Annotated in this window: 88 protein-coding genes and 1 pseudogene (2 of these 89 running past the window's edge); 40 read left to right on the forward strand and 49 right to left on the reverse strand. The window is 71.9% G+C overall.

Going from position 1 to position 115343, the window contains the following annotated elements; all coding sequences use genetic code 11:
- From WMF42_RS04905 to WMF42_RS04930, 6 genes are all read right to left on the reverse strand, one after another.
- Positions 1 to 687: the 5' portion of a dipeptidase gene (locus WMF42_RS04905; protein WP_437690502.1), read on the reverse strand. The gene continues 387 nt to the left of window position 1, outside the view; only the first 687 of its 1074 coding nucleotides appear in the window; the start codon lies at positions 685 to 687; the stop codon falls past the left edge of the window.
- On the reverse strand, positions 684 to 2036 hold the full coding sequence (locus WMF42_RS04910) for a serine/threonine-protein kinase (protein ID WP_061608818.1): 1353 nt from the start codon (positions 2034 to 2036) through the stop codon (positions 684 to 686). The genes WMF42_RS04905 and WMF42_RS04910 overlap by 4 nt, the downstream gene beginning before the upstream one ends.
- A gap of 114 nt (positions 2037 to 2150) precedes the next feature.
- Entirely contained in the window at positions 2151 to 4763 is a 2613-nt protein-coding gene (locus tag WMF42_RS04915; protein ID WP_437690504.1) for a transglycosylase SLT domain-containing protein, read from the reverse strand.
- Positions 4764 to 4847: 84 nt separating this feature from the next.
- Entirely contained in the window at positions 4848 to 5351 is a 504-nt protein-coding gene (locus WMF42_RS04920; protein ID WP_437690505.1) for a hypothetical protein, read from the reverse strand.
- Between the two features lie 234 nt (positions 5352 to 5585).
- Positions 5586 to 5975 (reverse strand): c-type cytochrome, encoded by a 390-nt coding sequence (locus WMF42_RS04925; protein ID WP_155798459.1) that lies wholly within the window; start codon positions 5973 to 5975, stop codon positions 5586 to 5588.
- 527 nt (positions 5976 to 6502) lie between these two features.
- Entirely contained in the window at positions 6503 to 7930 is a 1428-nt protein-coding gene (locus tag WMF42_RS04930) for a sensor histidine kinase (RefSeq protein ID WP_437690507.1), read from the reverse strand.
- A 180-nt stretch (positions 7931 to 8110) separates the two neighbouring features.
- Between WMF42_RS04930 and WMF42_RS04935 the strand changes: the two genes are divergently transcribed.
- The gene (locus tag WMF42_RS04935) at positions 8111 to 8251 is read left to right on the forward strand and encodes a hypothetical protein (RefSeq protein WP_437690509.1); all 141 of its coding nucleotides are present in this window, start codon (positions 8111 to 8113) and stop codon (positions 8249 to 8251) included.
- A 67-nt stretch (positions 8252 to 8318) separates the two neighbouring features.
- Here the strand turns inward: WMF42_RS04935 and WMF42_RS04940 are convergent, their stop codons facing one another.
- Positions 8319 to 8465 (reverse strand): hypothetical protein, encoded by a 147-nt coding sequence (locus WMF42_RS04940; RefSeq protein ID WP_437690511.1) that lies wholly within the window; start codon positions 8463 to 8465, stop codon positions 8319 to 8321.
- Here WMF42_RS04940 and WMF42_RS04945 point away from each other — a divergent pair.
- From WMF42_RS04945 to WMF42_RS04955, 3 genes and pseudogenes are all read left to right on the forward strand, one after another.
- Positions 8413 to 9063: pseudogene (locus tag WMF42_RS04945) on the forward strand (DUF6531 domain-containing protein); the annotation flags it as partial. The gene WMF42_RS04940 and the pseudogene WMF42_RS04945 sit on opposite strands and share 53 nt — an antisense overlap.
- Before the next feature lie 170 nt (positions 9064 to 9233).
- Positions 9234 to 10472 (forward strand): RHS repeat-associated core domain-containing protein, encoded by a 1239-nt coding sequence (locus WMF42_RS04950; protein ID WP_437690513.1) that lies wholly within the window; start codon positions 9234 to 9236, stop codon positions 10470 to 10472.
- Positions 10473 to 10479: 7 nt separating this feature from the next.
- Positions 10480 to 12042 (forward strand): hypothetical protein, encoded by a 1563-nt coding sequence (locus WMF42_RS04955; protein ID WP_437690515.1) that lies wholly within the window; start codon positions 10480 to 10482, stop codon positions 12040 to 12042.
- 41 nt (positions 12043 to 12083) lie between these two features.
- On the opposite strand, the gene WMF42_RS04960 is transcribed toward WMF42_RS04955, so the two are convergent.
- The 4 genes from WMF42_RS04960 to WMF42_RS04975 form a co-directional block, all read right to left on the reverse strand.
- A complete protein-coding gene (locus WMF42_RS04960) occupies positions 12084 to 13103 on the reverse strand; it encodes a hypothetical protein (RefSeq protein WP_437690517.1) in 1020 nt (339 codons plus the stop codon).
- Positions 13100 to 13714, reverse strand: a complete 615-nt coding sequence (locus WMF42_RS04965) for a hypothetical protein (protein WP_437690519.1) — start codon at positions 13712 to 13714, stop codon at positions 13100 to 13102. The genes WMF42_RS04960 and WMF42_RS04965 overlap by 4 nt, the downstream gene beginning before the upstream one ends.
- A 679-nt stretch (positions 13715 to 14393) precedes the next feature.
- Complete coding sequence (locus tag WMF42_RS04970) at positions 14394 to 14858, reverse strand: SRPBCC family protein (RefSeq protein WP_437690521.1); 465 nt, start codon at positions 14856 to 14858, stop codon at positions 14394 to 14396.
- A gap of 143 nt (positions 14859 to 15001) precedes the next feature.
- A complete protein-coding gene (locus WMF42_RS04975) occupies positions 15002 to 16282 on the reverse strand; it encodes a DUF2786 domain-containing protein (protein WP_061608843.1) in 1281 nt (426 codons plus the stop codon).
- A gap of 163 nt (positions 16283 to 16445) precedes the next feature.
- Between WMF42_RS04975 and WMF42_RS04980 the strand changes: the two genes are divergently transcribed.
- The 3 genes from WMF42_RS04980 (at position 16446) to WMF42_RS04990 (ending at position 21536) form a co-directional block, all read left to right on the forward strand.
- Complete coding sequence (locus WMF42_RS04980) at positions 16446 to 18494, forward strand: sulfatase-like hydrolase/transferase (protein WP_437690522.1); 2049 nt, start codon at positions 16446 to 16448, stop codon at positions 18492 to 18494.
- A gap of 5 nt (positions 18495 to 18499) precedes the next feature.
- Positions 18500 to 20521, forward strand: coding sequence for a sulfatase-like hydrolase/transferase (locus WMF42_RS04985; protein ID WP_437690523.1), 2022 nt, complete (start codon positions 18500 to 18502; stop codon positions 20519 to 20521).
- A gap of 346 nt (positions 20522 to 20867) precedes the next feature.
- Complete coding sequence (locus WMF42_RS04990; RefSeq protein WP_437690524.1) at positions 20868 to 21536, forward strand: hypothetical protein; 669 nt, start codon at positions 20868 to 20870, stop codon at positions 21534 to 21536.
- 85 nt (positions 21537 to 21621) lie between these two features.
- Here WMF42_RS04990 and WMF42_RS04995 read toward each other — a convergent pair whose 3' ends face one another.
- The gene (locus tag WMF42_RS04995; protein WP_437690526.1) at positions 21622 to 22134 is read right to left on the reverse strand and encodes a DUF1993 domain-containing protein; all 513 of its coding nucleotides are present in this window, start codon (positions 22132 to 22134) and stop codon (positions 21622 to 21624) included.
- A gap of 253 nt (positions 22135 to 22387) precedes the next feature.
- Here WMF42_RS04995 and WMF42_RS05000 point away from each other — a divergent pair, with 253 nt between their 5' ends.
- On the forward strand, positions 22388 to 22981 hold the full coding sequence (locus WMF42_RS05000) for a Uma2 family endonuclease (protein ID WP_434045767.1): 594 nt from the start codon (positions 22388 to 22390) through the stop codon (positions 22979 to 22981).
- 66 nt (positions 22982 to 23047) lie between these two features.
- Here the strand turns inward: WMF42_RS05000 and WMF42_RS05005 are convergent, their stop codons facing one another.
- On the reverse strand, positions 23048 to 26158 hold the full coding sequence (locus tag WMF42_RS05005; protein WP_437690527.1) for a PEP/pyruvate-binding domain-containing protein: 3111 nt from the start codon (positions 26156 to 26158) through the stop codon (positions 23048 to 23050).
- Between the two features lie 200 nt (positions 26159 to 26358).
- Between WMF42_RS05005 and WMF42_RS05010 the strand changes: the two genes are divergently transcribed.
- From WMF42_RS05010 to WMF42_RS05025, 4 genes are all read left to right on the forward strand, one after another.
- On the forward strand, positions 26359 to 27336 hold the full coding sequence (locus WMF42_RS05010) for a YegS/Rv2252/BmrU family lipid kinase (RefSeq protein ID WP_437690529.1): 978 nt from the start codon (positions 26359 to 26361) through the stop codon (positions 27334 to 27336).
- Between the two features lie 146 nt (positions 27337 to 27482).
- Entirely contained in the window at positions 27483 to 28103 is a 621-nt protein-coding gene (locus tag WMF42_RS05015) for a hypothetical protein (protein WP_437690531.1), read from the forward strand.
- Positions 28104 to 28185: 82 nt separating this feature from the next.
- Entirely contained in the window at positions 28186 to 29352 is a 1167-nt protein-coding gene (locus tag WMF42_RS05020; RefSeq protein WP_437690533.1) for a formimidoylglutamate deiminase, read from the forward strand.
- A gap of 154 nt (positions 29353 to 29506) precedes the next feature.
- Positions 29507 to 31417: a sensor histidine kinase gene (locus tag WMF42_RS05025; RefSeq protein WP_437690535.1), complete on the forward strand. Its 1911-nt coding sequence runs from the start codon at positions 29507 to 29509 to the stop codon at positions 31415 to 31417.
- Positions 31418 to 31440: 23 nt separating this feature from the next.
- Here WMF42_RS05025 and WMF42_RS05030 read toward each other — a convergent pair whose 3' ends face one another.
- The 12 genes from WMF42_RS05030 to WMF42_RS05085 form a co-directional block, all read right to left on the reverse strand.
- Positions 31441 to 32913, reverse strand: a complete 1473-nt coding sequence (locus tag WMF42_RS05030; RefSeq protein ID WP_437690537.1) for a DUF1552 domain-containing protein — start codon at positions 32911 to 32913, stop codon at positions 31441 to 31443.
- Between the two features lie 4 nt (positions 32914 to 32917).
- Positions 32918 to 34672 (reverse strand): DUF1592 domain-containing protein, encoded by a 1755-nt coding sequence (locus tag WMF42_RS05035; RefSeq protein ID WP_437690539.1) that lies wholly within the window; start codon positions 34670 to 34672, stop codon positions 32918 to 32920.
- Between the two features lie 411 nt (positions 34673 to 35083).
- A complete protein-coding gene (locus WMF42_RS05040; RefSeq protein ID WP_437690540.1) occupies positions 35084 to 35929 on the reverse strand; it encodes a hypothetical protein in 846 nt (281 codons plus the stop codon).
- Entirely contained in the window at positions 35926 to 37458 is a 1533-nt protein-coding gene (locus WMF42_RS05045; RefSeq protein WP_061607165.1) for a DUF5924 family protein, read from the reverse strand. Before WMF42_RS05045 ends, WMF42_RS05040 begins: the two co-directional genes overlap by 4 nt.
- Positions 37459 to 37656: 198 nt before the next feature.
- Positions 37657 to 38994 (reverse strand): extracellular catalytic domain type 1 short-chain-length polyhydroxyalkanoate depolymerase, encoded by a 1338-nt coding sequence (locus WMF42_RS05050; protein ID WP_437690542.1) that lies wholly within the window; start codon positions 38992 to 38994, stop codon positions 37657 to 37659.
- A gap of 242 nt (positions 38995 to 39236) precedes the next feature.
- Positions 39237 to 39950, reverse strand: coding sequence for an alpha/beta hydrolase family esterase (locus WMF42_RS05055; protein WP_061607167.1), 714 nt, complete (start codon positions 39948 to 39950; stop codon positions 39237 to 39239).
- Between the two features lie 413 nt (positions 39951 to 40363).
- Positions 40364 to 41416: a poly(ethylene terephthalate) hydrolase family protein gene (locus tag WMF42_RS05060; RefSeq protein ID WP_437690544.1), complete on the reverse strand. Its 1053-nt coding sequence runs from the start codon at positions 41414 to 41416 to the stop codon at positions 40364 to 40366.
- 459 nt (positions 41417 to 41875) lie between these two features.
- Positions 41876 to 42901 carry an SMP-30/gluconolactonase/LRE family protein gene (locus WMF42_RS05065; RefSeq protein WP_437690546.1) on the reverse strand — a complete coding sequence of 342 codons (1026 nt, stop codon included), beginning with the start codon at positions 42899 to 42901 and terminating at the stop codon, positions 41876 to 41878.
- 191 nt (positions 42902 to 43092) lie between these two features.
- Complete coding sequence (locus WMF42_RS05070) at positions 43093 to 44757, reverse strand: DNRLRE domain-containing protein (RefSeq protein WP_437690547.1); 1665 nt, start codon at positions 44755 to 44757, stop codon at positions 43093 to 43095.
- A gap of 206 nt (positions 44758 to 44963) precedes the next feature.
- Positions 44964 to 45596: a hypothetical protein gene (locus tag WMF42_RS05075; protein ID WP_061607194.1), complete on the reverse strand. Its 633-nt coding sequence runs from the start codon at positions 45594 to 45596 to the stop codon at positions 44964 to 44966.
- Between the two features lie 539 nt (positions 45597 to 46135).
- Positions 46136 to 47065: a hypothetical protein gene (locus tag WMF42_RS05080; protein WP_437690550.1), complete on the reverse strand. Its 930-nt coding sequence runs from the start codon at positions 47063 to 47065 to the stop codon at positions 46136 to 46138.
- Positions 47038 to 47952 (reverse strand): DUF455 family protein, encoded by a 915-nt coding sequence (locus WMF42_RS05085; protein ID WP_437690552.1) that lies wholly within the window; start codon positions 47950 to 47952, stop codon positions 47038 to 47040. Before WMF42_RS05085 ends, WMF42_RS05080 begins: the two co-directional genes overlap by 28 nt.
- A gap of 257 nt (positions 47953 to 48209) precedes the next feature.
- On the opposite strand from WMF42_RS05085, the gene WMF42_RS05090 reads away from it, so the two are divergent.
- Together WMF42_RS05090 and WMF42_RS05095 are read left to right on the forward strand one after the other, a co-directional pair.
- Positions 48210 to 48539, forward strand: a complete 330-nt coding sequence (locus WMF42_RS05090) for a DUF2325 domain-containing protein (protein WP_061607173.1) — start codon at positions 48210 to 48212, stop codon at positions 48537 to 48539.
- A gap of 481 nt (positions 48540 to 49020) precedes the next feature.
- Positions 49021 to 49374 carry a DUF2325 domain-containing protein gene (locus WMF42_RS05095; protein WP_061607174.1) on the forward strand — a complete coding sequence of 118 codons (354 nt, stop codon included), beginning with the start codon at positions 49021 to 49023 and terminating at the stop codon, positions 49372 to 49374.
- 27 nt (positions 49375 to 49401) lie between these two features.
- Here the strand turns inward: WMF42_RS05095 and WMF42_RS05100 are convergent, their stop codons facing one another.
- Positions 49402 to 49620 (reverse strand): hypothetical protein, encoded by a 219-nt coding sequence (locus WMF42_RS05100; protein ID WP_061607175.1) that lies wholly within the window; start codon positions 49618 to 49620, stop codon positions 49402 to 49404.
- Between the two features lie 45 nt (positions 49621 to 49665).
- Positions 49666 to 50253 carry a PH domain-containing protein gene (locus tag WMF42_RS05105; protein WP_061607176.1) on the reverse strand — a complete coding sequence of 196 codons (588 nt, stop codon included), beginning with the start codon at positions 50251 to 50253 and terminating at the stop codon, positions 49666 to 49668.
- Positions 50254 to 50465: 212 nt separating this feature from the next.
- Here WMF42_RS05105 and WMF42_RS05110 point away from each other — a divergent pair, with 212 nt between their 5' ends.
- From WMF42_RS05110 to WMF42_RS05120, 3 genes are all read left to right on the forward strand, one after another.
- Positions 50466 to 51038, forward strand: coding sequence for a hypothetical protein (locus WMF42_RS05110; protein WP_155798222.1), 573 nt, complete (start codon positions 50466 to 50468; stop codon positions 51036 to 51038).
- A 582-nt stretch (positions 51039 to 51620) separates the two neighbouring features.
- Positions 51621 to 53243, forward strand: a complete 1623-nt coding sequence (locus WMF42_RS05115; RefSeq protein ID WP_437694207.1) for a glycoside hydrolase family 43 protein — start codon at positions 51621 to 51623, stop codon at positions 53241 to 53243.
- A 576-nt stretch (positions 53244 to 53819) separates the two neighbouring features.
- Positions 53820 to 55127, forward strand: a complete 1308-nt coding sequence (locus WMF42_RS05120) for a trypsin-like serine protease (RefSeq protein WP_061607179.1) — start codon at positions 53820 to 53822, stop codon at positions 55125 to 55127.
- A gap of 196 nt (positions 55128 to 55323) precedes the next feature.
- Here WMF42_RS05120 and WMF42_RS05125 read toward each other — a convergent pair whose 3' ends face one another.
- The 6 genes from WMF42_RS05125 to WMF42_RS05150 all read right to left on the reverse strand — a co-directional run bounded on the left by WMF42_RS05125 (position 55324) and on the right by WMF42_RS05150 (position 63134).
- Positions 55324 to 55920: a hypothetical protein gene (locus tag WMF42_RS05125; protein WP_437690556.1), complete on the reverse strand. Its 597-nt coding sequence runs from the start codon at positions 55918 to 55920 to the stop codon at positions 55324 to 55326.
- Positions 55921 to 56107: 187 nt separating this feature from the next.
- Positions 56108 to 58006 carry a hypothetical protein gene (locus WMF42_RS05130; protein WP_437690557.1) on the reverse strand — a complete coding sequence of 633 codons (1899 nt, stop codon included), beginning with the start codon at positions 58004 to 58006 and terminating at the stop codon, positions 56108 to 56110.
- A gap of 620 nt (positions 58007 to 58626) precedes the next feature.
- Positions 58627 to 60168, reverse strand: a complete 1542-nt coding sequence (locus WMF42_RS05135; RefSeq protein WP_437690559.1) for a methyltransferase — start codon at positions 60166 to 60168, stop codon at positions 58627 to 58629.
- On the reverse strand, positions 60165 to 60830 hold the full coding sequence (locus WMF42_RS05140; RefSeq protein ID WP_437690561.1) for a fused MFS/spermidine synthase: 666 nt from the start codon (positions 60828 to 60830) through the stop codon (positions 60165 to 60167). Before WMF42_RS05140 ends, WMF42_RS05135 begins: the two co-directional genes overlap by 4 nt.
- A gap of 65 nt (positions 60831 to 60895) precedes the next feature.
- On the reverse strand, positions 60896 to 62398 hold the full coding sequence (locus WMF42_RS05145) for a phytoene desaturase family protein (protein ID WP_437690563.1): 1503 nt from the start codon (positions 62396 to 62398) through the stop codon (positions 60896 to 60898).
- Between the two features lie 169 nt (positions 62399 to 62567).
- On the reverse strand, positions 62568 to 63134 hold the full coding sequence (locus WMF42_RS05150; RefSeq protein ID WP_437690565.1) for a hypothetical protein: 567 nt from the start codon (positions 63132 to 63134) through the stop codon (positions 62568 to 62570).
- 486 nt (positions 63135 to 63620) lie between these two features.
- Here WMF42_RS05150 and WMF42_RS05155 point away from each other — a divergent pair, with 486 nt between their 5' ends.
- Positions 63621 to 64325, forward strand: coding sequence for an NADPH-dependent F420 reductase (locus WMF42_RS05155; RefSeq protein ID WP_061607186.1), 705 nt, complete (start codon positions 63621 to 63623; stop codon positions 64323 to 64325).
- An 80-nt stretch (positions 64326 to 64405) separates the two neighbouring features.
- Here the strand turns inward: WMF42_RS05155 and WMF42_RS05160 are convergent, their stop codons facing one another.
- Together WMF42_RS05160 and WMF42_RS05165 are read right to left on the reverse strand one after the other, a co-directional pair.
- Positions 64406 to 65545: a pectate lyase family protein gene (locus WMF42_RS05160; protein WP_437690568.1), complete on the reverse strand. Its 1140-nt coding sequence runs from the start codon at positions 65543 to 65545 to the stop codon at positions 64406 to 64408.
- A 590-nt stretch (positions 65546 to 66135) separates the two neighbouring features.
- Positions 66136 to 66723 carry an RNA polymerase sigma factor gene (locus WMF42_RS05165; RefSeq protein WP_437690569.1) on the reverse strand — a complete coding sequence of 196 codons (588 nt, stop codon included), beginning with the start codon at positions 66721 to 66723 and terminating at the stop codon, positions 66136 to 66138.
- A 433-nt stretch (positions 66724 to 67156) separates the two neighbouring features.
- Between WMF42_RS05165 and WMF42_RS05170 the strand changes: the two genes are divergently transcribed.
- Entirely contained in the window at positions 67157 to 68575 is a 1419-nt protein-coding gene (locus WMF42_RS05170; RefSeq protein WP_437690571.1) for a pectinesterase family protein, read from the forward strand.
- Between the two features lie 437 nt (positions 68576 to 69012).
- A complete protein-coding gene (locus WMF42_RS05175) occupies positions 69013 to 69612 on the forward strand; it encodes a hypothetical protein (RefSeq protein WP_437690573.1) in 600 nt (199 codons plus the stop codon).
- 70 nt (positions 69613 to 69682) lie between these two features.
- Here the strand turns inward: WMF42_RS05175 and WMF42_RS05180 are convergent, their stop codons facing one another.
- The 7 genes from WMF42_RS05180 to WMF42_RS05210 all read right to left on the reverse strand — a co-directional run bounded on the left by WMF42_RS05180 (position 69683) and on the right by WMF42_RS05210 (position 77702).
- Positions 69683 to 69994 carry an SBBP repeat-containing protein gene (locus WMF42_RS05180; protein ID WP_437690575.1) on the reverse strand — a complete coding sequence of 104 codons (312 nt, stop codon included), beginning with the start codon at positions 69992 to 69994 and terminating at the stop codon, positions 69683 to 69685.
- Positions 69995 to 70196: 202 nt separating this feature from the next.
- Positions 70197 to 71501: a peptidylglycine alpha-amidating monooxygenase gene (locus WMF42_RS05185; protein ID WP_437690576.1), complete on the reverse strand. Its 1305-nt coding sequence runs from the start codon at positions 71499 to 71501 to the stop codon at positions 70197 to 70199.
- 1240 nt (positions 71502 to 72741) lie between these two features.
- Positions 72742 to 73125 carry a GIY-YIG nuclease family protein gene (locus tag WMF42_RS05190; protein ID WP_437690578.1) on the reverse strand — a complete coding sequence of 128 codons (384 nt, stop codon included), beginning with the start codon at positions 73123 to 73125 and terminating at the stop codon, positions 72742 to 72744.
- Between the two features lie 5 nt (positions 73126 to 73130).
- Positions 73131 to 75455, reverse strand: coding sequence for a tetratricopeptide repeat protein (locus WMF42_RS05195; protein ID WP_437690580.1), 2325 nt, complete (start codon positions 75453 to 75455; stop codon positions 73131 to 73133).
- 11 nt (positions 75456 to 75466) lie between these two features.
- Positions 75467 to 76330: an SDR family oxidoreductase gene (locus tag WMF42_RS05200; RefSeq protein WP_437690582.1), complete on the reverse strand. Its 864-nt coding sequence runs from the start codon at positions 76328 to 76330 to the stop codon at positions 75467 to 75469.
- Positions 76331 to 76451: 121 nt separating this feature from the next.
- Positions 76452 to 77258 (reverse strand): SDR family NAD(P)-dependent oxidoreductase, encoded by an 807-nt coding sequence (locus WMF42_RS05205; protein WP_061607192.1) that lies wholly within the window; start codon positions 77256 to 77258, stop codon positions 76452 to 76454.
- Between the two features lie 147 nt (positions 77259 to 77405).
- Positions 77406 to 77702, reverse strand: a complete 297-nt coding sequence (locus WMF42_RS05210; RefSeq protein ID WP_061607193.1) for a hypothetical protein — start codon at positions 77700 to 77702, stop codon at positions 77406 to 77408.
- A 439-nt stretch (positions 77703 to 78141) separates the two neighbouring features.
- Between WMF42_RS05210 and WMF42_RS05215 the strand changes: the two genes are divergently transcribed.
- The 6 genes from WMF42_RS05215 to WMF42_RS05240 all read left to right on the forward strand — a co-directional run bounded on the left by WMF42_RS05215 (position 78142) and on the right by WMF42_RS05240 (position 86211).
- The gene (locus WMF42_RS05215; RefSeq protein WP_437690584.1) at positions 78142 to 80397 is read left to right on the forward strand and encodes a heparinase II/III domain-containing protein; all 2256 of its coding nucleotides are present in this window, start codon (positions 78142 to 78144) and stop codon (positions 80395 to 80397) included.
- A 1-nt stretch (position 80398) separates the two neighbouring features.
- Positions 80399 to 81631, forward strand: coding sequence for a glycoside hydrolase family 88/105 protein (locus WMF42_RS05220; RefSeq protein WP_437690586.1), 1233 nt, complete (start codon positions 80399 to 80401; stop codon positions 81629 to 81631).
- 242 nt (positions 81632 to 81873) lie between these two features.
- Positions 81874 to 82623 (forward strand): ABC transporter ATP-binding protein, encoded by a 750-nt coding sequence (locus tag WMF42_RS05225; RefSeq protein ID WP_437690588.1) that lies wholly within the window; start codon positions 81874 to 81876, stop codon positions 82621 to 82623.
- A complete protein-coding gene (locus WMF42_RS05230) occupies positions 82620 to 83744 on the forward strand; it encodes an efflux RND transporter periplasmic adaptor subunit (protein WP_437690590.1) in 1125 nt (374 codons plus the stop codon). The genes WMF42_RS05225 and WMF42_RS05230 overlap by 4 nt, the downstream gene beginning before the upstream one ends.
- Entirely contained in the window at positions 83741 to 84967 is a 1227-nt protein-coding gene (locus tag WMF42_RS05235; RefSeq protein ID WP_061609191.1) for an ABC transporter permease, read from the forward strand. The genes WMF42_RS05230 and WMF42_RS05235 overlap by 4 nt, the downstream gene beginning before the upstream one ends.
- Positions 84964 to 86211 (forward strand): ABC transporter permease, encoded by a 1248-nt coding sequence (locus WMF42_RS05240; RefSeq protein WP_233561735.1) that lies wholly within the window; start codon positions 84964 to 84966, stop codon positions 86209 to 86211. The genes WMF42_RS05235 and WMF42_RS05240 overlap by 4 nt, the downstream gene beginning before the upstream one ends.
- Positions 86212 to 86251: 40 nt before the next feature.
- On the opposite strand, the gene WMF42_RS05245 is transcribed toward WMF42_RS05240, so the two are convergent.
- Positions 86252 to 87538, reverse strand: a complete 1287-nt coding sequence (locus WMF42_RS05245) for an MFS transporter (RefSeq protein WP_437690592.1) — start codon at positions 87536 to 87538, stop codon at positions 86252 to 86254.
- Positions 87539 to 87729: 191 nt separating this feature from the next.
- Positions 87730 to 88200: an N-acetyltransferase family protein gene (locus WMF42_RS05250; protein WP_437690594.1), complete on the reverse strand. Its 471-nt coding sequence runs from the start codon at positions 88198 to 88200 to the stop codon at positions 87730 to 87732.
- An 89-nt stretch (positions 88201 to 88289) separates the two neighbouring features.
- Here WMF42_RS05250 and WMF42_RS05255 point away from each other — a divergent pair, with 89 nt between their 5' ends.
- Both WMF42_RS05255 and WMF42_RS05260 read left to right on the forward strand, forming a co-directional pair.
- The gene (locus tag WMF42_RS05255; protein ID WP_061609187.1) at positions 88290 to 88973 is read left to right on the forward strand and encodes a YqiA/YcfP family alpha/beta fold hydrolase; all 684 of its coding nucleotides are present in this window, start codon (positions 88290 to 88292) and stop codon (positions 88971 to 88973) included.
- 316 nt (positions 88974 to 89289) lie between these two features.
- On the forward strand, positions 89290 to 90042 hold the full coding sequence (locus WMF42_RS05260; RefSeq protein ID WP_437690596.1) for an alpha/beta fold hydrolase: 753 nt from the start codon (positions 89290 to 89292) through the stop codon (positions 90040 to 90042).
- On the opposite strand, the gene WMF42_RS05265 is transcribed toward WMF42_RS05260, so the two are convergent.
- On the reverse strand, positions 90015 to 90632 hold the full coding sequence (locus WMF42_RS05265; protein WP_437690598.1) for a hypothetical protein: 618 nt from the start codon (positions 90630 to 90632) through the stop codon (positions 90015 to 90017). The two genes, WMF42_RS05260 and WMF42_RS05265, sit on opposite strands and share 28 nt — an antisense overlap.
- A gap of 202 nt (positions 90633 to 90834) precedes the next feature.
- Here WMF42_RS05265 and WMF42_RS05270 point away from each other — a divergent pair, with 202 nt between their 5' ends.
- Genes WMF42_RS05270 through WMF42_RS05280 form a run of 3 tightly spaced genes read left to right on the forward strand, consistent with a single transcriptional unit; the run spans position 90835 to position 95321 of the window.
- Positions 90835 to 92322, forward strand: a complete 1488-nt coding sequence (locus WMF42_RS05270) for a serine/threonine-protein kinase (RefSeq protein ID WP_437690600.1) — start codon at positions 90835 to 90837, stop codon at positions 92320 to 92322.
- A 54-nt stretch (positions 92323 to 92376) separates the two neighbouring features.
- Complete coding sequence (locus WMF42_RS05275) at positions 92377 to 93441, forward strand: PEGA domain-containing protein (RefSeq protein WP_437690602.1); 1065 nt, start codon at positions 92377 to 92379, stop codon at positions 93439 to 93441.
- Positions 93438 to 95321 (forward strand): hypothetical protein, encoded by a 1884-nt coding sequence (locus WMF42_RS05280; RefSeq protein WP_437690603.1) that lies wholly within the window; start codon positions 93438 to 93440, stop codon positions 95319 to 95321. The genes WMF42_RS05275 and WMF42_RS05280 overlap by 4 nt, the downstream gene beginning before the upstream one ends.
- Here the strand turns inward: WMF42_RS05280 and WMF42_RS05285 are convergent.
- The 3 genes from WMF42_RS05285 to WMF42_RS05295 form a co-directional block, all read right to left on the reverse strand.
- Complete coding sequence (locus WMF42_RS05285; protein ID WP_437690605.1) at positions 95239 to 97743, reverse strand: kelch repeat-containing protein; 2505 nt, start codon at positions 97741 to 97743, stop codon at positions 95239 to 95241. The genes WMF42_RS05280 and WMF42_RS05285 overlap by 83 nt on opposite strands.
- A 95-nt stretch (positions 97744 to 97838) precedes the next feature.
- Entirely contained in the window at positions 97839 to 99224 is a 1386-nt protein-coding gene (locus WMF42_RS05290) for a DUF1552 domain-containing protein (RefSeq protein WP_437690607.1), read from the reverse strand.
- Entirely contained in the window at positions 99224 to 100933 is a 1710-nt protein-coding gene (locus tag WMF42_RS05295) for a DUF1592 domain-containing protein (protein ID WP_434045818.1), read from the reverse strand. The genes WMF42_RS05290 and WMF42_RS05295 overlap by 1 nt, the downstream gene beginning before the upstream one ends.
- 320 nt (positions 100934 to 101253) lie before the next feature.
- Between WMF42_RS05295 and WMF42_RS05300 the strand changes: the two genes are divergently transcribed.
- The 3 genes from WMF42_RS05300 to WMF42_RS05310 all read left to right on the forward strand — a co-directional run bounded on the left by WMF42_RS05300 (position 101254) and on the right by WMF42_RS05310 (position 105727).
- Positions 101254 to 102126: a hypothetical protein gene (locus tag WMF42_RS05300; RefSeq protein WP_233561350.1), complete on the forward strand. Its 873-nt coding sequence runs from the start codon at positions 101254 to 101256 to the stop codon at positions 102124 to 102126.
- Entirely contained in the window at positions 102116 to 104140 is a 2025-nt protein-coding gene (locus tag WMF42_RS05305; protein ID WP_061607549.1) for a hypothetical protein, read from the forward strand. The genes WMF42_RS05300 and WMF42_RS05305 overlap by 11 nt, the downstream gene beginning before the upstream one ends.
- A gap of 285 nt (positions 104141 to 104425) precedes the next feature.
- Positions 104426 to 105727: a glycosyltransferase family 4 protein gene (locus WMF42_RS05310; RefSeq protein WP_061607548.1), complete on the forward strand. Its 1302-nt coding sequence runs from the start codon at positions 104426 to 104428 to the stop codon at positions 105725 to 105727.
- Between the two features lie 58 nt (positions 105728 to 105785).
- Here the strand turns inward: WMF42_RS05310 and WMF42_RS05315 are convergent, their stop codons facing one another.
- On the reverse strand, positions 105786 to 107372 hold the full coding sequence (locus tag WMF42_RS05315; protein WP_233561349.1) for a serine/threonine-protein kinase: 1587 nt from the start codon (positions 107370 to 107372) through the stop codon (positions 105786 to 105788).
- Positions 107373 to 107498: 126 nt separating this feature from the next.
- On the opposite strand from WMF42_RS05315, the gene WMF42_RS05320 reads away from it, so the two are divergent.
- The 6 genes from WMF42_RS05320 to WMF42_RS05345 form a co-directional block, all read left to right on the forward strand.
- Positions 107499 to 108083 (forward strand): DNA-3-methyladenine glycosylase I, encoded by a 585-nt coding sequence (locus tag WMF42_RS05320; protein ID WP_437690610.1) that lies wholly within the window; start codon positions 107499 to 107501, stop codon positions 108081 to 108083.
- 6 nt (positions 108084 to 108089) lie between these two features.
- Positions 108090 to 109094, forward strand: a complete 1005-nt coding sequence (locus tag WMF42_RS05325) for a glycosyltransferase family protein (RefSeq protein WP_061607546.1) — start codon at positions 108090 to 108092, stop codon at positions 109092 to 109094.
- A 245-nt stretch (positions 109095 to 109339) separates the two neighbouring features.
- Positions 109340 to 110923, forward strand: a complete 1584-nt coding sequence (locus tag WMF42_RS05330) for a glycosyltransferase (RefSeq protein WP_233561348.1) — start codon at positions 109340 to 109342, stop codon at positions 110921 to 110923.
- A 161-nt stretch (positions 110924 to 111084) separates the two neighbouring features.
- Complete coding sequence (locus tag WMF42_RS05335; RefSeq protein ID WP_437690612.1) at positions 111085 to 113709, forward strand: efflux RND transporter permease subunit; 2625 nt, start codon at positions 111085 to 111087, stop codon at positions 113707 to 113709.
- The gene (locus WMF42_RS05340) at positions 113706 to 114917 is read left to right on the forward strand and encodes a glycosyltransferase (RefSeq protein WP_437690614.1); all 1212 of its coding nucleotides are present in this window, start codon (positions 113706 to 113708) and stop codon (positions 114915 to 114917) included. The genes WMF42_RS05335 and WMF42_RS05340 overlap by 4 nt, the downstream gene beginning before the upstream one ends.
- 12 nt (positions 114918 to 114929) lie before the next feature.
- A protein-coding gene (locus WMF42_RS05345) for a GuaB1 family IMP dehydrogenase-related protein (protein WP_434045824.1) crosses the window boundary here: on the forward strand, positions 114930 to 115343 show its start. Its footprint extends 1035 nt past the window's final position; 414 of the gene's 1449 nt are visible here — the first part of the coding sequence; the start codon lies at positions 114930 to 114932; the stop codon falls past the right edge of the window.

Here is a 115343-nt window from a genome sequence, read left to right on the forward strand (position 1 = left end):
GTTCGAGTGGGTCGCGACGATCGGCGCGCCGTGCGCCGCGGCGATCGGGGCGAGATCCGCGAACGCGGCGTCCGAGATGTGCGAGACGTCGATGAGCGCGCCCTGCGCGTACACGCGCTCGCAGAACCGCTTGCCGAGCTCGGTGAGCCCGAACGCCGCCGGCTCGCCGGTCGCGGACGACGAGAGCCGCGTGTTCTGCGCGTGGTTCGGGCTGATGAGCCGCACGCCGCGCGCGATGAAGCGGTCGATCTGCGCGATGTCCGCCGCGAACGCGCCGGCCCCCTCGATCGAGAGGAAGGTGCTGATCCTCCCCGGCTCGGCCCGCGCCGCGCCGAGCGGGAGGAGCACCGGGTTCGCGGCGATGATCGCGTCGATGGTCGCGAGGATCGCGCTGGCGTCCTCGATCTGCGGGCCCTCGGGCCGCGCGCGGTCGGGCAGGTAGATCGGCAGGACGATGCCGAGGTAGTTGCCCGCGACGAGCGTGTCCCTGCGGGCGTGGCCCTCGTCGAGGCGAAGGGCGCGCCCCTTGAAGTGGACCTGCCAGGGCACGTCGACGTGCAGGTCGACAACGTGCACGGGCGGCTCGCGCGCGCCGGCCTCGTCGCCGCGCAGGCTCCGCGGGGCGCCCAGGGCGCCGGCGGCGCACGTGACGGCGAGCAGCGCGCGGACGCGGCCCGCGGCGCTCACCCGCTCACCAGCACGCCGATCGCGAAGCCGACGGCGAGGCACACGAGGCCGATCACCCCCACGAGCCACCAGGCCGCGCCCTCGGAGGCCGCGGCCTCGGAGGGGAGGGGGACCTCCACGACCCGCACGTCGTAGTGGCCGCCAGCGAGCGTCGGCACGCCCGTGGGCCGCTGCGCGCTGATGTACGTCGACCCGGCGGCCACCGGGGCCACGGGGGGAGGGGACACGGGGAACGTCGCCGTCGGCGCGATCGACGGGGTCGCCTGCGTCGGCGGCGTGGTCCCGCGCGGCGGGGGCACCGTCGGGGGCCGCGGCGCGACATGCATGCTCGCCGTCGCGCCCTGGACCGGCTGCGGCGTGTGCGGCTGCGGCGGCTGGTGCGGCGGCGGCTGGTGCGGCGGCGGCAGCGAGGGCAGGTGGTGCGGCGGGGGCGACGCGTGCGGCTCGGACCACCCGCCGGGCATCGCGACGCCGGTGCGGTGCGCGATGGCGCCGAGCGTCTGCGCCATCTCCTCGGCCGTCTGGAAGCGCCCGTTCACGTCCTTGCAGAGGGCGCGCTGGAAGAAGAGGCTCCAGGCGGCGAGGTGCGGCGCGGCCTGCTCGATCGGGCGCACCTCCTTCGCGAGCACGGCCGTGAGCCGCGCGAACTCGTTCTCGGCGGGGAACGGCTGCGTCGCCGTGAGCATCTCGTAGAAGATCACGCCAACGCTCCAGAGATCGGTGCGCGCGTCGACGCCCTGCGCGTTCTTGATCTGCTCGGGGCTCATGTAGCCGGGCGTCCCGAGGAGCGTGCCGGCGCGGGTCTTCAGGCCCATGCCGCCCGCCGCGTCCATCACCTTCGCGATGCCGAAGTCGAGCACCTTGACGCGGAAGCCGCCGCGCGGGTCGCGCACGAGGAACAGGTTCTCCGGCTTCAGATCGCGGTGGATCACCTTGTGGCCGTGCGCCGCCATCAGCGCCTGGAGCACCTCGTGGATGATCGGCACGGCCTGCGGCGGGGGGATGGGGTTGCCCGCGCTGATGTACGCGGAGAGCGGCACGCCCTGCAGGAGCTCCATCACGAGGTACGGCGTGCCGTCCTCGGCCCGCGCCGCCTCGAAGACCGAGGCGATGTTCTGGTGGACGAAGCCCTTCGTCGCCTCGGCCTCGGCGAAGAAGCGGTGGAGGACCTGCTCGTCCTGCGTGAACTCCGGGTGCAGCACCTTGATCGCGCGCTTGCCGTCGCCGCGCAGGCCGTCGGCCTCGTAGACAGCGCCCATGCCCCCCTCGCCGAGGAGGCGCACGATCCGGAAGCGCCCGTTCAGAACGGCGCCCACGAGCTGATGGGAGGGGCTCGAGGGGTCGACCACGCGCGGACTGTACCAAAGCTCCCGCGTTGCCCGCTCGCCGAAACCTCGGCGAAGGGCGCGCGAGCAAGCTGTTGACGTGGGCGCGCGCCCAGGTTCCACGCGCGTGGGCGCGCGTCAGGGCGCGGCGTTCGCGACCGCCGAGCGCGCCGCCGGGCTCGCCGGCAGCGGCGTGCGCAGCGCCTCGCCCGGCTGCGCGCCGGCGTAGAGGAGCTCGTAGACGGCGAGGCTCGTCATCACGCGCTTCGTGTAGAGCCGGGTCTCCTCGTACGGGATGCGCTCGACCCACAGGTCGAAGCTCTGCGACGGGCGCTCGGCGATCCACCGCTTCGGCGCGCCGCCGCCCGCGTTGTAGGCGGGGATGGCGAGCAGCGGGTTGTCCGAGAACTGGCCGCGCAGCACCGAGAGGTAGCGGCAGCCGAGCGCGACGTTGACCTCGGGGCGCTTCAGCGCCTCGGCGCTCCACGGCAGCCCGAGCGGCTTGGCCATGCGCTTCGCTGTCGGCACGATGAGCTGCATCAGCCCGTACGCGTCCGCGTGCGAGGCCACCTTCGGGTCGAAGGCCGACTCCTCGCGCATGATCGCGTAGGCGAGGGCCTCGGGGATCCCGCTGCGCTTCGTCTCCGCGGCGACGACGGCGGCGAACGGGCGCGGGTACGCGAGCTCCCACGCGGCGCGCCAGCGCCCGACCGGGTAGTGGTCGACCCACTCGACATTTCCCGCGATCTCGGCGCGGCCGTCGGCCGGCGCCGCCATCGCGGTGCGCAGGATGCTGTACGACTGCGGCAGCGCGCCCGCGCGCGCGAGCAGGAACGCCGAGGCCCACATCACCTCGCGCGGCGCCGTGCGGCCGCCGACGCCGAGCAGGTCGAGCTCGCGCCGCGCGAGCCGCGCCTCGCCCTGGCGCGCGAGCTCGACCGCGCGCGTGAACGCGGGGCGCGCGAACGCGGGGCTCCGCAGCTCGGTGTAGGGCCTGCTGGCGTCGCGATCCATGGCCGCGGCGAGGGCGCGCTGGGCGGCCGCGGGGTCGATCTCGGCGAGCCGGGCGTGGGCGAGCGCCATGTAGAACGACAGCGGGTAGTCGCGGATCACCTGCTCGAGCAGCGCCTTGCCCTTGTCGGGCGAGCCGGTCTCGATGTGGGCGCGGCCGAGGTAGTACGGGAGCCTGCCGGCGGCGTGGTACGCGCGCTCGTGCGGGAAGCGCTCGAGCGCGCGCTCGAGCGGCCGGACCGCGCCTGCCCAGCCGCCGCGCTCCATCTCGAACAGCGCGAGCTCGAACAGCCCGTCGGCGACCATGTCGCCCGCCGGGAAGTCGTCGGGCATGGCGGTGAGCATCTGGACGAACTGCGCCTGGTCCCCGAGCGCGAGCAGCGCCCGCGCCCCGAGGTAGCGCGCGTCGTCCGCGAGCCGGTGATCCGGGTGCTCCTTCTCGAGCAGCGCGAAGCGCGCGGCCGCCTCCGCGTGTCGATCGACGCGCAGCGAGGCGCGCCCGGCGTTGTAGAGCGTCTCGGGTCGCCGCGGGGCGGGCGCGCCCGCGCCGGCGGCGCCGCCGCTCACCGCGGGCGCGTCGGATACAGCCGTCGCAGCCCCGGCCGGCGCGGCTGCCGCGGCCGGCGCGGCGCCGGCGGGCGCGGCTGGCCCGCAGCGCTCGATCGCGGTGCCGTAGACGTCGGCGGCCTCGGGCCTCCGCCGGAGGCGCCCGAGCGCCTCGCCGCGCGCGGCGAACGCGTCGCAGGCGAAGGCCGAGGGCGCCTGCGCCTCGGGCAGCGCGACAAGCGCGTCGGCGACGGCGAGCGCTTCCTTGTCCTGCCGTGACGCGAGCAGGGCGCGCGCGCGGGCGAGCAGGTCGGCGGGCCCGGGGTCGAGGAACGGCTTGCGCCGCGCGAACGGCAGCGTCGACAGGGCCTGGTCCCGGATCTCCTTCGCCTCGCCCGCGCCGGCGCCGCCCGGCGCCTCGTCGATGACGCGCCGGGCGATCCGGATCGCCTCCTCCGCGTGCTGCTCGCCGGGGTGGCGGAGCAGCGCGCGGGCGAAGCGGAGCGCCTCGGGCACCCACGTCGACGCGGGCCAGCTCCGGCCGAGGTACGCGTGCCAGTGCGCGGCCGCGCCCTCGATGTCCCCCTTCTCGGCGAGCGCGCCCGCGACGATGCGATCGATCTCGTCGGCGATCGCGACGTCCGACGCGACGGCGCGCGCGCGCTCGAGCGCCGCGTCGGGCTGGCCCATCCTGGCGAGGAGGTCGGCCGCCGCGAACCGCGCGTGGTCGGCGAGCGGCCCTCCGGCGGCCGCGGCCGCGTCGTACTCCCGCGCGGCGCCGGCCGGGTCGCCCGCGAGCGCGCGCAGCCGCGCGAGCTGGTAGCGGAACGACGCCGCGTCCGCGGCCGGCAGGGGTGTGGCGAGCACCTGGGCCAGCGCGGCGGCCGCGCTGGCGTACGCCTCCTGCTCGACGAGCTTCTGCACAGGCGCGAGCCGCGGGTCGCCCAGCACGGGGGTGAGGCGCTCCGGATCGAACACCGGCGCCTCGCCCGCCGCGCCCGGCACGACCGGCCCCGCCGACGCTGCGGGCGGCGAGCCTGCCGGCGGCGGGACGGCGGGGCAGAGCGGCGGGCAGGTCGCGCCGCGCTGCGCGGCGGGCGTGCCGGCGCAGGAGGCGCCGAGCGCGGCGGTCAGCGCGAGCGCCGCGGTCAGCGCGAGCGCCGCGGCCCCGGAGCGGGCATCCAGCCTGGGCATGCCCGCACCATACTCCGGATCGCGCGCTCGCACAGCGATCCGGCGCCGATCCGGGAGCGCGGCGCGCCGGCGAGCCCGCGGCGATCAGGGCGCGGCGGAGACCACCGTGGCGGCTGTCGCGGCGAAGCGCAGCAGGTCGCCCGAGCGGCCCACGAGCTCGAGGTTGAACGTCGTGCCCGCCGTGAGCTCTCCCGAGGCCCCGACCTCCAGGGCGCTGGAGGTGGCGTCGGGCGGGATCACGAGCGGCGAGACGACGAGCCCCTCCGGAGGCGCGTTGACGATCACGTCGATCGGCGCGTCGAAGCCGTTGAACCGACGGATGGTGAGCGGCACCGAGGTCAGCCCGCCATACGGGATGTCGACGGTCGCGGGGACGACGAGCAGCGTGAAGTCGGGCGCCGCGTCCGTGCCCCCGCCCCCCCCGTCGCCGCTGCCGCCGCCGCCGCCGCCGCCGCCACTGCCGCCGCCGCCGTTGCCCTCGGCGCTGCTCGTCGTGGTGCTCCCGTGCCCGGCCTGTCCGCCGGCGCCCTCGCTCACAGGTGGGTCGCCGGAGCACCCGATGGCGGAGAGGATCGTTGCCAGTACCACGGCAAAGCTGAATCTATGCTGTAAACGCATCCCGTCTTGCATCGTTCTGAAGAGGGTTGTCTTGCGTCCGAGGGGCGATGTCCCGGGCGCAGCCCGGTCACGCTATCGCTGCTCCGGCGCGGGCTGCAAGCGGCAGCGCGGCAGCGGTCCGGGGGCGGTCGCCGGCGCGCCGTCTCATGAGACGGCGCGCTGGCGTTCAGCGGTGGTTGGGGGGGAGGGGGAGCGCGGTGTCGATTACAGCGCTTCGCAGGCGAGGTAGACGCGGATGGACTCGACGGTCTCGTCGGGGAGCGGCGAGCCGACGGGCATCGTGCCGTCCTCGACCCGCTTGTAGATCTCCTCCGCCTCGGCGGTGACGGTCGCCGGGTCGTCGACGTTGACGGTGACGGGCGCGCCGCCGCGGCTCACGGCGTCCGTCTTTTCCTTGGTGTGACAGGTGATGCAGTTGGTCTGGAGCGCGTCGAAGCCCGCCATCACCTGGGCATCGGGGTTGGGCGGGCACTCACCGAGCGGTCCCACCTCGGTGTTGTTCCCGTCCTGCGGATCATCCGAGCCGCCGCAGCCCGGGAGAGCACCAATGAAGAGGGGGGCAAGGCAGAACAAGAGAATCGTACGAACGTGCATCCAAGCACCTCAGTTGCGAGTTAGGGAAGCGCGGTGAGCCGGGGGTCGAGCCTCCGGCCGTGCAGGCCGGCATGGCGCCGCGCGTGGATGGTGCCTGGCGCCGCGCACCGGGTCAACAAAGACGGATCGGCGTGAATTGAAGGGTCCAGCGCGGTCCGGGGAGGCCGTGTTGTACACACAGACGGCACCCACGGTCGCCCGACGCGGCAACCTTGTACAAAACGAGGTGTCCTGGGTCGCCCGATGCGGCAACCTTGTACAAAATTCGAGGTCTTCAGGGTCGTCGGAGGCGGCAACCTTGTACAAATTCGAGGCGCCGCGGGCCGTTCGAGGCAACAACTTTGTACAGGTTCGAGGTGCCGCGGGTCGTTCGAGGCGGCGACCCTGTACGAGGGCGGCACCGCCGGGTCCGTTCGAAGGAGGCGGCTACCACGGCACGTCCGGGACCGGCGTGTCGGGCACGATCTCGGGGAGGGCCTCCTCGTCCGCGGCCGGCGCGCCCTCGCCGTTCGTTGGAGCACGTCTGGTCATCGGGGGGCCGTCTCCCGGATATCGCGCGCTGGTGCTGGAGCTATCTCGGACGCGTGCGCCGCCTCGGTGCTCGCTCTGGGCAGCTCGAACCAGAAGACGCTCCCCTTGCCCACGACCGTGCGGAGGCCCACGCGGCCGCCGTGCGCCTCGGTCAGGCGTTTGACGGTGGCGAGGCCCAGGCCCAGACCCGGCACTCGAGCGCCTTGCGCTCGGACGTGAGGCTCGAACACCATCTGCTCGAGGGCCGGCGCCACGCCGGGCCCCGTGTCTTCCACCTCGATCCGCACAGCGTCGCTCGTGTCGAGCACCCGGATCACGATGCGACAGACCGCCGAATCGCCGACGTACTTGAGCGCGTTGCGGATCAGGTTGGCGAGGATGCTGGTCAGCACGCCGGGGTTCGCGATCACCGCGCACGGGGCGAAGGGCTCGACGCGGAGCTCCACGCCGAGCTCCACCGCGACAGGGACGAGCTCGACCATGAGATCGTCGATGACGGGGCTCACCTCGGCGCGCGCGCCAGGTTCCGGCCTCGCGCCAGCGCGAGCGAACCCCAGGAGCCCGTCGGTCGTGCGCTTGATACGCGCGATGGCCTTCCGGCCCCGTTCGAGCGCCTCTCGTGCCGGATCTCCCTCGCTGCACCGCCGCAAGGCGAGGTCCAGCGAGAGCGCGACCGAGCCGAGGGGGCTGAGCACGTCGTGCGCGACCCGACCGGCGAACTGCTCGAGCTCATCCGCTCGACGCTCCAGGAGCACGCCCTGCCCCCAGAGCAGCCTCACATGACGACGGATCTGCACGGCGGCCGCCGCGCAGGCCAGCAGCGCGAACGTCACGCTCGCTGTGTTGAGCACGAGCGCGATCCGACGAAAGCGAACGCGGTTGGCTGCGATCTCGATCGCCAGACGGCGTGCCTGTCGCGCGTTGAGCTCGACGCTCGCCATCACGGCCTCGCTCGTCCCGTTGAAGTCCGCTCGCAGCGTGTCCATGAGCTTGTTGGCCTCGTCCGGATGGCCGTTCGCCAGCAGCGCGAGGGCCCGGTCGGTGTCCATCGCGAGCTTGCCGAGCTCCTGAGCGACTGTCTGCCACTGCTTGAGCTCTCCCGGATAAACGGGGATGCCGAGGTAGGCGTCGAGGCTCCGGGATAGATTGTCACGCGCCTCGTCGAGCTCGTGGCGGTCGAACGGGCGGCCCAGCGCGGCGTTGTTGACAAGGTCGCTCAGGAGCGCCTGGTTATGTCTCAGCTCGGCGCGCGCGGTCGCCAGGTGGATGATGCTCGGCGTGGCGTTCTCCGCCAAGCTCCTGGCCGCCGCGTCGATCTCGGCGGCCCGGTGCTCTGCGTAGCCGGCCGAGATCACGAAGCTGGCGATAGCGACGAAAAACGCGGCAAATAGCGACAGAAGGATAGACGGCAGCCGCTCGAGCATAAGAGAAGACTTCGACCTCGCCGGGTCCTTCCGCCGTCGCATCTCCATGCCGGGATGCTGGTCCGCCGCCCGCCCGAGCGCAACGCGGGAGGAGCGCCGGAGCCGGCGGCTCGCCCGGGCACGCCGTCTGTCATCGCAGGGCGCAGAGGGCCCGGGTCAGGCTCTGAGATTCGAGGTTGGATGATCGAGCACCTGGAGGCGCTCATCGACAACCACCTCGATCGGCGCTCTTACGGCGTTTCTCCCGATCAACGAACCGTGCGGTCGTCGCGTGTGCCGGCCTTGCACCGGGCCCGCACGCGCGCCGCTCCGACATCGTGATATCGTGTTGTGGCCGGGACACGTCTCGTGCGACGCTCGAGAGCGCCATGGGCAAGGTCACCGCTCTTCACATGGACACGATCACGGAGAAATCGGGGCACCAGATGACCGGCATGGCCGTCAGCGTGTGCCTGACGCCCGCGGCGCCGAGCCCGCTGCCGATCCGGTACCCGACGATGGGCACCGTGGCCGAGGGGATCATCGATCCGTGCATGCGGACCAAGATCGAAGGGGCGAAGATCCTCACTGTCGGCGGCTGCATGAAGGCCTGTCACGGCAACGAGCCAGGCACACTCAAAGAGGTCGTCAGCCTCAACACGGGGGGGCCGTGCTTTCCCTGGCTGGGCGCGCCCAACGTCCTCATCGAGTTCGGCATGGCCGGCATCACGGGCAGCATGGGCCAGATGAACAAGAGCATCACCGTCGGCGCCGGGGTGAGCGCGAGCAACGCCGCGGGCGGCGGCGGCGGCGGCAGCAGCGCCGGCGGTCCGGGCGGCGGCGGCCCTCAGGGCCCGGGCAACGGCGGCGGTGGTGGCGGCGGCAGCAGCCAGGGCGCGGGCCCGCCGAGCCCACCCGCGCCGCCGGGGGCGGATGGCCAGGCGTCCGCGGGGCACCCGATCGACGTCGTGAGCGGGGCCATGTACACGAACCCGGTCGAGGATCTCGAGCTGCCGGGGCCCCTGGTGCTGACCCTGGAGCGAAGCTACTCGACCGCGGCCGTGCGGCGTCGCTGCGGTATCGGGTGGGGGTGGTCGCACGATCTCGCCTGGAGCGCCCGGCGCCGCGGCGATGAGCTCGAGCTCGCCGCGCCGGGCGGTCGCGCCCAGGTGCTCTCCTGCCCCGCGCAGGATCAGGTCCTGCTCCTGCCGTTCGGTGTCCGCGTCGCCGCCGTCGGAGAGGATCTTCTCGTCGAAGACGACGACGGCCTCGTGCGGGTGCTGCGCCGCGCCGCCCCCGGGCGCGCGCGTGGACGTGGAGCCGGGTGGGCCCGGTCGCGGCGGTCACGGACAGCGAGCGCGGCGCGCGCCAGTACGACCTCGACGTCGAGGGCAGACCGCTCCGCCTCCACGGCCTCGGCGCCGACGAGCAGTTCACGTACGCGGCCCAGGGAACGCCGATCCCGTCGCGCGGCCCCGCGTGGTCGATCGGCGGGGACGGCCGCCCCCTGCGCGCGGGCGGCGCCGAGATCCAGTGGGACGCCCGTGGCCGCCTCGCAGCGCGCGCCGGTCAGGGGCCGCTGCAGACCTGGCGCTACGAGTACGACGAGCGCGACCGCCTCGTCGCAGCGGTCCGCGGCGACGGCCTCGTCGTCCGTTACCTGTACGACCCCCTCGGCCGCTGCGTCGCGCAGGCGCACGGCAACGGCGAGAGCACCTGGTTCGGCTGGGATGGCGAGAGCCTCATCGAGGAGCGCCCGACGAGGGGGCCGTCGATCCAGCGCGTCTTCGATGACGACGGCTTCACGCCGCTCCTCGAGGCGCGCGACGGCAAGGACTGGCGGATGGTCGTGACCGACGCGGCCTCGACGCCCTGGCTCTACCTGCACCGCGACGGGCGCGCGTCGGAGATCGATCTCGGCGCCTTCGGCCGCGTCACGCGCGCGACAGGCGATCCCGGCGCGCTCCGGTTCGCCGGGCAGCGCGCCGACGCGGTGACCGGCCTGCACTACAACCGCCACCGCTTCTACGACCCGGCGACGCACGTCTTCCTGACCCCCGACCCGCTCGGCCTGCTGGGCGCGCTGCAGGAGATCGGGTTCGTCCCCAACGTCACGATCTTCATCGACCCTTCCGGGCTCACGACGATCGTCGTGGGCGCGCCGGCCGACGCGACCATCCAGCAGCATGTCGCCATGATCCAGGCGCAGAATCCAGGCGCTCGCGTGCTTCGCTACCGCGAGCGACGCGCGCTCGGCCAATCCAGCCGCGACCTACGCGGGCACCACGTCCGTCGGGCCAGGCGGCCACCAGTGGGGCCCGGGCATGATGCCGCCGAACTGGACGGGCGGCACGACGCCGTACGTGCATCAAGGCACCTGGATCGAGACGCGCCCCGGCCCGCAGGGGGGCCGCGGCCGGCGCCGGCGCTGATCAGCCCGGAGCGAGGAGCGAGACGAGCCCGTGCGTTTCATCAATCCTTATCCGTACGGTCACCCTCCGCGAAACGAGGATCTGCAGAGCGCGCTGGCTGCGGCGGCCGCGGGCACACTGGTCGGCGGTGACGAACGCGTGCTCGCCGAGCTGGACCGAGCGGCGCTGAAGGCCCTCGGAACGGCGCTCGAGATGCGCGAGGACAAGCCTTACTTCGACGAGCGGTGCCGCGCGCCGCACGGGCTGCCGCAGCTCGGGATCGTGCTCGCGGCGGAGGGCGGGCCGGTGGGTCGGGTGGACCTCTACCCGGAGAACCATTCGATCTACTGGCGGGGCCTCGACTGGAAGCAATGGTGTGGCTGGGCCGAGCTGAGCGTCCCGCGCGCGCTGCTCGAGCAGCTCGCCGCGCACGGCGCACCGGAGCCGCTCGAGGACGTGACGCGCTGGAGCAGCCAGGAAGGCGAGCGCGCACGGGTCGAATGGCGCAAGACGATCCCGCCGAACCTCAAGGGCCCCTGGTGCGCCTCGGTGGATTGCCTCCTGGACCCCTGGCACATGCTGAAGGCGGCGGCGTGGATCGAGCAGGCTGGCGCGAACATGCGCAGGGCCCGAGGGCTCCTGGAATGGTACGGGGCGGGGTCGGGGCCGTTCGCGCGCCGGCCCGATTACGAGTTTCTCCCGCGGCTCCTGCTCGGCCGCTTCTCCGGCGAGGATCTCCAGCGGGCGCTCCAGTCCCAGCCGAGCGACCGTGCGCTCGCGGGCGCAGGGCGCCAGCTCCTGGATGCCGGGCCGCTCTCCCCGGGCGCCCGCGCCGGGCTTGTCGAGCCGCTCGATGCGAGGCTCCGCGAGGCGATTGTCGAGGCGGTACGCAGGTTCGCGTCCGGCGAGGACGCGGATCTGCTCCGCGAGCGGCTCTTCCCGGCGCCGTTCGTCCCGCCGGAGCCCACCGCGCTGGTCGGCGCCTCGAGCTCGCTGCACCTGCGCCGCCCGGTGGCCGCCGGCGACGCGGCGGTCTATGCGGTGGATTTCCAGGACATCGTGCGCCTCGAGGGGGGCGCGCGCTCCGTCCTCGGCAAGCTCCTTGGCGACGCCGTCCTCGCGGTCCGGGGCGGCCGGCTGCTCGTGGGCAAGGGCGGCGGCGTGCAGGAGCTCGATGCGCGGGGGAGCGTCGTGGCCGTGCACCCCGCTGCGACGCCCGAGCAGGCGGCCGCCGCACGCGCTGTCGCCGCGGTCTGGTCCGCGCCGGCCGCGGCGCCGGTCCTGGGCGAGCCGCTCGGGCCCACGCCCGAGGAGCGCGAGGCGTTCGAGGCGCTCGCGCACCTCGGGCTCGGCGCGCCGCCCTCGGCGCGCGCCGTGGGGCGCGATCACCTCGAGGCGGGCAAGCGCGCGATTGTCCGCCGCGGCGAGGCGGGCGCGCCGCCCCGGAGGATCGCGCTGCCCGGGCGCGCCGTGCTGCACGCCTTCTCGGCGTCGCACCTCGTGCTCGCGCTCGACGCCGGCGACGCTTGCCGGATCGCGTGGGTGGAGGAGGGGAGCGACGCGCTGCGCCTGTCGCCGCCGCTCCGGATCGCCCCGCGCGCGATCCGCTTCCTGCTCGCCACGGGCGACGCCGCGCTGCTCGGCGTCGACCTGGGCGCCGGCGAGGTCGTGCTGCGCGTCGGCATCGAGAGCGCCGGTGGGGCGCGACCCGGGCGGTCATGAGCGCTCGAGGTGCCGAATGCAAGCTGGCACCTTTCGAGGCGCTACCACGGCCTCGGGACAAAGCTGGCCAGCGCCGCCGACGTCCTTCGCGCGGCGCGGACCGCGGCGAGCCAGTGCGTCTGGGCGGGGTCGCTGTCCCATCGCGGGGCCTCCCGCCAGCGCGCGTCCCAGTACTCTCGCGCGGCGGCCTCGGCCGTCGCAAGCTCGCTCTCGTCCTCGGGCGCGTCCTCGACGCGCTCCGCGAAGGCCAACCACGGCCTCGCGTCATGGTGCCATGGCTTCGGCCATGGCCGAGCAGGCTCTCCGTCGAGGAGTCCGTCAGTGCTCTGGAGATAGGCTTCGTAGGCGCTCTGCGCCACCGCGTCGCGCCGGTGATCTGTGACCCAGGACGTGCACGTCTCGCGGTACGCCTCGGCCCACACGCGGTCCTCCTCGGGCACGTCCTCTCGCCAGGCGCTCGCATGGAGCTCGCGCAGGGCCTGCTGGACGGCCTCCCGGTCCTTGTTCGCGCGCCACGCGGCCGCGAGGGCTCGCTCGCGCGCCGCGCTCGGTCCCGGCAAGCTCGCGTCCTCCTGCTGGCGATACCAGGAATAGGGAGGATCCACCACCGGGGGGATGTTCCTCTTCGTGGCGTGGGCTCTTTCGCAGCGTCCCAGCCGGAAGCCTCGCTGAAAGGCGCGGAGCGCCTCGGGGCCGTGCCCCTGAGCGACATCCTCGGCCGTCAGCGTCTTCCAGAGATGGGTCCGGTCGAGGCGCGCCAGCCGCTCGGCCTCGCTGGTGGGCTCGCGCTCGAGAGGCGCGCGGGAGGCGAGGAAGGCGCGCTTGACGGCGGCGATCAGCATCGGCCATGGGGGTGCGGGCCTGCCGTCGAGCCACTGCTTGAACTCGTCGCGGTGCGCCCCGGCCCACGCGCGGTCCTTCTCCTCGGACAGGTCGTCTCGCCACGCTTCGGCGCACAGCTTGCCCAGATCTTCGAGGCAGGACTTCCACTCTCGTGGATCCCTGGTGCTGAACAGCCGGTAGCCCGCGAGCAGCTCGCGCTCGAACAATCGAGGCTTCATCGATGGTCCCCGCCTGGAGGGTCCGCGGGCTCTCCGCCCGTGGGGGTCGTGTCGGAGGGCCTGGGGGGGCATCCCCAGCCCGGCCCGGCGCCGAGCGGGCAGAGGAGCGGCGCGAACCGAGGAAGAGCCCATCCCGGAGGCGGAGCCGGGACGGCGATCATGGCATCGATCAAGTCGTCCGGCCCGATGGCATCTGGATCGACCATCTTGGGATCCACCTTCTCGGGCTCGTATCGAGAATCCCACACATATTTGCACTCGATGTCGGTGAACGCGGGCAGCAGCTTCTCGAGCTCTCCCCTGGCATCATCGACGACCCACGACGCGAATTCTTCGACGCAAAAGAGATACGTCGGCAAGTCGGGCTTTGTAACGAGGCATTTGACCACGTCCGCGACGGTCAAGACCTTATCTGGGCGATCGTACCAGCCGCTCCATCCCCCACGCTCGTTGTCGCGACACTGTATCTTGCCCACCTGGTCGTTCTGATTCCTGCCCGTCAACCAGTCCTTCGCTCGCCAGTTCATGTACCATCTCTTGTACAGCTTTGTCTCAGGGGTCGGCATCGTCGCGATCTGGCGCCTCAGCTCTTCGCGATCTTCGGGGTCCACGATGGAGCAGCCTAAGGCGAGCGGAGCGAGCACAGCGAGGCACAACGGTTTCATGTGCTTCCCTCCCGAGCATGACCGAGCCTACTACCGCGCTGCGTCGCCGCGCAAGACGTTCCGCAGGTCTGGAGCACGACCACCTTCCCCACAACCACGTTCGTGACCACGCACCACCTCGCGGGCGGGACCGGAGCTGGCGAATGCCGTGGTAACGTCACGAGCTGATTGTCGTGCCGGCGACGTTGGCCTGCGCCGGTCGGCGCATGAAGCCGCGCGTTCCGTGGCGTCCATGGCTCGCCCATTGATCCAATCGAGCATTGCGTGCGGGCCGGACACGCTCATCATGAAGTCGACGATCCTGGATACGCCACCCGCTGCACCCGTATCCTCAGTGCCCGTCGGCTCGATGGTGAGTAGGATGTCCGGGGCGGTTTGGGCCTACATCAAGGCCGGAGCGCGGTCGCCCCCCGCGTTTCCCGTCTTGACCGCGGACAGCCGACCCATCCTTCCTGCGCGGTGAGCTGGCCCGGACCAGCGGCGCCGGCGGCGCGACCCCTTCCCCTCCGTGGACGGCTCGCGGCCCACGCCGAGCGACTCAATCCAGACGGAACTTCGACAAACGGTGGGCCCCCGGCGAGGCTGTCCGTGGGGCGGCCTGCTCCCCCCGAGCCCCCGCGCCCTCTCAGCCGGCCCGCCGCCGCTCCAGGTGGGTCTTCATCGCCTTGAGATCCCCGTGCACGGCCTTCTTGAAGCTGCCGATGAACAGCCGCCCGAGCGTCTCCATGAACCACCCCATGCCCGCGATCTCGCCATCCATCTTGAGCAGCGTGCCGGCGCCCTGAGGCTCGAAGACATAGCGAAACCGGTACTCCCCGCGTCCCGTCGTGCCCTTCTTTCCGTCGATGAACAGGTCGAGGCTCTTGCCCGGCTCCGCCGCCGTGACCTCGAACTCCTCGGTCGATTCCTTGCCGAACATCTTGCGGGTCTCACGCCACATGGCGCCCTTGCCGGCGACGCCCTCCGTGAGCTTCTCCACGCGCACGAAGTTGGGCATCCAGTCGCCGAACGCGTCGATGTCGGTCGCGAGCCGGAACACGTCCTCGGGGGACGCCTCGAATCGCTCTTCAATCGTGAACCGGAGCGGCATCGTCGTTGTTCTCCTGGGTGGGCCCGCGCACCGGGCGCCATCGTGCCGGAACCGCTCCTTCTCCGTCAACGAGCGCGTCGGGCCCGCGCCGCCGCCCCGGCGGCGTCCGCTCCGCCGAGCGGCCCGGCCGCGGACTCGCGCGCTCAGCCCTTCTTGCCAGGCAGCAGCAGACCCCGCTCCCCCGTCGCTCCCTGCATCGGGCGGTGCAGCACGATCTTCCGCCCCGCCTCGCGCCCGTGCGCGTGCGCCGCCGTCCGCTGGTTGCCCGCGTGCCGCAGGTGCTGCACGTGCGGGTGGCGCGACCGATAGTAGGTGTCCAGGTCAGCGTCTCGCACCCAGACGAGCCCCTGCTCCGCGGACGCCTTCCGCTCCGTGTTCAGCTTCTCGAGGAACCCGAGCATCACGCCGGCCATGTAGGTCCGCCGGTCCTTGTTGCCCTTCACGCCGTGCGCCCGCTTGTGCTCCCTCCAGAGCTGCTCGGCCGTGTGGTGCAGGAACGCGTGCACGTAGGCCGCCATCTCCAGGTTCGCCGACGTCCCGCAGATCTCCAGGACGCTGCCGCGCTTGCCGTCGAGCGGCGCGTAGACAGGCACCCAGATCGCCTCGACGAAGAAGTGCTTGCCGAGGATGCCCCCCACGATCCGCTCGCTCTCGCCCACGCGGCCGCTCGGCTCGCCGAGGTGGCGGAAGCCGTACTGCCGCGCGGCGCGCGCCTTCGCGACGTCGAGGTTGTACTTGAGCATCAGCCGCTGCGCCGCGCCCATCGCCGCCTGCGCCTCGTGGGCGTTCGGGCTGTCGGCGAGCGCGAGCAGCCGCGCGATCCGGTCGAGGATCCGGGCGTCCGCCGCGGCGTCGCTGCCCGCCGCCGCGCCGGGGTCCGCCCGCGAGGGGCCGGCGGCCGGCATCCCGGACGCCGTCGCGTCGATGCCGAGGCGCGCGCACACCTCGCGGAACGCCGGCCCGTGCGCCGCCTCGTCCGTGACGCCCAGCACCTCGTGCACGTACTGGTGCGCCATCTCGTGCTTGAGCACCTCGATCACGACGCCCCACGGCTGCGTCAGGACGAGCGGCCGGGAGATCTCGATCGTGCGCGCCTCCGAGATCCAGCGCCCGAGCCGGCTCGCGGCGTCGGACAGCTCGATGGAGGCCGAGCGCAGCTTCCGCCGGAAATGCGTGTAGTTGAGGGTCTGGTAGGCCCCCATGAGCTCGCGAACGAGCGCCGCCTCGAGCTCCGCGCTGAGCCTCGCCGCCGTCTCGCGCGGCGGCTCGGGCGCCGTCTCGCGCGGCGGCTCGGGCGCCGGCGCGCTGGCGGGCGGACCCGGCTCGGAGGTCGCGGCGGCGGTGGAGGTCTCGGCCGACGGCGCCGCGGCCCCGGGGGCCTGCTGGGCGCCGCGCATCCCGTTCAGGAAGAGCTGCTCCGCCATTTCGGACGCCTCTCATGGCACGCCCCGGGCGGCTGTCGAAGGGATTTCTCCACCCCGGCGCGCCCCCCGGCCCCGGCGCGCCCCCGGCCGGCCGGACGCGTCATCGACCCGCCGCAGAAACGTTCCCGATACGCCATGTCCTCGCTAGAATCCCGCGCCCCACGTGTCCCGGTCCAATGCGTTCAACGATCCTCAGGCGGCAGAGACGGACGTCTCCAGCCGCTCGTCGCGCGGGCTGACCCGCGATGTGGGCGCGGAGCGCGCCGCGGCGCGCGCCCGGCTGCGCGTCCTCGCCCGCGCCCGGCGCCGCTACGGTCGCCTGTTCCTCGCGCTCCCGTTGCTCCTCGTCGTGGCGGCGGACGTCCTCATCCGCGGCGATCGGCTGCTCGCGCTCGGCGGGAAGCACATGGCCAGCTACCTCGGCGCGATGGTCGAGAGCGCCGCGCTCTGGGGGCTCCTGCTCTTCGCGGCCTCGGCGCGGCGGGGCGCGTCGCGCTGGATCGCGGCGCTGCTCTTCGTGGTGCTCGCGACGCTGTCGCTCGGCGGCCAGCTCTACTTCCACCGCCAGTACGCGACGTACCTCAACCTCGACGCCACGCTCTTCGGGACGTCGCTCTCGTCGAGCCTCTTCGGCCAGCTCCGGGCCGACGGGGAGAACTTCCTCCGCTCGGTCCTCCCGCCGCTCCTGCTCGCGATCGCGCTCGTCTGGCTGGGCCGGCGGATCGTGCGCCCCGGCCGCACGGCGCGGGCCCGCGCCGCCCGCCTCGCCGCGCCCGCGGCCGTGGTGGCCGCGTTCGTCCTGCCGTGCTCGTACCGCGCGGTGCAGGCCTCCACGCCCGACGTCATCTACTTCCACGCGATCGGCGGCCTCATCAAGGAGCTCGTCGGCGTCCAGACCACGGCGCAGGTGCGCCCGGGGCTCCGCACGCCGCCCGCGCTGCCGCCGGTCACCCCGGCGCCCGGCCCGCGCCGCAACGTGCTCTTCCTCCTGACCGAGAGCGTGCGCGCCGACGCCACCTGCTCGGCCCGCGCCCCCGCCGGTGAGCGCGGCGCCCCCGCCCCGTGCCCTGGCACCCCGCGCATCGACGAGGCGGCGCCGGGCCGGCTGCCGCTCACGCAGATGCGGTCGAACGCCTCGACGACCGCGATCGGGCTCGCGGTGCTCTGGTCCGGCCTCCAGCCGATCGCGACGCGCGAGGAGCTCCACACCGCGCCGCTCGCCTTCGACTACGCGGACGCCGCCGGCTTCGACAGCGCCTACTGGACGAGCCACCACATGATGTTCGCCAACTCGCGCCTCTACGTGCAGGACCTGCCGGTCTCGCACCAGTGCGGCGCGACCGAGCTCGACCCGCTCGCCGACATCGACCTCGGGGCGGACGACCGGCTGCTGTCCGCGCACGTGCGGTCCGAGCTCCTCTCGCTGCGCGAGCCGTTCCTCGCGGTCGCCCATTTCGGCAACACCCACGTCCCGTACCTTGTCGACCCGGAGCAGGCGCCGTTCCAGCCCGCGCTCGAGAGCAAGGCGCCCGACGACAACGACGCCTACCACAACTTCTACAGGAACGCGGTCTACCGGCAGGACGCGGCGATCGCGGAGCTCATCCGCTTCGTCCGGAGCTCTCCCGTCGGCGATCGCACGGTGATCGTGTTCACCTCGGACCACGGCGAGGCGTTCCGCGAGCACGGCCAGCTCGGCCACACGGGCTCGATCCTCGACGAGGAGATCCGGGTGCCCGGCTGGGTCGACGCGCCGCCGGGCACGCTGACGGCGGCGGAGGAGGGGGCGCTGCGCGCGGCGCGGGACGAGCTCGTCTTCCACACCGACGTGGCGCCGACGCTGCTCGACCTGATGGGCCTGTGGGACGAGCCGGCGCTCGCGGGGTACAGGGCGGCGATGGTCGGGCGCAGCCTGCTCCGGCCGCTCCCGGCGCCGGCGGCGCTGGCGCTCACGAACTGCACCGGGATCTGGGGCTGCGCGTTCAAGAACTGGGGGATGATGCGCGGCAACATGAAGCTCGAATCCCGCGCCTGGGACACCGCCTGGCACTGCTACGACGTGCTCGCCGACCCCCGCGAGCAGCGCGACCTCGGGCCCGCCGCCTGCGGCGACCTGCCCCGGCTCGCGGACGCGATCTACGGCGGTCCCGCCGGCAGCGTCGATGTCCCGGTCCACCTCCGCGACCTCGCGTCGAGGCCCCGCCGCGACTGACCCGGATGACGCCGGACATCGACCGAGACGGCGGCGCGCCCAGCGAGCCGCCCGCCACCGCTTCCGCCGCGCCCGCCGCTTCCGCCGCGCCCGCCGCGCCCGCCGGCCGCGCCGATCGCCCGCGCGCGGCGCGCCGGGCCGCGCGCCGCCGTCGCCGTCTCGCCGGCCTCGCGCTCCTCGCCGCGCCGGCGCTCTGGTTCCTCGTCGCCGACGTGCTGCGGCGGGGCCGCCACATGACGACGTTCGACCGGCTGCACGCGGCCGGATACGCAGCGACCGTCGTCGCGTCGCTCGGGTTCTGGGGCGTCCTGCTCTATGTCGCCTCGGGCCGCCGCGGCGCGATGCGCGGCGTGACCGGCGGGCTGTTCGTCGCGCTCTTCACGCTCGCGTGCGGCGTCCAGGGGGGCTTTCACGCCCTCTACAACATCTACTGTTCCATCGACTCCCAGATTCACTCCCGGTCGATCCCGTGGTCGGTCGTGGGCACGCTGCCGCTCGGGGATCCCCGCGTGATCGCCCATCTCGCGGCCGCGCTCGGGCTCGCGCTCGGCGCGCTCCGGCTGTCCCGCCGCCTCGTGCGCCCGCGGCGCCTCCGGCGGCGCGTCGCCGCGGCGTTCGTGCCGCTGGCGCTGGCCGGCGTGACGATGATCCCGGTGAGCTACCGGGTGATCCAGTCGTCGTCGGCCGACATGATCTACTTCCACGGCGTCACCGCCGTGGTGAAGGAGCACCTCGGCATCACGGACGACTCGCCGGATCTGCGGGTGCAGCGCCGCGACCCGGAGCGCGTGCCGCGGCTCGAGGCGCGCCCCGCGCGGCCGCGGAACGTCGTGCTCATCCTGCAGGAGAGCCAGCGCGCGGACGTGACGTGCGTCGCGTACGACCCGGCCTGCGCCCAGGCGACGCCGTTCTCCAACGCGGCCGCGCCCGGCCGCATGCCGCTCCTGCAGATGCGCGCCCACGACTCGACGACGGCCATCTCGATATCGAACATCTGGTCCGGCGTGCTGCCGACCGAGCGCCAGGAGGTGCTCGGCTCCGCCCCGCTGCTCTGGCATTACGCTCACGCGGCCGGCTGGGACACCGCCTACTGGACGAGCCAGAACCTCATGTTCGGCAATGCCCGGCTCTACGTGCAGGACATCCCGGTCTCGCACCGCGTCGTCGCCACCCAGCTCGATCCGGGCGCCGACCTCGATTACGGCGCCCTCGACCGGCAGCTCACCGATCGCGTGATCGAGGAGTGGGGCGAGCTCGTCGAGCCGTTCTTCGCCGTCGTCCATTACTCGAACGTTCACTTCCCGTACGTGATCGATCCTCGGCATTCGCCGTTCCAGCCCAGCGAGCGGAGCAAGTCGCCCGACAGGAACGAGCACTTCTTCAACTACTACAAGAACGTCGTTTACCTGTCGGACATGGCGGTCGGCCGGCTCATCGAGCATATCCGCGGGACGCCGAGCGGCGAGCGCACGGTCATCGTGTACACGTCGGATCATGGCGAGTCGTTCCGGGAGCACTGGCAGCTCGGCCACACGAGCTCGCTCTGGGACGAGGAGATCCTGGTGCCGGCGTGGATCGACGCGCCGGAGGGGACGCTCGCCCCGGAGGAGCGGGCGAGCATCGCCGGCGCGCGGGACACGTTCGTGTGGCACCTCGATCTCGCGCCGACGTTCCTCGATCTGATGGGGCTCTGGGACGAGCCGCGGCTCGCGCCGTTCCGCGCCCGGATGATCGGGCACCCGTTGACGCGGCCGGAGCGCACGGTGGCGCCGGTGCCGCTGACGAACTGCACCTGGGTATGGGGGTGCTCGTTCCGCAACTGGGGGATGATGCAGGGGCCGCTGAAGATCGAGGCGCGCGAGTGGGACGGCGAGTTCCACTGCTTCAACGTGCTGGAGGACCCGCTCGAGCTGACCAACCTGGGAGAGCAGGCGTGCGCGCCGCTGCCCGATCTCGCGCGGGCTCTCTTTCACGAGATGCCGAACGTGGCGCCGCCTGGCACGAAGCCTGTCGACTGGGGCGGGTGAGCCCGGCGCGCGGGGCTCAGGCGCCCTGCGCCAGCGGAGCCGCCCCGACGGCGCTCGTTGCCGACGCCCATCGATGCTCGCGTGACAGCGCGGCGCGCGCCGCGAGGCGCCGCGGTGCGCCCGTCGACGCGGCATTGGCACAATCGGCTGAGCCAATCTGGGCCATGTTGCCGGCGCATTGCTGACAGATGCCAGCAAATCGCGGAGATCCAGGTTGGATCGCGGATTGCTCCTGGGCAGGTGCACGTGCGGGGACCGGCGGCAGAGGATGGCGCACGCGGCCGGTGGTCCCGAGCGGAACCTTCAGGAGGACAACATGATGACCAGGATGCTTAAGGGATTTGGGGTGTTCGCGGCGGTAGGCGGGTTGTTCGCGGCCGGGATCAGCGGTTGCACCATGCCAGCCGGCGATGACGCAGAGCTCGGCTCGCTCAGCTTGCCGCTCGAGGCGCAGGCGCCGTCCGGCGTGAGCTACCGGCTCCGCAACGCGACGTTCCAGATCCAGAGCGATTACTACTGGTATGACGGGGTGACGGTCGGCAGCAGCAGCGGCAGCAGCGGCGTCGGCGGGAGCCCCGGCAGCACCACCAGCAGCAGCACCGGGTATTTCCCCGGAACCTTGTTGACGATCAACTCCGAGGACGAAGATCCGGAGGCGAGCTCCATCCTCGTCGATCTGGAGCAGGGCTCGTACTACGTCCAGCTGCTCCCGGGCTGGCACCTCGAGAAGGTCGAGGGCGGCACGGCGACGGTGGTGGACGCGACGCTGCTCTCGTCGCAGGTGATCTACGTCTACGTATCGCCGCGCTCGACGACCTGGGCTCAGTATCAGTTCGGTATCGGGGACAGGGCGCTCTGGCTCAACGGCAAGCTGAACCTCGGCATCGAGGTCTACGAAGATCCGGAGGAATACTACGGCGGCTACGGCACCGGGGGCTCGGGCGGGGCCGGCGGCTACATGGCGGTGTCCGTCTCCTCTTCGAGCGTCGGCGTCGGCGGCAGCGGCGGCTTCTAGTCTTCATCCGCGGAGACCACGGCAGCAGGCGCGGCGGCCCTGGCGGCGGATGAGCCGCCGGGCCGCCCCGCCGGGACTGCCGCGCTCAGAGATCGCGGATCGCGATCGGCCCGATGAAATCGATCTTCCCGACGTCGATCCCGTTGTGCCGCAGGATCGAGTACGCCGTGGTGGCGTGGAAGTAGAAGTTGGGGAGCGCGAACTGGAACACGAAGTCCGGGGCCTTCATGCCCTTGCCCGGCATGAAGAAGAGCGGGATCATGCGGTCGCCCGCGCCCTGGAACTGCTCCGGCTTCAGCGCGCTCACCTGCTGGAGCGTCTCTCCGATCCGCGCGCGCAGCTCCGCGATCGTCTCGTCTCCCGTCTGGGGCGCCGGCGGCTCCGCGCCGACCAGGAGCGCGCTCAGCCGCAGGGGCCAGGAGATGACGTTCTGGATCTGACGCCTGAAGTTCCACTGGTCGGGCGCGAGGCGCGCCGTGAGCAGCACCTCGGGATCGTACTTCTTCTGCTCGGCGTGGGCTTGCGCCTTGTCGAACCAGGTCGGCACCTGGCCGAGCATGCGGGCCATCTGGGGGAACGAGCTGTCGTAAAGGCTCATGATCTTCTCCTCGTCAGCGGTTGTACGCCAGCGGTAGCAGCCAGCGCTGCTGGTCGCCCCGCGGCCTCCGCGCGTCAACCCCGCGCGACGCGCCTCGTGCCCGCGCGCGCCGGCCCGCTCCACGGCGCGCGGCGGCGTCGAGCGCTGGCGCTCGACGCCGCCGCGCGCTCGTTGGTCCCGCGTTTAACTATTTGAAATTGCTTGACAATTCGAAGTGTGGCGACCCTTCGCGCCGAGGCGCTATGCTCGACGCGTGCCCACCGCCGCACCGAAGCCAGGCCCAGCCACCGCCGCGGATCTCCTGGCCATCGCCGAGGAGCAGCGCTTTCACGAGATCGTGGACGGCGAGCTCGTGCAGAAGGCGGTGCCCTCGTTCGAGCACGGCGATGCGCAGTCCGCCATCGTCGCGCACGTGAAGGCCCCGTTCCAGCGGCGCCCCGGCGGCCGCTGGCCCGGTGGATGGTGGTTCGCCACCGAGGTCGAGGTCGAGCTCACGCCGGACCAGGTGTACCGGCCCGACGTCGTCGGCTGGCGCCGCGAGCGCTCGCCGGAGCGCCCCAGCGGGAGCCCTGTCCGGCTCCGGCCCGACTGGGTGTGCGAGGTCCTGTCCCCCGAGAACGCGCGCAACGACACGGTCAAGAAGATGCGTGTCTACCAGCGCTGTCAGCTCCCGCATTACTGGATCGTCGATCCCAGGGAGGAGACGCTGACCGTGTACCGGTGGACCGCGGAGGGGTATCTGGTGGCGCTCCGCGCGGAGCGGGGCGAGCGTGTCAGGGCCGAGCCCTTCGACGCCATCGAGCTTCAGGTCGGCGTGCTGTTCGGGGACGAGCCAGAGGACGAGTGACCGGCCGCGCGGAGCCCCGGTCGGCGGCGCGGCCCGCCGGGGCTCCGAAGATCGCCCGCGAGGCGCTCACTCGATCGGGTGGAAGACGCCCTCCGGGTCCATGGTCCACATCTGCGGAGGCTCCCCCGGGATATCCGACGTGCTGATGTAGATGAACCGGATGTCCTTCTCCTCCAGCTCGGCGAGGAGCGCGGGGTCGACGCCGGGCTCGAGGCGGGGCTCGAAGATGAAGTCCTCCGAGAAGTTGTGGTGCGCCGGGCGGTAGGTCTGCGCGTGATAGCCCCTCAGCACGATCGGGCTGCTCGTCAGCCCCTCGATGCGCGTCTCCACCCACTTGTGCAGGGGCGCCGTGTACCCCGCCGTGGGGCCCGAGGGATACGGCGGCCAGTAGAACGACGTCTGCACGACGACGCCGCCGGACTTCGGCGAGAGCGAGCGCTCCTGGAGCAACGAGCCCTCCACGGGATCGCCCTCCGCCGGGCAGTCGCCGAGCCGCACCGCCTCCAGCGACACGGGGACCGGCGTGCCCTCCCAGTCGAGCGTCGGCGCGGGCGTCGCGTGCTCGGCGCGGAGGGTCAGCCCGAAATCGCGCAGCGCGACAAGCGGCCCGAGCGACGGCGGCAGCAGGTCGGGCACGCTCTCGGCGGCGAGCGCATAGGTGGTCGCCGCAGCCCCTTCGCCGTCCACGAAGGCGTCCGCTGTCGTCCCGTCGGCGTACGTGTGCGCCGCGCCCGGCCACGCCGCGGGGCTGCCCGTCAACGTCGCCACCGCGCCGCCGGACACGTAATCGAGGGTCGCGTCCGCGAACAGCGTGCTGCCGAGGGCCGCCGGCGTGAGGAACGCGCTCTTCGTCGAGAGGCGCGCGCGCACCTTGAGCCGGTGGTTCGCGAACACGTCGCCGAACTCGCCCTGGAACGTGCAGACCTCCCGCGGGTCGTCGAGCAGGTAGGGCGTGAGGCTCGGCGTCGTGTCCGGCAGCGAGACCTCGCGCACCTGCTTCACCACGAGCTCACCGGGCTTCATCTTCTTGTACTCGTAATCGAGCAGGTACGACGTCTTGCCCGGGTGCGCCTCGACGAACCGCTGCTGGACGCGGCCGAGCAGGCCGGCGAGCGCGCGATAATCGCTCTCCCACTCCATCACGTGGCCGCCGAGCGGCACGAGCGTCGAGCCGGAGCGGAGGCTGAGGTAGGCCTGGCCGTCATAGCTGCTGATGTCCACGACCTCCGGCAGCGCGCCCCCTTCCGGGTTGGTGACGGAGGTCGCCCCGAGCTGCGTCACGAGCTTGATCTCGTCCGTGCCCGGCTCGCCGGGCGAGGCGGCGGCGTGCGAGAGCGTGGCGACGCCGTTCGCCATCTCGTTCTCGTCAGGATAGGAGTAGTGGACGAGCACGCCCATCCCGACCTCGTCCTCGTTCACGCCGTAGAGCAGCCGGGCGAGGAACGCGTTGTCGTTGTAGAAGCTCGCGTACACCTTGCGGATCGCGCGGAACACGCCCCGCTCGCTCGCCTCGTCCGCGTCGCAGAGGCTCGGCCCCGCGTCGTCGGCGTCCTGGTCATCGGCCAGGCAGCCGCTGTAGCTGTCGTAGAGGCCCGCGCCCGTGAAGACGGCGCTGTCCTCCACGTTCGTCGAGCTCCGGAACCGGATCTTCCTCGTGGGCGAGAAGCCCGCGATCGCCTCCTCGACCGCCTGCCGCTGACCCGCGGAGAAGGCGGTGTCCTTGGCGATCCGGTCCCGGATCGCCGCGAGATCGGCCTTGAGCGCCGGCATGTCCGGCGGGTAGGTATACCCGCCGACGCGCTCCGCGATCTCGGCGCGCAGGGTGCTGCCGCCGGGCGTCGCCTGGTCGAGGAAGTCGTCCCAGAGATCGAACGACAGCGCGACAGCGACGTCGGAGCTCTCCGGGATGGCGTCCCGCAGCAGGCCATAGTTCGCGGCCTTGCCGCCGAAGTGGATGATGTCCGCGGGGCCGAGATCCTCGGTGGATCCGAAATAGGCGCCCAGGGGCTGCTTGGGCTGGATCCCGAGATCGCCCGGCCGCTTCAGCGCGAGGAGCTGCTCCCTGTCCGCCGGGGCGATCTTGCCCTCGGCCTCGAGGACCGCGGCGCGGCACACGACCCCCCACTCCCGCGAGGCCCGCAGCGCGATCTCCTTGCCGTCGAGCGCCTTGGCCGCCGCCGCGGCGGCCGGATCGCCGATGTAAACGAACGGGATGCCGAACGAGGTCGCCAGGAGGGCTGTGTGCGCGTTCGGGGTCGAGGGAGACAGCGAGATGATGCCCGCCACATAAGGCACCTCCGCAGGGATGGAGTCGGTGAGGAGGATGTCCTCGGCCCGGAGATCGCCGCTCGCGTAGGCGGCGTCGATCATGTCCGAGGGCACGTAGCGGAGCCGGCCCACGGCCCAGCCTGTCGAGTAGCACTGATCGCCGCTCAGCCACCGCTCGACCGAGCTCACCGGGAACCCGCTCTGCTCGAAGAACGCGCTGTTCTCCGCGGCCGACGCGGCCTGCTCGTGGGTCGGGAAATAGAAGGGCCTCGCGCCGTCGGGCGCGACGATGCTGTCCCTCACGAGCTCGAGGACGACGCGCGCCATCTCGGGATCGTAGGCGTCCTGCCGGACGAGCTGGATGCCGACCTCGGGCTCGGTGCTCGCGAACGGGGAGATCAGCACCGCGCCGAGGATGGCCTTCTGTCCCTCCGCGTGCAGGGATACCTGGTCGTACTCGTCGAGCGACATGCCGAAGAACGGGTCGAGCCGCGCCGTCGCGAACTCGCCGTGGAACGGGAACTTGTTGCTGTCCTGGTAGTAGACCTTGGTGGGATCGTGCATCAGCACGGTGAACTTCACCCAGCTCGGCCCGTCGTACGTCGAGTAGGCGGCGAACGGGTCGAAGGGGAAGTCGAGCTGGTTCTTCCAGTCCTCGGAGGGGGTGATGTCGATCGGGTAGGTCTCGACGGGCCACTCATAGCCGTCGCCTCCTCCCTCGCCTCCGTCGCCCCCACCTTCGCCGCCCGTGCCGCCCGTGCCGCCTGCGCCGCCGGTGGCGCCCCCGCCGCCCGCGGCGCCGCTGCCCCCCGAGCCCCCCGATGAGCCGTCGCCGCACGCGGCGAGATTCCCTGCGCCGAGGAGCGCGAGCGCAAGGCAAGCCAGTCGACCGATCCGTTGAAACCTCATGGGCAACAGCGAGGTACAACTACCGTGCCAGCATCATCGCCAAAACCTCTTGGCGCCCGCGCGCCGCGCGGCGGGGCATCGATGTCGCGAGACTGGCGCATGCAGGCACAGCAGCGCGGGCGGGAGGGCGCGATGGCGATCCGGCGCCGGCGTCGATTTTTCTTGGGGTTTCAACCGGTTCGGCGTTCTAGGATACGGCGATGACGGAGCGGAGAGCGGCGCTGATCTTCAACCCTGCTGCTGGGCACGCAGGTGATGCCGTCGAGTCGCTCCCCGAGCGGCTCCGGCGCGATTTCGCGCTGACCGTCTACGAGACGAGCGAGGATCGCAGCGCCGCCGCGTGCGCCGAGGCCGCCCGCCTGGAGGGCGTCCCCCTGGTGATCGCGGCGGGCGGCGACGGGACGATCTCGAGCGTGGCGTCGGCGCTCCTCGGCACGGACACCTGCCTGGGCATCCTGCCGCTCGGCACGGCGAACTCGATCGCGCTCACGCTGGGAATTCCGGACGACCTGGAGGGGGCCATCGAGGTCCTCGTCCGCGGGGAGCCGACGCGCATCGACGCCGCCCGCGCGAACGGGAGGACCATGATCCTGCTGTCAGCGATCGGGCTGCACGCCGACACCGTGGGCGAGACCCCGCAGGACGCCAAGCAGCGCTGGGGCGTGCTCGCGTACATCACCACCGGGCTGAAGAAGCTGATGAGCCTCGAGCCGTTCCAGGTCGATATCGAGACGGAGGACCAGCGGATCCACTGCCGGGCGGTCGCGGTGACTGTCGCGAACATGGCGCCCGCGCGCACGGTGCTGGCCCAGGGGCCCTCGGCGCTCTCCCCCGAGGACGGGCGGCTCGACCTCACCATCGTGTCGGCCACCACGCTGGTCGAGGCGGTCGCGACCGGCCTGCACCTCTTGCGGACCGCGCTCGACGGCGAGCCGGCCGAGCGCGACAACATCGGGTTCCTCGCCGCCCGGCGTTTCCGCATCAGCACCGACCCGCCCCAGCACGTGCTCATCGACGGCGAGGACGTCGGGACCACGCCCCTCGTTGTCGAGTGCCTGCCGCGCGCCCTGACGGTCATGGCGTCGCGCCGCGAGGTCGTCCCCGCCCCGCCCCCCTCCGCGGAGGTCGAGGTGAAGCTCGAAGGCCTGCCCGAGCTCGAGGTCGAGCCGAAGGCGTGACGCTGCAGCGCGCGCCCGGCGCCGCGACGACAGCAGCATTGTGACGGCGAACACGAGGAGGAAGCGACAGCGTTCCTGCGTAGGGAAAGGTAGTTTCGCCGAGGGGGCGGAGCTCGACTTTCAATCCTTCAAGGGAGCTTGAGCGCATGCGATCGACGTTCTGGGCTGGTGTGGTGGGGGTGTGCCTGGCCTGCTGTCTCTCGGGCCTCGGCTGTGGCGATGGCGAGGCGGCGCCCGGGGACACGGCGGGCGGCGAAGGGGCCGGCGAGGCGTCGTGTTCGGGGCTTGACCCGTCGACCGTCGTCGGCGAGCTCACGCCGGAGGAGAGCGAGCAGGCGTGCGAGGGATACCGCAGGTGTAGCCTCGAGTCGGTCACCGTCGAGTTCGTGTGCCACATGATCGGCGTGATGGGCGCGAAGTTCGGGGACGACCCCGGGACGACCGACGCCGAGCTGCGGGTGAGGTGCGCCGAGCAGTACCAGAGCTGCATGGCCGACCCGAGCCAGGCAGAGGTGTTGATCGAGCAGACCATCGCGAGAGTCGAGGCGCGACCCTGCGTCCAGTCGACGCAGTGCACGGCCACGGTCGCGGAGCTCGAGGCGTGCTTCTCGGCGACGCGCGAGCGCTCGCGCAACGTGCTGCCCGGGTGCAGCGAGCTCACCCTGGCGTTCTACGAAGGGCCCGCGCCGGTCGACGACGCGACCGCGGCAGCGTGCGGCGCCATCACCCCGGACTGCTGGCAGCTCGCGATGCCGCCGGAAGAGTGACCGGCAGGGGGCGCGCCGCCGCGGCAACGCGGCCGGCGCCGCGCCTTCCGCCGGCCGCCCCGGCGTGGTAGGGCGAGCCGCGATGAGGCTGACGGCGGGCGCCATCGAGCTGCCGGCGCTGGCGAGCGCCCACTCCCATGCGTTCCAGCGCGGGATGCGCGGGGAGGCGCAGCGGCCGGGGCCGTCGGGGGCAGACGACTTCTGGTCGTGGCGGACTGCCATGTATGCGCTCGCGGAGTCGCTCACGCCGGAGTCCATTCACGCGATCTCGAAGGTGGCCTATCGCGAGCTCCGCGCCGCGGGCGTCCGCACGGTGGGCGAGTTCCATTATGTGCACCACCAGCCGGGCGGCGCGCCCTACGCGGACCGCACGGTCCTCGCGGACGCGGTGATCGAGGCGGCGCGCGCGGCGGGCCTCCGGATCGCGCTCCTCCGGGTCGTCTACGCGCGCGCGGGCGCGGGCCGGGAGCCCGAGGGGGCGCAGCGGCGGTTCTCGGACGCCTCGCTCGACGCGGCGCTCGCGGACGTCGAGGCGCTGCGGGCGCGCTACGCGGGCTGCGAGGACGTGCGCGTCGGCGTGGCGCCGCACAGCGTCCGCGCGGTGCCCCCGGCGTGGCTCGGCGAGATCGCGCTGTACGCCGCGGAGCGCGGGCTCATGGTGCACATGCACGTGGCCGAGCAGCCGGCCGAGATCGAGGCGTGCGTCGCCGAGACGGGCCGCCGCCCGGTGGAGCTCCTGGCCGAGCGCGGGGTCCTGAGCGAGCGCTTCGTCGCGGTGCACGCGACGCACCTCGCGCCGCACGAGCCGGCGCTCCTCGGCGCGGCGCGGGCGTTCGCGTGCCTGTGCCCAACGACCGAGCGCGACCTCGGCGACGGGCTGCCCGACGTGACGGCGCTGGCCGGGGCGGGCGTGCGGCTGTGCGTGGGCGTCGACAGCCATGTGATCACCGATCCGTTCGAGGACCTGCGCGGCGTCGAGCTGGGCGAGCGGCTGCGGACCGGCAAGCGCGTGACGCTGCGGCCGGAGGGCGGCGGCGCGACGCCGGCCGAGGCGCTGTGGGACATCGGCTCGCGGCGCGGGGCGGAGGCGTGCGGGTTCGCGGACGCGGGCGGCACGATCGCGATACGCCGCGATGCGCCGGCGCTCGCGCTCGTGCGGGAGGAGCGGCTGCTCGACGCGGTTGTCTACAGCGGGAGCCCGGCGATCGTGGACGACGGCGCCGCGCTTTCGGGCTCGCCCGCGCGTTGATCGAGGCGGCGCGGCGGTCCGTCGCGCGCCAGGGCGCCCGGGCCGGGCGGGCGAGCGTGCAAGGCGCTCACACATCACAATGGTGTGATTTGTGAGGTTCAGGCGTCTCGCCTGCGCCATGCATGGGAAACCAAGAAGAAACTGGCACGACTGGATGCCCCTGGCAGTGCTGCTGCCGGTCGGCCTTGTCTTGCTCTTGAGCCTTTATGAGATTCGGGCCGTCCACCGCAGGAACGTCGCGGCGGCTATCCAGGCCGTGCTCTCGACGACCCACAAAGGGCTCTTGACATGGGCGCGACAGACGAAGGCCACCACGGCGTTCTGGGCAAGCGAGCCGAGCATACGGCGAGCGATCGCCGCGCGGCTGGAGCGTCGCCGCGACGCCGATGCGCTCCGCGACTGTCCGCACCTGGAGGAGCTGCGGCGCGAGCTGAGCGAGATCGTTCGACAGAACGAATATCTCGGCTTCGACGTCATCGCGACGGACGGCACCCACATCGCCTCGGATCGCGGTGACTTCGTCGCCACCAGGACCCTGAGTGACAACGATCCGGGCACCCTCGCCGCGGCCATGCGCGGCTCGGTCGCCATCGGCGCGCCGTTCGCCATGAGATCTCCCGTCCTCGACGGCGGTGTCCCCACGCTCCTCGTCGCGGCGCCTGTGCGCGCTCCCGCGGGGGGAGGGGAGATCATCGCGGCGCTCGCGTTCCGCATCGATCCTGGAAAGGAGTTCTCGGCGACCATTCAACGTGGACAGGTCGGCACAGGAGGGGAGACCTACGCCTTCGACAGGCGCGGGCGTGTCGTCTCGGAGCTCAGGTTCTCTCAGAACTTGCGCGATCTGGGCCTCCTGGCCGCCGGCAAGCGCTCGACCCTCAACGTGGAGCTGCGCGACCCAGGGGGCGACCTGTCGTACGGTGTCCCGAGCCGCTTGCCCCGATCAGAGCAGCCGCTCACGCGGATGGCGACCAGCGCCATCGCGGGGAACGCCGGGGTCGATGTCGACGGTTACCGCGATTACCGCGGCGTGAAGGTCGCCGGCGCGTGGCTGTGGGATCCGGAGCTCGACCTCGGCCTCGCGACCGAGATCGACAGGAGCGAGGCCTTTGTCGTGTTCTATACGACGCGCCGCGTGGTCCTCTCTGCCTACGCCGCCACGCTGCTCATCACGATCTCCATGACGCTCCTCTTGCAGCGGCGCGCGAAGGACCTGGCCGCCGGCGTGGCGCGCGAGCAAGATCTGCGCACCGATCTCCAGGATCGTGTCCGTCGCCTGGAGGGCGCAGAGACGGCGCTCAAGGAGGCCGTCCGTATCCGCGAGGAGTTCCTGCGGTTCGCCTCGCACGAGCTGCGTACGCCGCTGACGAGCCTGCGGCTCCTGTACGAGCACATGGTGCGATCTCGCGCCCAGCCTGTCGTGCCGACGATGGGCCCAAAGGAGCTCGGCCGCTTCTTGAAGGTGTCGTCGCGCGAGCTTGCCCGGATCACGCAGGTCATCAACAACATGTTCGTCGTCGCGAGCTTCTCGAGCGGCCCGCCGGCGCTGAACCTGGAGAGGGCAGAGCTCACCGAGATCGTGCGCAGGACAGTCCGGCTGATGGCGGAGCAGATCGAGGCCGACGGGTGTTCCCTGGAGCTCCTGCTCGACCGGCCCGTGTTCGGCTACTGGGACCAGTCGCGCATCGAGCAGGTCATCACGAACCTGCTGTCGAACGCCTCGCGGCACGGGGCTGGGCAGCCGATCACGCTGTCGGTCAGCTCGCAGGCCAGCTTTGCGGTCATCTCCGTGCAAGACCGCGGGATGGGCATCACACCGGAGCAGCGCGAGAGGCTCTTCGAGCCCTTCCGATGGAAGCCGGACGCGCACGGCGGTCTCGGCGTCGGGCTTTACGTCTGCAGGATGATCGTCCTCGCGCACGACGGCGAGATCCTGGTCGAGAGCGGGGCCGGCGAGGGCACGACGTTCCGCGTCCAGCTGCCGCTGCCCCCGGACCTCGGGGGGGGCGACGTCGCTCCGGCGTCCGAGCCCGGAGGAGGACGGCCTGGCGCCCGTGAAACGGGATGAACCGCGCCGACAGGAGCCGTGTCTTACGGCAGCTCCGCCAGAGGGCCCTTCCGGTACGCCGTGTCGTTCCCGAAGTGCGCGTCTTCCTGGCCGAAGGCGCGCAGGATCGAGGTGTAGACGTTGTGCAAGGAGACGTCGGTCTCGTAATCGGACTGCGCCGGGTCCGCGCTCGCGCGCTTGTTGTAGTTGACGTGCCGGCCGCCCGGCCACCTGCCGCCTGCCTTGCCGGCGAGCAGGACGGGGACGTCGCGGGGCGAGTGTCCCCCGCCGCACCCGAACTCGCTCGTGAAGAGCACGACGCTGTTGTCCAGCATCGTGCCGTCGCCCTCGGGGGTGCTCTTCAGCCCGTCGAGCAGGCGCGCAAACATCTCCATGCGCCAGGCGCGGTTCGCGAGGATCGTCGCGCGCCAGTCCTCGAGCTTGCCCGGCTCCGCGCCGCTCGGACCGACGTCGAGGCCCGCGTGGCCGAGGCTGTGGCCGAGATCGGTGCTGTAGGGCTGAGGCAGCCACGTCGTCAGGACGTCGGCGATCTGGAAGGTGGCGACGTGCGTGAGGCCGCAGCGCAGCGCGTGCAGGAGGATGTCGACGAGGAGCGGAGCGGCCTCCTCGATCCCGCCCCCCGTGTAGGATCCGTATCCCTGGGACACGGGCGCGCCGCGGACGTCCGGCTTCGTGCACGCCGCCAGGTTGGCGACGCCGTCGAGCTTCTTCTCCAGGCTCCGGATGTGCTCGCCGTGCGCGTCGAGCAGGTGCCTGTCGGCCGCGCTCACGCGCCCCTTCAGCGCCGCGAGGTGCTCGCTCACGCCGTCGAGCACGCTCCTGCGCTGGGCGCGGAGGCGGAGCTGCTCGGGCGTCGGCCCCGAGGAGGACTCCGCGACGTCCTTGAAGAGCCGGTCGAAGGCGCTCGTCGGGTCCTTCTCGGTGGACACCTGCTCCCCCGCCGCGTTGTACAGCGGCTCTCCGTAGTTGTGCCCGTCGACCATCAGATCGATCGACGAGAAAGGCGTCGGGCTCTCGCTGGCCAGCCGCGCTGCGATCACCTGATCGATCGAGGGGCCGAGCGCCCTGGCGTCGTCGCCCCCCGAGGTCGTGTCGGCGCAGGTGAGCACTGTCGCGTTGGAGCAGCCGTGGTGACCGCCGTAGTCTCCCTGGACCAGCCCGGCGGCGTCGTCGACGCCGCGCAGCAGGGTGAGATCGCTCTTGAGGGCTTCGAGCGGGGCCATCTCCTCGCCGAGGGCCTGGAGCGCCTGGCCCTCGTCGCGTGGAGCCCAGAGGTCGAGCATGCTCCAGGCGCCCGGCTTCCACGGATCCCCCTTCGACCCTGAGTTGTGGCGAGACGTGATCGTGCCGCCGTGGCTGAAGAACACGATGAACCGCCTGGCCCTGCCGTCGGCGGCCCAGACGTCGCCGTGCGTCGCCTCGAGGAACGGGAGCGCGATGCACAGGCCGGTGGCGGTTCGGAGGAAGTTCCTTCGGCTGAAAGCGGCGCGGCTCATGGGGTCACTCCTCGGGTTGGCGCAGGTGCAAGAAGGCGTCGCTCGTCGTGAGGTCGAGGATGACGTCGCGCAGGCTGCCGCCGCTCTCGGGCGCCGGCGTGGCCGCCTCGATCGACGCGAGATCCTGATCGACGGGGACGCGGCGGAGCGCCGTCTGGAAGAGATGCTTGGTGAGGCACGCGCGCGCCGCGGCGCTCGCCGCGAGGGCCGCCGACATCTCGACGGCGCCGTCGACCTCCACGTCCTCGCCGTCTTGACCGACAGCAGGGAGGCGCCCGCGCGCGTCGATGTCGAGCGCGTACGGCGCGGCCTCGCCCCCGCCGGTCTCCTGCGACTGCCACCGCCCGAGCGCGTCGTACTGCTCGAACGCGAAGCCGATCGGGTTGATTGTCGCGTGGCAGCTCACGCAGTTGCCGCTCGACGTCTTGGCCTCGACATCCTGGCGGATCGTCCGCTGCACCAGCTCGCCGTTCTCCTCGACGACTCCGCCCTTGACCGGCACGTCGCTCGCGTTGGGGGGCGGCGGGCCGAGGGGACGACAGAGCACCTCCTCCAGGATGTACGCGCCGCGGCGGATCGGCGATTTGACCTCGATGCTGCCGAACACGCTCAGGAAGGCGGCCCGGGTGAAGATCCCCGCGCGCTGGTCGCCGGGGAGCGAGACCCAGGCGAACTCGCTGTCGCCCGCGGGGCCCTCGACCCCGTAGAGCGCGGCGAGGGGCCCGTTCACGTACGCGTCCGTCGTCGTGAGCAGCGTCTCGAAGCGGCCGTCGCCCTCGAAGAGCACGCGCTCGGCGAGCGCCTCGATCTCGGCGCGCATGGCGGCGCGCAGCGCGGGGGAATCCTCGGGGTAGATCTCCGGGCTCTTCGGCGCGCTCTCGAGCGACGCGTGCTTGTTCGTGCCGTCGAGCTCGAGCCATTCGGCGAAGAAGCGCCTCGCCGTGGCCCGGGCGCGGTCGTCCGAGAGGAGCCGCTCCGCCTGCGCGCGCACCCCCTCCGCCGTGTCGAGCGCGCCGGACTCCGCGGCGTCGAGCAGCGCGTCGTCCGGCGTCGTGTTCCAGAGGAAATACGACAGGCGCGCCGCCCGCTCCCAGCCCGTCAGCGGGCGAACGCCGGAGGCGAGCGCCTCGCCCCCGTCCCCGTCCCCGTCGCGGCCGAGCTCGACGAGGTAGTAGACGCCGGGCGACTGGATCATCGTCTTGAGCACGACGAGCAGGGCGTCCTCGAACGATTGCTCCTTCCGCGCCCGGGAAACCTGGCCCTTGAGCATCGCGACCTCGGCCTCGTCGAGCGTGTGCCGGAAGGCGCGACGCCCGAACGTCCGCACGAAGTCGTCCACGCACACCTCGTCATCAGGACCGCTCGTGTCGCACGGGAACACCGCTATCCCCCACGAGGGGCGCCGGGCGACGATCGCCTCCGCCGCGGCGTTGAGCTTGTCCACGGCGAGCAGCGAGATGACCTCTCCCGTGTCCGCGTCCAGGTCGAGATCGAGCGCCGGATCGCCGAACAGATCGCGCATCGAATTCGTGAACTGCTCCGGCGTCATCCGGCGCATCCCCGCCGGGGCGACGTCGACAAGGCCGCTCTCGCCCGACGGCCCTTCGCCGCCGCCGCCCGCGTGGCCGACGCAGCCCGCGGCCGAGCCGGACGCCGCGAGGGCCAGCGCGCCGACCCAGGCCGTCGCTCGCCGCCTCGACGCGGTGAAGAGATCGACTTTCTCGAGGAATTTCACGCCGATCGGCGCTGTCCGCTCCATGGCTTCAGTCCTCGCGCGGCCAAAGGAAGAGCAAGGTGGCCGTTTCCCATCACCAGCGGATCATCATGGCTTCCACCCTCGCGCGTTCACGGGGAGACAGGGAAGCCGCACCTCGCCAGCAGAGCAATGAAGCAAAGCAAAGCTTCGCTCCTTGTCAATCAGTTACATCTTGAGTGAGATGATCCATGAGCGCGATTCGCTCGTGCCGTGTGTCGCGCTCCTCGGGCCCGCCGAGGACCGGTATCGATGGATCGCGGAGGCGGCGCTCGTTTTCATCGTGGAACCGTGGTCGGCTCACCGGTGCGATACCAGCGCACAGGAGGCATGGGGCTCATGCATCCCGTGCATGTCGATCTCGTGGTGGAGCGGATCGAGCGGGCCGCGGCTGCCTCCTCGTCGGAGGGGCAGGGCTCACCCCACCGCGCCCGCGGCGAGCTGCGCCGCCCTCAGCACCGCCGCCACGACGGCCCCCACGTCCCACGCGCGCGCCAGCCACCACTGCACCTCGGCGCCGCTGCTCCACGGCGGGACCCACGCCGGCGGCTGCACCAGGTCGGCGACGGTGAGGACCCGCTCCCGCCGCTGCGCCTCGCGGTAGCCGCTGCCCCCGCCGCCGACGTGCTCCTCCGCGCGCACGTACGCGAACAGCCGCGCTCCGCGGCCCTCCGGGATCAGCGCCCCGGCCGCGCCGAGCGCCTCGGGCGCCGCCGGCAGCTCGACCTCGGCGCCGCCCTGCGCCAGGCGGAGCGCGCCGCCGCCCGCGCGCTCGACCCGCGCGCGCACCCAGCCGTCGGGGCGATCGCCGCGGAGCAGCGCGCGCAGCGGCGTCAGCTCGGGGCTCGGCCCAAGGCGGGGCGCGCGCTGGCCGCGGAACAGGCGTGCGGCGAGGATCCACAGCACGATCGGGAACAGCGACAGGAGCAGGTTCAGATCGAGCGCGCTCGCCACGCCCGCCGTCCCGTCGAGCACCGGGAACGCGAGCACGCCCGAGGCGGCGAAGGCGCCGACGGCGATCGTCGCGCCGAAGCCGCCGACGACGCCGAACGCGACGTTGCCGACAGCGATGACGCCGACGGCGACATTGCCGATCGCGATGAACCCGCGCGCGACGTTGCCGATCGCGATGAAGCCCGTGACGACGTTGCCGAACACGAGGAACCCGTTCGCCATGTTGCCGGCGTCGACCCAGCGCGCGCGCTCGACGTCGCGCGCGCGCGCCGGATCACCGCCCCGGAGCGCCTCTCGCGGTCGGCTCATTCCGTCACCTCGAACGCTGTGCGGCCGACGAGCTGGCCGTCCTGGGTCTCGACGTCCACCGTCCAGTGCCCGGCCAGCTTGCGCGGCAGGCGCCCGCCCACGAGCTGCGATTTGAGCCGCACCGCGCCCTCCGGGCCCGGCACCCGCAGCGTCTCCTCCGGCGCGCGGAGCACCTCGCGCCCCTCGTGCCGCCAGACGTGGAGCAGGCGGTCGCCGTCGCCGCCCGGCACCACCACGTCGGTGACCGCGCGGAGCTCCCGGATGACAGAAAAATGTAGCGATTTCACGGACATGGCGAGTCGGCCGTCCGGGAGTATGGAAGGCCCGACGGCCGCGGACGACAGGTGCATCGGCACCGGGGGGATGAGCTCCCGCGTCCCGTAGGCGAGGCCGACGCCGGCGGCGGCCGCGACGACGAGGAACACGACGCCCACGCGGCTCCAGAGGGCGCCGAACGGCAGGTGAAGCGTGCAGAAGCCGAGCACGGACACCAGGGCGGCGGAGAGCAGCGTGTAGAGCGTCCGGGTGTTGGGGAGCAGCGCGGGGATGACGAGGTTCAGGCACGCGAACAGCGTCACCCCGTAGAACACCGAGGCGAGCGTCTTCCAGCGCATGAGCACGCGGTCGAAGACGAGATCGAGCGTCGAGAGCACGGCGCAGGCGCCGAGCAGGAGGACGAACCAGCGGTTCGGGGCGTCGAGGCTGGCGCTCTTCCAGTAGAACGGCAGGAGGAAGAAGAGCATGCCCTGATAGAGGTTCTTCAGGACATACGTCATCACAAGGAAGCGCAGCCGGGCGCCGCGCCACGCGGTCGCGAAGTCCTGGCGGGCGCCGGTGCCGAAGAGCCGGAAGAAGAGGAGCACGAGCAGCCAGGCGACGCTGACCGAGATCGCGAGGAAGCGGGCGTGCTGGAACCCCTTCTGCGCGAAGGTCACAACGAAGGCGCCGAGGCTGAGCGCATAGGCGGTGTGCAGCCACCAGAGCTTCTTGTGGTGGCGCTTGAAGAAGGCGCGGGCGGCCGATTTGACGTCCTGCGGCCGGCCCTCCGCCTCCGCCGCCTCGGCGTCCAGGTCGGCGAAGGACGCCTTGGGCTCGGCCTTGACGGTCGGAGCGTCGTCTTCCTCGGCGGGGCGCGCCTGCCGCGCGGGCATCTTGAGCGTGCGGTCCTCGGGCTCGCCGGAGCGCGCCTGCCGCGCGGGCATCTTGAGCGTGCGGTCCTCGGATTCCGGGCCCGCGGCGCCGGTCCTCCGCGGCATGTGCAGGGTGACGTCGTCGATGGCGCTGCGCTCCCGGTCGCCGGGCGCCGCGGCGCCTCCGCGCGTCGCGCCAGGGGCGCGGGGCGGCGCAGCGCCCGGCTCGTCGCCCGGCACGTACATGATGGTCGGCGCCTCCCCGAAGGCGTCGGGCACGCGCGCCCTCTGCTGGACGGCGGTCGGGGCGCTGGAGGACGGCGGCGACGGCCGCGAGGGCGCGTTCGCGTGGGCCTCGGGGGCGGAGGCGTCAGGGGAGCGCGGCGCGGGCTGTTTCATGTCCGGGGCGCAGCGTACCCGACCGGCGGCCCGCCTTCGAGCGGCGGGCGACGGGGGGCGCCGGGCGGCCGCTGCGTCCCGCAGCCCGCCCTCGCCCGGGCGCCCGCCCAGGCCGGTCCGCAGAGGAGATGCCGGCTCGAACGTCGCCGCGGGGGGCAGGGCTCCAATCCGACAGCGGCCGCGGGTCTTCCGGTGCGCTCAGCGCGGGCGGCGCTTCGAGCGACCGAGGAGCAATCCCAGCGCCGCGAGGAGGAGCCCCGCCTGGGCGCCAGAGTCTCCCGCGTCGTTGCCCAGGGCGCAGCTGCAGCCGGAGCTCGAGCTCTCTCCGCTCGTCGAGCCGCCGGTTCCCGAGCTGGCGCCCTCTCCGTTCGCCCCCCCGGAGCCGGCGTCCATCGCGCCGCCGCTGCCCACGCTGCCGCCAGCGCCGCTTTCCATCACCCCGCCCGCGCCTCCGGTAGCGGCCGCGCCGCCCGCGCCTCCGGTTGTGGCTGCGCCGCCCGCGCCCCCGGTTCCGGCAGCGCCGCCTGCACCACCGGTGTCGTCACCACCGGGAACAGCGCCGGGACAAGCCGCCGTCTCTGGATCCTGAGCACTGGCCTTGTCGAGGCCGAAATAGGCGGCGACGGCGGGCCCGTCGAACGGCACGGCATGCCCGACGCCGTCCATCGAAAAGGCCTCGAAGACGGTGTAGCCGCAGGAGCTCTCCCAGAACTGGCGCGTGGTTCCGGCCTTCGGCGTGTCGGTCCCGCTCGGGGTCTCGCTCAAACCCAGGAGGTTCGTCCACTCTTTGACGTCTTCAGCCATGTTCTTGTAGCTGAGGATCGTGTCGGCGGTGCCATGCCAATGCTGAAGGCGCGGGCGATGGCCAGTATAACCGGGATAGTACGAACGAACGAGGTCTCCCCACTGTTGCCCGGTCTTGGTGACGTTGCCGCCCCCGCAGGGCCCGCTCCACTGGGCAGTGCTCCCCGTCCCGGTGACGTCGTTGTAGCCCTCGGCCCAGCAGCCACACGGAACGCCCATCAGCGACACGCCGGCCATGAACACGTCGGGGTACACACCCAGCAGCGCCTCGGTCATGATGCCGCCCGATGACCCGCCGACCGAGTACACGCGGCCCGCGTCGCCGTCGTACTTCGCGAGCGCGTATTTTACCATCTGGACGATGGCTCCCGTGTCGCCACCACCGCCGTGCTTGAGCGATCTCGTCGAACCGGCGTCCCAGCAGTTCTGCCCTGTGGCCTCCGGGAAGATCATGATGAAGCCACTGGTGTTCGCGATGGAAACCAGGCTCGACATCTCGCTGAACGTCCCCGGGCCAGTTCCCTGGCAATGATGGGGCGCGACGACGATGGGGGGCCTGGCCGCCAGCGTGTCAGGCACGTAGATGTACAAATTGACGTAGCTGGGGAGGCCGTCCACCCCCCATTCGCTCTGGTCGACTTTTTGCAGCGATGCCCCGCGCGCAGGCAGCGCAGCGAGCAGCGCCAACGAGACCGATGCGAACCCGAGGAGGTGACGTTGGAATTGGTCCATCGGGCAGAGATTCTACACCAGCGCCAACCTGGTACGCAATCGAGTACCGCTTTGCCTCGCGCGCATGGGGACGAGCCATCGGGGCGCGATGACCAGGTGTCCAGCTATCATGATAAAATCATCCATTCGGTGAAAGACGGGCCGAATGAGCTCGATGGCGTTGGAGCGCCTCTCACGATCTGCCGTCGCCCGGCGACCGAGCGGGCAAGCCGGGGCTGTGTCAGGCTCGACGGGAGACCGGACTAGAACTGGCTCAGGAACGTCCAGACTTCCTGGGGCATCCACGACATGTCCTGCCCGGCGTCGTTCGGCGACGGAGTATGACCGCCGTCGTAATCACACCAGCGGGTGGGATGACCCGCCGAGCAGCCCTCGTAGTCGGAGCAGGCGTGGCCACCTCTGGGCGCCTTGGCCAGGGGCTTCACGGTGCATCCATTTTGGCTGGCGAAGAAATCGCTGTTGGAGGTCTGCCCGGCTCCGCCGCTCTCCTGCTGACCGAGCGAAGACATGAAGGCGACCGGCTGACAGCTCGCGGGCCGGGCGACACCGCCGCCGGAGTGGACAACTGCGGCGCGGTAAACGTTCGGGCGCGCGCAGGCCAGCGTCCACGCCATGGCGCCGCCCTGGCTGAAGCCTTCGAGCTCGATGCGCGAGGTGTCGATGCAGAGATCGCCTGTGACCTGCTCGAGGATGTCGTCGACGAAGGTCACATCGTCGTCGGCTGACCAGAACCCGCCGACAGCGTCGGGCGCGATGAAGATGGTGCTCCCCGCGGAGAGCGACCAGAGCCCGAAGTACGAGGGAGCAACCTGGCTGCTGTCGCCCGTGGCCCCGTGGAAGGAGAGAATGAGCCGGTACGGGCGGCTGTTGTCGTAATCGTCAGGAACGCGCAGGGTGTACTTGCGGTTCTTCCCGCCGCTCATCACGGCGCCAGCGCCGTTCTGAAGCGTGCGCATCTTGCCACAGCCGGCGGACTTCGTCGCGTCACCTCCGTCTCCACCTCCGCTGCCGCCGGCCCCGGCTGTGCCGGCCCCGCCCGCGCCGCCCGTTCCGCCCGAGCCCGCTCCGCCCGAGCCCGCTCCGCCCGAGCCCGCCGTCGCTGTCGCTCCGCCGCTGCCGGCCGCATCGCCGGTGCTCGTCCCGCCGGGAGCAGCGCCACTGCCGGAGCCGCTCGCGGAGGTTTCACCGGCGGCCGGTCCGTCAGCGTGGCCGTTGTCGCTACAGCCGAGGCTGAGAGCGGCGCAGAGGCCCAAGCCGCCCCAGGACGGCCCCAGCCAGCGCGAGGGATGGTGAACGCAATCGTAGCCCACAGAGCCGACGCTGGACGACATGGGTGCTCTCCTCGGTTGACATTCGACGCGACGTGAGGTCATTCCCAGTTCTTGCGCTGGGGATTCACCCAGGGCGAGGTGCACATCACGCAATCATCACCGTAGAAGTAGTGCTTCCCGCCGGCGTCGTTGTAGATCCAGTAACGGAGCCAGGCCACGATCGCCGGCCGCTGGACGCCCCCCACGTCGCGCGTGATGTACCCGTGATCCGCGCCCATCACCGTCGCCAGGAACGTCTGGGTCTGGGACATGTCGTAGGTCTTTTGCTGCATGGGCAGCCCGATCGTGTCCTGCGTCCCGCTGGTCTGCAGCATGGGCCCGTGCAGGGCCGCTGTCGCGATGTGGCCGTGGATCGAGACGACGGTGGCCACGGCCTCATGACCGCCGAGCTCCACGGCGGCGGTACCGCCGACCGAGTAGCCCATGGAAACGGCGTGCTCCACGTCGATCTTGCCCTGGTAGACGCTGCCCGCCTCGCTGTTCTGCTCGATGATCCAGTCGAGCCCCGCCAGCATGGCCTCGCGATTGTTCGGGGCGTTGGGGCCGCCCGTGAGGAGATTGGCTCCGACCACCACGAAGCCGTGAGAGGCGAAGTTCGTCAGGAGATCCGTGTAGCTGGTCACCTGCGTATTGATCCCGGGGCCAAAGATGATCGGCGCGTGCAAGAAACCGTCTTCGCCCAGGCGTTCAGGCCTGAAGATCGTGTGGTTTCCGCTGGGCCCCGAGCTCCGCTCCACGGTCGTCGCGAACGGACCCTTGGCAGCGTAATCCGTGATCGGCGGGAGCGGCGAGCCACCGGCCCCGCCCGCTGCACCGCCGCCGTCACCTGCTCCGCCCGTGCCCGTGCCCGCGCCCGCCCCGCCCATTCCACCGTCGCCGACGTCGGCGCCGCCGCTGCCGCTGCCGCTGGCAGCGCCACCTGACCCAGCGGCCACGCTGGTCGACGCCCCGCTGGTGGCTGACACGCTCGAGCTGCCCGCGCCGGCGGCTTGCGCCGCGTCGCCGCTCCCTTCGCCGCACGCCAGCAGCGCGACGCTCGAGAGCAAGCAGAGGAAATTGAAGCGCCTGACGGCTTTCTTTTCGTTGTACACGAGGCCCCTCGGGTCACGTCAGGCCAGCGCGAAGCGCTCGCTTCAAGCCGACGATGACGAAGTTGGCAGACAGGTGGTTGCCAGACGTTCCGCCTCGGAGCGCGCCCTGATGTCATCCCAGGTCCGCCCCGACGGCTGCTCCATTCCCCCTGCGTGCGCCTCGTCTGGAGCCATGGCGCGACCGTCGAGGTGAACGCGCAGGAGGACGCAGGGCCCGCTGCGCATGACGGCCTATCCAGGGCAAGGCGAAAGTGTACCTGGAGCGCCAAATGTGAACGTTCACAGCGCCTGTGTCAACCGAAAACCGGCGAGCGGCGATCGTCGCGCGGCGCGAGGTCCGCGTCTGGCGGGGAACGGAGCTGGCGACCGCCCGAGAATGACGATGTCGAGCGTGCCGAGCTGCGCGATCTGCGTTGAAATCGGTCACCGGATCGCCGGCGCGACCTCGGATACCGAGAGCTACTCCACGGTGAGGAACGCGACGCTGCTGCCCAGGTCGGGGATGCAGAGGATGCGGCGCTCCGGATCGAAGCCGATGTCCGCGGCCGAGCCGAGGCCGTGATCCGCGGCCAGGTCGTACGCGAGCGCCCAGGCGCCGTCGGCCTCGACCCGGTAGATCTTGCCCGAGATCCACTCGGACACCCAGAGGGCGTCTCCGTCCTTCTCGACGCCGTCGAACTTGCCGGCGATGTCGCCGAGGCGCGTCACGGCCGTGCCCTCGATATCGATGGAGAGGACCGACCCGAGCTCGCCCTCCGCGCTGAGCTCTCCGGTGCCCACCAGGATGAGCGCTCCGCCGTCGACGAGGAGGCCGTTCGGGCCGGCGACTTCCTCGAACTCCAGGAAGACCTCGGCGCTCTCGGGGTCGCCGGCGTCGAACCGATAGACGACCTGCGCGAGCGAGTCGGAGGCGTAGACCTGACCCGTGGCCTCGTCGACGGCGACGTCGTTGACGAACTGGCTCCCTTCCATCGGGTACTCGGTGGCGGTGGCGTCCGAGAGGGAGATGCCGACGACCTTGTCGACGTCGGCCACGTAGAGGACACCGTCGAAGACCCGGATCCCCTTCGGATCGACGAGCCCCTCGAACCACGTCGCGTCGAGGACCGTCCCCTCCTCGTCGAGCCGGCTGATCCAGCCCGCCTCGCCCTCTCCCCCGATGTTCGACACGTACCAGACCCGGTCCTCCGGATCCCAGAAGCAGCTCTCCGGTGTGGAGAACCCGTCCACCTGCCGGAACGCGTAGGCCGGTCCGCCGCCGGCGCCACCGGCGCCGCCTTCGCCGCCCTCGCCGCCCTCGCCGCCCTCGCCGCCCGTGCCCGCGGAGGTGGTGGCCGCCTCGCCGCCCTCACCGCCCGAGCCCGTGGTCGCCCCGCTCGACGTCGTGCTTGTACCGGGATCGACGGCGTCGTCGTCCCCGCACGCTCCGAGCAGCGAGGTGAGGCAGAGGGCGGCAAGCGCGAGGTGATGTCGATGCAAGTTCATGATTTCCCTTACCTTTGTCGTTCCTTCGCGCCCGTACTTACAGGGGTTCGCGCGCCAGCGTCAACCGCGCAGCGCCTCCGCGAGCTTCGCGCGGGCGCCGCGGCGCTGCCCGCGCGCCGCGCGGGGCGGGGTAGGGAGGCAGGCCCTCCCCCAGGGGGCGGGCCTGCCGGCGCGGTCGGGCGCGCCTTGCCTTACTGGACCTGGATCGTGAACTCGTCCGCGAGGCGGCCGTCCACGTCCTTGAAGTACGCGGTCGCGCGCTTCGGGTCCCCGTTCACGTTGAAGCGGATGAACAGGGCGCCGTAGTCGGCGGTGCCCGACATCAACGTTCCGTTCTTCACCCACTTGTTGCTCGCGTAGTACGACGCCCACCACGTGTCGTCGTCGTGGTTCGCCGCCTCGTAGTCGCGGAGGCCCACGCCGCCGAGGCCCGACACGAACACGAAGCTCTGGTTCGGGGCGAGCTCCACGAGGTTGAAGGCGCCTGTCTTGCCATGGCCGGTCGACGCGTTGCCCACGTCGGTGAGGGTCAGCGTGCGCGAGTAGGAGTGCTCGTGCCCTGTCGCGACGATGGCGCCGGCGCTCATGCACTCCTGGTACGCGCTCCAGCCCACCTCGTTCGACTTCCCGCCGACCTGCATGTCGTGCTGGTTCTTGTGCCAGGCGCACACGGACCAGATCGAGCTGTCGTTGGCGAGCGAGTCGTGGATGAAGCTCACCTGATCGGACGCGTTGGCGGCGCAGGTCGAGCGGAGCTCGCTCGTCCCGATGCAGGACTGCACGATGAACAGCCCGCGGTAGTTGCACGTCGCCTTGACGCCGAGCTCGCCCGCGCAGTTCATGGCCGGCACGCGCGCGTGGCGGGCCTGGATGTAGCTGGCGTACCCGCTCGACCCGCCCCACGCCGCGGCGTCGTGGTTGCCGATGACGGCGAAGTAGGGGTAGTCGGCGCCGAGGATGTTGTTGATCCGGTTCTCCCAGGCGGACGGGTTGCTGGCGTAATCGAAGTCGCCGTTGTGGATGGTCGCGTCGGCGCCCTCGTCCTTGATGAGCTCGAGGACCGCGTCCGCGTTGCCGTTGTTGCCCTGGTCGCCGATGAAGGCGACGAGGAGCCCCGGGTCGGTCGAGCTGCCGGTGCCTGTCGACGCGCCGTAGGTGATCGTGAGCTTGGGCCGCTGCGCCGCCGTGGCGTGCTCCGACGAGGCGAAGTCGATGCCGTCGGTGTTGGAGGTGCTCGCGATGAGGACGCCGTTGTTCGACGTCCCGTCGACCCACGCCTGGACGAGCGCCACGCCGGCCGCGTTCAGCGTGATCGTCCTCGATCCGGCGCCGCCGGTGACGCTGCCCACGAGGCTGCCGCGGTCGGTCGCGCCCTTGGCGCCCGCGGTGGCCCACGCCGTCGAGCCGGTCGCGTTGTTCCAGGTGACAGCGGGCTCGCTCCACGAGCGCTTCACCTCGTGGAGGCTGTACGTGTTCGAGGAGCCGTCCGTGACCTGGAGGGTGATCGACGCCGACTGGACGGTGCTCCCCGCGGGGATGCCGGAGACCGTCCATTTCAGCAGACAGGACTTGTCGACGCCGGAGCCGTCGTCGCCGTCGGCCTCGCACGTGGTCGCCGCGCCGAAGTTCGTCGTCGCGGAGCCCTCCTTGATCGTCGCGTCGGTGGAGCCGGCGTACGACGAGCTCGGGAGCGAGCCCTGCTGGAAAGAGACGGTGGTCAGCGCCTGCCGCGCCTCCAGGACCTCCTCGATGTCGCCGTCCGCCGCGCAGGCGTTGACGACCGCGAGCGCCGGGAGCGCGGCGCAGAGGACGGCCTTCGACAGCCGGGACCAGCTCGCCATGAGCCGCTGGTGCAAGGGGGATTCAGCTCGCGCGCGCGATGTCTGCATGAATGCGTGCCTTCCTTCTTCTTGGGTTTCCCGTCGAGGTGAGCGTTGCGCGCGCAACGTAAGGGAAGAGCCGTTGAACAAGGTTCTACGTTTTCATGATGATTCTGTTGCTTTCCTGGGCTCCACGGGAGCGCCACGGGGCTGAGCCGCGCGGATCGCGGCGGCGTGCCGCGTCAGTAGAGATCTCCCGTGCACTGGACGGCGAAGCTCCCTGTCGGGTCCTGTGTGCACGTCGGCGCGCCGGAGCACCCGCCTTTGCCCGGGACGCGGGCCGCGGCGTTCACGCAGTCGCAGGACGGCTCCGCCAGGCAGGAGGACGGTATCTGCTTGCAGGTCCTCCGCGTCGGCATCCTGAAGAGCTCATTGTGCGGGTCTTCGACGATCTGGCAGTACGTGTCGGCCGAGCTGCAGAAGTAGCTGCCGCAGGCGGATGTCCCCGGCGGCGCGGCGCCGGCGCACTCCTCGCCGCCGCCGATGCTCACGCCGGCGCGCGCGGCCTCGCAGGCGTTCGGGTAGACCTGCCCATCGCAGGCGCAGACCGCCGTCGGCGTGGCCGTGTCGCACGACGTGGGGCGCTGCTGGCACACGCCGTAGTTCCCGGCGACGACGCCTCCCTCGCCGCAATCGGCCGGGGGGTAGACGCAGTACTGGTCCGGGCCGCACGTCGCGCCGCCGCACGACCCCGGCTCCGCGCTCGCGCCCTCCGGTCCGCACGCCCCGAGCAGCACGGCGAGGGCGGCGGCGGTCACGATCGCCGCGGCGCTGGGCCTTCCATCGATCGCGCGTGTCGTCGCCGGCAGGCTCATGTCCATTCCTCCTCTCAAGCGGCCATCGACCGAGCCCGGAGAGCGCATGCACGTGCGCGCGCTTGAAGCCGGCGCCGCGTCGCCTGGGGTCGGCCCTTGTTCAATGACGGGAGAATATTGAAGAAGAGAGAATTGAACCACAGAGGCACAGAGGGCACAGAGGAGAGAAGAGAAGGAGGAGGAGAAGAAGAAGAGACTCTGTGTCCTCTGTGTCCTCTGTGTCCTCTGTGTCCTCTGTGTCCTCTGTGTCCTCTGTGTCCTCTGTGTCCTCTGCGCCTCTGTGGCTTTCTTCTCTCCTGAGATCGGGGACGAACCTGGGCGACCCGGCGACTGGCGCGGTGAGCGGTCGCGTCTTGGTATAGCGAAACGGATGAAGACGACCGCCAGGGCGCCAGGAGAGCTCAGGAGTTCACTTCCTGGCGCTCATGGCGTCTCGGCGGCTTATCTCGTCCTCGTCGGAGCTCCGCTATACAGGAAGCGAGCGGCCTGGTGTGCAACAAGTCCGTGTCGGGACAGGGGCGAGGCCTCCGCGCTGCGTGTCAGTCGCGCTCCGGTCCATCGAGGTCGGGCCGCACGCTGCCCATGCCGATGGCCCACGCCATCGTGTAGCGCGCGTTGATCTCGCACCGCGGGTTCCAGCGCAGGGCGCCGCGCTCGTCCTCCCAGCGGAAGGCGTCGATACCGAAGGGGCCGAAGTAGCCCGCGCCGGCGAGCGCCTCCCCGGCCTCGAGCGCGGCCTCGACGAGCCGACGGCGCTCGCCGCCCTGGAGATCGCCGTCGCCGGCGAGCGCGACCCCCAGGTAGGCGCCGTTGTCGTCGCAGCGCTGCACGCACGGGGCGCCGAGGCGCACCGCGCCGCCGCGGGCGACGTGGCCGTGCAGCGAGAAGTCGCCGCGGCGCTCGACCCAGGGCTCGACCTGAAGGCCGCCGTCCGGGGAGGCGGGGGCGAGCGACGCCACGGCCCAGGGGCGCGCGTCGGGCGGCAGGGCGCCGCGGGCGACCCGGCGGCGGCCGCGCCCCGCGAACCCGAACGGGCGCTTGAGCAGCCAGTGGCCCGACGGCGTGGGCGCCGCGATCGCGGCCTCGAGATCGGGGAGCGTGGCGACGTGGCGCGCGCCGGGGAGCGTCTGGCCGAGATCCGCGCAGAACCTCCGGTGGTTGACGCGGCGGAGCACGTCGAGCGGCGGCGCCTCCGCCGGGGCGACGCCCGCGCCGCCGAGGAGGCGCCGGGCGCGGGGCGTGGGGCACCACGCGCGGCCGATGAGCGGGGTCCCGGAGGGCGCCGGCGGCACGAGCGGGGAGGGGAGGGCGGGGCTGACCACGACGTCGCCAGGGCGCAGCAGGGCGGCGACCCGGCCGGCGAGCTCGATGGCGCGGGCGGCGACCGCGGCGCGCGGGGTGTAGCCCGCGGGGCGCGCCAGCTCCTCGTCGGCGTCGAAGTTCAGGACCCAGGCGCTCGCTCGGTCCATGTGGCCAGCGCGTCGAGGAATGGCTCGGTGAGGCCCGTGCGGCTGCGGTCGCGGCGGTTCATCGGCTCGCCCCGCATGAGCAGCGGCGAGAGGGGCGCCGGGATGTGGCGGACCCAGGTCTCGAAGTCGATCGGCCCGGGCCGCGCAGCTTCACCCGGCCCCGGCGGCGCCCCTGTCGAAGGCCCGGCGCCCGCGCCCGCCTGCGTGAAGCGGCGGAACCAGCGGACGCCGAAGCGCACGTGCGGGATCTCCTCGGCGCAGACCCGCTCGGTGAGCGCGGCGCCCTCGTCGTCGCCGATGGCGCGGAAGCGCTCGGCGAAGCGCGCCGTGTGGTCGAGGTTGCCTCCCTCGAGGCCCATCCCCATCACGGCCACGAACTGCGCGGGCGATGCGGCGGCGGGCACCCGCGACCAGAACCAGTCGCGGACGGGGAAATCGCCGAAACCATGGCCGATCGCGGCGAGGTAGCGGGCGTAGAGCTGCATGTGGCGCACCTCGTCGAGGGCGATCCGGACGAGGCCGCCGCGGAAGGCGCGCGGCGTCTCCGGGAAGGCGAGCAGCGCCCACGCCATGAGCTCCGCGGCCTGGAGCTCGTGGTGCAGGAAGGCATGGAAGAGCTGCGCGCGGCGCGCGGGGTTGCGCAGCGCCTCGGGCCCGGGGCTCTTCTGGGCGCGCGCCGAGATGCGCAGCGCGGCGGGCCGGCCAGGCCGCTCGAGGCGGCGCGGCGGGGGCGGCGCGGCGTCCGACTCCCAGGCGGAAGGCACGGGCGGCGGAGCGAGCTTGTGCTCGAGGTCGGTCGAGAGGACGTAATCCCAGGCCCAGCGCTCGACGGTGCCCGGCGGAGGCGCGTCGCTGGGCGGTGCAGGCGGTGCAGAGAGAGACGTCATGGCGCGGCAGGGCAGGGCGGCGCGGCTCTCCTACCACAGCTCGGACGGGCCCGCGCGCGCTGGCGCGGCCAGCCCCCTACCGCCGCGCCGGGCCGGCGCTCGCCGGCGCCGACGAGCGCCCGCGGCCGCGCTGTCACGTTGACAAAGGCCTCCGCGTCGAGGCGACATTTTGCCGGGGAATAAACCAGAACATGGCGATTTGCGCGGGAGACGACAGGCCGAGGAGGGTGGCTTGCGGCTTGCTCTGAGGGGATCGCATGAAGGCGGAGCGGCGTTCCCAGGCGGTCGACAGGAAGGGCGAGGAGCAGACGGTGCTTGTCATCGGGGGCAGCGGGGGCATGTCCAGCCGCTACCGCGATGTGGTCGAGAAGCACGGCTTGTCGCTGCGCCACTACGAGAACCGCGTGCCGCCGGGCGCGCGCCGCGGCGTGGGGAGGATCGCGCTGGTCGTGATCATGGTGACGATGGTGTCGCACGCGCTGCGCGACCAGATGCAGAGCCTCACGGCGGAGGGCGCCCCCGTCGTGTACCTGCGCAGCGCCTCGGTCTCCGCGCTGCGGGCCGCCCTCGAGCAGCGGGCCGGCTGACGCCGGGTCAACCTTCCGCGACCGGGGAGGATCGCCCCGGCGCCGACAGACGACATCGGCCGCCAGCGTCCCCAGCCGGTTCCAGCGAACTCCTCTCCTCCCGCCTTCCTCCTGACCAGCACGAGCGCGCCTGTCCCGGGTCGCCCCCCCTCGCCGCCGCCGACCCGCCTTGCCCCCTGACGGCGCGCTCGCGTGCGCATCGCGATGACATGCTGACGCGCGGCGCGCGCTCGACGGACGCTCAGCCATCGAGCCGGCTGAATGCCTGTCCGGGGTCCGCGGGGCGCCGGAGCCTGCGCCGAGACGCGCGCCGTCGCGGCGCCCTCGCTCTCCATGTCACGGTGACAAGGACCCTCGCGCCTCGAGGACAAATTGCCCGAATCTGACCGGGAATAGCGCGCAAACTCGATGTTTGCGCGGGAGATCGCGCGCCGCGGAGCGTGGCTCGCGCCTTGCTCAAGCCCTGTTCGAGGGAGATCGCATGAAGGCGGAGCGTCGTTCTCAGGCGGCAGACAGGAAGCGCGACGAGCAGACGGTGCTTGTCATCGGGGGCAGCGGGGGCATGTCCAGCCGCTACCGCGATCTGGTCGAGCAGCACGGCTGGTCGCTGCGCCATTACGAGAACCGCGTGCCCCCGGGGGCGCGCCACGGCGCGGGGAAGGTCGCGCTCATCGTCATCATGGTGACGATGGTGTCGCACGCGCTGCGCGACCAGATGCAGAGCCTCGCGGCGGAGGGCGCGCCCGTCGTGTACCTGCGCAGCGCCTCGGTCTCGGCGCTGCGGGCCGCCCTCGAGCAGCGCGCCGCGCTCGCGCTCGAGCAGCGGGCAGCCTGAGCCGCCGCGGCGGGCGACGCGCCGCCCTCAGCGCACGCCGACGAGCCGCTGCATCAGGCGCTGGAACTCGGGGACCGAGAGATCGATGTGCTCGACGACACGGCCGTAGAGCGTGGCCGTGGGCACGTTCCGGCCGCCGAACTCCCGCTCGAGCTCGGAGAGCTGCCAGAGGATGACGCGCTCGGCGCGGGTCAGGCCGTCGCGCACGTCCGGGAGATTGTCGTACGGGGATCGCCTCGTGGACATGATCTGGCTCCGATCAGACCCGCGCCGCCGCGCACCGGCGCGCGCTCACTGCACGACGCCGAGCACGCGCTGCTGCCGCGCGAGCTCCGCCGCGTTCTTGATCGCCTCGAACAGCTCGCGCGAGGCCGGCAGCCCCCGGATGACGAGCTCGGGATCGCTCGCGTCGCGCGTGAACACGCGGATCTCGGCGATGTCGAGCAGCCGCTCCATGAACGACTGGCGGAGATCGATGTCGTGCACCCGCCAGAGCTGCAACGTCTCGACCCGCCGGGTGAGCAGGCCGGCCTCGTAGTCGATGGTGCGGTCGGTGATCTTGTAATGGAGGCTCTTGCGCTTCCAGTGCAGGACGCCGAGCCACACGAGGCCCACCAGCACGAGCGAGAGCACGCCCGCCGCCACGTACGACCAGAACCACGCCTTCCAGCTCGGCGTCCCCTCGAAGATGACCCGCGCCGCGCCCGGCGAGGGGGCGAGCGCGCCGCCGGCAGAGGCGAGCGCGGTGCCCGCCGGGGCGAGCGGCGCAGCGGAGGCCGCGGCGACAGCGGGCGCTCGCTCGTCGAGCATGCTGCCGCAGTAACGGCACTTGATCGCGGCGTCCTGGATCTGCTCCGCGCAGAAGGGGCACGGTTTCACGCGGGCGATTGTAGTACGGCGCGCCGCCAAGAAGCACGCCCGCCGCGCGCGCCGCCAGGTCGGCCAGGATGTATTGTCGACTACATGACGGGCGAGCCGCGGGCGCGAAGGTCGGATCGGGCCGCGATTGCATTCGCCGGTGACCCTCGTCAGGATCGGCGCCACCCGGCACGCGACGCGCCGGAGTCATGGCGCCCGGTGGAGTGATCTCGATGAGCAACGTCAAGGGCACCGCGCTGGGGGGGTTCAAGAGCTTCGTGGCCGCGCAGCACGGCGCCGCCGGCGTGGACCGGTGGCTGGAGTGCCTGCGCCCGGAGGACGCCGCGCGCGTGGGCGGCATCGTCCTGCCGCACATCTGGTACCCGGTGAGCCTCTGGAACAGCCTCGTCGATCGCTACGTGGCGCTGTACGGGGCCGGTCACCCGCAGTGCTTCCGGTCCGTGGCCCACGCCATCGCCGACGAGGACATGCAGCGGTTCTTCACGGTGCTGCTCAAGGCCGCGTCCCCCGAGACAGTGCTGCACAGGTCCTCGTCGCTCTGGGAGCGCTACTTCGACGAGGGCAGATTGGAGGCGGTCCCGGTCGCCGCGAGGCGCTTCTCGGTCCGCCTCACCGCGTCGCGCCTGCTCGACCGCGCCCCCGGGCCGGTCACCTGCGCGGTGGGCCTCCCGGCGTGGCAGGAGCGGATCATGGCGCGCATCGGCGTCAAGGAGAGCCGCACCTCGCACACGCGCTGCCGCTTCCGCGGCGCCAAGGCGTGCGAGTTCGAGGTGACGTGGTCGTGACGGGGCCGCAAACACCCGGCGTCTCCTGATCCGGTGAAGGGCAAGCTCGACCACCCCATCGCAGCGCGCTGATGTGAGCGCTCACACCGACGGCGGCGCCCAGATCGGCCGACGATGGGGCGAGCTCCTGGCCGGAGCGCGCGCTCGAGTCGCCGCGCGCGAGACGCGATGCCCGGGGCGCCGGCCGCCTGCGGCGTCGAGCGCCAGCCGTGCGCGCGCGGGCCGGCATCGAGCGCATCGGGCCGGCGATCACCGCGGTCCAGCGCCGCCCCCCCCGGTGAAGCGGCGCTCCGGAGGAGCCCGCCAGCGCTGTCCTCCCTTCGGGATCGAGGATCCCGCTCGGCCGGTCGATTGGGTTTGACACGAGAAATGTGATCGTTCACATTTCGAAGGGGAATACTTGTGCTTTGCCCTGAGTGGGTCGTCCTGCGCGTACCTTTGCGCGGGCCACCCCCTCATCTGATGGCGCCTTCGTCGAGTCAGCACCGGGGGTGCGGGGCGCCAGCCATTCCGCTCGCGAGAGGATTCAACGTGCGCCTGAACACAACTTGGTACCGAGCAAGCAGCATCACCCTGTCGGCGATGGCGCTGGCCATCGTCGCCGCGATTCCCTCCCCCGCTCGGGCGGACAACCCGATCGTGCAGACCTTCTACACGGCCGACCCCGCTCCCATGGTGCACGAAGGCACGTTGTACCTCTACACGTCCCACGACGAGGACGTCTCGGTGAACAACTTCTACACCATGAACGACTGGAGGTTGTACTCCACCACGGACATGGTGAACTGGAGGGACCACGGCTCGGTGGCGAGCTACAGGACCTTCAGATGGGGAACCGGCGATGCGTGGGCGCCGCAGGGGATCGCCAGGAACGGCAAGTACTATCTGTACGTGCCGCTGAACAACGCCACCGGCGCGAGGATCGGCGTTGGCGTATCGGACAACGTGGCAGGTCCGTTCATGGACCCGCTGGGCAAGGAGCTGGCCGCGACCGGATCCGGCAACATCGACCCGACGGTGTTCATCGACGACGATGGACAGGCCTACATGTACTGGGGGAATGGCACCCTCCGGTACGTGAAGCTGAACTCGGACATGATCAGCACCTCGGGGAGCATCACCAACGTGCCGTTGAATGGCTTCACCGAGGGGCCGTGGCTCTCCAAGCGAGGGTCGCTGTACTACCTCGTCTATGCCGCCATCGCCGGGTCCGAGAAGATCAGCTACGCGACCAGCAACAGCCCGACCGGGCCCTGGACCATCCGCGGCGACATCATGGGCGCTGGCCGGACCTACACCAACCACGCCGGCATCGTCGACTACAAGGGTCACTCGTACTTCTTCTATCACAACAGCGCATTGCCGGGCGGCGGTGACTTCAAGCGCTCGGTCTGCGTGGAGGAGTTCACCTACGGCGCCGACGGCAGCATTCCGGCGATCGCGATGACCATGAACGGACCGTCCGCTGTCGACACGCTGGATCCGTTCAAGCAAGTCGAGGCCGAGACAATCGCCTTCTCGTCCGGGCTCAAGACCGAGGTGTGCACCGACACCGGCGCCGGCATGAACGTCACGTCCATCAGCAATGGCGACTACATCAAGGTGAAGGACGTCGATTTCCTGGACGGCGTGACCTCCTTCGAGGCTCGGGTGTCGTCCGCATCCAGCGACGCGAAGATCGAGCTCCACCTCGACAGTCAGACAGGCCCGCTGCTCGGGACATGTGACGTCTCGGGCGCGTCGTCCTGGACCACCAAGACCTGTGCTGTCAGCGGGGGCAGCGGCAAGCACGACCTGTTCCTGAAGTTCGTCGGCGGCAACGGCGACCTCTTCAAGTTCAACTGGTGGCGGTTTACCGGACCCACCATGCCGGATGACGGGGGCGACGGCGGCGGCGGCGGTGCCGGTGGCAGCGCCGGGGACACGACCTCGGGCAGCGGCGGCTCGGCCACCGGAGGCACCGGCGGAGCGACCGGCACCGCTGGCTCGGGCAGCGGCGGCAGCGCCGATCCCTCGAGTGGGGCAGACAGCAGTAGCAACGCCGGCGCTGGTGGTGCCGGTGGCTCGGGCGGGAACGGCGCGGCCGACACCGACTCAGGCGGCTCGTGCGCTTGCCGGACGGGCGCGAGCACGGGGAACGGCGGACTCGCCGCCGCTCTCTGGCTCATCCCTGCTGCGCTCGTTCTTCGGCGTCGGCGCCGGTAGGCGCTCGCGATCCGGTTCCTGATCGCTGCGAACGGTGGTGATCGGCTGGCAGGCGGAGAGCGGGCGCACAACGGCGCTCGCCGCGCCGCTCGCACAGGTGCCTTGATCATTCCAGATCCGGGCGAACGCGATGGCCATGAGCCTCGCCGGAATCGCCCAGCTCCAGCGTGTGCCGATGGCAAGGCCGTGGACGGCGCTGACCGCGTCGGCGCGCCCATCATAAAAATGCACTTCAATGCGAATCGCGGGATGCCGCCGCGTTCCACGTCTCGAACGCGGCCGTTCCAGAGCGCCGCCTGGCGCCACTCCGGGTAGCGCGGCATACTCTCGACTTGATTCTTGAGCCGTCGCGGGCGGATTTATACGCCCGCCTGCGGGCCTGCCGCTCCGGCTTTCCTTTCACCGATTTCGGACCGGGTCCCGCAATGGGTCTGCTCGGAGACGCCGTCGCCGAGCCGGGCGCGCCGCGATCACAGGCCCGGTCACCCTGATTGCTGACGAACGCTGGCTCCTGGCGGAGGCGGACTCCGCCGGCGCGAGCGATCGTCTGAGCAGAATCATGATGTGGAGGAAGAATTGAAGAAGAGAGAGCTTGGTCATCAGCTTGGTCTCGCTGTGTGCGCGGGCGCCGCGCTCGGCCTCTCGACGGGCTGCTCGATTGAAGGCGCGCCGGACGAGGCGCTCGAGTCGCAGTCGTCCGAGATCGTCGGCGGCGAGGTCGCCGAGGCGAGCCCGTGGGCCGTCCAGGTCTTCGACGTGCGCGGGAGCACGGGCGACTTCTTCCAGTGCTCCGGCTCCCTCGTCGCGCCGCGCTGGGTGCTCACCGCGCAGCACTGCATCGCGGACGAGGGCGAGACGTCGGCGGTGCGCGTCGGCAGCAACACGTACGGCCAGGGCCAGCGCATCACGGTCGACGCTGTCGAGGTGCCCTCGGCCGCCGCCGACATCGCGCTGCTCCACCTGACCGAGGACGCCGACGGACCGTTCGTCGAGCTGGCCGAGGCGACGTCGGTCGCGACAGGCAGCGACGCGACGGCCTACGGCTGGGGGAGCGAGGGCACGCCGCTGGTGATGGCGCCGTCGCTCAAGAAGGCGATCCTCCACATCGACGGCTGGTACTCCGACGAGGAGCTCCTCGGGACGGGCGTGACGGGCTCGGGCTGGAGCGGTGACTCCGGCGGCCCGTGGTTCGTCGACGGTCGTCAGGTCGCCGTGTTCTCGGCCTCGAGCGGACAGAACGGCACGAACCTGCACGCGAGCCTCCTCGGCGTCGACGTCGCGCGCCACCGCGCCTGGATCGACGCCACGATCGCCGGCGGCCCCACGGTCCACCCCAGCAACCAGGTGGTGCTCCACGATCTCTCGAACTTCTCCGGCATCTCGCAGGGCTTCGGGATCGGCCGCTACAACGTCGCGGACCTGACGATCATCGGCAACGACCGCGCGAGCTCGATCAGGGTGCCTGCCGGGCTCCGGGTCACCGTCTTCGTCAACCACAACTTCGAGTATGGGGCGTACGTCTTCACCTCGGACACGAACCTCGTGGCCGCAGGCTCGAACGGCGTGTCCGCGAGCCCGAACGACGTCATCTCGAGCCTCGTCGTCTCGAACGCCTCGGACCCGCAGCTGGACGTTGTCACCTTCTACGAGCACGCCGACTTCTCGGGCGAATCGTTCGCGCTCGGCGTCGGCGGCAGCTACCTTTTCGGCGGCCCATGGGACTTGCGGATCAGCTCCGTCCGCGTGCCCCCCGGCTTCAAGCTGACGCTCTACGACGGGTACTTCTGGACTTCGCAGGCGTCACGCGTCCTCACGGCAGACGCGAACCTCGCCCCCCTCAACTTCGACGACACGACCCGAACCTTCCTCATCGAGCGCCTGTAGGAGCGAGCGCGCGCGGCTCGCGCCGCGCGGCGAACGCCGGATGATCCTCACGCCGGCCGCGCGAGGCCAGGACGGCGCGCTCTCGCGGTCCTTGCTCCGTGGGCCCCCTCCGGCTCGAGCCCCACGTCGTGCTGGCCTACCCTCGCGGCGGCGCGCCTGTTGCTCCGGCGACGCCGCATGATCCGGGCTCGGTCCGTCATACAGGGGCGCCGGGATTCACCACCACCTGGTACTGACGTCCAGCGGACAGCACGTTTGGATCGATGCCCTCCTCGAGCGGTACGCGCGTCTGCGTGAGCTGGTGTCCTGGCAAGCAACACGCGAGGGTGAAGGCCGCGTCCCAGCGCAGCCGATCGAGCACCCTGTCCATGTGCACGTGGGCGTGGACGAACGTCACGAACACAGGCATCGGGGGCAGGGCATTGAGCTGATCCGCGACGTCGTCGATGCTGGCCTTGTGCCACGCCAGGCGCCGAACCCCGAAGCGGTCGCGCCACGCCTCCACCAGCGCCACGTTGAGCAGCGGATCGACGCTGATGTTGTCCGCCTCGCTCTTCAGCGAGAAGAGGGCCCCGGTCCTCGCGTGGGCCCCGTCCCCGACGTGAATGACGCGACATGGGCGGCCCTTGGTCAAGAGGGGCCGGAGATGACAGAGGGCAGAGTAGCTCTCGGTCATCTCCTTGGCGGGCCTGGTCGCCTTGGCGAACAAGGGCCACAGCGCTTCGAAGGAGCTCCTTCGCATCAGCCGGTCCAGGTAGTCGCTGCTCGGGGGCTGCGCGTCGGTGCTGGCCATGGAGGCTGCTTGTAGCAGAGCTGCCGCGATCCGCGAGCTGGTCCCTGGAGGCGTCGTCCTGTCAGGCGCTCTCGGCCTCTTCGCCGGCGCTCTCGCCATCGGCTGCAGCGGCGTCCGCTGATCGAACCCCGGGCCGCTCGCCTGCCGCGACCCGCGCCGGCATGGGCGCCGGCGCGCCTGCGCCGGGCTATTGCAGCGTCACGGTGTAGGAGCCATTGACCCGGAGGCCGAGCAGCTGGATGACCCGGACGACGTACTCGCCAGGCTGCTCGAAGAGCGACGACAGATCATTGTCACCTTCCCGAAGAAACTCCTCGAGGGGGAGCTCGTCGGCCGGCGCATCGCGCCGGCTCACTTCGATGAGGCCACTGTCCGTGTCCCGCAGCACGATGTGGAAGCTCGTCGATGCGCCTGCGCTCACCAAGAACCAATCCTCGTCTTCTCCCCTGGCCAGCTCCCACTTGCCCTCGACGGCCTTGCCGGCCTCCAGCGTGGTCGCCGTCTCCAGGGACGCCCCGTGATCGTCCGTGTAGAGGGCAACGTAGCGCTCGATCTCCTCGGGGCTCGGGAGCAGCGGCGACGAGACCAGCTGTTCCCCCAGCGAAGCCCGGAGGTAGTATGTGCCCGTCTGGCTCGGCTTGAACGAGACGGTCCGCTCCGAGGCCGATGCCACCACGTTCTGCTGGGCATCGAGGAGATCGAGCGGCACGCGGCCACCGAAGGAGTAAAGCGTGTTTTCCTGCAGATCGACGGCGAACATGTCCACGTCGCCGGGCGGCTCGATGCGCGCGCTCCATTCGCCGGGGTCGACGACGCTGGCCGAGTCGGGGAGATTGCCGTGGTCGTCTTCCACGTGGCACAGGGGCCGCGACGGGTCGTCCGTGTGCCCCTCGCACGCGCGAAAATCCCGGAGGAGACCCAGGTAAAGCGAGAGCCAGCGGGAGAAGACCTCATGGTTCTCCTCGTTCATGTTCGCCTGATCGACGGCGCGCTGCATCGGGTCGGCCCGAGCCAGCATGCTGTCGATCTGGTCGAACAGCGTGGGGCTCTGGTTGCGCCGCAGCCAGTCCGCGAACGCGTCCCGGTTCTGCTCGAGCGTGCGCCCCTCGTTGGCCACGTAATCTGGCCGGGACACGCCGACCAGGTCGAAATCGTAGGGAGCGTAAAAGATCGCCTCGCGATCGGGGTCGACCATGGCGACCAGGTTCTTCCCCTCGATCCCGTCGTACTGAATCACGAAATCGTTCAGCAGGTTCAACAGCAAGAGACCCACCTGGTCCACCTGGAGCTGCGAGGTGTCGACCCCGGACAGGTCTTCCCATTCCACCATGCCGCAGCGCTCGGCCATCTCGTCCTCGGGCTCGCGCACGAACGCGAGGTGCGTCTCCTCCTTGCCGGTCGGCGCGTCGTGGTAGGTGAGCCGTACGAGCCGCGTCTTGAGCGAGGGCACCTGCAGCTGGTCGAGCACCTGATAAACCGTGTCCTCCATCAGCAGGCGCTGCTCGTAGGTCTCGATAGAATCCGCCTTGAGCGTGGGGGACAAGCCTTCCCTGTCCCCGCAATGCGTGACGAACTTCACCGACTTTCCGAGGTGCGCGAAGATGTTGTCTTTCTGCTTTTCCTGGAATTTGAGCGAGAACGGGCGAACGCCGCAATGGAAGCGCGAAACTCCCCGGGCGATGATGTTCGCGGTGATCGGCGCCGCGCCGCCCTCGTCGCTCAGCTCGATCACGGCCTGTGAGCCCGATTCCTCTTTCGTGGGTGCACTGTTCAGCTTCGTGAAATCGGCAGAGATCCGCATGTTCAGCACGTCGCGGCTCTGGAACATGGGCGACTTTGAAGCGTGACAGGTGAACGCCTGCCAGTCCGGCGACGTGCTGGCGGGCGTCTCGTCGTCGTTGCCGGCGGGCGTCTCGTCGCCATTGCCGGCGGGCGTCTCGTCGCCGTTGCCGGCGGGCGTCTCGTCGCCGTTGGAATCCGGGATGGATTGCGTCGAGTCGTCGGGCGGCTCACTGGAGCATGCCCCATTCAACGCGAATCCAGGCAAGAGAAGGGTCGCGAGGGTAATCAAGCGCGCTTGGTTCATAGAATATTCAACCGTGACGAGGGGGAGTACCGCGAGACGAAGCATCAGCGCACGGACGATCCGCGCGCCGCACGGATGTGGGCCGCACACCGGGGTGGATGCCGCCAGGGGGCCTGAGCCTTCAGATGATTTGCGACGGCGTCGTCGACCCGCTCGCCTGGACACCTGGAGCGGGGTCGTCGAGGAATTTTCGATACGCCGAAGCGCGATGTTTCCTGTCGCGATAAACCTCCGGGCGCGTTCGGCTACTGGAGCCGCATTGCCCCGCGGGCGCGCGGCGCGCTCGCGTGGCCCCTCCGTCACCGCCTCCCCCCGGGGCGGCGCTGCCCCGCAGGTCCTGGATCGCGACGCTTCGCCCCCGCGGAACCGTCCCGCCAGGAGGGCCTGCCGGGGAGGGGAGGTCGCCGGAAACCGTAGCGATTCTCATGGCTTTCGCGTGTTCCGCCGCCGAGGGCGCGTCCGGTGTCGCCCGGCGAGGTCCCCTCCGCCGCCGCGTCGCCCGCGGTGAAGGCCCGCGGCATCGATGCGTCGTGACGCGCTGGACCGCCGTCGCGACCGTGTCGCTGGGGCAATCGTTCGTCCAGACGTGGTCCGTGGCGGGGGGAGTCTTGAAAGCAGCGCTAAGGGTACGTGTCGAACGCCCACCACTCCGTCGCCATGTTGTCGTCGGTGATGATGGGGTCACCCTGCGTCCGCCGCAGGATCGACGCCCGGCTTTCCCAGGTGGGCCCGCCGCGCCAGTCCTGCTCTTTCAGCAGATCGAGCTGCGCGGCGCGGCTGCCGGCGGGCAGCACGGGACGACCGTCGATATGCCAGGCGTCGAGCTTCTCCTCGAAGCGCGCGGGGTCGATCGTGATCGGATCGTCGCTCGCGATCAGCATGTTCTGGTAGCGGAGGGCGTGGGGGAACACTGTCGCTCCGGTCTTCTGAGCCGCGGTGGACATGGTCGTGTTGTAGTAGAGCGCGCCGCCCTGCTTCAGGTGCCGGCGGCATAGATCCAGCATCTCCCGGGAGAGCAACAGCGAGGCGTGCGAGCGCCAGTGCACGATCGTGTTCTCGACGATGACGTCGAAGCGCCGCGCGGTGCGCCCCAGGTAGCGCCGGCCGTCGTCGATGAGGAGCTCCACCTTGGGGTTGTCCAGCGCGCTCGCGACGACGGGCGCGCGTCGCGCCGCCTCGATGAACGCGGGGTTGATCTCGACCACGGTGAGGTGCTCGACGTCGGGGTCGTTCGCCAGCACCTGAAGCCAGGAGCCTGACCCGAGGCCGATCATGAGGATGTCGCGCGGCCGGGGGTGGAACGCGGACACCAGGTAGGCCCGCAGCACCCGGTTCTCGTCCTTCTCCGGCAGCGGGCTGACGTTGGCGATGCCCTCGTAGGATCCGCCGCCGTACACGGTGCCCGACCGGGAGACCGTGACGACGCCTTCGCGACGTTCGATGACGTGGGCGAAGCGACCGTGTTCGCTGTGCTCCTCCCCGTAAAGAAGCTTCTCGTAGAGGTCATCGTAGAGCGCTCTCGCCGACCCCACGAAGGACACGACGGCGGCGGCCAGGAGCGCGCAGCTCAGCACGCGCGAGCGCGCCGTCGTCGACGCGGAGAGCATGAGCATCACGCCGAGCGCGGCGCCCGCGATCGCGAGGGCCACGTTGAGCTCGCGCAGGGGCAAGACGTCCAGCAGCACGAGGCCGGTGACCAGGCTGCCCAGCGTCGAGCCCACGATGTTGCCGACGTAGACGTAGGACAGCCGCGCGCCGGCCAGCTCGTCCGCGCGGATCCCGAAGTGGCACAGGAGCGGAAACCCCGCGCCGAGGCAGGCGCTGGCGAGCGCGAAGACAGGCAGCGTGGAGGCCGGCTCCACGCCGCGGCCGACGAGGTGCGCGACGGCGGGGGCCACGAGGAAGGCCGCGAGCGCCCCGGCGAAGATCACCCAGCCCACCCGGTAGAGCTGCCCGGAGCGCTCCGCCGCGGCGCTCCGGCAGTAGCGACCGGCGAGGAGCGAGCCGCCGGCCAGACCGGCGAGGTAGGTGGCGAGCAGGAAGCCGAAGGCGTCCGGCGCGCCTTCGGTCGCAAAGCTGTAGACCCGGACCCAGAGGACCTCGTGCGAGAGCGCGAGACAACCGCCGAGCGTGGCGACGAGGACGGCAACGAGGAGCCTCATGGCTCGCCGCGACGCCGCCGGCGCAGAACCATCATCACGAGCACACCGACGAGGATGTTGAGCGCCGCCGCGACGTGCGTTGTGGCCCGGAGGCCCAGCCCGCCCAGCAGGTAGCGCGCCGCCAGGAAGGCGCCGAACGCCGCGCCCAGCGTGTTGATGAAGTAGAGGTTGCCCAGCGAGCGACCGACGTTGCGCGACCGCGACGTGGCGTGCCCGACGAGGAGGGGAAGCGTGGCGCCCATCAGCAGGACCGGGAGCACCACGAGCAGGAAGGCCACCCCGCCGGCGGCGACGTGGCCAATGCCGTGCGTGATGTCTGCAATCACGGCGAAGAGGCGGAGGCTGAAGGCGCCGTAGAGGCCGATCCCGATCTCGGCGAGCGCGAACAGCATCACCGCAGCTTGCGGGTACCGGCGCGAGAGCGCCCCGCCGGCGAGGCTCCCGAGGCCGAGACCCAGCATGAACGCGGTGACGACGATCGTGACCGACAGGATGTCGATGCCGTAGATCCCGTGGAGCGCGCGCTGCCAGACGACCTGATACACAAGCGCTGCCGAGCCCGAGAGGAAGAATACCGGGAAGAGCCAGGGCTCCATGGCTCGCGCCTTCCGCTGCTTGGCGGCCGGCGGCGCGAGCTCGGTCGCGAGGGGCTGCGAGGGCATGCTTGCGTCCTTTTGAGGGAATCGGGGATCAGGGGGCCATGATGCCCTCACAGAGCGGCCTGGCTCTACCCGCGCGGCGGGAGCTGGGGGCGGGGCGCGGGCATGGACAGGGCGGGCGCGGGCCGCTGGAACACGCGCTCGAGCGCGGCCGCGGCGGCGTGATAACCGCACATGCCGTGGACGCCGCCGCCGGGCGGCGTCGAGCTGGAGCAGAGATAGAGCGAGGGGTTGGGCGTCGAATAGGGGCTGAGGCTCGCGACGGGGCGCGCGAAGATCTGGAGCCAGTCGTTGGCGCCGCCGGCGATGTCGCCGCCGACGTAGTTCTCGTTGTAACGCTGCCAGTCGGCCGGGGCGCGGACGGCGCGCGCGCGCACGAGATCGCGGAACCCCGGGGCGAAGCGCTCGATCTGCGCCTCGATGCGCGCTGTCATGTCGACCTCGCAGCCGGGCGGCACATGGCAGTAGACCCAGGCGGTGTGCTTGCCGGCGGGGGCGCGCGTGTTGTCGAACAGGCTCTGCTGCGCGACGAGGCAGAAGGGGCGCTCCGCGGGCGCGTCGCCGGCGAGCGCCCGCTCGGAGGCCACCAGCTCGTCGAGCGTGCCGCCCACGTGCACCGTGGCCGCGCGCGCGGTGGCGGGCGCCTCCCACGGGATGGGGCCGTCGAGGGCGTAGTCGACCTTGAACACGCCGGGGCCGTGGCGGAAGCGCTCGAGGCGGCGGCGGTAGCCCGCCGGGAGCCGGTCGCCGGCGATGCGGGCCATCGCGGCCGGGGTCGTGTCGAACAGGTAGGCGCGCGCCTCGGGGAGCTCGTCGAGCGACGCCACGGTGCGGCCCGCCTCGATCTCGCCGCCGCGCGCGCGCAGGATCGCGGCCAGCGCGTCCATGAGCGCCTGCGAGCCGGTGCGCACCACCGGCCAGCCCACCGCGTGCGCGGCGAGGGCGAGCACGATGCCGAAGGAGGCCGAGAACAGCGTCTCGAGCGGCAGGAACGAGTGCGCCGCGCAGCCGCCGAACAGCCCGCGCGCGGCGTCGCCGCGGAATGTGTCGCGCGCGAGCCCGTCGGCCGAGCGGATGGCCGAGAGGCCGAATCGGGCGAGCAGGAGCGGGTGGCGCGGCGGGATGCGCAGCGGGCCGAGCAGCTCCTCGAACAGGGCGGCTTCGCCCGCGAGGAGCGGCGAGAACAGGTCGCTCCAGGCGGCCGCGTCCTCCTCGCCCAGCGTCTCGGCCATGCGATCGAGATCGGGGTAGAGCACGCCGGCCCTGCCGTCGGCCAGCGGGTGGGCGAGCGCCGCCTCGGGGTAGATCCACGCGACGCCGTGCTCCTCGAGCGGCAGCGTCCGCAAGAAGGGCGAGATCACCGCGGTCGGGTGGATGGCGGAGCAGACGTCATGACGGAAGCCGGGCCCGGTGAGCTCGGCCGTGCGCGCGCCGCCGCCCACCGTGTCGCGCGCCTCGATCACGCGCACCTGGAGGCCGGCCCCGGCGAGCGCGACGGCCGCGGCGAGCCCGTTCGGTCCTGCCCCGATCACCACGGCGTCCAAGGCGCCAGTCCCCCGGGTAGCCGACATGGGAGGAGGGGGTACCCGATCGCGGGGTGGGCGGGAATGAAATAGAGCGGCTGGGCCCGGCGGCCGCGCGCGCTGCTCCTCGCAGGAGCGGATGCCGCGCGGCGCCTCGATACAGCGGTTCGACGCGCCGTCGAGCGCGGCGCGCACGCTCGCCGGCAGGGCGCGCTGCTCAGATGCCCGAGGCCGACGCGAGGCAGGCGTCGAGCTCGGGGGTGTCCCGCCAGCCGCACTGGCCGGACGCGTCGCGCTCACAGACGCCGTGCTCGCCGTAGCACGCGTACCCCGCGCGCCACTCGCACGTCGTGAGCACCTCCTCGTCCGCGCAGACCTGCCCGCTGCAGCCGGTGACAACGCAGGTGCCGAGGTCGTCGCCAGGCGGCGCCTCCCCGCCGCCGAGGCACGCAATGAGCTCCGGCGTCTGTCGCCAGCCGCACTGGCCGGACGCGTCGCGCTCACAGACGCTGTGGTCGCCGTAGCACGCGTACTCCTCGCGCCACTCGCACGTGGTGTACACGGTCTGATCCGCGCAGACCTGCCCGCTACAGCCCGTCGGCCTGCAGCGGCCGGGCTTGATCCTTTCGACCGGCGCAGCGACGAGCCCGGCGGGCGCGCTGTCCGCGCCGTCGATCTCGGGCATCGCCTGGCTACAGCCGTCGTCGTTCGCCCCGGCGAGCAGCGGCACGCACAAGAGGAGCGCGGTGAAGGCAAACCGATGACGCGTGGTGAAAAAATTCATCAAAGACCTCCTTAACAGAACAAAAACAAAGTACGAAGTGCCCGGAAGGGGCCAGTTCCTGTCCTTAGAGCATGCGGCGGCCCCACGCAACCCGCGGCGTCGATCCTGCGATCCGGTGTCCCGGGCTCGGCGGCTGCACAAGCTCTTTGCCGCCTCGCTGACAGCGTGATCCCGTCATGGCGCTGTTGCTATGATGTGTGTCTCTTCTTCACCGCGCCGCCAGGCAGGCGAATGGCTGGACCGCAGGAGTGGCCGGGCGACCTGCGGCGCGGAGCGCCTCCCCGACCGACGTGGAGAGCGACGGCGGGCTCGACGTCTCCGACCGGACCGGGGGCAGCCTCCTGCGCGGGCCGAGGGCGGCTCGTCGTGGTACAGCCCGTCTCCGGCGTGAACGGCGCGAGCGATCGCCCGTCTGCGTCAGACGATGCACCTGGACCGCCGGCCTCCGCGCTCGATCGCGGGCGGCTCGGCTCGAAGGAGTGACGAATGAAGATCGGAATCATCGGCGCCGGCTCGATCGGCGGGTCGCTGGCGAAGCTGTTGGGGAAGCTCGGTCACCAGGTGGTGATCGCGAACTCGCGCGGGCCGGACACGCTCCGCGAGGTCGCAGCCGAGACCGGGGCCACCCCCGTCACGGCCGCGGAGGCCGCGCGCGGCGGCGAGATCGTGGTCGTCACGATCCCCCAGCGCGCGGTCGTGGACCTGCCGAAGGATCTCTTCGCCGGCGTGCCCGCCGATGTGGTCGTGATCGACACCAACAACTACTACCCGGTCCGCGACGGCAGCATCCCGGCCATCGAGGCGGGGCAGGTCGAGAGCGCGTGGGTCGCCGAGCAGATCGGGCGGCCGGTGATCAAGGCGTTCAACAGCATCTATTTCGAGAGCCTGCTCGCGAAGGGCAAGCCGAAGGGCACGCCGGGGCGCGTCGCGCTCCCGATCGCGGGAGATCCGCCGGAAGCGCGGGCGAAGGTCATGCGCCTCGTCGATGAGCTCGGCTTCGATCCGGTCGACGCGGGCGGCCTCGAGGACTCCTGGCGGCAGCAGCCGGGTACCCCCTGCTACATCCACGACCTCGACGCGCCCCGGCTGAAGGAGGCGCTGGCCGCGGCCGAGCGGAGCCGCGTCCCCGAGTACCGCAAGGCCTCGGACGACTGGCTGCGATCGCTCATCGCGCCGCAGAGCCCGAGCTGATCCGGGCGCAGGCGGAGCCGTCGGCCGCCTGCCTGCCGACGTCTCGAGATACGACGCTCCGCCCGCCCCGCCGCCTGCGCTCACGGCACGAGGGAGCTCAGGTACTCCTCGAGGTTCGTGTAGCCGTCGCCGTCACGGTCTCCGTTGCGGTCGTCCGCATCTGCCGGGTCGAGAGCTCGCGCGATCTCCCACGCGTCCGGTATGCCGTCCTGATCGGCGTCGCTCGGGGCGCGGCCCCCGGGCAGGGGGCCGACACCGCCCGCGAAGCCAAGGCTCGACTCGTCGCGGATCGTCGCGCCCCGCTTGCCGAGCGAGGCCAGCTCATCGAGCACGTAGCGGTCCGCGTCGTCGCGATGGATCGAGGCTCCGGCGTGCGCGCTGACGTGAGCGTACGCCTCTTGTGCCGTCATGGCGGGGACGGCAGGGAAATCGACGGAGGGCGCGTCGAGCCAGGTGACCGAGCCGAAGTCGCCTTTGCCGAGGAGCCTGCCGTCGAGCGTGCCGTCCTTGTCGCTGTCGTAATAATTGCCGTCGGCGTGAAGGTTGTATGCGGGCGTGGGGCTGTCCAGGGTGCCGCCTCTCGTCTCCGGGCCGGTGATGAAATAATTGCCCAGCAACAGGCCGTCCGAGCGACCGCTGGTGTCGCCCAGGATGTAGCCGGACACGACCCAGTTGTAGACCACGTTGTTGATGAACTGCAGCGTGCCGCGCGCCTTCGGGTTCCGCGAGTTGTTGTCGATGTAGAGCGAGCGAATGATCGACGTGCCGGCTGTGTTCACGAGGCCGCCGGTGCTGTGAGGCTGGAGCCCCTGCGCGACGATCGAATCCTGAAGCGTCAGGTTGTAGAGCTCGGCGCCGCTCTCCTCGTTGAGGTCGAGCGTACCGTCGCGTCCCCAGCTGAGCGAGCAGTGGTCCCAGATCACGTCGTGCCCGTTCGCCATGGTCACGGTGTCCTTGCCCGAGTCGCCCCCGATGCCCATGCGGAAGCGGATGAAGCGTACGACGGTGTTCGACGCTCCGGAGAACGAGGTGCCGTTACCGTAGATCGTGATACCGCCACCCGGGGCGGTTTGACCCGCGATCGTCTGGTGGCTCTTGAACACAAGGCGAGACGAGATCTTGATCACCCCGCCCACGTCGAAAACGACCGTGCGGTTCGGCTGGCTGATCGCGTCGCGCAGCGAGCCCGGGCCGGAGTCGTCCAGGTTCGTGACGTGCACGACATCGCCGCCGCGGCCGCCTACCGCGTGTCGCCCGAACCCCTGAGCCCCCGGAAACGCGAGCACTTCGCCGCTCGGTGGAGCCCCGCCGCTGCCTGCTCCCGCAACCGGAGAGGGCTCATCGGCAGGAGCGCCACCGCCCGAGGAGCCTCCGCTCCCGGCGACCGCCGCGCCGCCGACCCCCGAGGCGCCCCCCGCGGCCCCAGCGCCCGAGGCAGCGCTGGTGAACGAGCTCGAGCCGCCGCCACCGCTCGCGGGTCCGGCGCCGCCGCCGGCTGGCGGTCCAGCCGCGCCTGAGCCCGATGGGCTGCCACCGCTGTCACCGCACGCGAGCGCGACGAGCGCGAGGAGAACCGCCGGGATCGAGCTCCAGCTCGAGTGCAAACGGACGCCGTGATCGGATGACCTGGAGATGAGCATCGTCACGATGGTTGTCCGCGCCGCCCGCCACCTGTCAGAAATCGGATCCCGAGCGCGCCGTCCCCGCGCGGGGGCGGCGCGCGCCTCGACGCGCTCCGCCTCGCTCCGCCGAGCGGCGCGCTGCAGGAGCGCCGCAAGGGGATCGAGCCGTCGTTCGGGGTCGCTCATGGTCAACGTCCTTCGCGCCGAGACAGGAACTCCTGGAGGGCTGGCTCCCGCGCCTTGAGCAAGAACGCGCGCGCTCTCTCGAGCTCTCGGCGCAGCGTCGACTCGGATACGCCGAGGGACGCGGCCGTCTCGAGCATCTCGACGCCTTGCACGTGGCGCAGCACGAAGGCCAGGCGTCGGCGCTTGCTCAGCTTGCCGAGCACGCGGAGCAGGGCGCGGAGCACCTCGCGATGCTCGAAGTCGACGCGCTCGATGGCGCGCTCGGGCAGCTCCCCGCTCGGGGAAAGTCCCACCCAGCGGCGTATCTTGCGCTTCCGGATCTCGAGCGCCGCCAGCCGCGCCGCCACGGACGTCAGATAGCCACGGAGGGCCTGGCCGTCCTGGATGCGCGCGGCGCCCTGGAGCAGGGCCAGGAAGACCTCCTGGACCAGATCGTCGAGGTTCGTATCGGGACCGAGGGCACCGTACAGCACACCTCGCACGAGACCCGAGTACCTGTCCCAGATGATGGCAAGTGCCTCGCGCTCTCCGGCGGCGACGCCGGCGACCAGGCTCGCGTCCGACCGCTTCTCGGCGGGGAAGCGGGCCATCGCGGGCCCTGGCGGAGGGGTGGAGCGCGTGGGGTGAGCCACGCTATCCTGGTTACCCGGGGGCATCTCGAGCCGCCAGAAGAATTGATTCGCTGCGAGAGCGCTGTATCGACGCAGGCGACTCCGAGCATTTCGGTTGCATCCTCGCGGGGAGGAGCGGGGTCACCTTCTCCCACGTCCACGTCGACGGCAGCCATGAGGCCGAGTGCAACGGCCGCCCGCGCGACTCCGCCTTTCGCACGAGCCCTCGGAGGGCCGCTCCGCCGAGGGCCCCTCACTTTTTCTGACGGGTCCGACCTCCCTCGAACAACCCCCCGTCATGCTCCCTCTCCGCGCTCGCTTCCGCCGTTCCCACGGCAGTCGAACTTTCCACGGCGCATCGCTCGGGACACTCATCCGGGCTTGCGCGGGCCCTCTCGCTCTCTCTTGCTCGTTGGCCTGTTCGAGCGAGCAAGCCACCGATGATCCGGCCTCCCCCGCCGGCCCCGCCGGAGGCAGCTCGTCCGCCGCCGCCGCCGGGCCATCGAGCGGCACGACGGGGAGCGGCGGCACGGTGTCGCCCGGCGGCTCGGGGGGCGCGGGCGCCGGCGGAAGCGCCGGCGTGCCCGTCGATTGCTCACCGATCGAAGCGGCCGGCTTCGAGCTCTGCACCTCGGGCGAGGACCTCTGCGGCGCGGTCTTCCTGAACGGGAGCGGCTGCACGGCGGTGTGTGGGGCCGCAGGTCTCGCGTGCGAGGCCGCCTACGAGAACCTCGAGGGAAGCTGCGGTGCCGACGAGGCGCTCCCGGCCGTGCCGTGCGACTCGGGGCACCAGTCCGACTATTGCGTGTGCCGCGGTCCCGCGAGCGGCACGGGCGGCACGGGCGGAAGCTCGGGGACGGGCGGCGGCGGCGGTTCAGGCGCCGGGGGCTCGGACGGCGGCAGCGTCACGTCCGATTGCAACAGCGCGACGGGTGGGGCGCTCATCGAGGTGAACCGGGATGGATCGGGCGATTTCACCACGGTCCAGGCCGCGATCAACAGCGTCGCCAGGTCGAACACGACGCCCACCATCCTTCGCATCGCCCCCGGCACGTACTCCGAGAAGCTCATCGTCGACCGTCCCCACGTGACGCTCTGCGGCCAGAGAGGTCAGGCCGAGGCGACCGTGCTCACCTACGGTGATAGCGCGACAACCTCGAACGGCGCAGGGGGCGAGCTGGGCACTTCGGGGAGCTTCAGCGTCAATATCTCCGCGAGCGACGTCTCGGCCGAGAACATCACCATCGCCAACAGCACGGGCCCAGGTGTGCAGGCCGTGGCTCTCCTGGTCAGCGGCAGCCGCGTGCAGTTCCGGCGCTGCCGGTTCCTCGGTTACCAGGACACGCTCTACGTGAAGAACGGAACGCAGTACTTCAGGGATTGCCACATCGAGGGCAGCGTCGACTTCATCTTCGGCGGCGCGACGGCCGTCTTCGAGGGCTGTACGATTCACAACGTCGCTGGCGGCACGGCGATCACGGCGCCGAGCACGGATGAGCCGGTTCCCTTCGGGATCGTGTTCCTGGGAGGGCGGGCCACGGCGGTCGGATCGGTCAGGTCCGGGTCGGTCGCCCTCGGTCGCAACTGGAGACCCTACGGCTCGACCACCTACCTCGGGACCGAGCTCGGCGCGCACATCGCGCCCATCGGTTGGGTCCGCATGGGCGACAACACGCTCGCGACCTCGCGCTTCGCCGAGCACATGACCACGGGACCCGGCGCGAGGCCGAGCGAGCGAGCCCGCGAGTCCAGGCAGCTCAGCGCGGCCGAGGCTGCAAGCTACACGGTCGAGAACATGCTCGCGCCGTGGACGCCCACCTTTGCGGACTGAGAGGGCGTCTCATCGATCCTTGTCGCTCGAGACGACAGAGAGATCATGGAGGCGCCGGTCCCCTCGTTGCCGATTCCCTTCCTGCCTCTTGGATTGCCCATGCCGGTCCAGATCGACATGCTCTCATGGTAGGCGCAGCTCTCGGCGATGAGCGCGATGTCCTCACCCACGCCGTGGATCTGCCCTCCTCGGGGGTTGTGATGGTCGTTGAGGATGTGGACGTTGCCGTGCCGTCCGCGTCCATGAGAAGGTGACGACGAGATGGCGGCGCTCGTCTGCGCCGGCAACGGAGACCCCGGCACACGGAAGGGCGTAAGCATCCCACCGTATCTCGCTTTTCTGCTACGCTCCCCCCCTTGACCTGGCGGGCGCCGCCGCGTAACCATCGCCTTCGGTGGCTCCCGAGTGGAGCGTGGGTTCTCCAGGAGAAGATGGGCATGCAGATGTATTACTTGATCCCGCTCGTGTTGATGGTGGCCGGTTTCGCTTACTCGATGTACGCCCGCAAGAAGGCCCTGTCCGAGGCCGCCAACATGACCCCGGAGCAGATCGAGCAACAATTCAGCGACTTCTACGCTCAATATTACGAGCTCCAGCCCGGCGAGCGTATCATCGGCAACTGGAGCGGCGTCGAGTACCAGGCGCCTGCCGGCACGGCCCGCCGCATCGCCGGCGGCGTCCTCAACGCCGCATCTGCCGCCGTGATCGGCGTCTCCACCTACGTTCCCAACGTCCACGTCGGCCTCACCAACAGCGGCCGCGTCCTCGTCTCTCGCGAGTACAGCGACTTCGGCAAACGCGGCAACTACAAGCAGCTCACCGCCTTCGAACAGGGCACCCGCGCCTTCAACCAAGACGCGACGTATCCCGGCCAGGACATCGGCTCCCGCCCCGGCAACCCCTTCAACCCTCTCGTGAGCCTCGAGTTCATCCAGCTCCGTTCGCCGAGCGGCGAGATCTACGAGGCTTGGCTGTCCCCGCAGGGCAGCCGCCACGGCCAGAACGGATTCAGCTCGATCTTGCAGTCGCTCGGTTGAGCGCGGCGAGCGGGGCGACGCTGACCAAACCGCTCGCCCCGCTTGACATGGCCGGCCCGGCTCGATCTCGTCACCACGAGATATTCCCATCCCTGTCGAGCCGCACGACGAACCACCGCACAGCTCCGTCCTCTGCGCCGAGCGCTGCGCCGTCGGCGTGCAGGGTCCCGGTGAAGCTGCCCGCAACGAAGGCGTTCCCGAGAGAGTCGACACCGAGGCTCACGGCTTGAGATGCAATGCTGCCCTCGATGCGTCGGCTCCAGAGGTGAGCTCCGTCGGCGCCGATCTTCGCCACCCAGGCGCTGGGGGATGAACAACTCGCGCCGACCAGCGGTCCGTCGCCGAGATCAAGGCCGCAGTTGGCGCTCCCCGCGAGGAACACGCTTCCGTCTCCGCCGATTGCGACGCCAACAAGGCCGCTGTCTCTGGGCGATCGAGCGTGAACAGGACCGATCCATTTCTTTTCCCAGAGAGAGTGTCCCGGCGGCGCGCGCGGTGCTCCTGTTCGCCAGGCTTACGAGCGCTCTCACCGAACGGCGCGCGCCTCCGCTTGGGCACAGGCCGCGCGTCTTGCACGAGCTGGTCTATTGTGTCGTCACACAGGACGCGTCGTCCGTCGGAGTAGTCAGCTCTATCTCTTGAGACGGATAGTACATCACGAAATTATAACACATCTCATCCGCCGTCCGCTCCCCGAATTCCACGGCGCTGTTGCCCGGGTTGTCCCACGCGCAACGCGTCCTCACGGTGTCGCCGCCTCGAAGGATGGTATCGTTGTCGTACCAGATCTGGTTGTCGAAGTTCCACGGATCGGCGAGACCCAGGTTGCTCGGCTCGCTGCCGTCCGTGGGCACCGTGTTGCTCGACAGGTGCTTGCCGAGATTGTGCATGTGCGGCATGACACTGATTACCGAAATCGCCCCCATATCCCGCGGGAACTGGTAATCGCAGCTCACGTCGAGCGAGCCGTGAGGCGGGATGTTGATGTCTTCTGTGCCGAACGAGAAGATGCCGGCGTCGTTGGGGCGGAGCTCCGTCGTCGTGCAGACGTTGAAGCCGGTGCTGTCTTGCTGCCCGTCGAGGCCCTTGATGTTGCTGTAGTGCACCTGGACTACGAAGTGTGCCGTGCCTTCCAGCGGGAAGCCCGCCTCTAGCGGCAGCTCCGTGGCCTTGCCGCCGGGCGCCCAGACGGACAAAAGAGCCCCCTGGATGTCGCCCCCCTCACAGGGCGTGGGCGTCGAGGGAGACGCCTCATCCGCCTTGAAGAGCAGGATATGGTGTACAATGGTGCTGTTGTCGATCTGGGGTGCGATCCCGACGAGGTGTCGTTTCTGGCCGATCTCTACATCGACCCCATAACACATATACTGGTCCCGGACGTCCTTCGGCATGACGTAAGGCGCGGACGGCGCTAGCAGGACATCCGGTGTGCAGCTCAGGGTCGGAGGGTCGATGGTTCCGCCGCCGCCCGGGTCGACGCACGTGTCTTTACCGGCCGGCATGCCGGCGGCGATCCATTGATCGAAGATCGCGAGCTCCGCGGCGGTCAGGCGCTCGGTTGGGGGCGGAGGCATGGGGCGCGCGGTGTCGCGGGCGCGTGCGGCGACGAGCTCGTAGACCTTCTTGTTGGGATCGCTCACCGCGGGCGCGACCAGATCGCTCCGGTCGACCAGCGGGAACGGCGCGCCGAACTTCGGGGAGGCCCCGTGACAGGTCTGGCACTTCGTGGAGAGGATCTTGTCGACGTCGCACGGCAGCGCTTCCGCGTCGCCGTTCTCCGGACCGGAGCCGGATGAGCCGCTGCTGCCCTTCTCGGCGTCGCTGCACGCGACGACAACGAGAGCGGATAGGAAGGACAGCGCCGAGAACAAATAACGACTACGATTCATGCGAGCTCCTCGGGGAAAAGTGCGACCTGAATCGGCGTTCGAGGGCATCGAGCGCTGATCTGCAGCTTTTCGAAAGGGCGGTCGAAGACCGAGATTCAGAAAAACGCCGTCGAATTGGGTGGAAGAAGAACGCGCGCCGCGAGCTCCCGAGAACAGCGGGAGACTTGGCGCGTGAGAGCACCGGCGACCCAGGTCTACGGACGGGCCGGCGACCTGGCGTCGGTGCTACTTCGGTGAGTGCCCGCCCGCTCTGAGACTGTTCAACGGTTCGCTCACGCGGAAGGTATCGAGGCGCCCGCGCGCCAGGAGGCGCGGTGCCGTCTGGTCAAAGCTCGGCTGCGGACTAGGGTCGCGCGCGGGGATCCATCGACGGGGCGCGCCCGAGCCAGTAGGGTACAGCTATACGGTAGGATGCCTTCTTGGTGCTACGCCTCGGTAATCCCAGGCGTTTCAGGCGTGGAAGACCTGCCCCATCGCACAAGGCCCGTTCTGTCAATGAGCTCGTACAGTCGGACTGCACGAGTCAGGAACGGCTCCGAGAATCTTGGCTTTGCGGAACGCGTTTGCTTGTCCTATCCGCCCGCGCCGGTGCCTGCCCCTCCGGGAATCGTGGAGACGTTCCGCGTCCTCCACCCGAACGAGGCGACGGTCGGTACATTCCTCGTCCACGTCGCCCTCCCGGAGCAGCCGCTCGCCGAGCCACGGTTCGGACCGGGAGCCTGGGTGGCACCCGGGCGGACCGGGAGCTCAGGTGACACATGCCGTAGAGGACCGGCGACGGAGGAGCGCCGGTGCCCTGGAAAGAGACATGTTCAGTGGACGAGAGGCTTCAGCTCATCGCAAGGGTCAACGCGTCGGACGAGACGGTCGCAGAGCTTACCGCGATCGTGGCGAGCGGTTCGTGTATCGATCCTGGCAGTCCGCGAAGGTGCGGTGGGCGCGTCGCGTCGACGAGGATCCGGTCCCCGTTTCCAGTCCTCCCGGAGCAGGGGCCCGTAGCTCAGGAAAGTGTCACCGCGGCTCCCGGTCAACAGCGTTACCAGGGCTCCGCTCGTACAGCCTCTCCACCGCGGAGATGGGTGCAACCCATCTTTTCGTGGAGGCACGTCCACCGGGAGATGGGTGCGACCCATCTTTTCGTGGAGGCACGTCCACCGGGAGATGGGTGCGACCCATCTTTTCGTGGAGGCACGTCCACCCGGAGATGGGTGCCACCCATCTCCCGCGTGGACGACCCACCTCACCCAGATGGGTTCGCGGCATCCCGCCCGCCCCGAACGGGGGCGCCGGGACGGGTTCGAGCTTTCTCGCGGGGCTCCTCGACGGGATCTCGCGAGCTCGTCGACCCGCTCGACGCCGGGCGCCAGCGGCCGGGCCCCCGCGCCGCCAGCGCCTCTTTCCCCGCGCGACCCAGCCGCCGGATCGCCGCCTCCCGCCGCAGCGCCTCCCCCTTGTCGGCCGCCGTCTCCACGTGCACCAGCGCGAGCGGCCCCCTCCCGCGCGTGTACCGCGCCCCGCGCCCCGCCGCGTGCTGCGCCAGGCGCGCCTCCACGTCGCGGGCGATGCCCGTGTACAGCGACCCGTCGCCGCAGCGCAGGATGTACACGTGCCAGCCCGCGGCCACCGCGGTCACTCCTTCGGCCCCTCGTTGTAGCCGCGCGGCCGGTACTTCGGATCCACGCCGCCGTGCTTCTCGCCGTTGTCGAGCGTGTCGACAGCGAGGTACGCGAGCCACGTCCCCGGGTGCTCCTCCGCCAGCCGCCGGAGCTCCGCCTCGTACGCCGCGAGCCGCTTCTCGTCGTGCAGGCACTGCAGCGCGAGCGCGATCAGGCTGAGCTCGTTCGGGCCGAGATCCATCCCGCGCTGGTAGTGCGGGAACGCCTCGTCCGCCCGGTGCATGCGGCACAGCGTGTCGCCCGTGTACACGTGGGCCATCGGCCACTTCGGCGCGAGCTCGACCGCGGCCTGGCTCGCGGCGAGCCGCGCCGGCAGGTCGCCCCGGGCGCCCTTCATCACCGAGTAGTTGAGGTGCGCCTTCGCGCTGCTCGGCACCGCCTCCTTCGTCGCCGCCCAGAACTCGAGGTCGTTCCGGTAGTCCATCGCGTGCCGGTAGGCCTGCACGCACTGGAAGCCGAAGAAGAGCACGAAAAGCACCGGCGTCACCCACGCCCGCCACGACCAGCGCGTCCGCGGCGCCAGGGTCGAGCCCGCGAGCGCCTCGTGCAGCCACGAGAACGCGACGGCGAGGACAAGCGACGAGCCGATCGCCGGGAAGTACCAGAAGCGCTCCGCGCGCACCGTCGGCAGGACGACGGGGATGTTCGAGTGCGGGAAGTAGCTCACCACGACCCAGGTCAGCCCGATCGCCGCGATGCACAGCCCCGCGTAGCCGCGGCGCAGCGGCACCCAGGCGCTCCGGTCCGCCGTCGCCGGGCAGGGCAGGGGGCGCGTCCCCTCGACGAGCAGCCCGAGGCCGAGCAGCAGCGCGGGCAGGAACGGCAGCGGCCACAGCACGAGCGGCAGCGACCGGAGCCACTGCACGCGCCCCGCCGGGCGGAGCGCGTGCCAGTCGTACGCCGCCAGCCCCACCGCCGCGGCCGCGAGCAGCGCCCCCGCGATGAGCAGCGGCCACCGCCGCGACGTCGCCTGCCCGCCGTCGACGAGGAACGCAGCGCGCACCGAGCGCCGCTCGCGCCGCTCGAGGTGCTCGCGGCGGAGCGCCGCGATCCAGAGCGCGAGCGAGCCGAGGGGCGGCAGCGCCATCATCGCGGCGCCGGCGACGCTCTCGAAGAAGAACAGCCGGTCGGGCGCCGGCTCCTGCGGATACGAGTAGTCGCCGCTCAGCGTCCACGGGAACACGATCTGGGTGAGGCCCCGCCAGTAGACGCGCAGCGCGCCGGCGATCCGGTGCGGCGTGTCCGCGGTGCTGAGCGGGTTGTTGAGCGGATCGCGCGGCAGGGGCGCCTGGTGGAACCAGACGAGCGCGTCGTGCAGCGCGCGCTTCACGAGCGGCGCCCCCTCCGGGAGCGGCGCCGTGAGCTCGGCCGGCATCGGCGCCGGGAACCAGCGCCGCCGGAGCTCGACGTAGAGCACGAACGCGGCCCCCGCCGCGAGCAGCGCGACGAGCGCGCGGACCAGCCGCGCCGGGCGCGTGGGGTGCGTGAGCGGCGCCGCGATCAGCGCGGCGAGCGGGATCAGCGGCACGCAGACGAGCGCGCTCTCCTTGGAGAAGAGGCCGAAGAGCACGGCCGCGAACACGGCGAACGGCATCGCCCACCCGGGCAGCGCCAGGGCGGCGATGGCGGCGATCGCCCCCATGCCCCCGAGCACGTCGGCGATGCCCACGATGCCGCTCACCGCCTCGGTGAGCACCGCGCAGCCGACGAAGATGAGCCCGACCAGGTAGGCGAGCCCCCGCTTGCGCGTGAGCCAGAACGTGACGCACGTGAGCAGCGCGGCGTTCGCGGCGTGGAAGAGGACGTTGTAGAAGTGATGGAAGAAGGGCTGGTTGGTGACAGCCCAGATCGTGCGCCAGAGGAAGTTCGGCAGCGGGCGGTAGGATCCGACGCTCCTGTCGGGCGGCAGCCCCCAGAAATCGCGGTGGATCGCGTCGAGGAAGCCGAGCCCGCCCTTCGCGTTCACGTACGGGTTGGCGAGGAGCGCCTCCTGCTCGTCGAAGATGTAGTTCGTCGACGGGTGGCGCGTGAACAGGATGACGGCGAGCACCGCGAACGGCGCGACGGCGGACAGGAAGGTCGGGTCGAACGCGAGGAAGTAGCCGCGCACGCGCTGCGCGGCCCTCCCGAGCCGCGACGGCGCCATGGGCGGCCCGGCCGGCTGCTGCGTGGAGGACGGCGGCGCGGACAGCGGCGCCGTCATGGGGTCGACGAGCGCGCCCGAGGCGGGCTCGATCCCGGCCTGCTCGCCGGCGGCGTACGGGGGCGGGGAGTTCACGCCCGGCCCCTTCAGCTCGCGCTCTCCGGAGCGGCGCCCGGCGCGCCCTCCGGCGCGGGGACCTCCGGCTCGGGGATCGCCCAGATGTCGCCCCAGAGCGGCTGTCCGCCGTCCACCCCGACCACCGCGCCGGTGATGAAATCGTTCTGGTCGCTCGCCAGGAAGACGATGAGCCGCGAGACCTCCTCCGGCGTGCCTGTGCGCTTGAGCGGGGTGGCGCGCCGCGCGAGCTCCAGGAGCTCGTCGCCGTACTGCGCTGTGCCGCTCGTCCGGATGTTGTTGCCCGGCGCCACGGCGTTGACGCGGATGCCGAGCGCCGCCCACTCGACGGCGAGCGATCGGGTCAGGTTCTCGACCCCGGCGCGCGCGGCGCCTGTGTGCGCCATGCCCGGGAACCCCCGGGCGACCGACGCGGTGACGTTCACGACGCGGCCGCGCCGCGCCGGGATCATCGCCCGCCGCGCTACCTCGCGGGTCATGAAGAAGGTGCCGTTCAGGTTGTTGCGGACGACCGCCTCCCAGCCCTTCGGGGTCATGTCCGCGGCCGGGCTCGGGAACTGCCCCCCGGCGTTGTTCACGAGCACGTCGACGCGGCCGAAGCGATCCAGGACCTGGCCCACGAAGGCGGCGATCTGCTCCGGCTCGCGGATATCGCAGGGCGCGGCGAGCACCTTGTCGCCGGCGATCCCGTCCGTCTCCAGCGCCTTCACCGCGGCGTCGAGCTTGTCGGGCTTGCGGCCGCAGACAGCGACCTTCGCGCCGAGGTGAGCGAGCTCGCGGGCGCACGCGAGGCCGATCCCGCTGCCCCCGCCGGTGATGATGGCGACCTGATCTGCGAAGAGTCCTCGGGCGAAGATCGAGCGCACCTGGGTCACGCCCCGCGTTTACAACGGGTCACGTGGCGGCGCCACCAAGCTGCAAGCCCGGCGCCCGGCGAAGCGCGCCCGGCGCCGTCGCGACGGGATCGCGCCCCCCGAGCGGCGCGGCGGGCTCCGGTCAGAGGTGCCGCGTCAGCCGGGGCAGAACCCTCTCGTGGAGCAGCTCGGGGATCGCCCGCTTCGCCCGCCAGAACCAGCGCCCGTCGCGGTGCGGCACGGCGTAGAGGCGGCCGGCGTCGACCGCCTCGATCGCGCGCCGCGCCACGTAATCGGCCTGGAGCCCCTCGCGCCCCATGAGCTTCTCGGCGATCTCCCTCATCTTCGCGTCGACGCCGCGCGCGCTCTCGACGATCTGCGTCCTGAAGAAGGTCGGGCACAGCACCGTGACGCCGACGCCGTGCGGGGCGAGCTCCAGCTTCATCGTCTCGGAGAGGGCGACGACGCCGGCCTTTGTCACGCAGTAGGGGGCGAGCCCGGCCACGGCGATGAAGCCGGCGGCGGAGGCGATGTTCAGGAAATGCCCGCGCCTCTGCTCCTTGAAGCGCGGCGTGAACGCGTGGCAGCCGTGGATGACGCCCCAGAGGTTGACGCCCATGACCCACGACCAGTCCTCGAGGGGGACGTCGCCGACCTGCCCGCCGGCGCAGACGCCCGCGTTGTTCACGACGAGATCGACGCCGCCGAGCGCGCGATCGGCCTCGCCAACGAGCGCCGCGACATCGTCGCTCCGGCTCACGTCGCAGCGGACCGTGTGCGCCTCGCCCCCGGCGTCGGCGACGAGGCGCGCTGTCTCCCGGGAGCCCTCGTCGTCGAGGTCGGCGAGGAGCAGCTTCGCCTGACGGCCCGCGAGCTCGAGGGCGAGCGCGCGGCCGAGGCCCGAGGCGGCGCCTGTGATGACGGCGCGGGGTTGCTTGGGGAGGGACATGAGCTGGCGAATACCACGGGGGCGGCCACCTCGACCCGGTCGGCAGCGGAAAACAGCGAGGCGCCAGGGATGCCAGGGGAACCGAGATCCCCTGGCGTCCCTGGCGCCTTGACCGTTCCACCCGCGCTCGCGCTAGCAGCGCTCGCGCTAGGCGCTCCCGCGCGTGCCTCCCTGTGGACGACCGCCGCTCAGCCGCTGCCCGAGCAGGTGCTTCGCGCGCTCCGCGAGCCGGAGCTCCTCCTGACGGACCTCGCCGAAGAAGGTGGCGAGCTCCTGATCGCCCTGCTTCTGCGCGTCCTGAACGTACTGCGCGTAGGTCTCTGCGCCCTGGAGAGCATGGTAGAGCACGCTGACCAGGTTGTAGTCCTTGTCGGGGACAACGCTGCTCTCGCTGCGGCCCTGCTGTCCCTGCGTGCCTGCTCCCTGCTTCTGCTCGTTCGCCATTCCAAACCTCCTCGATTTCCCCCAGCGGCGCCCGTGCATTGCAAGGGGGAGGCCGCACCGCGGAATGGCCCGACGCGCCGACGATCCCACGCTTGCGGCGCGGCCGCGCCGCGCCGCGCGTCGCGATTTGCCCCAGCAGGCGGACGCTCGCGCAGGATTGCACCAGCTCAGGCGGCCTCGGCCATGACGCCCAGCGCGCCGCGGCGCGCTCGACGCAAGGCCGCGCCGGTGCGTCGCGCCATCTCTTGCTCAGCTCGCCCGATGCAACGGGATCGCCGCTCCGGACGTCAGAGGCCTTGTGGCGCTCGGATTGTGTGATGGACGGGCACGAGGTGATCGCCCCCACGCCCGCGAGACGTCGAGCAGACCCACGCCGGCGCGAGCTGATACGCTGCCCAGCGCGCCGGCTCCTCCCTTGCAGCCCTCGATCGATCCCTCCATGCGTTCACGGCTCCACCGCTCGCCCCTCCCGGTCTCCTCTCTTCACTGGACGCTCGCGGCGCTCGCGCTCGCGACCTCCGCCTGCGGCGCGGACGGCCCCGGGCCGAGCGAGCCGCGGGACACCGGCGTCCATCCGCGGCTCCTCGCGCGCCCGGAGCACCGCGAGATCCTGCGCTCGCGCGTCGAGCGCGAGCCCTACGCCTCGATCTTCGCGACCCTGAAGCACCGCGCCGAGCGCGCGTATGCAGAGGATCCCGACCCGGACTCGTGGGACCACCTGGCGAACGGCGACAACGCCTCGACGGCGCAGGCGAACGCCCTCCTCGCCTGGGCCTTCGACGATCGGGCGGCGGCGGACAAGGCGCGCGAGTTCCTGCGCCGCCTCGAGGCGGACTGGGACACGAACACGGTCCTCGATATCAACATCCGGATGGCGAAGACCTTGATGGGATACACGAACGCCTGGGATCTCCTCAGCGCGACCCCGTGGTTCCCGGCGGCAGAGTCGATCGAGGCCGAGCGCAAGATCACCGAGATCACCGGCCAGCTCTTCGCCAGGTACGTCGAGCACGACCTCTATCGCGATCTCCTGCTCCGCCCCGCGCAGAACAACCACCCGATCCGGACCGCCGACGCGATCGCCTATGCGGCGCTCGCGTTCCCCGGGCACCCGGCGGCCGGGACGTGGTGGAGCTGGTCGATCTCCGAGCTCGACTACCTCTGGGGCGAGAACGGCCAGTACGTGCAGCCCGACGGCGGCGTCTCCGAGGGCCCGTACTACTCCGGGTTCGCCTGGGGGCCGACAGCGGCGCTCTTCATCGCGCTGGACAACGCCCTGGAGGGGCCCCTGTCGTTCGCGCGCGACTGCCGCACCCGCTCCGACGAGGACCCCTGGACCGGGCACGGCTGCGTCGACGGCGAACAGGCCACGTTCGAGCCCCCGCTGCGCGGCGGGCTCTTCACCAAGGCGGTCGACTGGTCGCTCACGCTGCGGCTCCCCTGGGGCAACCGCCCTCCGCTCGACGACGGCGTGTTCACCCCGTTCAACGGGAGCTCGCTGCTCACCTCCTTCGGCGGCAGCGGGGCTCATCGCTGGGACTGGGAGCAGAACCGCGAGAGCCCCCGGAGCATGGAGTTCGGCATCGACCTCATCGCCCACCACCTGGTCTACGTCGACGACGCGGTGGCCGCCGAGGAGCCGCCGCTCCTCACGCGCTTCTTCCCCGACGCGGGCAACGCTGTGTTCCGCTCGGACTGGGGCGAGGAGGCGCGCTGGCTCCTGCTCGTCGCCGAGCACGGCGCGGCGCGCAAGGCGATCCACGACCACGTGGACGGCACGTCGTTCTCGCTCGCCGCCTACGGAGAATACCTGTTGATCGACCCCGGCTATTACAAGCCCGACGCGCTCGACAACGCGAAGACAAGCCAGTCGCCGTCGCACAACGTGATCCTCATCGACGGCAGGTCCGCGCCCGACAAGGGGCTCTTCAACAACTTCGGCGACGCGGACGCCTGGATCCGGAACACCCACGACGGCGACGCGGTCGAGTACGCGGAGGCGCACCAAGACTACCAGGACACGCACGTCGAGCGCTCCGTCGCCTTCGTCGACGGCCGCTACTTCGTTGTCGGCGACCGCCTCGCGACGACGCACCCGGCGGCCCGCGCGCACGCGTGGCGGCTGCACGGCTACGCGGGGCTCACCTCCGGCGGCACGTTCGAGCTCCTCGCCGACGGCGCGCGCTGGGAGCGGACGCGGGCGGGGGTCGAGGCGCGCGTGCAGTCCACGGCGCCGGGGCTCGAGGTCGTGGAGCCGCCGTACACGCCCCTCACCGCGCCGCACGTGCACGAGTTCGAGCAGGACAGGAAGGCCGCCGACCACGCCGTCATCGACGCGACGATCCAGGCCGAGGCGCCGGGGTTCCTGGCGGTGCTCCTGCCCTACAAGGTCGGCGCGGACGCCGGTCCTGACGCGCCGCTCGAGGCGACGCCGCTCGAGGCGGCGCCCGGGGTGGTCGCGTGGCAGATCGAGGGCGACGGCTGGACGGACGTCGCGGTCCTGAGGAGCCAGGGCGCGCCGGGGGAGGTGACGCTGCCCGGCGGGCAGGTCCTCGAGACAGACGCCGAGCTCGTTGTGCTCCGGATCGACGGCGAGCGGCCGTTCGCGCTGATGGCCCGGGGCACGCAGGTGCTCGTCGACGGCGCCCCCCGGGTCACCGCGCCCGACGCGACAGGCGTCGCCGTGGAGGAGTGAGATGCCGACCGCAGCCCCCGATCTCCCGCCCGCGCTGCCGTCGCGCCCACGCGCGCTGGCCTCGCGCCCCCGCGCGCTGCTCGCCGTCGCGGCGGCCGCGAGCGCCCTCGCGGCCGCGGGCTGCTCGGGCGACCCGGCCGGCTCCGGGGCGTGCACCCCGACGGCGCCGTCCGCGGACGACGCGTTCGCGATCGAGCGCGCCCCCGGCTCCGAGAGCGTCGCGCTGGCGCGCGCCGTCGCCGACCGCTGGATCGCCGAGCACCCGGCCGAGTCGCTCCCGTGGGACTGGGGCGAGGGCACGGTCATGCTCGCGCTCGTCGACCTCTACCGGGTCACGCAGCACGCCCCGTACCGCGACTACTACCGGCGCTACATCGACCATCACCTCGAGTACGGCTACGAGATCACGACCAGCGACCGCTGCCCGCCCGCCGTCGCCGCGCTCGCGCTCCACGAGGAGACGTGCGCGGCGCCCTACGGCGCGATCGTCGACGACGCGCTCCGCTACCTCGACGAGGAGGCGCGCCGGACCGAGCAGGGCGGCATCAGCCACCTCGGCGTGTCGCCGCTGTTCGAGCCCACGCTCTGGGTCGACTCGCTGTTCATGTTCGGCAACGTGCTCGTCCGCGCCGGCGAGCGCTCCGGCGACGCGCCGCCGCTCGACGAATTCTCCAATCAATTCAAGATCTTCGCCTCGCTCCTGCAGGACGAGCCGGGGCTCTTCCGGCACGCGTACAACTGGGCGGCGCCCCAGGACCCGGACGTGTACTGGGCGCGCGGCAACGCCTGGGTCACGGCCGCCGGCTACGAGTACCTGCGCGTGCGCGCGGCGCGGGGCGAGCGCGACGAGGCGGTGGCCGGGGCGCTCGACCGGCAGGTCGCGGCGGTGCTCGACGCGCAGGACCCGGACACCGGCCTGTGGTGGACGATCATGAACCGCCCCGGCGAGATCTACCTGGAGACGAGCGCGACGGCCCTCTTCGCCGCCGGGCTCGCGCGCGGCCTGCGCCACGGCTTCCTCGACGCCTCGGTGCGCCCCGCGATCGACCTTGCCCTGGCCGGCGTGCGCTCGCGCATCGAGACGGACGGATCGGGCCGCCCCGTCGTGACCGGCATCTCCGGGCCCACGTCGGTCGGCAAGCTCGCGGACTACGCGGCGGTCGAGCTCCGCGACGACATCTCGTACGGCGTCGGGGCCGTCCTTCTGGCGCTCGTCGAGACGTCGGGCCTGTAGCGCTCGCCTCGTCGCCCAGGGCGCCGCGCCGTCCGGTCCTCCGCCCGCGGCGCCCGTGCGCTGCGGTTGCTTCGTTGCCGCGCTTCGCTTACGCCTCGGCTCGTCCGCAGGCGCCGCGGCGCGCGCTCCGGAGCGGCATCAACGACACGCCCCGAACGTTCGGGTGCGCGTCACGCGAACCGGGATCCTGCGTACGCTGGCCGCCGTCGCGGGCAGCGCGCCGGCCACCGCCCCAGAACCCCATGGCTCCACTCGTGAAGCTCGAGGCGATCACCAAGACCTACTGGATGGGCGAGGTGGAGGTGCAGGCGCTCCGCGGCGTGTCCCTGGAGCTCTCCCGGGGCGAGATGGTCGCGATCATGGGCGCCTCCGGGTCGGGCAAATCGACGACCCTCAACGTCATCGGCACGCTCGACAGGCCCACCGGCGGCCGGTACCTCCTCGACGACGAGCCGGTCGAGGAGCTCGACGAGGTCGAGCTCGCGCGGCTCCGCAACCGGAAGATCGGGTTCGTCTTCCAGTCGTTCAACCTCCTTCCGCGCGACACAGCCCTCGCCAACGTCGAGCTGCCCATGGTCTACGCCGGCGTCCGCCCGTCCGAGCGGCGGGAGCGGGCCGCGCGCGCCCTCGCGCGCGTCGGGCTCGACGACCGCGCGCACCACCTCCCGAACCAGCTCTCGGGCGGCCAGCAGCAGCGCGTGGCCATCGCCCGCGCCATCGTCAACGAGCCGCCGCTCCTCCTCGCGGACGAGCCGACGGGCGCGCTCGACTCCGCCACCACCCGGCAGGTCATGGAGCTCTTCTGCGCCCTGCACGCGCAGGGGATGACGGTCATCGTCGTCACCCACGACCCGTCCATCGCCGACTACGCCACCCGCGTCATCACGTTCCGGGACGGCGCCATCGTCGAGGACACCGGCCCCCGCGGGCGGCGCGCCGAGGTGCCGTCGCCGCCGCCGGGCCCGCCGGCGCAGCCCGGAGGCGCCTCGTGAGCGCCCGGCCGCGGCGGCGGCGCCTCTGGCCGTGGCTCGTCGGCGCCCTGGCGCTCGCCGGGGCCGGCGCCGGCGCCGTCGCGATGACCCGCGGCGGCCCCCCGCCCATCGACCCCGCGCTCGTCGTCACGGCCAAGCGCGGCGACCTCGCCGTCGAGATCCTCGAGACGGGGCGCATCGAGGCCCGCGAGCAGGTCGAGCTGAAATCCAAGGTCTCGGGCCAGGTCGCCGAGGTGCTCGCCGACGAGGGCGCCCGCGTCGCGAAGGACCAGCTCCTGCTCGTGCTCGACCCGACCGACTACGAGCGCGAGGTCGCCCGCGCCGAGGCCGAGCTCGCCCAGGCCCGGGCCGCCGCGGGCTACGCCCGGCGCGTGGTCGAGCGGCGGTCGGCCGGCGTCGAGGCCCGCGTCATCACCGCGGAGGATCTCGACCTCGCGAAGCACGAGCTCGCCGCGAACACGATCGCCGTCCGGCTCGCCGAGGTCTCGCTGAACGCCGCGAAGGACCGGCTCCGGTACACGAAGATCTCCTCGCCCCTCGACGGCACCGTGATCCAGCGCAACATCGAGCCCGGCGAGGTCGTGACCCCGGGCGTCGAGTCGACCTTCGACGGCAAGGCGCTGCTCACCGTGGCCGACCTCTCGACGCTCCTCGTGAAGGTCGACCTCAACCAGATCGACGTCGCCAAGGTCAGGCTCGGCCAGCCGGCGACGCTGACGCTCGACGCCCTGCCCGGCAAGACGTACACGGCCAAGGTCACCAAGATCGCGCCCGCCTCGGTGAAGCTCGAGGACCGCCAGGTCGACGTCTTCCCCGTCGAGGCCGAGCTCCTCCAGGTCGACGAGCTCATCAAGCCCGGCATGACCGCCGACGTGCGCATCCGGCTCGACAGCCGGCCGGGCGTCGTCTCCCTGCCGATCGAGGCCGTCACCGAGGAGAGCGGCAAGCAGATGGTCACGCGCGTCGTCGACGGGCCCGACGGCAAGCAGACGACCGAGAAGGTCGAGGTCGCGCTCGGCGCGCGCAACGACCGCGAGGTCGAGGTCAAGAGCGGCGTCGAGGAGGGGGCCCGCGTGCTCATCAACCCGCCCTCGGCGGCCGAGAACGAGACCAAGATGTGAGGTGGGCCGTCTACCTCGCGATCGCCGCGAAGGCGCTCACGGCGCACAAGCTGCGGTCGCTGCTCACCGTCCTCAGCATCACCCTCGGCGCCTTCGCCATCGTGCTCATGACCTCGCTCGCCGAGGGCGGCCTGCTCACGCTGAGCCGCGGCATCGAGGACCTCGGCGGGGCGCGGCTCATCCTCATCGTCCCGAAGGTGCCGGAGCGCGCCGAGCGCAAGAAGTCGATGTACGTCACCGGCTTCACCCGCCAGGACCGCGACCGGCTCGCGCTCGGCGTCCCGCACGTCGCCGAGCACACCATGTACGCCATGCTCGGCTCGCGCGACGTGACCTCCGACGAGGGCAAGGAGGACCGCACCGACCTCGTCGCCGCCGACAGCAGCTTCCTCCGCGCCTTCCGGATGCGCGTCGGCCGAGGCCGCGCGTTCTCCGACGACGAGGACCGCCGCCGCGCCCGGGTGTGCGTCGCCGGCCCCAAGCTCGCGTCGCGGCTCTGGCGCGGCGACCCGATCGGCCGCTGGGTCACTGTCGGCTCCCTGCGCTGCCGCGTCATCGGCGTGCTGGCCGAGAGCGATCGCCTGGGCGTCAACTTCGGCTTCAACTGGGTCGATCTCCTCGTCACGCCGATCGACACGGCCGCCGACGTCGAGCGGACCGTGAGCACCTCGGCGGTCGTCGTCATCAAGACCGACGACCCCCGCAACAACGACCCGGTGAAGCGCATCCTCAACGCGCTCCTGGTCGAGCGCCACCACGGCGTCGACGACTTCACCCTCCTCGATTTCAGCAGCATCATGAAGCAGTTCGAGTCCATGTTCGCGATCATGAAGGCGATCGTCGGCCTCATCGCGGGCGTCGCGCTGCTCATCGGCGGGGTGGGCGTGATGAACATGATGCTCGTCAGCGTGTCCGAGCGCGTGCGCGAGATCGGCATCCGCAAGGCGCTCGGCGCGGCGCCGCGCGACATCAGCGCGCAGTTCCTGTGCGAGGCGGCGCTGCTCTCCGGCTTCGGCGGCCTGCTCGGCGTCCTCGGCGGCGGGCTCGCGGCCGAGCTCGCCTCGGCGGTCATCCGCCGCTTCACCCCGAGCTGGGTCGGCGCTGTCTCGGTGTCGGCCGTCGTCGCGGCGCTCGTCGTCTCCTCCGGCGTGGGGGTCGTCTTCGGGTGGCTGCCGGCGCGGCGCGCGGGCCGGCTCGACCCGGTGGCGGCGATGCGGCGATGAGGCTCGGCGACCTCCTCCACTCGGCGCGCGCCGTCGTGGCCGATCGCACCCGCGCCGCGCTCACGCTGCTCGGCATCATCATCGGCACCGGCTCGATCGTGCTCCTGGCCTCGCTCCTCGCGGGCGGCGAGGAGGCGCTCCTCCGGGCGAGCCAGCAGGCGGTCGAGGCCGATCTCATCCAGATCCACCCCGCCGAGGTGAGCATCAAGGACCGGCGCCGCACCCGGCGCGACCTCTCGCGGTCCGACGCCCGCGCGCTCGACGCGTCGCGCGCCCTCGGCGGCGCCTCGGCCATGAGCGAGTCGCTGCGCGCGACAGAGGCCCGCGCCGGCGACAAGAAGAAGCGGATCTCGCTGGTGAGCGCCGCGCCCGCGGCCCCCTCGCTCTACGACCTCGAGCTCGCGGCGGGCCGGTTCCTCACGCAGGACGATCTCGCGGATCGGCGGCGCGTGTGCGTCGTCGGCCACGAGGTCTGGGCCGACCTCTTCGGCGGCCCTCCCTCGCGCGCCGCCGGCGAGGAGGCCCTCCACATGACGGCCGACGGGCACGTGTGGACCGTCGTCGGCGTGCTGAAGGACCGGCCCATCCTCGGCTCCACCGACAGCACCAACATCTGGAACCGCAAGGTGCTCGTCCCCGAGACCACCTACGACGCGCTGTTCTCGCCGTCGCACACGACCGACCGCATCTACGTGCGGCAGGATCCGATCGTCTCCGTCCGCGCGCCGCTCGCCGCGCTCCGCGGCATCATCGACGCGACGCTCCAGCGGCGCCACCACGGGGTGAAGAACTTCAGGATCGAGGACAAGGACAGCCACGGCCAGGAGCAGCTCGTCCTCGACATCATCAAGATGCTGCTGCTCAGCACCGGCGTCGTCGCGCTGATCGTCGGGGGCATCAACATCATGAACATCATGCTGGTGACGGTGACCGAGCGGACGCGGGAGATCGGCATTCGCCGCGCGGTCGGCGCCTCGCCCCGCGCGATCTTGCTGCAGTTCCTGTTCGAGGCGGCGGCCGTCTCGCTGCTCGGCGGCGTGCTCGGCGTGATCGCCGGCGTGGGCCTCTCCTGGCTCGCCGGCGCGCTGCTCGCGAAGCTGGTCGGCCGCTGGGCCTTCCATGTCGAGGTCTGGTCGATCGTCCTGGGCCTCGGCCTCTCGGCCACGATCGGCGTCGTGTTCGGCTTCTACCCGGCCTGGCGCGCCGCGCGGCTCGACCCGATCGAGGCGCTCCGCACGGAGTAGCGCCGGTCCCGCGGAGGGGGCGGCGGCGCCTGTCGGCCGCTCACGTCGCGGCGGCGGCCTCCGGCGCCGCGGGCCTGTCCACTGTCTCGTCGACGTCGCGCTTCGCGTGCGGGAAGCGGTCCATGCGGCTGAGCACGGGGAAGCCGAGGGCCCACAGCGCCGCGACGGCGAGGGTGGCGCTGCCGCCGAGGAAGATGGCGGGGAGCAGGCCGAGCCAGCGGGCGGTGAGGCCGGACTCGAACTCGCCGAGCTCGTTGGACGCGCCGATGAACACGGCGTTGACGGCGCTCACCCGCCCTCGGATGGAGTCCGGCGTCTCGAACTGCACGAGGATGTGGCGGATATAGACGCTCACCATGTCGCCGGCGCCGATGAGGACGAGGGCGACGAGCGCGACGGCGACGCTCCGGGTCTGCCCGAGGCCGATGGTGGCGAGCCCGAACACAGCGACGCCGCCGAACATCCAGCGGCCCACGTGCCGCGTGATCGGCCGGAAGGCGAGCACCCCCGCGGTGAGCGCGGCGCCCACGGCCGGCGCCGTGCGGAGCATGCCGAGGCCGGTCGGGCCGGCGTGGAGCACGTCGCGCGCGTACGCGGGCAGGAGCGCCACCGCGCCGCCGAACAGCACGGCGAACAGGTCGAGCGAGATCGCGCCGAGCACCGCGGGCCTCGACCCGACGAAGCGCAGCCCCTCCAGCACCGTGCTCCACGACGACGGCTCGGAGCGCCGCTCCTGCCCTGTCGTGCGCGTGAGCCCCATGAGCACGAGCGAGGCGAGGAGCAGCGCCGCGACGGTCGCGTAAACGAGGGTCGTCCCGGCGAGGTAGAGGAGCCCGCCCAGCGTCGGCCCGACGATGACGGCGACGTGGAAGCTCGACGAGCTGAGCGCGACAGCCTTGCCGAAGCTGTCCGCCGGCACGAGGTTCATGAGGATCGCCTGCTGCGCCGGCATCATGAAGGCGCGCGCGCTCCCGAACAGCACGAGCACAGCGAACACGGGCCACACGACGCGCAGCCCCGACAGCGTGAACGCGAGCAGCAGCGCGGAGCAGAGCAGCTCGGCGGCGAGGCCGACCGAGATGATGTGGCGCCTGTCGAACCGGTCCGCCACCTGGCCGGCGAAGAGGATCAGGGCGAAGAAGGGCGCGAACTGGGCGAGACCGATGAGGCCGAGGTCGAACACGTCGCCGGTGAGCGCGTAGACCTGCCAGCCGATGGCGACGCTCTGCACCTGCACCGCGATCGCGGAGAGCAGCCTGGCCGCGAGGTAGAACGCGAAGCTCCGGTGGCGCAGCACGCCGAGCCCGGTGAGGTTGTTGGAGGACATCTGGAGGCCTGGGGCGGCGTTTCACGCAACCGTCGTGCCACGACGTGCAGAGCGCGGGACGGCCTGGCGGCGCTGGACGGGCGCTCGTGGAGCACCGCCGGGCCGCGCGCGGGGGGGCGCGGCCGGCTGTCGCTGCTGCTGCAGCAGCACCCCGTGCTGCTCCGCTGCGCCGCCACGAGCAGGCCCGAGGGTCAGCCCTGGGCGAGCCGGGCGAGCGCCTCGCCCGTGAGGCGGTGGACGGTCCACTCGTCCATCGGCTTCGCGCCGAGGCTCCTGTAGAAGCCGATCGCGGGCTCGTTCCAGTCGAGCACGGACCACTCGAACCGCCCGCAGCCGCGCTCCACAGCGAGCTTCGCCAGGTGCACGAGGAGGGCCTTGCCGTGGCCTGCTCCGCGGTGCTCGGGCAGCACGAAGAGGTCTTCGAGGTAGATCCCGGGTTTGCCGAGGAAGGTGGAGAAGCTCTGGAAGAAGAGCGCGAAGCCGACAGCGGCCCCCTCCGCCTCGACGAGGACGACCTCGGCGGCCGGCCTCGGGCCGAAGAGGTTCGCCTCGAGCTCTCTCTCGTCGAAGACGGCCTCGTGCGCGAGCCGCTCGTACGCGGCGAGCATCCGGATGAGGCGGGCGATGGTGGGGATGTCGGCGGCGGTGGCGGGGCGTATCATGGGGGTTCCGGGCGCTTCATACCGCACCGCCCTCCCCGAGCGGAAGGCGCCTACGCCGGCGCGGGATCGTCCTAGGCTCCCGTACCCGCATGACGACGACGACGCCCTCCGCCGCCGGCCCGCGCTGGCTCTACCTGCACGGCTTCGCCTCGGGTCCGAGCTCGACCAAGGGCGTCCAGATCGCCGCGCACCTCGAGCGGCGCGGCGTCGCCGTCGAGCGGCTCGACCTGCGCGTGCCCTCGTTCGAGCGCCTGCGCCTGAGCGCGATGATCGACGCCGTGAAGCGGGCGATCGGCGGCGAGCGCGACCGCGCCGTGCTGATGGGATCGAGCCTCGGGGGGCTCACCGCGTCCCGCGTCGCCGCGGAGGACGCGCGCGTGTGCGCGCTCGTGCTGCTCGCGCCGGCGTTCCGGATCCTGGAGCGATGGCGGCAGCGGCTCGGCGAGGAGGGCTTCCGGGCGTGGGAGGAGCGGGGCTGGCTCGAGGTCGACGATCACGCGGAGAAGCGCCGATCCCGGGTGGATTTCGGCTTCGCCGTCGACGCGGCCGAGGTGGATGAACGCTCCGGGGGCTGGCCCGACGTGCGGGTGCCCACGCTCATCGTCCACGGCGTTCACGACGAGGTGGTGGACATCGCGCTGTCGCGCGAGTTCGCGGCGGGGAAGCGGCATGTCCGGCTCGTCGAGGTGGACGACGGCCACGAGCTCGTGGCCTCGATTCCGCGCATCCTCGGCGAAGCGGACGACTTCCTGCGCCCTCTCCTCGGGAGCTGACGGGCGCGCGCCGCGCGGCTCGCCTCCCGGCGCTCGCTGCCACGGCCACGCCGAGTGGCGCTGAACCTCCGTTCAGCGCGTCTCGTCTCGTTGGCGTCGTCGCGCCGCACCGCGCCGGCTCGGCTGTCCCCTCAACAGCCAAGTCGCATTCTAGGCGTGGGGGGCCCAGCTATCAAGTCAAAACGTTTCCGCTTACTGCTCGTCCGCATCCGGCCGCGAATTTCCGCGGCTCGATCGATCGGAGGAGCGAATGGCGATGGAGACTGCGACGGTTCATCCGCACACAGCGCGCACAGCGTCTGTCAACGGCATCGAGATGGCTTATGAGCTTCGCGGCGAAGGGCCGCCGCTCGTGTTGCTCCACGGCTTCACCGGGTCGAGCGGCGACTGGGCTCACGCGTTCGACCTCGCGGCGCTCGCGCGTGATCACACGGTGATCGCCCCCGACCTGCGCGGGCACGGCCGGTCGACCAACCCGGCGGGCACGCTGACAATTCGCCAGTGCGCCCTCGACGTCTTCGCGCTCCTCGATTCGCTGGGCGTGACGACCTTCCGGGCCGTTGGCCTCAGCTTCGGCGCCAAGTGCCTCCTGCACCTCGCCACGCAGCAGCCGGATCGCGTCGAGTCGATGGTCCTCGTGTCCGCGACGCCGTACTTCCCCGAGCAGGCGAGGGCGATCATGCGCCACATGACCGACGAGGGGCGGTCGGCCGAGGAATGGGAGGAGATGCGGCGCCGCCACAAGCACGGCGACGCGCAGATCCGGGCGCTGTGGCGGCAGCCGCGCCTCTTCGCGGCCAGCCACGACGACATGAGCTTCACGCCCCCCCACCTGTCGACCGTCACGGCGCGGACGATGATCGTGCACGGCGATCGCGATCCCCTCTATCCGGCCGAGATCGCGCTCGAGGTGCACCGCGCCATCCCGCGGTCCTGCCTCTGGCTCCTGCCGGACAGCGGGCACGCCCCCATCTTCGGCGCGTGGAAGGAGCCGTTCGCCCGCGCGGCGCTCGCGTTCCTGCGCGGCGAGCAGGGCGCTGATCACTCGGCGCAGCGGGCCGCCACGTGACGGCCGTTCGGGTCCTGTTCGGCGAACAGGGGGCCCACGTCGGAGAGCTCGAAGGTGACCGACGTCGCGTCGATCGCGGTGATGGTGAGCCTGCCGAACCCCGCGTCGCCGCCGCCGCTGACCGCCGCCGCGCTGCTGCAGTCCGCGCGGAACGACGTCCCGAAGATCGAGAGATCGCCGCTCGCCGTGTCGACCTCGCCCACGGCGAACATCGACTCGGGCATGCGGAGCTCCAGATCCCACCAGTCGCTGCAGGGCGAGTACGTGGGGTTCGCGTCGGGATCGCTGCAGGACAGGGCCAGACTGGCGATACGGAAGGTCACCGTCGAGTCGCCAAAGACGATCGCGTTCGCCCCTGGCGCGGCGCCGCCGGAGGTCGTGGGCGCAGGGCCGGCCGACGTCGTGGGCGCAGGGCCCGTCGGGGCCCAGGGGCCGACCGAGGTTGTCGTCGCGTCAGGGCTGCTCGCGCTGCCCGCGCCGCCGGCGCCGCCGCCGCCGCCGTCCATGATCACCGCGCCGCTGCACGCGGCCTGAACGAGCAGCGCGAGCGCGCCTGTCGCCGTCGAGAGGGTTCGAGGGGAGAACATCATGGCGTCAGCGTACAGCCTGCCCGCGCCGATTGTGTGCGGCGCGAACGCCCGCCCGCGGGCGCGACCGGCCCTCGCGCGCGCGGCCCTCCACGCGTCGCGGGGGCCGCCTCTGGACGGAGCGGCGCGCGGGTGTGCTACCATCGGCCACCGCAGGCGCGGGTGAAGGCCGCCCGCAGGCCGGCGCGCGCAGCGCGGAGCACGGATGAACGCACCCGTCGTCGAAGGAGATGTGATCGCGGACAAGTACCGCGTCGATCGCGTCCTGGGCCGGGGCGGCATGGGGATGGTTGTCGCGGCCAGCCACCTGTTTCTCCCGCACCGCGTCGCGATCAAGCTCCTGATCTGCGACGACAGCCCGGCGCTGATGCAGCGGTTCTTGCGCGAGGCGCGCGCGGCGGCGCGCCTCAAGGGCGAGCACGTCGTGCGGGTGCTCGACGTCGGCGAGCTCGGGTCGGGCGTCCCGTACATCGTGATGGAGTACCTGGAGGGCGACGATCTCTCCGAGGTGCTCCGCGCCCGCGGCCCGCTCGGCGTCACGGAGTCGGCCGACTACGTCCTCCAGGCCTGCGTGGCGATGGCCGAGGCGCACGCCGCCGGCATCGTGCACCGCGATCTCAAGCCCGCGAACCTGTTCCTCACGGCGACGCCCGGCGGGGCGAAGCTCATCAAGGTGCTCGATTTCGGGATCTCGAAGGAGCTGCCGGGCAGCGGCGAGGGCGGCGCCGCCGCGCTGACGCAGACGCGGGAGATGCTCGGCTCGCCCGTGTACATGCCGCCGGAGCAGATGCGGTCGTCGCGCTCGGTCGACGGGCGCTCCGACATCTGGGCGCTCGGGGCCATCTTGTACAGGTTGCTCGCCGGCAGGCCGCCGTTCGAGGCGCCGGCGCTCGCGGAGCTCATCCTCCTTGTCGCGAGCGCGGAGCCGGTCCCGCCCAGCGCGCTCAGGAGCGACATCCCGCGCGAGCTCGAGCGGGTGATCCTCCACTGCCTGCAGAAGGATCCGGCGCAGCGGCCGCAGACGGTGGCCGACCTGGCGCTCGCGCTGGTGCCCTTCGCGTCGGCGGGCGGGCAGGAGCGCGCGGAGCGCGCCGCGCGGATCCTCGCGGCGCCGCCGGAGCCGTCCCGGCCCGGCGCCGCCGCGTCGACGTCGAGGCCCGGGGCGGACGGCAGCCGGAGCGACACGCCCGGCCCGATGGCGAGCCTCCTGCCCACGACGCGGGTGATCGCGCGCACGCCCTCGCAGCCGGCGCCGCGCCGGACGACCCTCCGGGTGGCGCTCGGCGTGGCCGCGATCGCCTCGTCCGCGCTCGCGATCTGGGTCGCGGCCGCGCTGCGCGACCGCGCGCCGGACGATCGCCCGGCGCCGCAGGCGGCGGCGGTCGCCCCGCCGGCGCCGGTCCCGCAGGACGGCACGGCCTCGCGGCGCGCGGGGCAGCAGGCGGCGGGGGGCGAGGCGCACCTGTCCATCGCGCCGGAGCCGCAGCCCACGGTCCAGGCGGTCGCGCCGCTGCCGTCGGTCTCCCCGGACCTCACGCCCACCGGCGCGGCGGCGCGACCCGCGCCGGCGCCGCAGCCACGCCGGCGCGCGCCCGCGCCCACGAGCGCGCCGAGCGCGGCGCCGGCGCCCGAGCCGCCGAAGGCGCCGCCGCTGCCCGAGCTCTCGAAACCCTTCGAGATCCAGATCAAATGAGATAGGGATCCCGGTCGCCGACCGACGGCACTTCCCATACCGGACGAGGCATCCATGCGTTCACGTAGGCTGTCGACGCGGCTCGCGTCCGCGGTCGCCCTCTCCGCGCTGACGACGGCCGCCGGCGCGGCGGCGCAGCCGGCTGCCCCGGCGCCCGCCGCGTCCTCGCCGCCGGCTCCCGCGCCGGCCCAGGCCTCGCCGCCGGCTCCCGCGCCGGCGGAGCCCTCGCCGCCGGCCCAGGCGCCTCCGCCGCCGCTCGCCCACACGCTGACAGGGAAGGCCAGGGCCGATTACGAGCTCGGCAGGAGCCTCTTCAACAACGACGACTTCGCCAATGCGTTCATCAAGTTCCAGCACGCCTACGAGAGCTCGAAGGACGCGCGCCTCCTCTGGAACATGATCGTCTGCAAGTACAAGCTGCACCAGTACAGCAAGGTCCTCACCCTCGTGGAGAAGCTGAAGCAGGAGGATCGCGGCGTCCTCCTCGCGGGCGACTGGGCGCAGATCGACGTCCTCGAGCGGCACGCCAGCAGCCTTGTCGGCAGCCTCGAATTCGCGGTGAGCGAGCGCGGCGCGGCGGTGACGATCGACGGCGAGCTGATCGGCAAGACGCCGCTCCCCGGCAAGCTCAACGTCGATTCCGGGACGAGGCGCATCCGTGTCTTCAAGCCCGGCTTCAAGGAGCACGTCCGCGTGGAGCGGGTGAGCCCTGGAGACGAGCTGCGCCTCGAGGTCCGTCTGGAGCCGCAGGTCCACGCCGGAAGGCTGTCTGTGCTTGCGTCGCCGGGCGACCGGATCGCGCTCGACGGCAAGCCCGTGGGCCAGGGGCGGTGGGAAGGCGCCGTGCCGAGCGGCCGCCACGTGCTGCGGGTGACGGCGCCGGGGAGGGTGCCGTACGAGGCGGAGATCGTCATCGAGGACGAGGCGCTGAGCAGCGTGCGCGTCGGCCTGACGCCGGTCGAGCGGACCGGCGTGCCTGTGTGGGCGTGGGTCACCGGCGCCGCGCTGATCGTCGCGGCGGCCGTGGCGGGCGGCCTCCTGATCCAGCCCGGGCCGGCGAAGCCGATCGAGGGCACCCTCGGGGAGACGCGCCCGACAGCGTTCGGAGGCCGCTGGTGAGGCGCTGCTTCTGGGGGGCGACGGCGGCGCTCGCGGTCGCCTCGGGCGGGTGCTCGGCGCCTGCCACGGGGGAGCTCATGGTGGCCATCCAGACGGACATGGCCGTGCCCAAGGATCTCGATCAGATCGAGCTCCAGGTCCTGTCCGACGGCAAACCCATCATCTCCAGGGATCGTAACCAGCTCGGCCCGGACCACGCCCAGCTCCCCGGGACACGGGGGCTCACGGTCTCCGAGGACCCGAGCCGGGAGATCCGCATTCGCGTGCGGGCGCTGCTGGGCGACCGGATCCGCGTGGAGCACACGGTGCTCACGACCGTCCCCGAGGACCGCGTGGCGACGCTCTGGGTGCCGCTGCATTTCCTGTGCGGCGTGGACGCGGGAGAAGGCGAGGCGCGCGAGCCCGACGCTGAGGGCGCATGTCCGGACGACCCCGCGTGCGCCGCCGCGGCGTGCGGGGAGCGCCGCGTGAGCGCGGCGAGCCTGCCCGACTATGCGGAGCGAAACGTCCTGCACCACGCCTGCTTCGACGCGGCGACCTGCTTCGAGGGCGCGTCTCCGGTCGAGGAAGGCGACCTCGATCCGGCGGACTGCACGATCGCGGCGCGCGACGGCGGCGTGAACGTCGCGATCGCGACCGAGGGAGACGGCGCTTGCGGCGCTGCGGGGTGCTTCGTGCCGCTCGACGCGGAGAGCGACTTCGGCTGGCGCAGGCGCGACGACGGGCGGATCGCGCTCCCGAAGGCGCTCTGCTCGCCCGGGCGGCTGGCCCGGCTCGGCGTGGTCGTCTCACCTGTCACGCCGGCGTGCCCCCCGAAGCAGATCGCCCAGCCGCTCTGCCCTGCGGCCGAGGGCCGGCCTGTCGTCCTGGCCGCCCGGCAGCGGAGCCCGGTCTCGCTCGCGGTGAGCGAGACCGGCGTGCTCTGGACCGAGCAAGGCACGTTGAGCGATGAGCACGAGGATCTGGAGCCCAACGTCGACGGCGCCGTGAAGCGGGTCGCGCGCGAGGGCGGCCCGCCGGAGACGATCGCGTCGAAGCAGGCAGCGCCACGCCACCTCGCGCTCGCAGACAGCGGCGAGGTCTTCTGGACGAACCGCGGTGTCGCCGGCGCGGCCGCGACGGCGCTGATGCGGTGGCTCCCTCGCGGCGGCAACGCCAAGCCCTGGCTGAACGTGGAGCAACTGGGCTTTTCGGGCAGCCTGGAGGCGCTCGCGCTGGACGGCGAGAGCCTGTTCTGGACGCAGCTCCCCGACGGCGGCGCGCTCGGGCGCGTGGGCTTCGCGGCGCTGGACCCGCGGGACGAGCCGGCGCCCGAGACGCTCGACGGTACCCACCGCGCCAACCGGCTGGCCGCGGCGAACAACGTCGTTTGCTGGACCGATGTCGGCCCGGACAGCGCCGAGGACGGCGCCGCGAAGGGCTCGGTCCGGTGCAAGAAGAGGCGCGCATCCGAGATCGTGAGCGTGGGCGCCGGCGAACGGAAGCCGTACGGGATCGCGCTCGACGCGGAGAACCCGGCGGAGGTGTTCTGGGTGAACTTCGAGGGCGAGGTCGTGCGGGCCTCGCTGGACGGCGCCAGGCGCGACGTGATCGTCCAGGACCTCGGCGCGCCCGGCCCGTACGGCATCGCGCTCGACGAGCGCCAGGTTTACTGGACCAACCGGTTGCAGGGCACGGTGAACGTGCTGCGCCGGGACGCCCCGCCCGGCAGCGCGTGCGGCGATGGCGCGTGCACGCTGGCCGCGGGGCAGAACAACCCGGGGGCGATCGCGGTCGACGGCGAGGCGATCTACTGGATCAACGAGGGGTCGCCGGTCGTGGGGCCGACGGGCAAGGCCGACGGCGCCGTCGTGAGGCTCGCCAAGCCGCCGCCGCCATGAGCAGCGCGGCGGCCGCGTTGCCGCCTGGCGCCGCCGCGCCGGCCGCCCTGCAGCCGCAGCCTCCGTCGTCGTCCGTCGCGGGGCCAGCGCCCCCGCCGGAACCTCCGCCGCCCGCGTGCTCCGCGGGGCCCGTGGGCTCCCCGGCGCCCGCGCCGCCCTGCGACGACGACGAGGCCTCCGCCCCGTGAATGCAGGCTCCGGCGAGGCACACCCCGCCGTCCTCGCACGGCACGTTGTCCGCCTTGCTCGGCCACACACATCGGCTCGTCTCCGGATCGCAGGTGCCTTCCTCGTGGCACGCGTCCGTCGCGGGGCAGGTGATCGCCTTGCCGGCGCAGGCCCCTTCTCCGCAGGCGTCCTCGGTGGTGCACGGATCGCCGTCATCGCAGGTCGCGCCGTCGTCGTCCTCCGCGACACAGCTCCCCGCGACGCAGGCGTGGCGCGTGCACGGCTCGTCGTCGCCGCAGGTCGCCGTGTCGTCGTTGGTGCCGGCGCAGGTGCCCGCGTCGCAGGCGTCGCCGCTCGTGCAGGCGTTGCCGTCGTCGCAGGCATTTCCGGTGAGGGGCGAGCACGCGCCGTCGGCGCTCGCGCCGGCCTCCACCGAGCACGCGTCGCAGGCGCCCCCATCACAGGCCGAGTCGCAGCAGACGCCGTCGACGCAGAACCCGCTCTGGCACTCGCATTGGTCCCCGCACGGCTCGCCGGGCCGGCCCAGGGTGAACCGCTCCACGGCGTAGGACGCCTCGCGCGCAACCCTCCCTCCCGTGATCAGCACCGACCCGTCCTGGTCGATGTACGTCGCCTCGTGGAACGCGCGGGGCTCGCTGAGCGGCGCGATCGTGATCCATCGGTTCCGGTCCGGGTTGTAGAGCTCTACATCCGCCGTGTCCGAGCTGCTGTTGAGCCGCCCGCCCGCGACGAGCACGCAGCCGTTCGGAAGCAGCGTCGCCGAGTGCGCGTGCCGCTTCCCGTGCGTCTCCAGCGGCTCGCCGGGCGAGAAGCTGTTCGTCGACGGGTCGTAGATCTCCGTCAGAGGGGAATACCCGACCACGAGGACGCGCCCGTCCGGGAGCAGCGTCGCCGTGTGCATGTACCGCTCGGACCCCTCCATCATCGACGGACCCGCGGTCCACGTGTCGCTCGCCGGATCGTACAGCTCGGTGGTCCGCAGCCCTGCGCCGCTGCGATAGCCGCCCACGACGAGGACCTTCCCCGTCTCGAGCAGCGTGGCGGTGTGCAGCGTGCGCGGCTCGAGGAGGCGCGCCGCCTCCTCGAGCGCGCCGGTGCTCGGGTCGTAGCGGAAGACGTTGTCGTAGACCGCGACGTTATCGAGATCGGCCGTGCCGCCGACGATCAGCACATCTCCTGATTCTTCTCCGAGCCTGGTCGCAGTGTGGCGGTGAAGAGGGGCGGGCGAGGCCGCTTCCGTCGGGTTATCGAGAGGGATCGTGCCCTCGACCTCCCAGCTCATGGTGCGCGCGTCGTACACCTCGTACGTGGAGTCCGCGCCGCCCCTGTCCCCGCCGATCACGAGGACGCGGTCGCTGTCGAGCGCGATCGCCGCATGATCGGTGCGCGCTCGCCCCATGCGGCCCGGCGCGGGCGCGTTGGACCACGCGCTCTCCGCGGGATCGTAGAGCTCGGTGCTGTCGATGGCCACGCCGTAGAGGTTGGTACCTCCCGTGACGAGCACGCGCGTCCCGAGCAGCGCCGCCGCGTGGTGGCTGCGGCGGGTCGCCATGGTGGGCGGCGGCGGCGACTGCCAGGCCGGGTCGACGAGCACCTGCTCGCCCTCCGCGTCGACGAACAGCTCGATCCGCCCCCCGCGCGCCGCGAGCTGCGCGCCTACCTCGCGCCCGCCGGCCGCGTACGCCGCCGGCGCCGTCACCCGGAGCCGCACCGCCCCCGTCGCGTCGGCGATCTCGATCGCCCCGTCCCGCTCCGCCAGCGCGCCGCCCTCGACCTCCCATGCCGCCACGGGCGCCCCGCGCTGCACCGCCGCCGCCTCGAGCAGCAGCCACTCCTCGACGCCCCCCGGCGTCGCGGTCCAGAACGAGGCGCCGCCCGCGCGCCGGTAGGCCACCGCGCGGTCGGCGAGCATCGCCTCGCCCTCGGCCCCCACCTCGCGAACGCGGAGCGTCGCTCCTCCGTCGAGCGCGAACACGATCGCGTCGCTCCCGTCGCCGGGCAGCCGCGCCACGGCGCTCCCGCGGCGCCCCGCGGCGGCTCGCTCCAGCCCGCCGTCGCTGCGGATGAAGCCCGGGCCGACGCTCAGCACGGCGGCGGCCTGGCCTGGAAACGCGCCGCGCAGCGCCTCGTCCGGCGGCTGATCGGGCCCGGCGCACCCGGTGAGCGGCTGCAGCGAGGCGAGGAGCGCGGAGGCGGCGAACAGCGAATGTAGGCTAGAGTGCGGGGCTATCATGGCGGATGGGTAAACATCGTATGCGAGCCAACCCGTTGCCGCCTAGAGCCGTGCGTCGTAAATTCAGAGATCCCCCGCGCCCTCGATCCGCCTCGTCAGCTCGTCAGTCCCGTGAGCGGCCCGTTGCAGTAGTTCGGGTCGCCGAACGACTCCGTGTCGACGCCCATCGACTGGAGCAGCGAGACGAGCAGGTCGTTATGCCCGACCTGCTTTTGCTGCGACACGAAGCGGCCCGTCTTGAAATGGCCGCCCCCGCTCCCGGCGAGCACGTAGGGGATGTTCTGGCGCAGGTGATTGCCGTCGGCGTGCTCGTTCGTCCAGAAGATCACCGTGTTGTCGAAGACCGAGCCGTTCCCCTCCGGCATGCTCTTCAGCTTCGCGATCAGGTAGGCGAGTTGCTCGGCGTAGAAGCGGCTGATCATCGTGAGCCGCTTTCGGTTCGCCGGGTCCGCATAGCCGTTGTGCGCCATCGGGTGGTGGCCCTCGGTGATGTCGGGGCCGAGGAAGCTCAGCACCTTGGTCGTCGCCGAGTTCGTGAACTGGAGGCTCGCGACCCGCGTCAGATCGCACGCGAGCGCCATCGCCATGAGATCGAGCTGGAGCCGCGCGATCTCGGGCATGCTGGCGACCTTGTCCGGGTCGACGTCCGGCGTCAGCGCCGGCTCCGCGCACGCCGCGGAGGTCGGGGCCACGCCGCGGTCGAGGCGCGACGCGATGTCCTCCACCGACGCGAGGTGCCCGGCGAGCTTCTCCTGATCCGCGGCGCCGAGGCGCCGCTGCAGCCGCTTGTAGTCGGCGGCCACCTTGTCGAGCACCGCCCGGCGCTGCTCCGTCTTCCGCGACGTCGCCTCCGGCGCGACGGAGAAGTCCGAGAAGAGCCGGTCGAACGCGGCGTACGGGCTGTTCTCCGGCGGCAGCGGCTGCGCCGGGCCGCGGTACGAGATGCGCGCGCCCACGTTCGCCCCGTAGACGAGCACGCCGAGCTCCAGCGAGAGGAACCTCGTCCTCGTGCCGATGTGGTTCGCGATCTCCTGGTCGACCGAGATGCCGTCGGCCCAGCCGCACGACAGCCCCGCGTCGCCGGGGAAATCGCCCTCCTGCATCGCGCGCGCGGTCAGGCACTGCCCGGTGCCCTTCTGGTGCGCGTCGCCCGGCCCCACCAGCGCCGAGAGCGCGCTCACGTTGCCGAGGACGAGGAGGTCCTCGTTGTGGTCCTTGAGCGGCGCGAGGATCGGCGACAGCTCCTCGCCGTTCCGGAGCTGCGTCGACGACGGCCAGAAGTCCGGCGGGACGGTGCCGTTCGGCGTGTAGAGGACGACGAAGCGCTTCGGGAACTCGGCCCCGAACGAGGCGCGCCCCGTCTCCTCCGACGCGGGGGCGAAGCGCTTCGAGCAGCCCATCACCTCGAGGAACGGCAGCGCGAGCGCCGCGCCGCCGAGGCCCCGGAGCGCGGCGCGGCGGCTGAGTCGGAACGGCTTCATCACGGCTCTCCTTCTGCGGCGCCGCCCTCGGCGCTCGGTGCGACGATCGCGCGGCGGTAGCGGAACGCGTCGGTCTGCGTGAGCGCCACCAGCAGCGCCTTGATGTTGTACCCCGACGCCTCGAACGCCTGCGTCGCCTGCGACAGGCTGCAGGCGTCCTCGCCCTGCTCGGCGCGGCCCTGGCCGAAGCGGAACCACTGCTTCACCACGCACGCCCGCACCTGCTCGCTCTCCGCGAGCCGGTGCGCGAGCTCGACCGCCCCGTCGAACGGGCCGTCGACGTCGGTCTGCGTCAGCTCGCCGCTCGCGTCGACCGGGATGCCGTTCTCGGCGTCCCGCCAGCGCCCGAGCGCGTCGTAGTGCTCGAAGCCGAACCCGATCGGATCGAGCAGCGCGTGGCAGCTCCTGCAGCCCGGATCCGAGACGTGCTGCGAGAACTGCTCGCGCGTCGTCTTCGTCGGGTCGACCATGGGCGGCTCCGGCACCACGTCCGGCGGCGGCGGCGGGATCTGGCAGAGCAGGCTCTGGCGCACGAACCGGCCGCGGTGCACCGGCGACGACCGGTTCGGCTTCGCGTAGAGCGACAGCAGCCCGGCGTGCGTCACGAAGCCGGCGCGCTGCGACGGATCGAGCGCGACCCGCTCGAACGCGTCGCCCCGCGGCCCGCCCTCGACGCCGTAGAACTCGGCGAGCTCCCGGTTCATCATCGAGTAGGGCGCCGTGAACAGCGTTGTCACGCTCGCGTCCTCCTCGAAGATCGCGTGGTCCAGGAACGCCTCGGTCTCGGCCTGGAACAGCGACAGCAGCTCGTCCCGGTACTCGGGGTAGAGCTCCGGATCCTTCCCGCCCGCGGCGACCTCGTCGATCTTCGCGAGCCCGAGCCACTGGCGGTGGAAGTTCTTCACGGCCTCGCGCGCCCGCGGGTCCTCCAGCATGCGCCGCGCCTGCGCCTCGATCTCCGCGGCGGTGCCGAGCGCCCCCCGCTCGGCGGCGGTGAAGAGCGCGTCGTCGGGCATCGTGCCCCAGAGCAGGTACGAGAGCCGCGAGGCGACCTCGTACGAGGTGAGCTGCACGACGTCGCCCTCGACCGGATCGGGCATGCCGAGCTCGACGCGGTACAGGAAGTGCGGCGACTGGAGCATCGCCTGGACGACCAGCGCGAGCCCTGTCGGCGCGTCGTCGGGCGCGTCGCCGAGCGCGATCCCGCGCTGGAAGAGCGCCACGAGCTCGTCGACCTCGTCCTCGGCGAGCGGCCGGCGGAACGCCCGCTTGCCGAGCGAGGCGACGAGCGCCGCGATCTCCTCGCGGCAGGCGGCGCCCCCCGCGGCCTCGCGGCACGCGGGCGCCTCGCCGAGCAGCTTGCCGGCCGCGCGCTCCGCGATGCCCTCGGCCGCGGCCATGTACTGCTCGGCGAGCAGCGGGCTCACCACGAGCGCCGCCGCCTGGTTGTTGAAGCCGAGCGACTCCTCTTCCGGCACGAAGCCCCGCGCAGGGCGGGTCTCGTCGCCGAGCAGATCGGCGATCGTGTTGTCGTACTCCACGCGCGTCATCCGTCGGAGCGGGGACTCGCCGGGCTCGATCGCGGTGCACAGCGGGGCCGTCGCCTCGCCGTCGTCTCCGTCGTGCGCGGGCAGTTCGCCGAACTGACCTGAGCAGGACGCGAGGAGGAGCAGGCCGATGGGCCAGCGGAGAGCTCGTGGTTCAGCCATGATGCCTCGTCGGCGAGCGCGCGCTGGGGCCGAGGGCGGGTGGGTCACCCGCCTCGTGCAGCGCGCGGCGCGTGGAGCGCGCCCCCTCGCCATCATGCAGCGAGCGTATTGCAATCCGCTTCTCCGGGACAGGCGCCTCGTGGGAAAAGAAGGAGAATCGAGTGGGAGCTAGGGGCCGATGGGTTCATCCCGTACGCTCAGGTCTTACCGCCGACTCCGGTGGACGCGGACTCCGCCCCTCCAAGGCGGCGCTCGACCGCGGACGCAAAGAGCGCTTATGCTCGCGCCCAATGCAAAGGCGAACGCTCGCCTGTCCTGTCTTGCGTGCCGGTCCTCTGCGCCGCGCGCGGCGCCGCTCGGCGGCCGCGCTTGTCGTCGCGGCGCTCGCGGCTCCGGCGCCCGCGCTGGCCCAGGGCGCCGCGGCGCCCCCCGTTGAGCGCGCGGAGCTGAAGGAGGGCGACGGTCGTCCGCCGTCCGTCGGCACCGAGCTCTTCAGCGCCGGTGTCGATCTCGAGATCGCCGGTCGCACGCTGTCCTATAGCGATCTGCTCTCCGAGAACCTCCGCACCTACAGCGTGCTCGGCGCGTTCATGCCCTCTGTCCGCGGCGAGCTGTACCCGCTCGCGCGCAGCGCGCTCCCGGTGCTCCGCGACCTCGGCGTCGCGCTGTCGTACGCCCGCGCCGTCGGCCTCGACTCGACGGGCACCGGGGGAGCGAGCCTGTCGACGTCCTGGAGCCGGCTGCACGCCGGTCTCAAGGGCCGATTCCATCCCGCGGGCCAGCGCGGGCCGGTCCTGTCCGCGACAGGTGGACTCTGCTGGATCGACTTCGATGTGGAGCCGACGGACGACCCGTCGCGCGACGCGGCCTCGGTCTCCTACGTCACGTTGCGCCTGGGCCTCGACGGACGCGTGCCTGTCGGCCCTGTCGCGCTCGAGGCGGGCGCGGGCTACCAGGCGCCGCTCTCGACGGGCGCGCTCGCGTCGTATTTCCGCGAGCCGAGCGCCGGCGGCGTCGACCTCCGCCTCGCGGTCGCGGTCCCGTTCGCGCCGGGGCTCGAGGCGCGCGCCGGCGCCTCCTACACGCGCTTCTTTTATGATTTCGACTCCGAGCCTGGCGACCCGTACGTCGCGGGTGGGGCGCTCGACCAGCTCTTCGGTGTTCACCTGGGGGTCGCTTATCATGGCTACTGACGCTCGCGAGCGGCGCCCGGCGCGCGCCGCGCTCCGGCTCCGCCGCGGCCTCTGGACGGCGTCCGCGCTCGCCGCGCCGGCGCTGCCGCTGCTGCTCGCGGCGTGTCCGGGGACGATCGAGGACAAGGAGCGGTTCAGGCCGCGCGAAGGCGGCCCGGACGACGTCGCGTGCGCCGACGTGCCGACGGCGTTCGCCGAGCGGTGCGGGGGCGTGAGCTGCCACGGGCCGGGCGAGCCCGCGGCCGCCCTCGATCTCGTCACGCTCGGCGTGGACGCCCGCGTCGCCGGCCGCCCGGCCCAGAGCTGCGCCGGGGTGCTCGCCGACCCCGAGCGGCCCGAGGAGAGCGTGCTCTACGTGAAGCTCACGGAGGCGCCGTCGTGCGGCGCGCGCATGCCGCTCGGCGCGGCCCCGTACTCGCCCGCCGAGCTCGCGTGCGTGGCCGCCTGGATCGCGGAGCTCACGCCTGTCGCGTGCAGCGGCCTCGACTGCGGCTGCCCCGGATGCGTGTGCGCGCCGGGCGCGCAGGAGGCGTGCTACACGGGCCCGGACGGGACGCGCGGCGTCGGGCGCTGCGCGGCCGGCGCGCGCACATGCAACGCGGAGGGCACGTCCTGGGGCCCCTGCACCGGGGAGGTCCTGCCCGCCTTCGACGCGTGCGACACGCCCGACGACGAGGACTGCGACGGCGTCATGCCCGCCTGCGAGGACGTGTGGAGCCGCGGCTTCGGCGACCCGAACGGCCAGTATGCCCGGTCCGTCGCGTTCGACGCGGACGGCAACGTGCTCGTCGCCGGCCAGATCGAGGGCACTGTCGACTTCGGCGGGGGCCCGCTCGTCGCGACGGGCTCGGGCGCCGACGCGTTCGTGGCGAAGTTCGACAGGTTCGGCACGCACCTCTGGAGCAAGCGGTTCCCTGGCGAGGGCAACCAGTTCGCGATGGCGATCGAGGTCGACCCGAGCGGCGACGTCGTCGTGGCGGGGCGCGCCTTCGGCAGCGTCGACTTCGGCGGCGGCGAGCTCGCGTCGCGCGGGAGCGACGACGTGTTCGTCGCCAGGCTCGACAGCGACGGCGAGCACCTCTGGAGCAGGATCCTCGGGGGAACCGGCGCCGATCGCTGCGACCGCATCGCCATCGGCCCGTCGGGCGACGTCCTCGTGGCCGGCGGCTTCCACGGCGAGGTCGACTTCGGCGCCGGCGCGCTCGAGAGCGCCGGCATGCGCGACGCCTTCGTCCTGGGGCTCGACCCCGACGACGGCCGCACGCGCTTCGCCGTGCGCGCCGGCGGCCCGGGCGACGACTACGCCCACGCGATCGCGGCGGACGCGACAGGCGACATCGTCGTCGCGGGCCATTTCTCCGGCGCCATCGACCTCGGCGTCGGGCGGCTCGAGAGCGCGGGGCTCTCCGACGTCTTCCTCGCCAGGCTCGGCCCTTCCGGCGACCCCCTCTGGAGCGCGCGGTTCGGCGGCGCCGAGGCCGACGAGGCCCACGACGTCGCGGTGCACCAGGCCACGGGCGACGTGGTGCTCACGGGCACGTTCGCGTCGACCATCGACCTCGGCGGCGGGCCGCTCGAGAGCGCCGGCGGCCGGGACCTCTTCGTCGCCAGGCTCTCCGGCGCCGGAGAGCACCTCCTCGGCCGGCGCTTCGGCGACGCGGAGGATCAGCTCCTCACCGACTTCGAGACAGGCGCGCGCGCGAGCGTCGCCGTGGACGAGGCCGGCAACGTCCTGCTCGCGGGGCCGCTCTTCGGCTCGGCCGACTTCGGCGGCGGCGCGCTGACGAGCCGCGGCAAGACCGACGTGTACCTGGTCAAGCTCGGCCCCTCGGGCGCCCACCTGTTCAGCTCGCTCTTCGGCGACGCCCAGACGCAGGTGGGCCTCGACGTCGCGGCGGGCTCAGGCGCGAGCGCGCTGCTCGCCGGCCGCTTCTACGGCAGCATCAGCTTCGGCCAGGGGCAGCTCTCGGGCGCGGGGCAGGGCGATGCATTCGTCGCGAAACTTTCCCTGTAGCGCCCCATTGTAAATGTGGCGCTTTGTTGTACAAAAGCGTTGTCTACGGAATGTCCGCTACGGCAGAGGCTGTAACCGCTTGTGCCAATATGCCTCGCCTGAGGCAGCGTGGCCTTCGCTTGCTGTCCATATCGCCTCGATTGCTCCTGTTCTCGCTGGGTTTCCAGCTTCTCCGTCGTGGCATGCTCTCTGCTCGGTGAGGTGCGACCCGTGCGGCGAACGCCGCGCACCCCCTGTCGGAGAATGCCTGTCGAGCCAAGCGGGCGAGTCCGGAGGAGCAGAGGTATGCGCATCCTGCTTATCACCAAGATCTTCCCGAACGCGATGAACCCTGGACAGGCGCCGTTCAACCGGCGGCAGTTCGCCGCGCTGTCGCGTTACTGCGATATCGACGTCTTCGCGACGATCCCCTGGTTTCCCGGGGCTTCCAGGTTCTCCAAGTGGTCAGTCTCGAACGACGCGCCACGCGAGGAGATCATCGAGGGATTGCCGGTGCGACACCCGCGCTTCCTCTACCTGCCCAAGGTGGCGCCCTACCTGAACGGCCCGCTCTACGCGGCCTCGATGCTCTTCGAGCTCGCGCGGCACCACCCGGCGCCGGACGTCATCGTCGGCTCGTTCGCCTACCCGGACGGCTTCGCCGCCGTGTGCCTGGCGGAGCTGCTCGGCGTCCCCGCGGTCGTCAAGGTGCACGGCTCGGACATCGACGTGCTCTCGCAGCAGCCGGCGGTGAGGCCGGCGCTGGAGTGGGGGCTCCGGCGCGCGACGCGCGTCGTCGCCGTGAGCAAGCAGCTCAAGGAGGGCGTCCACGCGCTCGGCGTGCCGCGCGATCGCATCGACGTGGTGATGAACGGCGTCGATCGCTCCATGTTCCGGCCGCGCGACAGGGGCGAGGCCCGCGCTGCCCTGGGCCGCTCGCCGGACCGCCGCCTGCTGCTCTACGTCGGTCACCTGCTCCGCGACAAGGGCGCGCTCGACGCGATCGCCGCGTTCGAGCGGCTCGCCCCGGCGCACCCGGACGTCGACCTCGTGCTTGTCGGGAGCGGCGCCGACGAGCAGGCCTGCAAGGCGGCGGCGGAGCGGCTCGGCGATCGCGTCCTGCTCACGGGGCGCCTGCCGCACGACCAGGTGGCGCGCTGGGTCGCCGCCTGCGACGCGCTGGTCCTGCCGAGCCACCACGAGGGGACGCCCAACGTCGTCATCGAGTCGCTCGCGTCAGGCCGCCGCGTCGTCGCGACGCACGTCGGCGGCATCCCCGACGTGCTGAGCAGCCCCGCGCTCGGCGAGCTCGTCGCGCCCGGCGACCTGCCCGCCCTGGCCGAGGCCATGTCGCGCGCGGCGTACGCGCCGTACGATCCCGAGCGGATCGTCTCGCTCGCCGGGTGCACGGGGTGGGACGAGAGCGCGCGCGCGTTCTACGACGCGATCCTCGCGGCGCGGGGCGAGCGCCCCATGGCGGTCCCCGCGACCGAGATGCGCCCGGTGCTCCAGCTCGACGGCGCGCCCCCCTCGTCCAGGCGGTGGGCGCCTCCGCCCGCGTCGCGGCGGTTCCCCGAGGCCACGCAGCTCGGCGTCGGCCAGGCCTGATCAGGGCTCGAACCGGGCCGGAGGAGCGCGGCCCCGCGCGCTCCTCCAGGCCTCCCCCTCACGCCGCCGAGGCGGCCTTGTCCGGCCGCAGGCGCACGGTGGGTCCGGGGTCCGGGGGCGGCGGCTCCCCGCGCGGCATCGCGGCGCGCGCCGCCCAGAAGGCCCGCGCGTCCTCCGCCGTCCACGGCGGCGTCGGCGCGCACGCGTCGAGCGCCGCCAGGAGCTCGCGCGCGCTCTGGTAGCGGTCGCCGGGCTTCTTGGCGAGGCACCGCATCACCACCTCTTCCAGCTCCGACGAGAGCGGCCACGGCGCGCGGAGCGACGGCGGGATCGGCGGCATCGTCAGGTGCGAATAGACGAGCTTGCCGAAGCTCCGCCCTTCGAAGGGGGCCACCCCGGTCAGCAGGTAATAGAGCGTCACCCCGAGCGAGTAGATGTCGCTGCGCGCGTCGATGGGGCCCGCGGAGATCATCTCCGGGGACATGTAGGTCGGCGTCCCCTTGATCACGCCGACGTCCGTCATCGTCGCGTCTCCCTCGAGGGTCACCTGCTTGGCGATCCCGAAGTCGAGCACCTTGAGCACGTCGTGCTCGTCGCCGACGCGCGTGATGTAGAGGTTGTGGGGCTTGATGTCGCGGTGGATGACGCCCGCGTCGTGCGCCTCCGCCAGCGAGAGGCAGGCCTGCCGCGCGAAGTGCACGACGCGGGCGGGGGTCATCGGGCCGTGATCGCGCACCAGGGTGGCGAGATCCGCGCCGGCCAGGTGCTCCATCGCGATGTAGAAGATGCCGTCGCTGCTCGCCCCGAAATCGAAGATCCGGATCGTGTGCGGCGACGTGAGCCGGCTCGTCGCGCGCGCCTCGCGCTCGAAGCTGCGCACCTCGCCCTCCGACTTGCTCTCGCTGCGGAGCAGCTTCAGCGCCACGTCGCGGCGGAGCGACTCGTCCCAGGCGAGCCACACCTCGTTCTGCCCGCCCCGGCCGACAGGCGCCACGAGCCGGTAGCGGCCGAGCTTGCGGGCCTCGTAGACCTGCTGGCGCGCCGACCAGAGACCGTGGCTCGCCGCCGACACGAGCGTCGCGGTGGCGAGCACGAAGATGTAGTTGCACGCGAAGACGACGAGCGACCGCTGCGACGACCACTGCTCCGCGAGCCCCGGGTCGAGCGACGCCCCCGCGCCCATGATGATCGGGAAGCTGAGCGCCACCGGGAGCGTCATCCGGAGCGAGCGGGTGAAGTGCGTGGGCAGGATCGTCGCGTCGACGAGCATCACGATCGAGAGCCCGTGCATGTAGTTCCAGGTGAGATCCCCGAACTCCAGGGCCATCACCGAGATCAGCCCCCCCGTGCTCCAGACAGCGAAGACGTGCGCCGCGTCGAGCAGCTCGGCCGAGGTCTGCTCGCGCCGGGCGAGGAGGTAGAGCCAGAGCAGGATCACCTCGCCGAGCAGCCGGTAGAGCAAGAGCCGCGAGATCGACGCGCTCGGGAACACCGCCACCACAACGAACACGTCGAGCGCTGCGAATGTGGGCCAGGTCACGAGCGCTGTGGGCAGGCCCCGGGCCATCGCGCGGCGCTCTTCGAGCGCCTCGGCGCCGCGAAACCCCTGCGATCCCGACGGATGAAAGCTGCTCGAGGCGGTCATGTGCGGCGCGGCCCAGGGCGCATTGGAGCGCTGCGCTGGCGGGGAGTCAAAGCGCACGTCGCGCGCCGGTGCGATGGGGAGCGCCGGGAGGTCACGCGCGGAGACGGGCTGCTACAGTGGCGCCCGATGCCGGAGCGATGCGCGTGGGTGACCGCCGATGCCGACTACATTGCCTACCACGACGAGCAGTGGGGCGTGCCGGTGCACGACGACCGGATGCTCTTCGAGATGCTGATCCTCGAGGGCGCGCAGGCGGGGCTGAGCTGGCTCACCGTGCTGCGCAAGCGGGCGGCGTACCGCGAGGCGTTCGCGGGCTTCGACCCGGCCCGCGTCGCCCGCTTCACGCCGGCGCGCGTCGAGGAGCTCCTCGCGAACCCCGGGATCGTGCGCAACCGGCTCAAGGTCGCGTCGGCCGTCAACAACGCGCTCCGCTTCCTGGAGGTGCAGCGCGAGCACGGCAGCTTCGACGCGTACCTCTGGGGCTTCGTCGGCGGGGCGCCCGTCGTGAACGCCTTCCGGGCCCCCACGGAGATCCCGGCGAAGACGGCGGCCTCGGACGCGCTCAGCAAGGACCTCCTGCGCCGCGGCTTCAAGTTCGTCGGCTCGACGATCTGCTACGCGCTCATGCAGGCGACCGGGATGGTCAACGATCACCTCGTGGGCTGCTTTCGCTACGACCAGGTGAACACGATGAACCGGATGAGGCGCTGATCGGCCGTGGCGAGGATCGGGTACTACGTCCACGGGCGCGGGCGCGGCCACGCGAGCCGCGCGCTCGCGATCACGGGCGCCCTGCGCGAGCGCGGCCACGAGCTCAGGATCTACGCCGGCGGCCAGGCCGCGGAGCTGCTCGGCGCGCTGCCGGAGCACCGCCCCGTGCGGCCCATCTACCCCGGCGTCGGCGGCGTGATCGAGCTGCCGCGCCGGGTCGCAAAGGAGCTCGTCGAGCAGGCGGGCTTCCGGCCCGACGCGATCGTGAGCGACGGGGACCTGCCCTCGCTGCTCGCCGCGCGGGCGCTCGGGATCCGCGCTGTCGCGATCGGCCACGATCTCGTCTTCTCGCGCTGCCGCCTGCCCGAGGGGCTGCCGCGCCTGCGGGTGCTCGCCTGCCGGCGCACGACCTGGGCCTCCACCCGCGCGCGCCATGCCGTCGCTGTCCACTTCCTCCCCGTCGAGCCGGAGGCGCCGGGCACCGTCGTCGCGCGGCCGGAGCGCCGGCTCCCGGCCGCGGGCGCCGCGCGCGACGTCGAGCCCGGGGCGGTCGTCTGCTACTTCAGCGAGTACGACGCGCGCGGCGCGCTCGAGCGCATCGCGCGCGCGGGCCGGCGCGTCGTCGCGTTCGGCGCCCCCGGCGTCGACGTGCCCGGCGTGACGGCGCGGCCGTTCGATCCGGACGCGTTCCTCGCCCACCTCGAGGCGGCGTCGGCTGTCGTGACCACCGCCGGCAGCAACGTCCTCGCCGAGTGCGTGCTCGCGGGGAAGCCGGTCCTCGCGCTGCACGACGAGCGCCACCACGAGCAGACGCTCAACGCCCTGCTGGCCGAGCGCGCCGGCGTCGCGGTGGCGAGCCCGCTGCTGTCGCTCTCGCCGGGCGTGGTGGCGCGCTTCTTCGATCGCGCCCGCGCCGCTGACTTCGCACGCATCGACCTGGAGCGCGCGCTGCCCAGCGCGCCGTCGGCCGCGCGTTCCCTGCTGGACGAGGCGTGCGCAGACAGGGCCTAGGTGCAACGCGACGTTCGCACCGCCGGGCGTGGCGTCACGCGAGACAACCGGCATGAGGTTTGCTAATCACCGGCCGTTCGGCCGACGAGGAATGACTGCTGTGATGAGCAGCAGGCCGCGCTCGCGGGCGCGGGAGCGACACGATGGCCGCAAGCGCGACATGCGCGTCAGACCGCCTGTCACGCTGCGCGCATCGGTCATCGATCACGGCACGCGCCGCCCCTCCAGGAGCAACGAAGATGACCATGGATGCATTTCAGCCGCTCGGTGACCACCGGAGCGATCGCGGGCAGCACGAGGCGATCGTGTCGGCGCGCCACAATCCATCCCCTGGGCCCGCACGGGGAGGGCACCCCTTCGTCAAGGCGCAGGTGGCGGCGCCGGAGAACCCGTTTGCTTCCCTCTCCGGGGCCAACGGGCGGCCGCTCAAGGTCGCCATCCTCAGCGACTTCACGCGCATTCCTTACGCGAACGGGGCGGTCTTCCAGACGCGGGCCCTGTATCGGGCGCTCAACACCTGTGGTCACCAGGCAACACTGATCGGACCTCGGGATCCGGACGCCTCGGCCGACGAGATGCCCCCCGGCACCATCGCCCTGCCCAGCGTGCCGCTGCGCACCTACCCCGGGGTGCACCTGCCGATGCCCCTGGAGTCCTACGTGTTCGATCCGATGCGGTGGGATTTCGACATCTGCTTCGCCCAGACCACGACGCTCCTCGTCGAGTTCGGCATCTGGCTGCGCAAGATGCGCGGCACCCCGCTGCTCTGCGTGAACACGACGCACCTGGCGGCCGCGTACGACGTGCTGCTGCCGGAGCGCATCTCGCGGATCGGCGCGGTCCACACGGTGCTCCACAAGACGCTCCGCGCGCCGATGGAGCGGCTCTTCGTCGACCTCTACAACCAGGGCGACGGGCTCGTCGTGCTGAGCGAGGGCCTGCGCGACTACTGGCGCGACCGGGGCGTGAAGGTGCCGATCCACGTCATCCCGCGGATGGTGCCGGAGGACGTGTTCGATCGCTCGCTCGGCCCCGACCCGTACGCGCCGCTGCTCGAGGAGCGCGGCCTCGACGTGCGCGGCCCGCGCTTCGTCTGCGCCGGGCGGCACACCCGCGAGAAGTCGCAGCACCGCCTCATCCGGATCTTCGCCGAGCACATCGCGCCGAACCACCCGCAGGCGACGCTGACGCTCGTCGGCGACGGGCCGGACAGCGCGGCGTACGCGGCGCTGGCGCGGGAGCTCGGCGTCGCCCGGCGGGTGATCTTCACGGGCGAGGTGCCGTACAGCCGCATCTCGGACTACTACCGCCACGCGACCGCCTTCCTGCACGTGTCGCTGAGCGAGACGTTCGGCAACGTCCTCAGCGAGGCGCTCTGGTGCGGCTCCCCGACGGTCGCGTTCGCGGACGGCATGGGCGTGAGCTCGCAGATCCAGAGCGGCCACAACGGCCTGCTGCTCGAGCCGGGCCGCGGCGCGCTCGCGGAGGACAAGGCGAACGCCGCGTTCGCGAACGCCGCGCTCGCGCTCGCGCGGGACCCTGCGGCCGCCGCGCGCCTCGGGGGCGCGGCGGCGCAGCGCGCGCGCGAGCGCTCCTCGCCCGTCGTCGTGCAGCGGATGCTCGCGAACGCCTTCGTGAACGCGCGCGAGCACGCGGCGCAGTCCGGCATCCGCCCGCTCGTCGAGGGGCCGAAGGCGCTCCAGTGGCTGGAGACTTTCCGGCACTTCCGTTCCTGGGTGGGCTTCACCGGCGGCCTGTTCGCCTTCGGCCACCTGCGCCCGGCCGCGGCGCCGCGGCCGAAGGGGATCCAGCCGTCGTTCTGCGCGTGATTGCGCGTGATTTGCGCGTGATTTGCGCGTCATTCTGCGCTTGATTCTGCGCCGCGCGCGGTTCTGCGCGTGAGAGGTTGCTCGCCGTCGTTCTGCGCCCCGCGCGTGGTACGACCTGCCCCGCGCCGGCCATCCCGGCGCCGGCTCGAGGTGTTCTTCGCATGCTCCTCAGGATGATCGGGTCGCTCGTCGACTTCAGCGGGCGGCGTCCCTGGCTCGTGATCGGCCTGGCGATCGCCGCCATGGCAGGGCTCTGGACTTACGCGTCGCGGCTCGAGCTGCGCACGGAGCTCCGGGAGCTCCTGCCGAGCGACAGCCCGGCGTTCATGGCCTACGAGCGCCAGGCCAAGCGCGTGGACGGCGGCGCGCAGCTCATCGTGATCGCGGAGTCGCCCGATCGCGGCGCGAACGAGCGGTTCATCGACGCGCTCTCCGAGCAGCTCGAGGAGCCGCTCCGGCGACGCGCAGCCTGCCTGGCCGCCTGCGCCGACGACGCGTGCCGCGCCGCGTGCGGGCCGGAGTCGCTCATCCGCTACGTCGAGTCCGGCACGAAGGAGGCGCGCCGCTTCTTCGACGAGAACAAGTGGCTCTACGCGAGCGTGCGCGAGCTCGAGCAGGCGGACGAGGCGATCGAGCTCGAGCTCGCCCTGAGGAGCGGCCTCATCGAGGACCTGGACGCCGGCGAGGCCGGCGGCGCGAGCGGGGGCCAGGCGGCGGGCGCGCCGGCGAAGAAGGGCCTGTCGCTCGACGACACGTGGGCGGAGCTCCAGCGGCGGCTGAAGAAGATCGACGAGTTCCCGAGCGGCTACTTCTCGACGCCCGACGGGCGCATGGCCGCGATCCGCATCGTCTCACGCAGCGCCGGGATGGGCGATCGCAGCGCGGCCCAGCTCCTCGACGACGTGACCGCGCTTGTCGATCGCCTGGGGCCCGCGCAGTTCCACCCGGACATGCAGGTCGGCTACGCGGGCGACATCCCGAACGCGATCGCCGAGCAGAAGTCGCTCGTCAGCGAGGCGGTGTGGGCGACCGCCATCGCGCTGGTGCTGATCCTCGCGGGCGTTGTCGCCTACTACCGCTCGCCCTGGTCGCTTGTCGTGATCGCCCTGCCCACGGCCTTCGGCGCGAGCGCCGGCTACGCGTTCGCGACGGCGACGTACGGCTACGTCAACACGGTCGGCGCGTTCCTCGGGGCGATCATCGTCGGCAACGGGGTCAACTACCCGATCGTGCTCCTGTCGCGGTACCGCGACTTCCGCGCGCGCGGCATCGCGGCGGACGAGGCGCGGCGCGAGGCGGTCCTCAACGCGTTCCGGGCCGAGCTCGTCGGCGCCTGCGTGGCGGCGATCGCCTACGGGTCGCTCACGATCACCCACTTCCGCGGGTTCAGCCAGTTCGGCACGATCGGCTTCGTCGGGATGCTCGCTGTGTGGGCCTCCATCGTGCCGCTCGTGCCCGCGACGCTCGTCGCGATCGAGCGCGTCCAGGCGAGGCTCCCGCGCTGGCTGCGCGATCCGCCGCCGCGCGTCTCGGAGGAGGGCGCCTCGGGGCCCGCGGCGCGGCTGCTCGCGCGCACGACGAAGCGGTGGCCGGTCGTGTTCCTGGCCGTCGCGCCGATCGTCCTGCTCCTCGCGGCGTGGAAGCTCCCCGCGTACTTGAGGGACCCGTGGGAGTACAACTTCGCGCGGCTCGGCTCGAAGAGCTCGCAGCAGAAGGGCGCGGGGAGCTGGTCGCTCAAGGCGTCCGAGGTCTTCGGCGGCAAGATGAACGTCGCGGGCGCGATGATGCTCGCGGACACGCCCGAGCAGGTGCCGGCCATCAAGGCGCAGATCCTGGCGAACGACGCGGCGGATCCGCAGGGGAGGCTCGTGGCCGACGTCGCGACGATCGCCGACCTCCTCCCCGGCACGCCCGAGGAGCAGCGCCGGAAGCTCGAGGTCCTGGAGCGGATCCGGAGCCGCTTGACCCCGCGCGTGATGCGGGCGCTGACCCCGGAGGAGCAGGAGCGCGTCCGGCTCATGAAGCCGCCGGAGACCCTGCGCGTGATCACCCCCGAGGACCTGCCGGACCTCATCCGGCGCAGGTTCGAGGAGAACAACGGCGTCGTGGGCACGGTGTTCTATGTGAAGTACAAGAACGACGTCTCGTTCTCGAACGGCAAGAACCTCCTCCGGATGGCGAACACGACAGGCAACATCGTCCTCCCCGACGGCACGCACGTCGTCACGGCGAGCAGGCCGACGGTGTTCGCCGAGATGATCCGGTCGATGGAGCGCGACGGCCCGCTCGCGACGGCGGTGTCCTTCCTGGCCGTCTCCCTGGTGGTGGTGCTCGCGACAGGCAGCCTTGTCGGCTCGTTCACTGTGCTGTCGTCCCTCGTGCTCGGCGTCCTCGGGACGGCTGTCGCGATGGCCATGCTCGACGTGAAGATCAACTTCCTGAACTTCATCGCGCTGCCGATCACGTTCGGCATCGGCTGCGAGTACCCGTTCAACGTCTTCGACCGCGCGCGGCTGCTCGGCGGCGACGTGTCGCTCGCGCTGAAGCGCTCGGCCGGGCCGGTGGCGCTCTGCAGCTACACGACCGTGCTGGGCTACGGGTCGCTCGTGTTCGCCGACAACCAGGCGCTGAACTCGTTCGGCTGGGTCGCGGTGAGCGGCGAGATCGCGTGCGTGGCGAGCGCCCTCCTGTTCCTCCCGGCGCTGCTGCACGTGATGAATCGCTCGGGGATGCTGCGGGGCGCGTGGAAGGGCGGCCTCCTCTGGCGCGGGAGCGAGCACTCATGAAGATCCTGGACGTCGCGGAGTTCTTCTCGTCGCGCGGGGGCGGCGTGCGTTCGTACCTCGAGGAGCTCGTGCGCCAGGGCAGCCGGCGCGGCCACGAGGTGGTCGTCGTGGCGCCCGGGCCGCGCGACGAGGAGGTGGCGCTCGAGCAGGGGCGCATCGTGCGGGTGGCCGGCCCGCCGATGCCGTACGACCCGACCTACCACGCCCTCCTCCGGCTCGGCGCGGTGCGCGCGATCATCCGCCGCGAGGCGCCCGACGTGCTGCAGGCGAGCGCGCCGTACACGGCCGCGCTCGTCGTCGCGGGCGAGCGCACCGTCCCGCTCCGCACGTTCGTGTACCACTCCGACCAGATCAGCACGTACGCCGCGCCGCTGCTCGACCGGCTGCGCCCGCGCGCCGTCGCCCGCGCGCTGGAGGGCGCGCTGTTCGCCTGGCCGCGGGCGCTGTCGCGGCGGTTCGACGCGACGATCGCCCCGGGCACGTTCATCGCCGAGCAGCTCAGCGCGCACGGCTGCGAGCGCGTCCACCGCGTCACGTTCGGCGTGCGGCGCGAGTCGTTCGACCCCTCCCGCGCGGACCCGGCGCTGCGGCGCAGCCTGCTCGGCCGGTTCGCGGACGAGCCGTCGGCCGTGCTGCTCCTCGTCGCGTGCCGGCTCGCGGTCGAGAAGCGGGTCGCGCTCGTGATCGACGCGGCGCGGGAGCTCGCGGCGCGGCGCCCGGTGGCGCTGGCGATCCTGGGCGACGGGCCCGAGCGGGCGCGGCTCGAGCGGCGGGCGGCCGCGCTGCCCCAGGTGAGCTTCCTCGGCTTCGCGAAGGACCGCGCCACCTACGCGGCGCTGCTCGCCAGCGCCGACGTCTTCGTCCACGGGGGCGCCGCCGAGACGTTCGGCTTCGTGCTGGGCGAGGCGCTCTGCTCGGGCCTGCCGCTCGTCGTCCCCGCGGCCGGCGCGGCGATGGACTTCGTGAGCCCCGGCGCCGCCGAGACCTACCCGGCGCGCGCCCCGGCCGCCGAGGTCGCCGCCGCGATCGAGCGGGTGCTGCAGCGCCCCCGGGCCGAGCGCGCCGCGGCGGCCCGCGCCGCGGGCGAGCGGCTGCCGGCCAGCGACGAGCACTTCGACGCGCTGTTCGCCCTCTACGCGGACCTGCTCGCGCGCGGCCAGGCCGAAGGCCGCGCGGCGAGGCGTCCACCGCCGCCCCCCCACCCCTGATCGGAGCCGCGCATGCGCTTTCTCCACCCCGAGCGTGACGAGAGCCTGGAGCTCGCCCTCGAAGACGTGTTCCTGACCCCCGGGTACTTCGCCGGCGGCTCGCGCCTCGACACCGACCTGCGCCCGACGGACTTCCCCGGCGGCTCGCACCCGATCGTCTCGGCGAACATGAACGCGGTCACCGGCAAGCGGATGGCCGAGACGATGGCCCGCTTCGGCGGGCTCGGCGTGCTGCCGCAGGACATGGACCTCGACACGGTCGAGCGCATCGTCCGGCACATCAAGCGCGCCGATCCGCGGTACGACACGCCGCTTTCGGTCTCCCCGCGGGCGACGCTCCGCGACGTGCACGGCATCATCCGGAAGCGGTCGCACGACATGGTCGTCGTGGTCGACGACGAGCGCCGCCCGATCGGCATCGTCACG

Origin of the sequence: Sorangium sp. So ce176, assembly GCF_051519835.1 — a bacterium.
GTDB classification, from domain to species: domain Bacteria; phylum Myxococcota_A; class Polyangia; order Polyangiales; family Polyangiaceae; genus Sorangium; species Sorangium cellulosum_G.

What these genes read in the sequence shown, in the direction of transcription:
- WMF42_RS04915 (WP_437690504.1), bottom strand. Translation starts at nt 4,763, where the DNA reads ATGCCCAGGCTGGATGCCCGCTCCGGGGCCGCGGCGCTCGCGCTGACC.
- WMF42_RS04925 (WP_155798459.1), bottom strand. Translation starts at nt 5,975, where the DNA reads ATGCACGTTCGTACGATTCTCTTGTTCTGCCTTGCCCCCCTCTTCATT.
- WMF42_RS04930 (WP_437690507.1), bottom strand. Translation starts at nt 7,930, where the DNA reads ATGCTCGAGCGGCTGCCGTCTATCCTTCTGTCGCTATTTGCCGCGTTT.
- WMF42_RS04935 (WP_437690509.1), top strand. Translation starts at nt 8,111, where the DNA reads ATGATCGAGCACCTGGAGGCGCTCATCGACAACCACCTCGATCGGCGC.
- WMF42_RS04940 (WP_437690511.1), bottom strand. Translation starts at nt 8,465, where the DNA reads ATGCACGGATCGATGATCCCCTCGGCCACGGTGCCCATCGTCGGGTAC.
- WMF42_RS04960 (WP_437690517.1), bottom strand. Translation starts at nt 13,103, where the DNA reads ATGAAGCCTCGATTGTTCGAGCGCGAGCTGCTCGCGGGCTACCGGCTG.
- WMF42_RS04970 (WP_437690521.1), bottom strand. Translation starts at nt 14,858, where the DNA reads ATGCCGCTCCGGTTCACGATTGAAGAGCGATTCGAGGCGTCCCCCGAG.
- WMF42_RS04975 (WP_061608843.1), bottom strand. Translation starts at nt 16,282, where the DNA reads ATGGCGGAGCAGCTCTTCCTGAACGGGATGCGCGGCGCCCAGCAGGCC.
- WMF42_RS04985 (WP_437690523.1), top strand. Translation starts at nt 18,500, where the DNA reads ATGACGCCGGACATCGACCGAGACGGCGGCGCGCCCAGCGAGCCGCCC.
- WMF42_RS04995 (WP_437690526.1), bottom strand. Translation starts at nt 22,134, where the DNA reads ATGAGCCTTTACGACAGCTCGTTCCCCCAGATGGCCCGCATGCTCGGC.
- WMF42_RS05005 (WP_437690527.1), bottom strand. Translation starts at nt 26,158, where the DNA reads ATGAGGTTTCAACGGATCGGTCGACTGGCTTGCCTTGCGCTCGCGCTC.
- WMF42_RS05010 (WP_437690529.1), top strand. Translation starts at nt 26,359, where the DNA reads ATGACGGAGCGGAGAGCGGCGCTGATCTTCAACCCTGCTGCTGGGCAC.
- WMF42_RS05015 (WP_437690531.1), top strand. Translation starts at nt 27,483, where the DNA reads ATGCGATCGACGTTCTGGGCTGGTGTGGTGGGGGTGTGCCTGGCCTGC.
- WMF42_RS05020 (WP_437690533.1), top strand. Translation starts at nt 28,186, where the DNA reads ATGAGGCTGACGGCGGGCGCCATCGAGCTGCCGGCGCTGGCGAGCGCC.
- WMF42_RS05025 (WP_437690535.1), top strand. Translation starts at nt 29,507, where the DNA reads ATGCCCCTGGCAGTGCTGCTGCCGGTCGGCCTTGTCTTGCTCTTGAGC.
- WMF42_RS05030 (WP_437690537.1), bottom strand. Translation starts at nt 32,913, where the DNA reads ATGAGCCGCGCCGCTTTCAGCCGAAGGAACTTCCTCCGAACCGCCACC.
- WMF42_RS05035 (WP_437690539.1), bottom strand. Translation starts at nt 34,672, where the DNA reads ATGGAGCGGACAGCGCCGATCGGCGTGAAATTCCTCGAGAAAGTCGAT.
- WMF42_RS05040 (WP_437690540.1), bottom strand. Translation starts at nt 35,929, where the DNA reads ATGAGCCGACCGCGAGAGGCGCTCCGGGGCGGTGATCCGGCGCGCGCG.
- WMF42_RS05045 (WP_061607165.1), bottom strand. Translation starts at nt 37,458, where the DNA reads ATGAAACAGCCCGCGCCGCGCTCCCCTGACGCCTCCGCCCCCGAGGCC.
- WMF42_RS05050 (WP_437690542.1), bottom strand. Translation starts at nt 38,994, where the DNA reads ATGGACCAATTCCAACGTCACCTCCTCGGGTTCGCATCGGTCTCGTTG.
- WMF42_RS05055 (WP_061607167.1), bottom strand. Translation starts at nt 39,950, where the DNA reads ATGCGCACGCTTCAGAACGGCGCTGGCGCCGTGATGAGCGGCGGGAAG.
- WMF42_RS05065 (WP_437690546.1), bottom strand. Translation starts at nt 42,901, where the DNA reads ATGAACTTGCATCGACATCACCTCGCGCTTGCCGCCCTCTGCCTCACC.
- WMF42_RS05075 (WP_061607194.1), bottom strand. Translation starts at nt 45,596, where the DNA reads ATGAGCCTGCCGGCGACGACACGCGCGATCGATGGAAGGCCCAGCGCC.
- WMF42_RS05080 (WP_437690550.1), bottom strand. Translation starts at nt 47,065, where the DNA reads ATGGACCGAGCGAGCGCCTGGGTCCTGAACTTCGACGCCGACGAGGAG.
- WMF42_RS05085 (WP_437690552.1), bottom strand. Translation starts at nt 47,952, where the DNA reads ATGACGTCTCTCTCTGCACCGCCTGCACCGCCCAGCGACGCGCCTCCG.
- WMF42_RS05090 (WP_061607173.1), top strand. Translation starts at nt 48,210, where the DNA reads ATGAAGGCGGAGCGGCGTTCCCAGGCGGTCGACAGGAAGGGCGAGGAG.
- WMF42_RS05095 (WP_061607174.1), top strand. Translation starts at nt 49,021, where the DNA reads ATGAAGGCGGAGCGTCGTTCTCAGGCGGCAGACAGGAAGCGCGACGAG.
- WMF42_RS05100 (WP_061607175.1), bottom strand. Translation starts at nt 49,620, where the DNA reads ATGTCCACGAGGCGATCCCCGTACGACAATCTCCCGGACGTGCGCGAC.
- WMF42_RS05110 (WP_155798222.1), top strand. Translation starts at nt 50,466, where the DNA reads ATGAGCAACGTCAAGGGCACCGCGCTGGGGGGGTTCAAGAGCTTCGTG.
- WMF42_RS05115 (WP_437694207.1), top strand. Translation starts at nt 51,621, where the DNA reads ATGGCGCTGGCCATCGTCGCCGCGATTCCCTCCCCCGCTCGGGCGGAC.
- WMF42_RS05125 (WP_437690556.1), bottom strand. Translation starts at nt 55,920, where the DNA reads ATGGCCAGCACCGACGCGCAGCCCCCGAGCAGCGACTACCTGGACCGG.
- WMF42_RS05130 (WP_437690557.1), bottom strand. Translation starts at nt 58,006, where the DNA reads ATGAACCAAGCGCGCTTGATTACCCTCGCGACCCTTCTCTTGCCTGGA.
- WMF42_RS05135 (WP_437690559.1), bottom strand. Translation starts at nt 60,168, where the DNA reads ATGAGGCTCCTCGTTGCCGTCCTCGTCGCCACGCTCGGCGGTTGTCTC.
- WMF42_RS05140 (WP_437690561.1), bottom strand. Translation starts at nt 60,830, where the DNA reads ATGCCCTCGCAGCCCCTCGCGACCGAGCTCGCGCCGCCGGCCGCCAAG.
- WMF42_RS05145 (WP_437690563.1), bottom strand. Translation starts at nt 62,398, where the DNA reads ATGTCGGCTACCCGGGGGACTGGCGCCTTGGACGCCGTGGTGATCGGG.
- WMF42_RS05150 (WP_437690565.1), bottom strand. Translation starts at nt 63,134, where the DNA reads ATGAATTTTTTCACCACGCGTCATCGGTTTGCCTTCACCGCGCTCCTC.
- WMF42_RS05155 (WP_061607186.1), top strand. Translation starts at nt 63,621, where the DNA reads ATGAAGATCGGAATCATCGGCGCCGGCTCGATCGGCGGGTCGCTGGCG.
- WMF42_RS05165 (WP_437690569.1), bottom strand. Translation starts at nt 66,723, where the DNA reads ATGGCCCGCTTCCCCGCCGAGAAGCGGTCGGACGCGAGCCTGGTCGCC.
- WMF42_RS05175 (WP_437690573.1), top strand. Translation starts at nt 69,013, where the DNA reads ATGCAGATGTATTACTTGATCCCGCTCGTGTTGATGGTGGCCGGTTTC.
- WMF42_RS05185 (WP_437690576.1), bottom strand. Translation starts at nt 71,501, where the DNA reads ATGAATCGTAGTCGTTATTTGTTCTCGGCGCTGTCCTTCCTATCCGCT.
- WMF42_RS05205 (WP_061607192.1), bottom strand. Translation starts at nt 77,258, where the DNA reads ATGTCCCTCCCCAAGCAACCCCGCGCCGTCATCACAGGCGCCGCCTCG.
- WMF42_RS05210 (WP_061607193.1), bottom strand. Translation starts at nt 77,702, where the DNA reads ATGGCGAACGAGCAGAAGCAGGGAGCAGGCACGCAGGGACAGCAGGGC.
- WMF42_RS05215 (WP_437690584.1), top strand. Translation starts at nt 78,142, where the DNA reads ATGCGTTCACGGCTCCACCGCTCGCCCCTCCCGGTCTCCTCTCTTCAC.
- WMF42_RS05220 (WP_437690586.1), top strand. Translation starts at nt 80,399, where the DNA reads ATGCCGACCGCAGCCCCCGATCTCCCGCCCGCGCTGCCGTCGCGCCCA.
- WMF42_RS05225 (WP_437690588.1), top strand. Translation starts at nt 81,874, where the DNA reads ATGGCTCCACTCGTGAAGCTCGAGGCGATCACCAAGACCTACTGGATG.
- WMF42_RS05240 (WP_233561735.1), top strand. Translation starts at nt 84,964, where the DNA reads ATGAGGCTCGGCGACCTCCTCCACTCGGCGCGCGCCGTCGTGGCCGAT.
- WMF42_RS05245 (WP_437690592.1), bottom strand. Translation starts at nt 87,538, where the DNA reads ATGTCCTCCAACAACCTCACCGGGCTCGGCGTGCTGCGCCACCGGAGC.
- WMF42_RS05250 (WP_437690594.1), bottom strand. Translation starts at nt 88,200, where the DNA reads ATGATACGCCCCGCCACCGCCGCCGACATCCCCACCATCGCCCGCCTC.
- WMF42_RS05255 (WP_061609187.1), top strand. Translation starts at nt 88,290, where the DNA reads ATGACGACGACGACGCCCTCCGCCGCCGGCCCGCGCTGGCTCTACCTG.
- WMF42_RS05260 (WP_437690596.1), top strand. Translation starts at nt 89,290, where the DNA reads ATGGCTTATGAGCTTCGCGGCGAAGGGCCGCCGCTCGTGTTGCTCCAC.
- WMF42_RS05265 (WP_437690598.1), bottom strand. Translation starts at nt 90,632, where the DNA reads ATGATGTTCTCCCCTCGAACCCTCTCGACGGCGACAGGCGCGCTCGCG.
- WMF42_RS05270 (WP_437690600.1), top strand. Translation starts at nt 90,835, where the DNA reads ATGAACGCACCCGTCGTCGAAGGAGATGTGATCGCGGACAAGTACCGC.
- WMF42_RS05275 (WP_437690602.1), top strand. Translation starts at nt 92,377, where the DNA reads ATGCGTTCACGTAGGCTGTCGACGCGGCTCGCGTCCGCGGTCGCCCTC.
- WMF42_RS05285 (WP_437690605.1), bottom strand. Translation starts at nt 97,743, where the DNA reads ATGATAGCCCCGCACTCTAGCCTACATTCGCTGTTCGCCGCCTCCGCG.
- WMF42_RS05290 (WP_437690607.1), bottom strand. Translation starts at nt 99,224, where the DNA reads ATGAAGCCGTTCCGACTCAGCCGCCGCGCCGCGCTCCGGGGCCTCGGC.
- WMF42_RS05295 (WP_434045818.1), bottom strand. Translation starts at nt 100,933, where the DNA reads ATGGCTGAACCACGAGCTCTCCGCTGGCCCATCGGCCTGCTCCTCCTC.
- WMF42_RS05305 (WP_061607549.1), top strand. Translation starts at nt 102,116, where the DNA reads ATGGCTACTGACGCTCGCGAGCGGCGCCCGGCGCGCGCCGCGCTCCGG.
- WMF42_RS05310 (WP_061607548.1), top strand. Translation starts at nt 104,426, where the DNA reads ATGCGCATCCTGCTTATCACCAAGATCTTCCCGAACGCGATGAACCCT.
- WMF42_RS05315 (WP_233561349.1), bottom strand. Translation starts at nt 107,372, where the DNA reads ATGACCGCCTCGAGCAGCTTTCATCCGTCGGGATCGCAGGGGTTTCGC.
- WMF42_RS05320 (WP_437690610.1), top strand. Translation starts at nt 107,499, where the DNA reads ATGCCGGAGCGATGCGCGTGGGTGACCGCCGATGCCGACTACATTGCC.
- WMF42_RS05330 (WP_233561348.1), top strand. Translation starts at nt 109,340, where the DNA reads ATGGATGCATTTCAGCCGCTCGGTGACCACCGGAGCGATCGCGGGCAG.
- WMF42_RS05335 (WP_437690612.1), top strand. Translation starts at nt 111,085, where the DNA reads ATGCTCCTCAGGATGATCGGGTCGCTCGTCGACTTCAGCGGGCGGCGT.
- WMF42_RS05340 (WP_437690614.1), top strand. Translation starts at nt 113,706, where the DNA reads ATGAAGATCCTGGACGTCGCGGAGTTCTTCTCGTCGCGCGGGGGCGGC.